The sequence below is a fragment of the Chitinophaga sp. S165 genome (assembly GCF_003182155.1).
GTDB lineage: Bacteria > Bacteroidota > Bacteroidia > Chitinophagales > Chitinophagaceae > Chitinophaga.
In genome coordinates, this window is sequence record NZ_QGTG01000003.1 from 519,045 (window position 1) to 634,387 (window position 115,343).

The 115,343-nt window shown below is 45.1% G+C and carries 83 protein-coding genes (1 of these 83 only partly in view); 53 read left to right on the forward strand and 30 right to left on the reverse strand.

The genetic code is table 11. From position 1 onward, the window contains the following. Nucleotides 1–641: 641 nt before the first annotated feature. From C7475_RS16580 to C7475_RS16630, 11 genes are all read left to right on the forward strand, one after another. Nucleotides 642–1,202 (forward strand): peroxiredoxin, encoded by a 561-nt coding sequence (locus C7475_RS16580; RefSeq protein ID WP_110054496.1) that lies wholly within the window; start codon nt 642–644, stop codon nt 1,200–1,202. Nucleotides 1,203–1,289: 87 nt separating this feature from the next. Next, entirely contained in the window at nt 1,290–1,877 is a 588-nt protein-coding gene (locus C7475_RS16585) for a carboxymuconolactone decarboxylase family protein (protein WP_110054497.1), read from the forward strand. 244 nt (nt 1,878–2,121) lie between these two features. Continuing rightward, complete coding sequence (gene rpmB / locus C7475_RS16590) at nt 2,122–2,358, forward strand: 50S ribosomal protein L28 (RefSeq protein ID WP_089836001.1); 237 nt, start codon at nt 2,122–2,124, stop codon at nt 2,356–2,358. A gap of 31 nt (nt 2,359–2,389) precedes the next feature. Beyond that, entirely contained in the window at nt 2,390–2,572 is a 183-nt protein-coding gene (gene rpmG / locus C7475_RS16595) for a 50S ribosomal protein L33 (protein ID WP_012790733.1), read from the forward strand. Between the two features lie 112 nt (nt 2,573–2,684). Next, nucleotides 2,685–2,858, forward strand: a complete 174-nt coding sequence (locus C7475_RS16600) for a DUF4295 domain-containing protein (protein WP_110054498.1) — start codon at nt 2,685–2,687, stop codon at nt 2,856–2,858. Between the two features lie 172 nt (nt 2,859–3,030). Further along, nucleotides 3,031–3,993 carry a signal recognition particle-docking protein FtsY gene (gene ftsY / locus C7475_RS16605; protein WP_110054499.1) on the forward strand — a complete coding sequence of 321 codons (963 nt, stop codon included), beginning with the start codon at nt 3,031–3,033 and terminating at the stop codon, nt 3,991–3,993. A 333-nt stretch (nt 3,994–4,326) separates the two neighbouring features. Continuing rightward, nucleotides 4,327–5,634: a 30S ribosomal protein S12 methylthiotransferase RimO gene (gene rimO / locus C7475_RS16610; protein WP_110054500.1), complete on the forward strand. Its 1,308-nt coding sequence runs from the start codon at nt 4,327–4,329 to the stop codon at nt 5,632–5,634. A 119-nt stretch (nt 5,635–5,753) separates the two neighbouring features. Continuing rightward, nucleotides 5,754–7,487, forward strand: a complete 1,734-nt coding sequence (locus tag C7475_RS16615; RefSeq protein WP_110054501.1) for a DEAD/DEAH box helicase — start codon at nt 5,754–5,756, stop codon at nt 7,485–7,487. Between the two features lie 213 nt (nt 7,488–7,700). Next, the gene (glgB, locus tag C7475_RS16620; protein ID WP_110054502.1) at nt 7,701–9,635 is read left to right on the forward strand and encodes a 1,4-alpha-glucan branching protein GlgB; all 1,935 of its coding nucleotides are present in this window, start codon (nt 7,701–7,703) and stop codon (nt 9,633–9,635) included. Between the two features lie 161 nt (nt 9,636–9,796). Further along, entirely contained in the window at nt 9,797–10,690 is an 894-nt protein-coding gene (locus C7475_RS16625; RefSeq protein WP_110054503.1) for a DUF4382 domain-containing protein, read from the forward strand. A gap of 95 nt (nt 10,691–10,785) precedes the next feature. Next, on the forward strand, nt 10,786–11,391 hold the full coding sequence (locus tag C7475_RS16630; protein ID WP_158286521.1) for a toxin-antitoxin system YwqK family antitoxin: 606 nt from the start codon (nt 10,786–10,788) through the stop codon (nt 11,389–11,391). Between the two features lie 119 nt (nt 11,392–11,510). Here C7475_RS16630 and C7475_RS16635 read toward each other — a convergent pair whose 3' ends face one another. The 4 genes from C7475_RS16635 to C7475_RS16650 form a co-directional block, all read right to left on the reverse strand. Further along, nucleotides 11,511–12,179 carry a phosphatase PAP2 family protein gene (locus tag C7475_RS16635; protein WP_110054505.1) on the reverse strand — a complete coding sequence of 223 codons (669 nt, stop codon included), beginning with the start codon at nt 12,177–12,179 and terminating at the stop codon, nt 11,511–11,513. A 117-nt stretch (nt 12,180–12,296) separates the two neighbouring features. Next, nucleotides 12,297–12,686: a KGG domain-containing protein gene (locus C7475_RS16640; RefSeq protein WP_110054506.1), complete on the reverse strand. Its 390-nt coding sequence runs from the start codon at nt 12,684–12,686 to the stop codon at nt 12,297–12,299. A gap of 538 nt (nt 12,687–13,224) precedes the next feature. Continuing rightward, nucleotides 13,225–15,618, reverse strand: a complete 2,394-nt coding sequence (locus C7475_RS16645) for a glycoside hydrolase family 31 protein (RefSeq protein ID WP_110054507.1) — start codon at nt 15,616–15,618, stop codon at nt 13,225–13,227. A 298-nt stretch (nt 15,619–15,916) separates the two neighbouring features. Beyond that, nucleotides 15,917–16,822, reverse strand: a complete 906-nt coding sequence (locus C7475_RS16650; protein WP_146217572.1) for an oxidoreductase — start codon at nt 16,820–16,822, stop codon at nt 15,917–15,919. A 314-nt stretch (nt 16,823–17,136) separates the two neighbouring features. Here C7475_RS16650 and C7475_RS16655 point away from each other — a divergent pair, with 314 nt between their 5' ends. Further along, a complete protein-coding gene (locus C7475_RS16655) occupies nt 17,137–20,250 on the forward strand; it encodes a triple tyrosine motif-containing protein (RefSeq protein ID WP_110054509.1) in 3,114 nt (1,037 codons plus the stop codon). Between the two features lie 103 nt (nt 20,251–20,353). Next, nucleotides 20,354–20,986, forward strand: coding sequence for a response regulator (locus tag C7475_RS16660; protein WP_233259880.1), 633 nt, complete (start codon nt 20,354–20,356; stop codon nt 20,984–20,986). 228 nt (nt 20,987–21,214) lie between these two features. Here C7475_RS16660 and C7475_RS33005 read toward each other — a convergent pair whose 3' ends face one another. After that, complete coding sequence (locus C7475_RS33005; protein ID WP_158286522.1) at nt 21,215–21,370, reverse strand: hypothetical protein; 156 nt, start codon at nt 21,368–21,370, stop codon at nt 21,215–21,217. Nucleotides 21,371–21,796: 426 nt separating this feature from the next. Here C7475_RS33005 and C7475_RS16665 point away from each other — a divergent pair, with 426 nt between their 5' ends. The 5 genes from C7475_RS16665 to C7475_RS16685 all read left to right on the forward strand — a co-directional run bounded on the left by C7475_RS16665 (nt 21,797) and on the right by C7475_RS16685 (nt 30,297). Then, complete coding sequence (locus tag C7475_RS16665) at nt 21,797–23,695, forward strand: DNA topoisomerase IV subunit B (RefSeq protein ID WP_110054511.1); 1,899 nt, start codon at nt 21,797–21,799, stop codon at nt 23,693–23,695. Between the two features lie 43 nt (nt 23,696–23,738). After that, complete coding sequence (locus tag C7475_RS16670) at nt 23,739–24,599, forward strand: DUF1835 domain-containing protein (protein WP_233259881.1); 861 nt, start codon at nt 23,739–23,741, stop codon at nt 24,597–24,599. A 34-nt stretch (nt 24,600–24,633) separates the two neighbouring features. After that, nucleotides 24,634–25,032, forward strand: coding sequence for a hypothetical protein (locus C7475_RS16675; protein ID WP_110054512.1), 399 nt, complete (start codon nt 24,634–24,636; stop codon nt 25,030–25,032). Between the two features lie 4 nt (nt 25,033–25,036). After that, nucleotides 25,037–27,568: a DNA gyrase/topoisomerase IV subunit A gene (locus C7475_RS16680; RefSeq protein ID WP_110054513.1), complete on the forward strand. Its 2,532-nt coding sequence runs from the start codon at nt 25,037–25,039 to the stop codon at nt 27,566–27,568. A gap of 113 nt (nt 27,569–27,681) precedes the next feature. Next, nucleotides 27,682–30,297, forward strand: a complete 2,616-nt coding sequence (locus C7475_RS16685) for a carbohydrate binding domain-containing protein (protein WP_110054514.1) — start codon at nt 27,682–27,684, stop codon at nt 30,295–30,297. Nucleotides 30,298–30,354: 57 nt separating this feature from the next. Here the strand turns inward: C7475_RS16685 and C7475_RS16690 are convergent, their stop codons facing one another. From C7475_RS16690 to C7475_RS16730, 9 genes are all read right to left on the reverse strand, one after another. Then, nucleotides 30,355–31,329 carry a hypothetical protein gene (locus C7475_RS16690; RefSeq protein WP_110054515.1) on the reverse strand — a complete coding sequence of 325 codons (975 nt, stop codon included), beginning with the start codon at nt 31,327–31,329 and terminating at the stop codon, nt 30,355–30,357. Between the two features lie 57 nt (nt 31,330–31,386). Further along, on the reverse strand, nt 31,387–31,926 hold the full coding sequence (locus C7475_RS16695; protein ID WP_110054516.1) for an HAD-IIIA family hydrolase: 540 nt from the start codon (nt 31,924–31,926) through the stop codon (nt 31,387–31,389). Nucleotides 31,927–31,943: 17 nt separating this feature from the next. Next, entirely contained in the window at nt 31,944–32,639 is a 696-nt protein-coding gene (locus tag C7475_RS16700; protein WP_110054517.1) for a nucleotidyltransferase family protein, read from the reverse strand. Beyond that, nucleotides 32,636–33,211: an SIS domain-containing protein gene (locus tag C7475_RS16705; protein WP_110054649.1), complete on the reverse strand. Its 576-nt coding sequence runs from the start codon at nt 33,209–33,211 to the stop codon at nt 32,636–32,638. Before C7475_RS16705 ends, C7475_RS16700 begins: the two co-directional genes overlap by 4 nt. Nucleotides 33,212–33,240: 29 nt before the next feature. After that, nucleotides 33,241–34,260 (reverse strand): dehydrogenase, encoded by a 1,020-nt coding sequence (locus C7475_RS16710; RefSeq protein WP_110054518.1) that lies wholly within the window; start codon nt 34,258–34,260, stop codon nt 33,241–33,243. A 1,018-nt stretch (nt 34,261–35,278) separates the two neighbouring features. Then, nucleotides 35,279–36,412, reverse strand: coding sequence for a glycosyltransferase (locus tag C7475_RS16715; protein WP_110054519.1), 1,134 nt, complete (start codon nt 36,410–36,412; stop codon nt 35,279–35,281). A 6-nt stretch (nt 36,413–36,418) separates the two neighbouring features. Further along, nucleotides 36,419–37,366 (reverse strand): glycosyltransferase family 2 protein, encoded by a 948-nt coding sequence (locus tag C7475_RS16720; protein WP_110054520.1) that lies wholly within the window; start codon nt 37,364–37,366, stop codon nt 36,419–36,421. A 51-nt stretch (nt 37,367–37,417) separates the two neighbouring features. Next, the gene (locus tag C7475_RS16725; protein ID WP_110054521.1) at nt 37,418–37,993 is read right to left on the reverse strand and encodes a DUF4199 domain-containing protein; all 576 of its coding nucleotides are present in this window, start codon (nt 37,991–37,993) and stop codon (nt 37,418–37,420) included. A gap of 18 nt (nt 37,994–38,011) precedes the next feature. Further along, nucleotides 38,012–39,271: a dihydroorotase gene (locus tag C7475_RS16730; RefSeq protein WP_110054522.1), complete on the reverse strand. Its 1,260-nt coding sequence runs from the start codon at nt 39,269–39,271 to the stop codon at nt 38,012–38,014. Nucleotides 39,272–39,513: 242 nt separating this feature from the next. On the opposite strand from C7475_RS16730, the gene C7475_RS16735 reads away from it, so the two are divergent. The 13 genes from C7475_RS16735 (at nt 39,514) to C7475_RS16795 (ending at nt 69,060) form a co-directional block, all read left to right on the forward strand. Beyond that, on the forward strand, nt 39,514–41,211 hold the full coding sequence (locus C7475_RS16735; RefSeq protein WP_110054523.1) for a hypothetical protein: 1,698 nt from the start codon (nt 39,514–39,516) through the stop codon (nt 41,209–41,211). Nucleotides 41,212–41,224: 13 nt separating this feature from the next. Then, the gene (locus tag C7475_RS16740) at nt 41,225–43,462 is read left to right on the forward strand and encodes a fibronectin type III domain-containing protein (protein WP_110054524.1); all 2,238 of its coding nucleotides are present in this window, start codon (nt 41,225–41,227) and stop codon (nt 43,460–43,462) included. 4 nt (nt 43,463–43,466) lie between these two features. After that, on the forward strand, nt 43,467–46,295 hold the full coding sequence (locus C7475_RS16745; RefSeq protein WP_146217573.1) for a hypothetical protein: 2,829 nt from the start codon (nt 43,467–43,469) through the stop codon (nt 46,293–46,295). Between the two features lie 3 nt (nt 46,296–46,298). Next, nucleotides 46,299–46,796 (forward strand): pentapeptide repeat-containing protein, encoded by a 498-nt coding sequence (locus C7475_RS16750; RefSeq protein ID WP_110054526.1) that lies wholly within the window; start codon nt 46,299–46,301, stop codon nt 46,794–46,796. 67 nt (nt 46,797–46,863) lie between these two features. Further along, complete coding sequence (locus tag C7475_RS16755) at nt 46,864–51,291, forward strand: hypothetical protein (RefSeq protein WP_110054527.1); 4,428 nt, start codon at nt 46,864–46,866, stop codon at nt 51,289–51,291. Between the two features lie 15 nt (nt 51,292–51,306). Then, the gene (locus C7475_RS16760; RefSeq protein WP_146217574.1) at nt 51,307–53,388 is read left to right on the forward strand and encodes a fibronectin type III domain-containing protein; all 2,082 of its coding nucleotides are present in this window, start codon (nt 51,307–51,309) and stop codon (nt 53,386–53,388) included. Nucleotides 53,389–53,398: 10 nt separating this feature from the next. Beyond that, complete coding sequence (locus tag C7475_RS16765; RefSeq protein ID WP_110054529.1) at nt 53,399–58,900, forward strand: T9SS type A sorting domain-containing protein; 5,502 nt, start codon at nt 53,399–53,401, stop codon at nt 58,898–58,900. Between the two features lie 164 nt (nt 58,901–59,064). Next, nucleotides 59,065–59,604 (forward strand): sigma-70 family RNA polymerase sigma factor, encoded by a 540-nt coding sequence (locus tag C7475_RS16770; protein ID WP_110054530.1) that lies wholly within the window; start codon nt 59,065–59,067, stop codon nt 59,602–59,604. 125 nt (nt 59,605–59,729) lie between these two features. After that, nucleotides 59,730–60,701, forward strand: coding sequence for a FecR family protein (locus tag C7475_RS16775; RefSeq protein WP_110054531.1), 972 nt, complete (start codon nt 59,730–59,732; stop codon nt 60,699–60,701). Between the two features lie 168 nt (nt 60,702–60,869). Beyond that, a complete protein-coding gene (locus tag C7475_RS16780) occupies nt 60,870–64,289 on the forward strand; it encodes a TonB-dependent receptor (RefSeq protein WP_110054532.1) in 3,420 nt (1,139 codons plus the stop codon). A gap of 22 nt (nt 64,290–64,311) precedes the next feature. Then, entirely contained in the window at nt 64,312–65,781 is a 1,470-nt protein-coding gene (locus C7475_RS16785; protein WP_110054533.1) for a RagB/SusD family nutrient uptake outer membrane protein, read from the forward strand. 72 nt (nt 65,782–65,853) lie between these two features. Then, entirely contained in the window at nt 65,854–68,040 is a 2,187-nt protein-coding gene (locus tag C7475_RS16790) for an alpha-N-acetylglucosaminidase (protein WP_110054534.1), read from the forward strand. Nucleotides 68,041–68,214: 174 nt separating this feature from the next. After that, complete coding sequence (locus C7475_RS16795) at nt 68,215–69,060, forward strand: retropepsin-like aspartic protease (protein WP_110054535.1); 846 nt, start codon at nt 68,215–68,217, stop codon at nt 69,058–69,060. A gap of 79 nt (nt 69,061–69,139) precedes the next feature. On the opposite strand, the gene C7475_RS16800 is transcribed toward C7475_RS16795, so the two are convergent. From C7475_RS16800 to C7475_RS16820, 5 genes are all read right to left on the reverse strand, one after another. Further along, on the reverse strand, nt 69,140–70,411 hold the full coding sequence (locus tag C7475_RS16800) for a M57 family metalloprotease (RefSeq protein WP_110054536.1): 1,272 nt from the start codon (nt 70,409–70,411) through the stop codon (nt 69,140–69,142). 288 nt (nt 70,412–70,699) lie between these two features. After that, nucleotides 70,700–71,449, reverse strand: a complete 750-nt coding sequence (locus C7475_RS16805) for a glucose 1-dehydrogenase (protein ID WP_110054537.1) — start codon at nt 71,447–71,449, stop codon at nt 70,700–70,702. A 117-nt stretch (nt 71,450–71,566) separates the two neighbouring features. Next, nucleotides 71,567–72,157, reverse strand: coding sequence for a Crp/Fnr family transcriptional regulator (locus tag C7475_RS16810; protein WP_110054538.1), 591 nt, complete (start codon nt 72,155–72,157; stop codon nt 71,567–71,569). A 142-nt stretch (nt 72,158–72,299) separates the two neighbouring features. After that, a complete protein-coding gene (locus tag C7475_RS16815; RefSeq protein WP_110054650.1) occupies nt 72,300–72,755 on the reverse strand; it encodes an SRPBCC family protein in 456 nt (151 codons plus the stop codon). 33 nt (nt 72,756–72,788) lie between these two features. Next, the gene (locus C7475_RS16820) at nt 72,789–73,769 is read right to left on the reverse strand and encodes an SDR family oxidoreductase (RefSeq protein WP_110054539.1); all 981 of its coding nucleotides are present in this window, start codon (nt 73,767–73,769) and stop codon (nt 72,789–72,791) included. Between the two features lie 231 nt (nt 73,770–74,000). Between C7475_RS16820 and C7475_RS16825 the strand changes: the two genes are divergently transcribed. Then, nucleotides 74,001–75,530 (forward strand): family 43 glycosylhydrolase, encoded by a 1,530-nt coding sequence (locus tag C7475_RS16825; RefSeq protein WP_110054540.1) that lies wholly within the window; start codon nt 74,001–74,003, stop codon nt 75,528–75,530. Nucleotides 75,531–75,693: 163 nt separating this feature from the next. Here the strand turns inward: C7475_RS16825 and C7475_RS16830 are convergent, their stop codons facing one another. After that, nucleotides 75,694–78,423 (reverse strand): glycoside hydrolase family 78 protein, encoded by a 2,730-nt coding sequence (locus tag C7475_RS16830; RefSeq protein WP_110054541.1) that lies wholly within the window; start codon nt 78,421–78,423, stop codon nt 75,694–75,696. A 312-nt stretch (nt 78,424–78,735) separates the two neighbouring features. Between C7475_RS16830 and C7475_RS16835 the strand changes: the two genes are divergently transcribed. The 11 genes from C7475_RS16835 (at nt 78,736) to C7475_RS16885 (ending at nt 93,507) form a co-directional block, all read left to right on the forward strand. Continuing rightward, the gene (locus C7475_RS16835; RefSeq protein WP_110054542.1) at nt 78,736–79,233 is read left to right on the forward strand and encodes an ANTAR domain-containing protein; all 498 of its coding nucleotides are present in this window, start codon (nt 78,736–78,738) and stop codon (nt 79,231–79,233) included. Between the two features lie 5 nt (nt 79,234–79,238). Further along, nucleotides 79,239–79,688: a hypothetical protein gene (locus C7475_RS16840; protein ID WP_110054543.1), complete on the forward strand. Its 450-nt coding sequence runs from the start codon at nt 79,239–79,241 to the stop codon at nt 79,686–79,688. Between the two features lie 360 nt (nt 79,689–80,048). Further along, nucleotides 80,049–83,180: a TonB-dependent receptor gene (locus C7475_RS16845; protein ID WP_110054544.1), complete on the forward strand. Its 3,132-nt coding sequence runs from the start codon at nt 80,049–80,051 to the stop codon at nt 83,178–83,180. Nucleotides 83,181–83,200: 20 nt separating this feature from the next. Next, on the forward strand, nt 83,201–84,766 hold the full coding sequence (locus C7475_RS16850; protein ID WP_110054545.1) for a RagB/SusD family nutrient uptake outer membrane protein: 1,566 nt from the start codon (nt 83,201–83,203) through the stop codon (nt 84,764–84,766). A 64-nt stretch (nt 84,767–84,830) separates the two neighbouring features. Continuing rightward, nucleotides 84,831–86,831: an alpha-galactosidase gene (locus C7475_RS16855; protein WP_110054546.1), complete on the forward strand. Its 2,001-nt coding sequence runs from the start codon at nt 84,831–84,833 to the stop codon at nt 86,829–86,831. A gap of 22 nt (nt 86,832–86,853) precedes the next feature. Next, entirely contained in the window at nt 86,854–89,037 is a 2,184-nt protein-coding gene (locus C7475_RS16860) for an alpha-galactosidase (protein WP_110054547.1), read from the forward strand. Between the two features lie 39 nt (nt 89,038–89,076). After that, complete coding sequence (locus C7475_RS16865) at nt 89,077–90,096, forward strand: GntR family transcriptional regulator (protein ID WP_110054548.1); 1,020 nt, start codon at nt 89,077–89,079, stop codon at nt 90,094–90,096. A 4-nt stretch (nt 90,097–90,100) separates the two neighbouring features. Then, a complete protein-coding gene (locus C7475_RS16870; RefSeq protein ID WP_110054549.1) occupies nt 90,101–91,699 on the forward strand; it encodes a solute:sodium symporter family transporter in 1,599 nt (532 codons plus the stop codon). A gap of 183 nt (nt 91,700–91,882) precedes the next feature. Beyond that, nucleotides 91,883–92,680: a DUF1573 domain-containing protein gene (locus tag C7475_RS16875; RefSeq protein ID WP_158286523.1), complete on the forward strand. Its 798-nt coding sequence runs from the start codon at nt 91,883–91,885 to the stop codon at nt 92,678–92,680. Nucleotides 92,681–92,752: 72 nt separating this feature from the next. Continuing rightward, nucleotides 92,753–92,887 (forward strand): DUF4269 domain-containing protein, encoded by a 135-nt coding sequence (locus tag C7475_RS33535; protein WP_110054551.1) that lies wholly within the window; start codon nt 92,753–92,755, stop codon nt 92,885–92,887. Between the two features lie 47 nt (nt 92,888–92,934). Further along, nucleotides 92,935–93,507, forward strand: coding sequence for a hypothetical protein (locus C7475_RS16885; protein WP_110054552.1), 573 nt, complete (start codon nt 92,935–92,937; stop codon nt 93,505–93,507). Between the two features lie 43 nt (nt 93,508–93,550). Here C7475_RS16885 and C7475_RS16890 read toward each other — a convergent pair whose 3' ends face one another. Next, nucleotides 93,551–93,841, reverse strand: a complete 291-nt coding sequence (locus C7475_RS16890) for a hypothetical protein (protein ID WP_110054553.1) — start codon at nt 93,839–93,841, stop codon at nt 93,551–93,553. Between the two features lie 249 nt (nt 93,842–94,090). Further along, the gene (locus C7475_RS16895; RefSeq protein WP_110054554.1) at nt 94,091–95,377 is read right to left on the reverse strand and encodes a hypothetical protein; all 1,287 of its coding nucleotides are present in this window, start codon (nt 95,375–95,377) and stop codon (nt 94,091–94,093) included. A 156-nt stretch (nt 95,378–95,533) separates the two neighbouring features. Here C7475_RS16895 and C7475_RS16900 point away from each other — a divergent pair, with 156 nt between their 5' ends. The 4 genes from C7475_RS16900 to C7475_RS16915 all read left to right on the forward strand — a co-directional run bounded on the left by C7475_RS16900 (nt 95,534) and on the right by C7475_RS16915 (nt 99,148). Continuing rightward, entirely contained in the window at nt 95,534–96,007 is a 474-nt protein-coding gene (locus C7475_RS16900; RefSeq protein WP_146217575.1) for a hypothetical protein, read from the forward strand. A gap of 343 nt (nt 96,008–96,350) precedes the next feature. After that, a complete protein-coding gene (locus tag C7475_RS16905) occupies nt 96,351–96,653 on the forward strand; it encodes a hypothetical protein (RefSeq protein WP_110054556.1) in 303 nt (100 codons plus the stop codon). Between the two features lie 293 nt (nt 96,654–96,946). Beyond that, nucleotides 96,947–98,356 carry a sorbosone dehydrogenase family protein gene (locus C7475_RS16910; protein ID WP_110054557.1) on the forward strand — a complete coding sequence of 470 codons (1,410 nt, stop codon included), beginning with the start codon at nt 96,947–96,949 and terminating at the stop codon, nt 98,354–98,356. Between the two features lie 450 nt (nt 98,357–98,806). Further along, nucleotides 98,807–99,148: a HopJ type III effector protein gene (locus C7475_RS16915; protein ID WP_110054558.1), complete on the forward strand. Its 342-nt coding sequence runs from the start codon at nt 98,807–98,809 to the stop codon at nt 99,146–99,148. Nucleotides 99,149–99,370: 222 nt separating this feature from the next. On the opposite strand, the gene C7475_RS16920 is transcribed toward C7475_RS16915, so the two are convergent. Beyond that, nucleotides 99,371–99,913: a hypothetical protein gene (locus tag C7475_RS16920; RefSeq protein ID WP_110054559.1), complete on the reverse strand. Its 543-nt coding sequence runs from the start codon at nt 99,911–99,913 to the stop codon at nt 99,371–99,373. A gap of 136 nt (nt 99,914–100,049) precedes the next feature. Between C7475_RS16920 and C7475_RS16925 the strand changes: the two genes are divergently transcribed. Both C7475_RS16925 and C7475_RS16930 read left to right on the forward strand, forming a co-directional pair. Then, nucleotides 100,050–100,982, forward strand: a complete 933-nt coding sequence (locus tag C7475_RS16925; RefSeq protein ID WP_158286524.1) for a GlxA family transcriptional regulator — start codon at nt 100,050–100,052, stop codon at nt 100,980–100,982. A gap of 66 nt (nt 100,983–101,048) precedes the next feature. Continuing rightward, nucleotides 101,049–101,819 (forward strand): DJ-1/PfpI family protein, encoded by a 771-nt coding sequence (locus C7475_RS16930; protein WP_110054561.1) that lies wholly within the window; start codon nt 101,049–101,051, stop codon nt 101,817–101,819. A gap of 15 nt (nt 101,820–101,834) precedes the next feature. Here C7475_RS16930 and C7475_RS16935 read toward each other — a convergent pair whose 3' ends face one another. Further along, nucleotides 101,835–102,659 (reverse strand): GNAT family N-acetyltransferase, encoded by an 825-nt coding sequence (locus C7475_RS16935; RefSeq protein WP_110054651.1) that lies wholly within the window; start codon nt 102,657–102,659, stop codon nt 101,835–101,837. A 121-nt stretch (nt 102,660–102,780) separates the two neighbouring features. On the opposite strand from C7475_RS16935, the gene C7475_RS16940 reads away from it, so the two are divergent. After that, a complete protein-coding gene (locus C7475_RS16940) occupies nt 102,781–103,821 on the forward strand; it encodes an adenylate/guanylate cyclase domain-containing protein (protein WP_110054562.1) in 1,041 nt (346 codons plus the stop codon). 14 nt (nt 103,822–103,835) lie between these two features. Here the strand turns inward: C7475_RS16940 and C7475_RS16945 are convergent, their stop codons facing one another. Further along, nucleotides 103,836–104,468, reverse strand: coding sequence for a hypothetical protein (locus C7475_RS16945; RefSeq protein ID WP_110054563.1), 633 nt, complete (start codon nt 104,466–104,468; stop codon nt 103,836–103,838). A 365-nt stretch (nt 104,469–104,833) separates the two neighbouring features. On the opposite strand from C7475_RS16945, the gene C7475_RS16950 reads away from it, so the two are divergent. The 3 genes from C7475_RS16950 (at nt 104,834) to C7475_RS16960 (ending at nt 108,558) form a co-directional block, all read left to right on the forward strand. Then, a complete protein-coding gene (locus C7475_RS16950; RefSeq protein ID WP_110054564.1) occupies nt 104,834–105,136 on the forward strand; it encodes an HTH domain-containing protein in 303 nt (100 codons plus the stop codon). A 35-nt stretch (nt 105,137–105,171) separates the two neighbouring features. Beyond that, on the forward strand, nt 105,172–107,379 hold the full coding sequence (locus tag C7475_RS16955) for a protein kinase/lanthionine synthetase C family protein (protein WP_110054565.1): 2,208 nt from the start codon (nt 105,172–105,174) through the stop codon (nt 107,377–107,379). Between the two features lie 78 nt (nt 107,380–107,457). After that, entirely contained in the window at nt 107,458–108,558 is a 1,101-nt protein-coding gene (locus C7475_RS16960) for a hypothetical protein (protein WP_110054566.1), read from the forward strand. 185 nt (nt 108,559–108,743) lie between these two features. Here the strand turns inward: C7475_RS16960 and C7475_RS16965 are convergent, their stop codons facing one another. From C7475_RS16965 to C7475_RS16985, 5 genes are all read right to left on the reverse strand, one after another. Beyond that, nucleotides 108,744–109,061, reverse strand: a complete 318-nt coding sequence (locus C7475_RS16965; protein ID WP_146217576.1) for a hypothetical protein — start codon at nt 109,059–109,061, stop codon at nt 108,744–108,746. 178 nt (nt 109,062–109,239) lie between these two features. Beyond that, nucleotides 109,240–109,578 (reverse strand): hypothetical protein, encoded by a 339-nt coding sequence (locus C7475_RS16970; RefSeq protein ID WP_110054568.1) that lies wholly within the window; start codon nt 109,576–109,578, stop codon nt 109,240–109,242. 140 nt (nt 109,579–109,718) lie between these two features. Then, on the reverse strand, nt 109,719–112,301 hold the full coding sequence (locus tag C7475_RS16975; RefSeq protein ID WP_110054569.1) for a metallophosphoesterase: 2,583 nt from the start codon (nt 112,299–112,301) through the stop codon (nt 109,719–109,721). 9 nt (nt 112,302–112,310) lie between these two features. Beyond that, nucleotides 112,311–113,750, reverse strand: a complete 1,440-nt coding sequence (locus C7475_RS16980) for a RagB/SusD family nutrient uptake outer membrane protein (RefSeq protein WP_110054570.1) — start codon at nt 113,748–113,750, stop codon at nt 112,311–112,313. 19 nt (nt 113,751–113,769) lie between these two features. Continuing rightward, nucleotides 113,770–115,343 carry the end of a SusC/RagA family TonB-linked outer membrane protein gene (locus tag C7475_RS16985; protein WP_110054571.1) on the reverse strand. Its footprint extends 1,831 nt past the window's final position, so the window shows 1,574 of its 3,405 coding nt (coding positions 1,832–3,405); the start codon falls outside the window, past its right edge; the stop codon is at nt 113,770–113,772.

Sequence of the window (115,343 nt, forward strand, 5' to 3'; positions counted from 1 at the left end):
AAACAGGTAAAGCCCGGCCTTTGGCTGGGCTTATATATTTACAACCTTGTAATTGAGATAGAGGGCATTGGTATGAGCAATAAGGCGCCATCTTCTCCGGGGAGAAGGCCGTAATTACAGGACATGGCACCATCGTGCGCGTTAACCATTAGATGAACAGGTCTTGTGTAGCGTCAAATTCATCATTTTTGCCCAGACTGTTTTTAATTAACGGGATGAGTGCAATGCCGATCGTAAAGATTACCAAGAGTACGTTTTTCAGTTTCATAGCCTGTCGTTTTATTATTTATTGTTAAAATTTGGGTACTATATAATAACTAAATAACGTGCCAAATTGTTCCGTTTGGCTGAGATTTATGTTAAGATTGTATTAATGCGCAACTTTTTTATGTGGGAAAGACGGCGATCGCAGAGTGGCAGCAGTTTTTAGGCATATATAGAGATTTTCAATGTCATGCATTTGAAAATCTATTTGATAAATAATGAATAGAGGCGCAAATTTGCACCCGAAATAACCAACAGGACCTAATAATGTTCAGGTGAATGTATCCGCCGGAGGCGGGTTTAATATGTAAACAGGGGGATATCATGTGAAGGATATCACGTAAACAGGATTAACGTAAATAAATCATATAAGCTCAATGAAGAATGTGACATTATCTCTGGGATCAAAGTTCCCCGAGTTCAAGAAGACCGCTGTAGTTTCAATCGAAAAGGGTAAAGAATTTTATGAACTGTCTTCCGAAGAACTGAAAGGTTCCGGAAAATGGATGGTGATGTTCTGGTGGCCAAAGGACTTTACGTTCGTTTGTCCTACTGAGATCGCTGAATTCAACAAACACTACCAGGATTTCGTTGACCGCGACGCTATCCTGATCGGTGCATCAACTGATTCTGAGTTTGTGCATGCTGCATGGAGAAGAGATCACGACGATCTGCGTGGTCTGCAGTTCCCGATGCTGGCAGATACTTCCAAATCTCTGGCAGAAGACCTGGGTATCCTGGAAGCTAACGAAAAGATCGCTTACCGCGCTACATTCATCGTTGATCCGGAGGGTATCGTACGTTGGGTTTCCCTGTACGACCTGAACGTAGGCCGTAGTGTGAAAGAAGTACTGCGCGTACTGGATGCTCTGCAAACAGATGAACTGTGCCCTTGCAACTGGGAAAAAGGCGAAGCTACCCTGTCTAACAAAGGCTAATTAATTTATAAGGTCCATAGTCAATGTCCCTTGCAGGGTCCGGCTATGGACTTTTTATTTCTACTAGATATTTAGAAAAATAATATTATGTTCGCAACTTCAAATACAGATACGGCAGTGCAGTTGTTGCAGGCAGTAGGACTGACAGAAGCTCATCTCTCTGATCGCCTGCGTACCCTGGCTAATACAGATGCCCGTTATCTGAAAGATCTTAAAATAAACGTAACCAATTCATTATCAGCACCAACATTGACCAAAAAGGAAGCATACTTGTTGGGACTGTCGGTAGCTGCTAATGAGAAACATGCTGAGCTGCAGGCCGCCTTTGAAAAGCTGGCTACTCAGGAAGGAGCAACCGATAAGGAGATCGCTGAGATCTACAGCTGTACTTCCCTGATGAACGCCAACAACGTTTACTACCGTTTCCGTCACTTTGTAAATAAGGAGTTCTACACTGCTACACCTGCAGGTATCCGTATGAGCATTATGGCGAACCCGGTTTTAGGGAAGGAATTCTTCGAGCTGGTAAGCCTGGTGGTATCTGCCCTGAATGGTTGCGAAATGTGCGTTACTTCCCATGAAGAAGCGCTGTTGAAACACGGAACTTCGCAACAACGTGTGCTGGAAGGAGTTAGGTTAGGAGCAGTATTGAGAAGTTTAGTTGTACTTTTGTAAGCTTAGAAATGCCATAAATGACGCCCTGTTGTAAAATAGATCGCTGATTTTATGTTTTTTTTAAATGTGGATATCTTAATATCTGGCCTTTTGTAAAGCAAGTTATTTAATGATATTCAATCAGTTAAGGAGTGTGATCTGTAATTTACATTTACACATTCCATTATTGTTAATAAAATCGGATTGTAATTATTTGCAAAATCAATAAAAAAGAGCGACTTTTGCAATCCAAAATTTTTCTATCATGGCAAGAGTATGTCAGGTGACAGGAAAGAAGCCGATCACGGGTCACCATGTTTCCTTCTCTAATATTAAGACAAAGAGAAGATTTCTGCCTAACCTGCAGAAAAAGCGTTTCTTCCTGGCGGAAGAGGATCGCTGGATTTCTTTGAAAGTATCTGCTGATGGTTTAAGGACCATCAACAAGAATGGTTTGTATGCAGTAGTAAAGGACTTGCGTGCAGCTGGACAGAACATCTAATTGTAAGCATTCAACTTAATTTGTATACAAAATGGCAAAAAAAGGCAACAGGGTGCAAGTGATACTGGAATGTACAGAACATAAAACTTCTGGCCAACCAGGTACTTCTCGCTACATCAGCACCAAGAATAAGAAGAACACTCCAGAACGTCTGGAGCTGAAAAAGTACAACCCTATCCTGAGGAAGGTTACTGTACACAAAGAAATTAAGTAATTGATCGTTAATCGTTGAGTGTTAATCGTTAGCATGTTAGTGCATTCCTTCGCGATTAGCAATTAACAGGATGACTTTTAACTATTCACTTTAACTTTTAACTAGAAATATTATGGCAAAAGCAGCCTCCAAGAACGCGAAAGTAAAAGATGCCAAGGCAGCCGCGGAATCTAAAATGTGGACTAAAGTGATCAGAGCGGTACGTTCTCCGAAAACCGGCGCATACACTTTCAAAGAAGCAATTGTGCACAAGGATAAGATCCAGGAGCACATGAACCAGAAGTAATTCGGCTTTACCAATTATACTATAAAAGCTGTCCGTTATCAGGACAGCTTTTTGTGTTCTCTCAAATATGGTAACCCGTCAAGTATTTTCTGTAACTTAACGCCTTAACAATCGACTACCGTCAATTAAGATGTCCTGTTGACGTTGGACTGTCGGCCGCAAAAGAATAACCATGAGTTTTTTCAACAAGCTATTTTCAAGGGAGAAGAAGGAAAGCCTGGATCAGGGATTACAGAAGACCAAAGAGAGTTTCCTCTCTAAAATAGGCAGGGCTATCGCCGGAAAGGCCAGTGTTGACACAGAAGTACTGGACAACCTGGAAGAAGCGCTGGTATCTGCCGACGTTGGAGTGGACACTACCGTACAGATCATAGACAGAATAGAAAAGCGCGTAGCGAAAGATAAGTACCTCGGCACGGGCGAATTGAACAAGATCCTGCAGGAAGAGATCGCAGGATTACTGGTAGATGCTCCGGACAGCGGTTTCCGCGATTTTGAGACCCCGGAAGGCAAAAAGCCGTACGTAATTATGGTGGTCGGTGTGAACGGCGTAGGTAAAACAACCACGATCGGTAAACTGGCCTATAACTATAAAAAAGCAGGTAAGAATGTGCTGTTAGGTGCGGCAGATACCTTCAGAGCTGCTGCCGTAGACCAGCTCACCATCTGGAGTGACAGGGTAGGCGTGCCTATCGTGAAACAGCAAATGGGTTCAGACCCCGGCGCCGTTGCCTTTGATACCGTGCAGAGCGGAGCAGCTAAAAATGCGGATGTCATCATCATCGATACAGCTGGCCGTCTTCATAATAAAGCCCATCTCATGGATGAGCTGAGCAAGATCAAACGCGTCATGAAAAAAGTGATACCAGATGCACCTCATGAAGTGCTGCTGGTATTGGACGGTTCTACCGGTCAGAATGCGCTGGAACAGGCACGGCACTTCACCGCAGCAACCGAAGTAACAGCATTGGCTATTACTAAGCTGGATGGTACCGCGAAAGGTGGCGTCGTATTAGCCATCGCCAATCAGTTCAAAATACCGGTAAAATATATTGGCATCGGTGAAAAGATGGAAGATCTGCAGGTATTTAGTAAAGAAGAATTTGTAGACTCTTTATTCAGCATAAATAGCTGATATTGAAACAAGTAGCGATAGCTACCTGTCAAATAACAAGAGAGACCGAAAGGTCTCTTTTTTTGTTAATACCGGCGCCGGAATGGTGGTACCATTATAAGCATAAGGTCGCAAAGATGAGAGCGGAAAGGTTGTTAACACAGAATTCGCAATTAGGGAATTGACAATTCGCAATTTAATGTTACCTTTGCAATTCTTTAGTTAAAATAACCCCCACTTAGGCTCATAGTCACATAACAGTAAGTCTCGCTGTTCTCTTCGGTTCGTGTCTGGATGTCTTCGTGGCGGTAAGCAAACGGGTAAGACCAGTTTGCCAGATAAAAATATTCGCGCTTGAAGACAAAAACTTTAAAGAAAGATAAGGTTAATATTATTACGCTTGGCTGTTCCAAGAATATGGTTGATTCTGAGGTTCTCAGCGGTCAACTACTGGCTAACGAAATCGATGTGGTGCATGAAAACAGCAAAAAAGACCATAACATCGTTGTTGTAAATACCTGCGGTTTTATCGACAAAGCCAAGGAAGAGTCCATTAATACCATATTAGAACAGGTTGAATTAAAGAACCGTGGCCGCCTGGAAAAGGTGTATGTTACCGGTTGCCTGAGTGAACGCTACCGTGGAGATCTGGAATCGGAGATCCCCGGCGTTGACGCCTGGTTTGGTACAATGGAACTGCCGCTTATTCTTAAGAAATTCGATGCCGACTATAAAGCGGAGTTGATCGGTGAACGTCTACTGGCCACTCCCACGCATTATGCTTACCTGAAAATAGCCGAAGGGTGTAACCGTACCTGCTCATTCTGCGCTATCCCGCTGATGAGAGGAGGGCACGTATCAAGACCTATCGAGCAGCTGGTAGCAGAAGCGGAAAAGCTGGTTAACTCCGGCGTAAAAGAAATCATGCTGATCGCACAGGAACTGACCTATTATGGTCTTGACCTGTACAAACAGCGCCGCCTCGCCGACCTGTTAAGGGCGCTGGCTAATGTAAAAGGACTGGAATGGATCCGCTTACATTATGCCTACCCACACAAGTTCCCGATGGAAGTGCTGGATGTAATGAATGAATTCCCGAATATCTGTAACTATATTGATATGCCGTTGCAACATGCGGCAGACAATATGCTGAAATCCATGAAACGCCAGATCACACGTGCGGAAATGGAGGAACTCGTTACTGCTATCCGTGAAAAGGTACCCGGTATCTGTCTGCGTACCACACTGATCACCGGTTACCCGGGCGAGACGCTGGAAGACGTAGAAGAACTCAAAACTTTCCTTGAAAAAATGCGCTTTGACAGGGTTGGCGTATTTACGTATAGCCACGAGGAAGGCACCAGCGCATACGACCTGGAAGATAATATCCCCGCTGAAGAGAAAGAACGCAGGGCACAGGATATTATGGAAGTACAGCAGGAAATTTCCCTCGAGAAAAATCAGGAAAAAGTTGGCAAGGTATTCCGTGTAATCGTAGACAAAAAAGAATCAGGCCGTTACCTGGCACGTACAGAGTTCGACTCTGTTGAAGTGGATAATGAAGTGATCATTAACACCAGCAAACGCCTGAAACCCGGAGACTTTGTTAATGTCAGGATCACCAAGGCATACGATTATGACCTTGAAGGAGAACTGGTGTAAACAGACCAGTGATGTCCATTGTGTTGACCGGACCATATAATAATTTAAAAAAGCAATCAGTTCAGTAGGACTGATATAGTATACCACGGCTCCCGACGGAGCCTGATCAAAGCAAATCAATGACTACATTTGAAACTTTAGGCTTACAAGAGCCAATTTTGAAGGGAATCCAGGATCTCGGATTCATCGCACCTACGCCGATACAGGAAAAAGCTATTCCGGTGTTATTAGGGGGCGACAGAGACTTCGTAGGTTTGGCCCAGACGGGCACAGGTAAGACGGCAGCATTCGGCCTGCCGCTGTTACAGCAGATAGATATTAAACAACGTCACCCACAGGGACTGATCCTGTGTCCTACACGTGAGTTATGTTTACAGATCACCAATGACCTGAAGAATTTCAGCAAGCACCTGGGTGATGTAAGCATCGTAGCCGTGTATGGTGGTTCCAGCATCGTGCAGCAGCTGCGCGATCTGAAAAGAGGTGTGCACATCGTTGTTGCTACCCCCGGCCGTTTGCTCGATATCATCGAAAGAAAGGCGGTAAACTTTACTAATGTACGTTATGCAGTACTGGACGAGGCAGATGAAATGCTGAACATGGGTTTCCAGGAAGACATCAATAATATATTATCCAATACTCCTGACGAGAAAACTACCTGGTTGTTCTCTGCTACCATGCCGCAAGAGGTTCGCCGTATTGCGCAGAAATACATGACAGATCCTTTCGAACTGACTGTAGGTAACAAGAACAGCGGTAACGCTAATATCGAGCACGAATATTATGTTGTACGCCCGCGTGAAAAATACGCAGCGCTGAAACGTATCGTGGATTTCAACCCTGAAATATTCGGTATCATCTTTACCCGTACCAAGATAGAATCACAGGAAATTGCAGAATCACTTATCCGTGACGGTTATAACGCAGATGCTCTCCACGGTGATCTGACACAGCAACAGCGTGATAAGGTAATGAAACGTTTCCGTGAGAAATCATTGCAGGTGCTGGTGGCTACGGATGTTGCCGCCCGTGGTATCGACGTTGACAACGTAACACACGTTATCAACTATGAACTGCCTGATGATGTAGAGAACTACACACACCGTAGTGGTCGTACCGCACGTGCCGGTAAATCCGGTGTATCCATCGCTATCATCAGCGGCCGCGATATCGGAAAGATCCGCCAGATCGAAAGAGTGATCGGAAAGAAATTTACTAAAGTAGATGTTCCGGATGGTTTCGCAGTATGTGAAAAACAGCTGTTCGGACTGGTACATAAAGTACACAACGTAGTAGTAAACGAAGAACAGATCGAACCATACCTGGAGCGCATATTCGAAGAGTTTGCATCCATGAGCAAGGAAGAGATCATCAAACGTTTTGCTTCCCTCGAGTTCAACCAGTTCCTGGAATACTACCAGGATGCACCTGACCTGAACGTGAAGGAAGAAAGAAGATCTCTGGATGGTACCGGTGATCGCAGAAGCAACAACGGTAAATTTACCCGCCTGTTCATCAACCTGGGTTCTGTAGATGACTTTACCCGTGGTGACATGTTACGCTACCTGTGCGATACCAGCGGCGTGCGTGGTAACAAGATCGGCCGCATCGACCTGAAGGGTGTTTATTCATTCTTCGAAGTGGAAAACGATGTGGTAGCGAAATTCCAGGAAGTATTCAAGAAAGCGGAATACAATGGCCGTAGCGTACGTATCGAAATGTCACAGGATGGCGATAAACGCCGTTCCGGTGGTGGCAGTGGCCGTCCTCCACGTGAAGGCGGCAGCAGCGGCAGAAGATGGGAAGGCAGCGGTAGCGGTACCGGTCGTCCCGGCTTTAAAAAGAGATATTAATTGCTGAACGGTGGCAGACGATAGTTTGCAAGCCGGCCAGCTCAAATACTAAGTCCACAGATGGTAGTCATTCGAATGCTTGACTATCGTCTGTGGACTTTTCTTTTAATGTTACCGCATCTTTAAATGGTCTGAAACTTGCTTGTTTCAGTAGAGCATGCGGGACAAATGTCGAAAATTAGATTATATTGTTACCCTTAGCGCACCCTTATTATGACGACAGAAAAAAAGCCGAAACTACAGGCCGTAGTACCGTTTTCCTTGTTCTCCGCCCGGGATATAGAGCTTTTCCAGGAAGGAAAACACCCGCACCTGTACGAGAAATTCGGTGCACATGCGGTAGAGTATGAAGGTGTGAAAGGAACCTATTTTGCAGTATGGGCCCCGAATGCTGCCTTCATATCTGTGATCGGCGATTTCAACGACTGGGACCACTATAGTCACACTTTGTACCCCAGATGGGACAAGTCCGGTATATGGGAAGGCTTTGTGCCACACGTTAAAAAAGGTACCCTCTATAAATATTTTATCCGTTCCAACTCAGGTGAGGAGCTTCGCAAAGGAGACCCTTATGCTAACTATTGGGAGTTACGTCCGAAAACGGCTTCAGTAACCTGGCAGCTGGACTATAAATGGAAAGACAAACGCTGGATGGAGAGCCGTAAGGCCCACAACAGCCTGGAAAGCCCGTTCACGGTTTACGAAGTGCACCTGGGTTCCTGGCGCCGTCCTGATAAACATAACCATGAAGTATTTTATACTTATGCGGAGATAGCCGAAAAGCTGGTGCCTTACGTGAAGGAAATGGGCTTTACACACGTAGAGCTGATGCCGGTAATGGAACATCCTTTCGATGGCTCCTGGGGCTATCAGGGAACGGGTTATTATGCACCTACGTCAAGATATGGCTCCCCGCAGGATTTTATGGCTTTTGTAGATGCATTTCACCATGCAGGTATTGGGGTGATACTGGACTGGGTACCATCCCATTTTCCGTACGATTCACATGGCCTGTACAGGTTTGATGGCTCACATACCTACGAATATGCGGATATGCGCAAAGGCTATCATCCTGATTGGAACAGTTATATTTTCAACTATGCAAGGAATGAAGTGCGTTCCTTCCTGTTAAGTAATGCGGTTTTCTGGCTGGATAAATTCCATGTGGATGGGCTGCGTGTAGATGCTGTGGCCTCTATGATCCACCTGAACTATTCCCGCGAAACAGGCGCCTGGGAGCCTAATGAGCATGGGGGAGAAGAGAACCTGGAGGCGATCTCTTTCCTGAAGCATATGAATGAAACGATCTACCGCTTGTTCCCCGACGTACAGACTATTGCAGAAGAATCAACTTCCTTCTATGGCGTATCTAAGCCGGTCTATATGGGAGGACTGGGTTTTGGAATGAAATGGATGATGGGCTGGATGAATGATACGCTGGCCTATTTCAAACGGGACCCATATCATCGTAAGTGGCACCAGGACCAGCTGACGTTCAGCATTGCCTATGCCTTTACGGAGAATTTCATGCTGCCGTTGAGCCATGATGAAGTAGTACACGGGAAATCACCGATGCTTTATAAGATGCCGGGCGATGATTGGCAGAAGTTAGCTAACCTCCGCCTGATGTATAGTTACATGTTCACACATCCGGGAACGAAGTTGCTGTTCATGGGCAATGAGATCGGTCAGACGACTGAGTGGAACTTTAAATCGGAGCTGGACTGGCACTTGCTGGAACATATCTCTCACCAGGGATTGCAGCAGTTCGTTAAAGAACTGAATCATCTGTACCGGTCCGAGCCTGCGCTTTATATCAAACAGTTTGACTATTATGGCTTCGAATGGGTGAACGTATCCGATTACGAAAATAGCGTACTGGCTTACCTCCGTAAAGGTTATAAACCGGAAGAAGATGTCCTGGTAGTACTAAATATGACGCCGGTTGCAAGGGAAGATTATGCCCTCGGAATAGAAGGTGGCGGCAAATGGCAGGAGATCCTTAATAGCGACGATAGCCGTTTCTTTGGTAGCGGTGTAGTCAATACCGGCATCCTGATAGCGCAGGAAGGATCTTTCCACGGAAAAAGCCATGCATTACATCTGCGCATACCTCCACTGGGTGCAAGTATTCTAAAAAGACAGTAACAAGGGATGTAAATGGTTAATAGAGTAGATTGAGTAGACATATAAGAGTTTTTCCATCTGTGTTAAACTTTTGTTTATTTTTACCATCTAAATACAGCCTTTACTCAGAGAAGTAATATCCATCTGAAGCGGGCGTATTATTAACCATAAACCATCTTTACATGAAGACCTATCTCCGAACTACCGGATGGGGGCTAGCCGCGCTTATACTGCTGGCTTTTGCCTTCCATGCCTGCCAGAAGGACAATTCCACGTCCATGTCACCTGGTGCAGGGCAACAAAGATTAAGTATTTATTTCGCCGACAATCCTGGGTACTTTGACAATGTATTCCTGGACATCCGTAAAGTGGAAGTACTGGTTGATACCTGTACCACTACTGACGATGACGGCAACTGGGGGGATGATTATCACCGCTGCTGGTGGTGGGAAGACCGCCGTGATGACAAGGATACCTGCCAGGTGTGGGATTCTTTGGGCATCCGTGCCGGCGTGTATGATGTATTGTCCCTTCGTAACGGTACCGATACCTTACTGGGAGACGGCATTGTGCCTGAAGGTAAGGTAAAGAAGATCAGGATCACCCTGGGCGACAACAACTACCTGGTGAAAGACAGCACGAACTATCCGCTGAAATCTCCTTCCGGCCAGGTACGTATCGTGATCCAGGTACGTCACAGCGAATGGGAGGAATTCTCTGACGACAATTTCCGCCTGTGGCTTGATTTTGACGTAGACCGTTCTATTATCCAGACCCGCCAGGGACAGTTCATTCTGCGCCCTGTGATCCACGTGTTCACGTTGAAACAGACCGGCAGCATTTCCGGCAAGGTTACGCCATGGAATGCCTACCCTGTTATTACCGTGTACAACGATCAGGATACATCCTATGCATTACCCTGGAAAGATGGGCAATATAAGCTGAGAGGACTAAAAGCAGGTACATACAATTTGTTTGTAAATGCTTCCAATGGTTATAAGGATACGACCATCACAGGTATTACTGTGAGCAGAGGTGAGAATACGAAAGTAGAAGGAATTAAGTTGAATAAATAAGACTAAAGGTTTAAGCAAAAAGACGACTATTAAGTACCGGCGCAACTTTGTTGTGCCGGTTTTTTTTTATGCCTACTTTTGAGGAAATTATTCCTATGAGAAAAGTGAGTGTATTTTTATTCCTACAGTTCATGATACTGGCCGCTTTCGCCCAAATGCCCCAGATAAGAGAGAACAAAGTAGATGGGCAGCAGCGCAAACAAGGTGAATGGCAGGAAGAGATGCCTGAAGTTCGCGGAGAACCGGGTTATACCTGGGAGGGTACTTATGTCGATAACCTGAAGGAGGGCGTGTGGAAGAAATTCGCATTGTCCGGGGCTATCATTGCAGAAGAGACCTATAAACATGGCCAGTTGCACGGTTATAGCCGTTACTTTTATCCCAACGGACTGGTAAGTGCAGAAGGTTCTTTTGTAGCGAGTGGTATTAGCGGCGAAACAGACAATTTCAGGATAATAGATCCTATCACAGGAGAAGAACGTTTTGAGGAAGTAAAAAGGGATGGCAGCTCTCAAAGAAACGGCATGTGGAAGGTGTATGACGAAGAGGGTAAGATGATGAAAGAATATTACAGAAGAGGAGAGCCCATCACAGAAGAGGAATTCGGGAAGGCACAGGCAAAACCGGCAGCACCTAAACCGGCAACACCGCCGCCACCTCCATCATCACTGCCACATCAGAAGAAGAAAGGAAAATCTTAATATTTCCAACGGAAGCTTTATAGAGAAAAACCTACCCGCCGTTAGCGGATCAACTGTTGCAAGGTCTCATTAAAGAAAAATCTTCAGGCTCCCTGGTCTATGGCCAGGGAGCTTTTATTTTAAGCCGCGTTCTTTTTCCTGCTCACAGATCCATTCCAGCGCGGATCGGTTAAAAATGGCCTGCTATCGAACCAGAATAGCCATAAGAGGGTCACTACTGTAGCTACGATAGAGCCTGCAGTAACATCTTCCAGGAAGTGTTGGCTCATATACATGCGGGAATAAGCTACGAGGATGGCAAGGAGCAGGTATAGATAACCGAAGGCCTTCCTGGGCGTAATGTAGGTTAGCACGACAGCCAGCGTGAAGGCACATACGGTATGGCCGGATGGGAAGCTTAAATTGTTTGACAATACTTCTACATCCGGGACATAGTAGATCGGACGTGTGTGACCGGCAAAATAGAGGCTGGGACGTGGCGCATTAAACAGGTTCTTTAGCGGCACGTTAATGAGTGTAGTTAATATTAAGCTGGAGGCCATCAAAATGCTGCTGCGATAACTTACGAATAGCAGGAGCAAACAGGCTACAACTGCGGAGATTGAACTGCCGAATTCAGTCATAAAAGGAAAGAAAACATCTCCGGCAGGGAAATGAAGTCCGTTAATGAAAAAGTAGACGTCTTCTTTGGTATAGCATATCCTGGCTACCAGTATTGAGATGAGTAAAATAATATAAGGGATCAGAAAAGGATATAGTTGCCGGGTGTTAGCAGTTAATCTTTGCAAGGATGCTTGTTTTAACGATTAAAGTATCCAACAAATATAAAAAAAGGAACGCATGGTATACATCAAACTAATGTATGCCAGGCATTCCTTTTTAAGGAAACAGAATGTGGGTAGCTTTTACACCGACGAATTGGAATTATCCTTCTTCCTTTTGTTGTGAGCAGCTTCACCACCTTTTTTACCTATTTCGGCCATGTGCTGCCTGTTTCTGCTGACAGCTACTCCACCTTTACGTCCGGCCTCCCGGGCTTCAGCAGAGTTAAATTCGTGAGCAACACCCTGAGCATGAGCTGCGCGACCTCCCTTACTGGCTATAGCGCGTTGCATCGCTGCATCCATGGATGCGAAACCACGTTTATCTTTGCGGTTTGTAGTACTCTTTTCTTCGGATGATGTTGATTGTTTGTTCTCTGCATGTGCGCCTGATTCTCTTGATCCTTGCTCCTGACTATCCCTTTCCAGTTTTTCCTGTTCTTGTGTGAAGTGATTGCTTTGTTCTGCAGCCATAAGAATGAATTTTGAAAGGTTAAAAAATGGGTTCCATTTAACGGAGGAAATAGAAACGATTCGTTAGAGTAGGCACAACTATTATGCCGCGTATGCCAAAAACGTTGTATAACCCATTGTATAACAGCTTTAGCGAAGGGGAATTCTCACAAAAAAGATAAAGATCGTGGAGTAGTGTTAACAAACTGTAGCATGAGAACGACACTAATTAAGTAACAACAAAAGTGAATGAGATGTTAAGAAATGAGATTATCAATCGTCAATAAATCATTTTGTAACTCCGCATTAACACAACTCATCCGTTCACGATTTTTTGACTCGTTCATTTTGTTCATTTTGCCTGAACAGCCTTTGGAGGCTTTGTGTATCAGTTATAACATATTAATTTTGGATAACTCTAAAGTTGGCATAGGTTATGAAAAGGCACTAAGATCTCAATCTAATGTGCCCTTTTTTTTATGTAGGGTTTAAAACTACAAATCCCAAATTCTTTACGGAATTTGGGATTTATAATCAGTAACTGTCTTAGAAAGGTATACTACCTGATAACGATATTGTCAAACTTCCTGTCTACAACAATATTCACCACGTTGCCTATAAAGTTAGCAGGAGTAAGCTTTACAGCCTTACCATCCAATACATATTCTTTCGCTTTGAACGGCAAGCCATGTACGTGTATGTTATGTTTCCTGTAAGCTGCATTATATTGTCCGAAGTATTTTTTACGCAGTGCGAAGAAATGTTTTTCTGATGTTTGTTTAAATCTGATATCGTTGTACTGACCATTCTTATAACCATAATGATCACCGGCATCTTCATACAGAAAACTACTTGTTTGTTCTGTAGAATAATAAACCTGCAAGATCATCTCTTCTGTGTTACGTTCTTCTACATGTTGGATCTTCGGATAGTTCGGGATTACTGCACCTGCTTTTACGAAGAGCGGTATTTCATCCAGCGGAGTTGCAACCTTAACTACCTGTCCGCCGGTGTACACATGGTCATTCCAGTAATAGTACCATTGTCCTTCCGGCAGGTACACCTCTTTCTCTTTCATACCTGGCTCGGACACATGACTGATCAGCAGGGAGTCGCCCAGCATAAATTCATGTGAGCGATCGTAGGTTTGTTTATCGTGCTGGGCGACAAATGCCAGTGGGCGTATCATTGGTGTGCCCCAGCGGCTGTATTGCCAGAAAGTAGTATAGAGATAGGGCAGGAGGTGATAACGCAGCTGAATGAATTTCTTAGCTACAGCTTCATATTCTGTACCGAAGCTCCAGGGTTCCTGGTTGAAGCCTGTTTCATTGCTGGCAGAGTGTGTGCGCATCAGCGGATGGAACACGGCCAGCTGGATCCAGCGCACGTATAGTTCGCCGTCAGGTTCGCCGATAAATCCGCCGATATCACTTCCTGCAAAGGAGATCCCGGAAACAGAGAGACGCTGACATTGTATGGACGCCAGTGACAGGTGGTCCCAGCTGGACACGTTATCGCCCGTCCAGAAAGACGTCCACCGTTGTGCACCTGCATAGCAGGAGCGGGATATTACGAACGGCCTGTTAGGCATCAGGAACTTCCTCATACCGGCCGCCGTCGCTTTACTCATGAGGTGTCCGTACACATTGTGCGCCTTACGGTGGCTCACTGCTTCTCCATCATAGTCGTGACGTACGTCTTCCGGGAAGGTACCCATTTCAAATACCGCTGGTTCGTTCATGTCGTTCCACACGCCTCTGACACCTACGTCCACCAGCCCTTTGAAAAGACTAGCCCACCATTTACGTACTTCAGGATTGGTATAATCGGGGAACACACATTTACCTGGCCATACATCACCTTCCATGAGCGCACCGTCCTGTCTTTTACAGAAATAGTTGTTCTGGATACCCTGTTTATAGATATCGTATTCAGGATCAACTTTAATACCGGGATCGATGATCACTACTACCTTGAAACCCTGTGCCGCCAGTTCTTTGATAAGTCCTGCAGGTTCAGGGAATCCTTCCTTGCTCCATGTAAAACAACGGAAACCTTCCATATAGTCGATGTCCAGGTGGATCACGTCGCAAGGGATCTCGCGTTTACGGAACTCTGCCGCAATTTCTTTTACTCTTTTGTCAGGGTAGTAGCTCCAGCGGCACTGCTGGTATCCCAGTGCCCATAAAGGAGGCAATTCTGCCGTTCCTGTAATGCTGGTGTATCCTTCTGCCACCTTTAGTAATTCAGGGCCGTAAATGAAGTAATAGGTCATTTCTCCGCCTCTTGCCCAGAAGCTTGTTACATTCTCTCTTTCTTTACCGAAATCGAAGATGGTGCGGAAGGTATTATCGAAGAATATTCCATAGGCTTTACCACGGTGTAAACCATAATAGAAGGGAATATTCCTGTATAGCGGATCGGTGTCTTTCTGGAAACCATAGGCATCAGTGCCAAAGTTTTCCAAACGTTTGCCATAGAGGTTGAGATCGGTTGGTTTATCACCCATTCCATAGAAGCATTCATCTTCCTGGATCTGCTTGCTGCAGTATATGATCTTACCACCTTTCTGTAAATAATATTGCCAGTGAAAACCCAGCTCATCCTGGTTGATAATATCGCCTTCGATATCAGTGATCGTAAGGCGCATATCATCCCTTGAAATGTAGATACGTAAGGCTTCTGTATATATTTCGAAATTCTCTTCGAACTCACGCAGTCCGAAGTTAACCGGAGATTCTTCAAGCCGGTCGCTTACAGCGTAAGAGAAGTCCCTTTGAAAGTTACCGTCAGCTGCATAACGGAAGCGAACGATTTTATCTGAAACGATCCTTACTTCCAGTATGGTTTCTGTTGTATAAAAATAGAAGTAGTTCCCTTCTTTTTTCCACTCTTTAATTATATCCGGATAATGTTTGGCCGAATACTTACCCGATGAGGTTGTTACTTGCATAATTCGCTTTTAAATTTCGTGAATCAGATGTTCCCGTTCATTACAGCTGTATTACTGTGTGAACACCTTGATTCCCATTCCCTGTCGGCGTCCAAATTAGACAAAAATATTGTTTTAACATTGTTTTACGATGGACACTGTTTACGTGTTGTTTACCAGTAAAATTAACACATTCGCTAAAATACCTATGTAACATATTCGTGTATATGTTATCTTGAGAATTAAATAATGTACTTTTTGCTTTAACCTATTTTTCTCCGGGGGTGCTTTCGCAGCACCCCTTTTATATAGCCTGCAGTTATAACTTAAATGCACCAAAGCTTGCCAGTTTTTTGCTACCTGCCAGCCATATTCTTTTGCCATCGGGAGTTACACCTGCCACATGATATCCTTGCTTGCTGATCTTATACCAGTGGAGCCCGCCATCTTCTGATATGTCGGTCCCTGATGTTCCTGTTGCAACATATGTATCGTGTCCGATATATTGGACGCAGGAGCGATAACCACGGGGAGGTGTGACAACAGGTTTCCAGCTGCGGCCGCCATCTTGTGTAATAAGACAATTGCCTGTTGTGAGTGTGTCTTTAGTATAATCGCCGCCTACTGCTACACCATGTTTTTTGTCGGCAAAAGCAACAGAGAATGCGCCGGTTCCAGGACTACCATGTGTAAAGTTCCATTCCACCGGCGTCCATTGTTTCCACCCACTGATGAAACGGCTGCTAGTACCGCCGGTGATGAAACAGGCTTGTCCGCCAGGCATAACACGTACGCTGGTACCGCTGGCGGCAAAAATAGCCTCGCCTTCTTTGGCAATAGGTGAAGCATCCACAGGGTCCTGCTGCCAGGTATTGCCGCTGTCATTTGTACGGATAACGGTAAACCTTCCGTTGATAGGATCGCCGATGGCAATACCTTCGCGGGCGTTCCTGAAGGCCATCCCGTCAAAGAAAACACCTTTGGTATGGTCGGTGTACACTTCTTTCCAGGAAACGCCGCCATCTATAGTTAACATCAGATGTGCCGGTTCTCCTGCATTTAACAGTAGTGCCCGCTTATCACTGAAAGCTACCAGAGAACGCCAGTCGCAGGTATCATACCCTGGTACCGTGATCCATTCCCAGTGTGCGCCGTAATCAGTAGTACGGCCTACTTTGCCTTCCGTACCTGAAAGCCAGATAACACCGTTATCGAGAACGCTCATTCCACGTATACTTTTGATATGAGGGGCCTCATGTTCATGCAAACTGTGTCCGGCCTGGCCAGATGCCTGGAAAAAGATCAGGGAAAAAAATAAGGCTAAAAAGGGCATTTTGTTGTGTGAAACCTTGACTATGGCAGATGTAGTTTTTCCAGGCATGTTGTTTTCTGGTTTTAATGGGATGTATTGCGGGAAGAAAAATACAAAATCATTAGAAAGTGTGCGGCAGATTTATATATTTGCAAGCACTGCGTTATAGTTGAACTCAGTATTTTATAACCTCTATTACTTAAAAAGCATAGCAATCGCGGGCGCAGATGACGAGGACCTTATTAATTTTTTTCCTGTGTACCTTATCCGTATCTGTGTTGAACGCACAGGATAAGCCCTACATTTTCGATTCTTATGGCGTAAACGAAGGCTTATCCCAGAACTCGGTATACGATATCCTTGAAGATAATCAGGGGTTTATGTGGATCGCTACACACGATGGCATCAACAGGTTCGACGGGTATGGGTTCAATGAATACAGGTTCAATCCAAGTTTACAGGAACGTGCCGGTCAGGGAAAGGGAAGCCTGGTGATCCGGAACAATAACGGGGGACGTGCATTGATTAACCGCTTTGCCCTGAAAGGGTACAAAGGGTATTCCTTATACCGCAACCGGCGGCATCAGCTGGTGCTGACGCATAACTATGGCATCAGCGTTTACGACGAGTATAAGAACTCCTTTGAAACTGTACTGGAAGACACTACTTACGAGAACAACGGCGAACGCGACAGCGGTAATAAATTCAGAATACTGGGAGAAGATTCCGTCGCACACAATCTGTGGGTGTGGCGGCCTACCAAAGGATTATATGTGCTGGACGATTCAACCTACGCCAAGAAGAAAGTAATACTCTATCCGAAGGCGATGTTACAGAAGGGAATAGCAGCCAACGCTGTTTTCAAAGACGGTAACACCATCTGGATGAATTTCGAACCGGGCGAGTTGCTGGCCATGAACACACAGAACATGCGCCTTACCACTTATTGTTTGCCCGGCATTACCTCACACACCGTACTCCGCAACCTCAATAGCGACTCTCTGATCATCGCAAGTAAAGGACATCTGATCATCTTCAATAAAAAACTGAATAAATATAGCGATCTGTCATTCGATCAGCGTGACCCTAAAGATGCGAATTTCGTTCCTCTGTGTCTTGAGCTGGATCTGAACGGCAATATCTGGATCGGTGGAACTGACGGTGTGATGATCTACAATGTGAAACGAAATGAGATCGTAAATCGTATTGTTTCCTTCAATGGATCAGAAAGCCGTTCATGGAATGTAGTGACCTATCTGTACAGAGATGCAGCCGACAATATGTGGGTAGGCACCGACGGCGATGGCATCAAAAAATATTCTCCCAATAAAAAAGTTTTTAACCTTTATCGTTCTCCTGCCACTACGCATAATATGGTGAGGGCAGTATATAAACATGATGATGGTAAATTGTATGTGGGACTGCTGAACGACGGACTGGATATTTATGAGAAAGGAGGAAAGTTCCTGGAGCGTATTCCTGGTGAAGGCAGGCAGAACATCTTTCCTGCGAAGAATCTGAATGCTATTTGCAGAGAAGATTTTGAACACTTGTGGTTCCACTTTTCTGAAATGCATATCGGTCTGTTTAATGTGCGCACACGCAAGTTTGAAGATCTGACAAAATATGTGAACGCTATAGGCTTGCCTCCGCAGGAAGACATTTATCCTTTCCTGTTTAAGCGGACCAATGGCGAAGTGTACTTCAATTATGGAAGATATCTGCTGCAAATAGTGCCGGGAGATCGGGGAGGATATAAGGTGGACATCGTACATGAATTTCCGGATGAAATACTAACCACCTATTACGAAGATCTGTTGGGAAATAAATACGTCGGCACCAAGGTCGCTGCATATGTAAAGAAGATCGGCAGTACCCGTTGGGAGATCATCACTTTGCCGCCTGGCACAATTGTAAAATCAATTGCAAAAAGAGCTGGTAAAGAACTGATGCTGGCTACCTCAAAGGGGCTGTTCGTATTAGGTGAAGATAACCTGCGTAAAAAGCATTACAATAGCTATGATTATCCTGCACTGATCAACGATTATTTGTATGGTGTACTGCTGGATGAAAAAGACAGGATATGGGTAAGTCATAACAAAGGATTGTCGCAGATCAATCCAGGTAATGATGAGATCACAACGTACAATTACGAAGATGGTCTGCAATCAAATGAGTTCAATACAGGCGCATTTTTCAAGTCTGTGGACGGAGAGCTTTTCTTTGGCGGGATACGCGGTTCAAACGGTTTTTATCCGAAGGATTTCAGGAATAATCCGTCAAAGCCGAAAGTGGTGATCATGCGTATGGAAGTATTGGATAAACCATATGAATCCGATACGGCATTGTCACTGCTTCGCAGAATTGAATTGCCTTATAATCACAATACGATCGCAATTGAATTTGTGCCGCTGGAATATACCAATCCGCTTAAGAACAAAGTACAGTACAAACTGGACGGGGCGGATGAAGATTGGGTGCAGGCCGGAGCATTCAGAATGGCGCGTTACACGAACCTGCGGCCAGGAACCTACACATTCAATGTGCGTGCGTCTAATAACGATGACATCTGGAACTCAACACCAACTTCACTCGAAATAACTATACGGATACCTTTCTGGCAGTCGCTGTGGTTCAGGTTCCTGTTGTTACTACTACTATTGGGAGTAGCATATTACTTTTCAACATTGTATCTTGACTACAAGATCCGTCATGAGAAATTGAAGCTGGAGAAAGAGCAGGCGGTAGACCAGGAGCGTGCGAGGATCTCCAGTGATATGCATGATGACCTGGGATCGGGGCTGTCCACGATACGTTTGTTAAGTGAGATCGCGAAGCGAAAAATAACGGACACGTCGCAGACGAAGGAGCTGGAACGTATATCAGAAGCTGCAGGTGAGCTGGTGGACAAAATGAGCGAGATCATCTGGGCAATGAATTCATCGAATGATTCGCTGGAGAACCTCATAGCTTACATGCGAAGTTTTGCGGCCGACTTCCTGGAACATGCACATATCACGCACCAGTTCTATATTCCGGAATCTATCCCCAATATTAAACTAAGTGGCGGTACCCGGCGTAATATATACCTCGCTGTAAAAGAATCATTACACAATGTGGTTAAACATGCACAGGCCTCTGAGGTAGTAATACAAATAGAGATGCATAAGAACATGACGATTATGATAAAAGATAATGGCAAAGGCTTTGATCAGGAAAAAGTAAGGTTGTTCGGAAACGGTCTAAAGAACATCCAGAAGCGAATGCAGGCCGTAGGGGGACATGCTGATATTACGTCGCATCACGGTACGATAGTTTTGTTAGATATCCCATTAATTTAGTCTAGATTTGTAAGTAACATAAAATATCGTATTACGTTGACCTCTCTCTAAACAAACAACTGATATAATGACTGTATACTCGAAAAAGAAATCTCAGGATAACATGGATATTATTTCTGTGGCGATTGTAGAAGACAACCATGATATCCGTACAGCCATGGAATTATTGATCAATGGCTCGGATGGGTATGCTTGTATAGGGGCGTTCAACAACGGTGAAACTGCAGTAGAGCAGATCCCTAACCTGTTGCCCAATGTGGTGTTAATGGATTTTAATCTTCCCGGAGGTATGAACGGGATCGAGTGTATTGCCCGGTTGAAGGGGGAGTACCCGGATATGCATTTTATGATGTTGACTGTGTATGAGGATGATGATAAAATATTCCAGGCGCTGGAAGCAGGCGCCAGCGGCTATATTTTGAAGAAAACACCGCCTAGTGAGTTGCTGGGGGCCATTCGCGACTTGCATGAGGGAGGTTCTCCTATGAGCTCACAGATAGCACGCAGGGTAGTAGCATATTTCCAGAAGCAGGCGAAACCTAATCCTGCACTGGAGGCATTGACTTCCAGGGAGAAAGAGATCCTGGACCAGCTGTCGAAAGGGTTTTTGTACAAAGAGATAGCGAGCAATTTGTTTATCAGTATTGAAACGGTGCGCCGCCATGTGCACAATATCTATGAGAAGCTGCACGTGAGAAGCCGGACTGATGCCGTAAATAAATATTACAACAGGTAATCAACCAGTTAAGTCATTAATAGCAAAGGGCGCAAAGATCATCTTTGCGCCCTTTATAATGTTTAGTACTGAGTAGATTACATCTGTTCATTGTTTGTCCCTAGTTTCCCCAGCGCTTTGCGCACAAAATGCGCAGCAAGGACCATTGAGGCAATCAGTAAACAGGCCAATTTAAATAATAGACCAGCTTTCATAGGTAAAGTCTTATTAAGAAATAACTGAATGTTGTTATCTCATCATCTGCCAGGAATTGAATCTTTCCAGCAATCTGATGAATTTGTTGCTTAAGCGGTTCATGGAGCGCTGCTCTTTTTTAACCATATAAGTAATGAGGAGCGCAATGGTAAGCACTGATAACAGTGTGATAAAGAATGTAGTTTTCATAGATTAGGACTGAGGTTTGTTTTCAAAAAGACGACTAGTTGTAAATATAAAATATTTGATTATATAAATCGCATTTTCTGAATAACTTTTGTGAATAAATTTTTCAGCCTCTTTGTACAATATTTTGAAGAAATTATATTTGTTTTATCCTGGTGAACCGGAAAACCATGCCTGGACTAAAAATCTCCTTTGGCAGCGCCCTCAAATAATTGTTATCCATTTATTTAAGCATAGTGTATAACTAATACTTGGGATGATACGCTGAAACCTGTATTTTTGCCAGCAACCGGATTTTGCTAAAAGTTTTAGTAAATTTGCCTTTCCGGAAAAAATGCCCCATTTTGACTGACATTGAGGAACCTGGCGTAATGGAGGCATGGAAAGCCCGGCATTGTAACAACTGTAAATTGGAATTTCTATATAATTATGGCTACTACGGATAAGAAAGATCTCTTAAACGCCTATACCGAAGATTCGATCCGGTCACTCGACTGGCGTGAGCACATCCGCCTTCGTCCCGGGATGTATATTGGTAAGTTGGGCGATGGCTCGAGTATGGACGATGGTATCTACATTCTGTTAAAGGAGGTGGCGGACAACTGTATTGACGAGCATACCATGGGTTTCGGCAAGCAGGTGGACATCAAGGTAACTGAGCACAGTGTGACCATTCGTGACTACGGCCGCGGTATTCCGCTGGGGAAAGTGGTGGATGTGGTGAGTAAGATCAACACAGGGGCCAAGTATGATAGTAAAGCATTCCAGAAATCTGTCGGTTTGAACGGTGTGGGTACCAAGGCTGTGAACGCCTTGTCTACCTATTTCAAAGTGGAATCGATCCGTGACGGCCGCTCCAAGGTAGCGGAGTTCGAACGCGGCGTGCTGACGAAAGAGCACAAAGAAACAGCCACAAAGGAGCCTAACGGTACACTGGTGACCTTCACGCCGGATGATACAGTTTTCCGCAATTACCGGTATATCCCTGAGTTCCTGGAAAATCAGATCTGGAACTATTGTTTCCTGAATGCTGGTCTGACCGTTAACTTCAACGGTACAAAATATGTATCCAAAAACGGCCTCCTCGACCTCTTACAACGTAAGACCAACGAGGATGAACTGCGTTACCCGATCATTCACCTGAAAGGGGAAGATATTGAAGTGGCTATTACCCATGAGAATCAGTACGGTGAAGAATACTATTCCTTCGTGAATGGTCAGCACACCACTCAGGGCGGTACCCACCTGGCAGCCTTCCGTGAGGCATTTGTAAAGACCATCCGCGACTTCTTCAAAAAAGATTATGACGCTACGGACATCCGTGCTTCTATCTGTGCTGCTGTCTCTGTAAGAGTGCAGGAGCCGGTATTTGAGTCACAGACCAAGACCAAACTGGGCTCTCTGACCGTATACGAGAACGGACCTTCCATGAAGGCGTTCGTACTGGACTTCCTGTCTAAGCACCTGGACGACTTCCTGCATAAGAACCCTACCACAGCAGAGTCTTTAAAGAAACGTATTGAGCAGAGTGAGCGTGAACGTAAGGAACTGGCCGGTATCAAAAAGCTGGCGAATGAAAGGGCTAAGAAAGCAAACCTGCACAACCGTAAGTTACGTGACTGCCGTATACACCTGAACGAAGAGGTGAGTGGCAAAGACAAGAATGACATGGAAACCAAACGTCTGAATACAACCATCTTCATTACGGAAGGTGACTCAGCGAGCGGTTCCATCACCAAGTCACGTAATGTGGAAACCCAGGCTGTATTCAGTCTGAGGGGTAAACCACTGAACTGTTTCGGTCTGACGAAAAAGATCGTTTACGAGAACGAAGAATTCAACCTGCTGCAACATGCATTGAATATAGAAGAAGGGCTGGAAGGCCTGCGTTATAACAGGATCGTGGTAGCAACAGATGCCGACGTGGACGGTATGCACATCCGCCTGTTATTACTCACCTTCTTCCTGCAGTTCTTCCCTGACCTGGTAAAGAATGGTCACCTGTATATCCTGGAGACACCGTTGTTCCGTGTGCGTAATAAGCAGCAGACCATCTATTGTTACAGTGATGAGGAAAGACAGAAAGCCATCAAAAAGCTGGGTAACAAACCTGAGATCACCCGTTTTAAAGGTCTTGGTGAGATCTCGCCACAGGAGTTCGGGACTTTCATCAATGAAGACATGAAAGTAGAACCGGTGATCCTGTCTAAAGACACACATATCCAGAAGCTGCTGGAATATTATATGGGCAAGAACACGCAGACAAGACAGGAATTCATTATCAGTAACCTGCGTTACGAGAAGGACCTGGTAGAGGAAGCGGAATAAGCGTGGAAGCAGGTATTTAAATCAGCATTATTTAAGATAATCAATGGCACTGTTACATATCGTTTTCGGTGAATCATCCGCTACGGCACTAGCCGCAGCATTTGAACTGGATGAGCAGCTGAAAGGAGACATACTTTACTTTGAAGATGACCTGTCCGTAGGTCCTCTTTTTATCCTTGACACCAAAGACGGTCAGAATGCCCGTAAACAATGGTGGATGCAGCTGGCAGGCATACAACCGCAGCCGGTAGCAGAAGGCGCTCCCGAGACACAGGCGCCTGCAGCTGTAGCGGCCGTGGCTGAAGAAGGAGCAGGCGACCAGGAGAAGTTCCGGCAGCTGAAAGCCCTGCTGAAATCAGCACCTGAACAGGAAGTATATATATGGGCCGGGCAGAACGCCAGGGATGTATGCGGATATTACTGGCTGGTGAGCCAACTATATGATTTTTCCGGACGTATTCACATCATCTACCTCAATAATCTTCCCTTCCTCAATGAAAAGGGAAGCGTATTTTATCCCACGCACCTTCATCAGATCCTGGCAAAAGAATTCCTGAAAGCAAAGAAACTGGCAAGACCAATTTCCCTGGCGGAATATGAGCTGGATGGCGACGAGTGGAGCAGGATGATGAATGAGAATGGCGGCATCCGTTTGCTGGAAGGTGGTAAGAAGATCAAAGGTGAACCTGCGACTTTTTACGATAAAGAACTGGTACAACAAACTACTGCCGAGTTCCAGAAAGCATCTAAAGTAGTAGGACTAGTGACAGGGAAACTGAAGTATCCGGTAATGGACCAGTTCCTCGGATGGCGATTGAAAGAGCTGATCAAACAGGGAAAACTGGAGAGCAAGGGAGAACTGAAGACGATTAAGGATTTTGAAATAAAACTGCCGACAGAATAAGCAGTTAAATTATAACCGTTCAATTACCTGATACATGATAAAAGTAACGCCTGTGCAGCTGGTGGGAGAAGATGAAAGAGGTAGTAACTACGAGTGGAATACAGACCGTAGCGGTGATTTCATTCTATGTTGCCGGAAAGCAGGCAGTAGCAGCGGACAACATTATCATGAAGGAAAAGCGGATTATAAGAATCCGGAGGTCCTGTACCTGATAAGCGGTAAAGCAGCAATGGACTGGTGCCCTCTTGGCGGTAGTAAAATTGAGACCGTAGAGCTGGAAGCGCCTGCCAGAATAGAGGTGCCTGTCAACGTATGGCATCAGCTGATAGCAGTGACCGACTGCTGCTTTATTGAACTGAATTCCATGGCTGACGTAAGGAAAGATTCCGTACGCATCTGGAGAGATGAATTTGAAAAGATGATCAATAAATAAGATTATGAGCGACATCGATAATACACAACCGACAGACGAATCATTACATAACATCCTCCACCTGGGGGGCATGTATGAGAACTGGTTCCTGGATTACGCTTCCTACGTGATCCTGGAGCGTGCGGTACCTAGCGTGGAAGATGGTTTAAAGCCCGTTCAGCGCCGTATCCTGCATGCTATGAAGGAAATGGACGACGGCCGTTTTAATAAAGTGGCGAACGTGATAGGTTCTACCATGCAGTTCCATCCGCATGGAGACGCCTCTATCGGCGATGCCATCGTTAACCTCGGACAAAAAGACCTGCTGATCGATACCCAGGGTAACTGGGGGGACGTACGTACGGGTGATGACGCCGCTGCTGCACGTTACATTGAGGCACGTTTGTCCAAATTTGCACTGGATGTAGCCTTCAATCCGAAAACCACACAATGGCAACAGAGCTATGATGGCCGTAAGAACGAACCATTGTCCCTGCCAATGAAGTTCCCGCTGCTGCTGGCACAGGGAGCCGAAGGTATTGCTGTAGGATTATCTACCAAAATATTACCACACAACTTTATAGAGCTGCTTGAAGCTTCGATCAAATACCTGAGAGGAAAGAAGTTTGAATTGTTCCCGGACTTCCCTACAGGCGGTATGATAGACGCTGCAAACTACAATGATGGTAAACGCGGCGGTAAAGTACGTGTACGTGCACATATTGAAGAGAAAGACAAGAAAACCCTGCTGATCAAAGACGTACCGTATGGCATTACAACGACTGCCCTGATGGAGTCTATCGTAAAAGCCAATGATAACGGTAAGATCAAGATCAAGAAGGTAGTTGACAACACAGCGAAAGACGTAGAAATAGAAGTGCAGCTGGCGCCAGGTATCTCTCCGGATATCACTATCGACGCCCTGTACGCTTTCACAGACTGTGAGATCTCTATTTCACCGAATGCGTGTGTGATCATCGAAGATAAACCACGCTTCCTGACAGTAAGCGAACTGCTGAAATACTCTGCAGACTTTACACAGGAACTGCTGAAACGTGAGCTGGAAATAAGACTGCAGGAACTGCAGGATAAATGGCATTATACATCCCTGGAAAAGATCTTCTTTGAAAAGGGCATCTATAAGGAGCTGGAGCAGAAACACAAGGATTGGGAAGCAGTGATCGTGGCAATCGACAAAGGATTTGCCCCTTACAAGAAGAACCTGAAGAGGGAGATCACCCGCGAAGATATCCTGAAGCTGACAGAAAAGCCTGTACGCCGTATCTACAGACTGGATATCAACGAACTGAATGAACAGATCAAAGCGATAGAGGCTGATATCAAACAGGTGAAACATGACCTGGCTAACCTGGTTGACTTCACCGTAACTTATTACGAAGGACTGCTGAAGAAATATGGTAAAGGCCGTGAGCGTATCACTGAGATCAAGACCTTCGATACCATCCAGGTACAGCAGGTGGCGATTGCCAATGCCAAGATCTATGTGAACAGGGCAGATGGTTTTATCGGTACATCCTTGAAGAAAGATGAGTTTGTGGCAGATTGTTCTGATCTGGACAATATCATCATCTTCCGCAGAGATGGTAAAATGATCATTACCAAAGTGGCGGATAAAGTATTCGTAGGTAAGGATATCATTCATATCGACATCTTCAGGAAGAACGACGAACGTACTACCTATAACATGATCTATGTGGATGGCAAAACCGGTATGAGTTATGCCAAACGCTTTAACGTAACAGGTATCACGCGTGATAAGGAATATGACCTGACCATCAAGGGAGAGAAGAACTCGAAGGTGCATTACTTTACTGCCAATCCGAACGGGGAGGCTGAAGTAGTGAGCATCCGGTTAAGTCCTAACTGTGCGGCAAGGAATAAAGAGTTTGACCTGTATTTTGAGACCATCGCCATCAAAGGGCGTAACTCACAAGGTAACCAGGTAACCAAATACCCGATCCGCAGTGTGAAGTTCAAAGAGAAAGGCGTTTCTACACTCTCCGGACAGAAGATCTGGTACGATACCGAGGTGGGTCGTCTGAACACTGAAGAAAGAGGCGTTTATATCGGTTCTTTTGAAGGGGATGATAAGATCTTCGTAGCGTTCAAGAACGGTACTTATGAGCTGACCAACTTTGAGCTGACGAACCGTTATGATCCGAATGAGCTGGTTTATATCGAGAAGTTCAATCCTGAAAAGATCGTTTCTGCTATCTACTTTGACGCAGACAAGAAACAGTTCAATGCCAAACGTTTCAAGATCGAGACGCAGACAATGAACAACAAGTTCCTGTTCATCAAAGAAGGCGCTGGTAACTACCTGGAAATGATCACCACTCATGCAGAACCAGTTGTGCTGTTGAGAACAGGCAAGAAACGGAATCCGGAAGAGGAGGAAGTGGACCTGGCTGAATTTGTAGAGGTGACAGGTTACAGAACTGTCGGTACACGTATTGCCGGAGAAGAACTGATCAGTGCCGAACTGGCGACTGAGGAGGAAGAACCGGACGAAGGAGTACAGGGAGAATTATTCTGATAATATCTTATCAAACTATAGTAGCCGTCTCGCATTCTGCGGGACGGCTTTTTAATTAATTAGGATTAACAACAGGGCTTATTTAAATTGGAAATAGGTTAATTATAGGTCCAATGAAACAAGTCATGCTATGGCTGCTCCCACTGCTCGGAGCATTGCCTTCACGTGCGCAGGAGCGCAACAATCACCCATTCAAAGTATTCAGCAGGTATGATTACTACCTGTCGCCACAGACCGGTAGTGTTGTTGGTGTGATTCCTGACAGTTTACAGGCGTCGGAATACCAGCTTGTGTTATTCCATAATGGAAAGGAACTGAGCCGTAGTACCGGTGCTACGGGGCATTGGGTTGCAGCGTCTGTAACGGGACTCTCGGCCGGTATAAATAGCCTGCAATACCAGGTGTTACATGGACAGATAATCGCAGATAGCGGTAGTGTTACCATCAGGCAGTTAGCGGCCAAGAATAATGCGGTGCAGATAGACCGCCTGACAGGTGGTTTGATAGCTGATGGACTGCCGTTCTTTCCTTTTGGTTTCTATTGTGTAGGCGTCGGAGATCTTGCTGAGACGGAAGTAGCGCATGGCTTCAATCTGATCGGAACTTACCAGAGTAACCTGGCGGCCACTTTCGGAGAGCGTAAGGCTTATATGGACCGTTGCGCACAGCTGGGTGTACGGGTGAATTATGGGGTGAACTCCCTGGTGGGAGGCGGTCATAACGGAGCTAAAGGGCTGGATATGACAGAAGACGAAAAGCTGGCCATATTAAAAAGTGAGGTGCTGGCATTTAAAGACCATCCGGCTTTACTGGCATGGTATATTAATGACGAACCGGATGGACAGGGAAGACCTCCGGCAGTACTAGAAAAGGCATACCAGCTTATTAAGGAGCTGGACCCGTATCACCCCGTGTCGGTGGTATTCATGATGCCGCAGAAGATCAATGACTTCCGCAACACGATGGATATTGCCATGACGGATCCTTATCCTATACCGGGGCCGGCAGATAAGGTCGCAGAAGATGTGAAAGTGATCCACAGCAAGCTGCAATATGAGAAGTCTGTGTGGCTGGTACCACAAGCTTTCGGTGGACAGGAAATGTGGTCCCGCGAACCAACAGCCGCGGAAATACGTGTAATGACCTATATGGGGCTTGTAAACGGAGCGAAAGGCATTCAGTATTACGTACATGCTCCCGGTAACCTGAACCCGCAATCCGTTTCCGCATGGTCCGCCTGTAGCGATATGGCGGTGGAAACGGCACAGATGACACCTTTCCTGTTATCTGCTGATGCTGCGCCGGTTGTGCATAGTGATGACCGCACTATTTTGACGAAAGCATTTCAATATAAAGGAAACCTGTTGATCCTCGCGGTCAACAACGAGAATAAGCCGAAGACATTATCCCTGCAAGCAGATGTCAAAGACGGTGCGTTGTCTTCCCAGGCGGAGCTTTGGTTTGAGAACAGGACAGTTCCATTTGCAGCAGGGAATATCTCAGATATCATTGATGCCTACAGCACCCGTGTATACCTGGTGCGGGCTGGTGGTGACACATCGTCATCCTTATTGTATGCAGGCAATCTGACGCTGAACCCCGGGTTTGAAAAGGTAGTCAGTCCTGGCCTGCCCATCGGCTCTAATGTGAAGAGTACGTCCAGGAGTAAGGCTGATGCCGGTGCTACCTTCTTTGCCGATTCCAGGACGAGCATGGAAGGAATGTTCAGCTTGCGGTTAACCACTCCAACAGACAGTGGAGGAAATAAGATCCGGTTGGTGCCTATGGTGATCAATGCAGGTAACAGTTATACCGTGTCTGTATGGGCAAAGGCAAGGGTGCAGGAGAAGATGCCTTCCTTCAGGATGACGATGGAAGCGGCAGAACAGGACCATGCATTCAAACTAGGCACTGACTGGAAGAAATACAACTTTACATTCCGCGCCAACACTTCATCAACCAATGCGATCCTGACACTGGAAGTGCCTGATCAGGGGATTGCCTGGTTTGATCTGTTACAGGTGTGCCCTGATCCGGTGATCCGTTATGAGATCAATGCTGATCATACTGCTACTGTTAATATCAGCAGCAGCAGTAAAGACAATGAACTGCGATATGCTGTGGACCGTATGCCTGATGCGGGATCGCCTGTATATCATTCACCGTTAAAGATCAATACTGCCAGCACCGTATATGCGGGACTGTTTGAGAAAGGGAAGCTGATAGCGGGCAGTCAGGCGTTCATCCCGGTGAATAAGGCGCTGGGCAAACCTGTGACGCTGGAAACACCTTTTCATCCTGTTTATCCTGCTGCAGGTGCGGCGACGCTGACAGACGGCATCATGGGTACGACAGCATTTAAAGATGGCCGCTGGCTGGGCTTCTCCGGGAAAGATATACATGCAACAATTGATATGCAGGCTGTAGGAAGTATCGGAAATGTGAAAGTGAATTTCCTGGCAGATCCAAACAGCGGTATTTTCCTGCCTTCAGAAGTATCAGTATATGTATCTGTTGATGGTAAGAAATATGAATTGGCAGGTACTGAAAAGAACGGGAAAGGATCAGTGAGGGGAGAGCCATACCTGCGATCATTCCAGGTCAATGTAAAGAACAAGAAAGCTCGTTATATCCGTTTCATCGCCAAAACGATCGGTACTATTCCGGATGGCTATCTGTTTAAGGGCAGTACTTCCTGGTTATTTGTGGACGAGGTGCTGGTACAATAATGCAAAAGGGATCAGATATAATAAAGGCGGACCGTTTGTATGGTCCGCCTTTATCATTTATTGTTTAGGCTTTTTCGGCTGTTGGATCTCTTCGTTGATCTCTTCCGCCGTACGAGGCTTTGTTAGTCTCTTTTGTTTCTGATTCATTGGCTCCGGTACGGGAACTTTACCCTGAGGGAGTGCATCGTTGAATACTTTTTCGATGTGCACCCATTTTCCTGCTTTCCATTTAAATCCTTCATAGTCCAGGTCGGGTACGAAGGTGGAAGGTTTGGAGGGCTGATTACTTTCCGAGATGAGATGATCGTATACGATCATGTCCATTTCTGCATTGTAGCTCATGCTGATGGTTGCTTCTTTCTTAAACTCCAGGATGAAGCGGTTACGTGTCTTTTTCGGAACAGTATCTTCTGCAAAGCTGAAGAAAGGGCCACCGAATACAGGCTCTCCATCTTTAAACGTCAGCATATCCAGCAGTTTCTTCTGGCTACGGACATTGTTAGGGTCCCAGCCGAAGAGGGTGTAATAGTTCTTATTAAAATAGCGGCGTTGCAGAATCTTATAGTAAAGACAGCCATACCAGTTCTTGGTACCGGCAATGGTGTCAGTATTGTTCATATAATCGGAATAGTCGAACAGGGGGAACAGTTTCAGTTCTCCACTGTCAGTTCTCATCTGTATAGCGCCGTAGTGATGGTAGAAGCTTGTTTCCTGTTCCAGGCCCCAGCTGAAGATCCGGAAGGTACTGTCTGCCGGGTACTGGATCGATATTGTAACCAGGGAATCGAACTTAAAGTCGAATGAGCCAGGCGTTTTCAGTGCTTGTACCAGTTGCGGAATAAAACGGTCATTGGCCTCCTGCCTGGTGGCTTCATCCCTGCCTCTCAGGATGAGTGCAGAAAGGACCTGCAGGGAATCCTGGCGGGAACGCAGGACAGCTTCGTTAGCAGGGCTTATCCTTACGCGTTGGGCTTTCAGCCCGGTAAACGTGCAGAGAGTACAGCATAACAATAGAAGACAGGCTCTGATCATAATTTTATTTGAAATGAAAACTTTATCTACAGGCTTATTACGTTATATGACACAAAATTATTGTATGATCTCCAAAAATTCCATTAACCCCTTGCAGCGGTAATCCATCAATGGATGGGGGAACGGCAGGTCGGGTTTGGTAGAGGGGATGAATACGGTGGTCATTCCCTTGTCTTTACCGAATTTCATGTCGCTCAATGTATTACCTACCATGATGGACCTGGAAAAATCGATCTCCGGGAAGTCGGCTTTGGCCTGCACGGCCATGCCTTCATTCGGTTTGCGGCAGGGGCTATCGTTGTCAATGTCAGGGCAATGGTAGATCTTATCTATCCTGCCGCCCTGGGCTGTAATGACTTCCAGCATGTTTGCATGAATGTCGTTCAATCCTTTTTCTGTCAGAAGTCCCCGTCCGATGCAGCGCTGATTGGTGACCATTACGATCCTCCCAAATTTCGCTGCAAGGGCAGGCAAAGCGGTAAGCACACCTTCTTCAAAGCGGAACATATCCCAGCTGAGCACATAACCGTCTTTTATCTCGTTGTTGATCACCCCATCCCTGTCCAGGAATAATGTCCATGAAGCATCAATATGCATAATCTTTCATTGCAGGTTTAAGAACGGAAATCTGTTTGTACCTGCTCGTAGTCTGCCGGAATTCCGATATCGATAAAATATGTTTCACTGATAAATCCGTAGAGCTGTCCGTTTTTCACTTCCGGTTCCAGCACTTCTTTTTCGAAGGAGAACTGTGTGGGCAGCTGAAGGCTTTCCAGGTATTGTTTTGACGTCAGGTATACGCCTCCGTTGATCAGTCCTTCGTCACAGTATTTCTTTTCCAGGAAAGCGGTGATACGTGCGTCCTGGTCCAGTTGCACGCTGCCATAGCGTTCAAACTGCTGCATGGGCTTCAATGCCAGTGACAGTTTGCTTTGCGCCTGCTTATGGAAGTTGTAGAAAGCTGGGAGCGATACATCAAAGAACGTATCTCCGTTCACGATAAAACACTCGTTTTCTTTCAGATGCGAAACGGCATTTAAGATAGCGCCACCGGTACCAAGCGGCTCTGCTTCGATAGCGTAGGAGAGCTCTAACGGTAAACCAGCCTGTTCACACCATTCAATGACCTGTTCCGATTTATATCCCAGCGAGAGTACGACATGTGTAATGCCTTGTTTGATGAGATATTGCAGCAGATAATACAGGAAGGGTTTATCGTTTACAGGAGCCATGCATTTGGGCTTATCGGCCACCACGCTACGAAGGCGGGTACCTAATCCGCCGGCCAGTACTATACATTCCCGGATCATGCGAAGAGATTATTTTCTACGATCTCACAGATGATATGTCCGACGGTGATATGTGACTCCTGGATACGGGGTGTATCGGAAGAAGGCATATTCAGCAGATAATCGCTGTCGTCTTTCATTTTACCACCGGATTGGCCGGTCATGCTTACGACGATCATGCCTTTACCTTTAGCTACTTTGTAAGCTTCAAGGATATTGGCGGAATTGCCGGAAGTAGATATGCCTACCAGTACATCGCCTGGCTGGCCGATACCACGCAGAATGCGGGCATACACCTGGTCGTAACCATAGTCATTGCCTACAGCGGTGAGGTAGGAAGTATTACAGTGAAGTGCTTCAGCGTACAGCGGCGTTCTATCTTTATAAAAACGGCCGGAGAATTCTGCCGCCAGGTGTTGTGCATCTGCTGCACTGCCGCCATTACCGCAGAAGAGGATCTTATGACCCTGTTGCAGGCTGGAGGTTATCACTGCGGCTACCTGCTGGATGGTATTTACGAGTCTTTCGTCCTGGCAGATGGCTTGTTTTACAGCAATGCTTTCCTGTATTGTTTTGATGATATTGTTCGTCATAGAATAAGTCTCCATTTGTTGTTAAAGGATCAGATGCACCAGCTATTGATCCCGTTGTGCGTGAAATGATAACGTTTTACGTCGCCACCGAAGGTTTTCAGGGCTTCTACCACCTTATAGCGGGAGTTGCCCCGGCAATAGAAGATCATGAAACCACCGCCACCTGCGCCGGAGATCTTTCCGCCTGAAGCGCCTGCGCGTTTGGCAGCTTCGTAGATATCATCCAGCTGTGAGTTGGTAATACCTTTCGCCATGTTCTTTTTATGCTGGAAACCAAAATCAAGGATCTCGCCAATTTTGTCGATGCTGCCACGAAGGAGTGCTTCCTTCATCATCACTGCCTGCTCTTTCAGGTGGTGCATAGCCTCAATGGAGGCTTCTTTCTTCTCGTGCACGTTCTTTTGCTGTTCGGAAATAATACTGCTGGACAAGCGGCTGGTGGAGGTATAGTATAACACCAGGTTGTTTTCCAGTTCGTCCAGGTATTTCTCCTTTATGCGGAGGGGATTCACGATCACTTTATCGCCGTCATAGAACTCCATGAAGTTTACGCCGCCAAAGGTAGCTGCGTATTGGTCCTGTTTGCCTCCTGCCTGTTTCAGGTCTTCTCTTTCAATTGCGTAGGCGAGGTGTGCCATATCATATTCTCCCAGGGGAAGTTTCAGCCATTCAGCAAAAGCGCCCAGGACAGCCACCACCAGGGTAGAGGAAGTACCCAAACCGGAACCGGCAGGTGCATCTACGAAGGTGGTCAGTTTAAATCCGGAAGGGATCCCGTAATCTTTGGCTACCCGGTTGATCACTCCTTTCAGGATATCCAGTTTACCGTCGATCGGGAGGGGAAAGGTAGCTTCACAAGTGAGTGTTTCACCTCTGTCAGCACATTCGAACAGGACTTTTTTATCAGCGATAGGTTCTATTGATGCGCGTGCATAGAGCGAAATAGTGGCATTCAGGATAGCTCCCCCGTACATATCCGAGTAAGGGCTTACATCTGTTCCGCCTCCGGCCAGGCCAATGCGTAATGGTGCTTTGCTACGATAAATCACAGTAATTCCGTTTTTATAAGTGCTGCAAGATAAAACAATTGGGAATGCATATGAGCCTATATTGTTTAAAAGAAGTTAAAATATATCATATGTATGGCTGGATGAGTTTTCAGAGCTGTGGGAGCGGGGGCATTGACTGTTTTTATGGTTATGGCGATCATGTTTAATGGTTACCGGACAAATTGCGTTCCCGTTGGATTGTATTGCGGGACCAATCACGTTTCCCCGGGGTTGGCGTCCCGTAATTCATTGCGCGGTTGTCATTGATATTTCGTTTCCCCGGGGCCGCCAATGGTTGCCATCCCGACGGTTAAATGGTTTAACACCATTCGCAAATGATTCCGATCGTATTCATTTCATCATGGAATTGGATCCCATAATCCATTACGCGGTTGCCATTGATATTTCGTTTCCCGGGGTTGACACCCCGCGCTACAAACAAGGGAACCCCTAGCGGGGTCCTATAGGTGTGGTATTGACCTGATGTTTGCCCATTTTTACGATGGAGGATTTCTATCGTTTTATCGGCGTCTTATCCTTGTGTACAGGGTCTTTTCTCGCTTCGTCCATATCGCTTTACCGTCACTTCCATATCATTTTAGGGGCATCTCTATATCGAAAGGATATACAGATGACGGTAAAGTGACGGCCAGATGACGGTTTCGCGATATGGAGATATAGAGACCAGAGTATATTCAGAGCAGGTTTGAACTGATTTAACGGCCTGAATATTATCCGCAATGAGGAAGGAACCTGGGATAAGGGAAGTACGCTTTAAATAGGCCTTATACAGGGCGTATACATGACGTATAGGTGGAGTTGAGTTGGACCTGAGATAAGAGAAGTACGCTTTAAACATGCCTCATACAGGGCGTAAACATGACGTATAGGTGGAGTTGAGTTGGACGTGAGATAAGGGAAGTACGCTTTAAACATGCCTTATACAGGGCGTATATATATAGTATAGGTGGAGTTGGGGCGAAATAAAGGTGGACCAGCGGCCCACCTTATGAAGTTCTTATTTGCTGGCAACCAGTTTATGGATTTCCGCAGCCAGGCGTTCCCATGAGTACTGTTTTTTCTCAATATGGATAGCCGCGGTCATGTCGGCTTCCCGGTTGTCGCGATAATATTTTTCGATAGCAGCGGCAATATCGGCAGGTTCGGGTTCACACTGGAAGCCTACGATATTGTCGGGGACCATTTCTACCAATCCACCTACCCGGGTTACTACCATGGGCTTCTCGAAATGGTAGGCGATCTGGGAGATGCCGCTCTGGGTGGCACTTTTATAGGGCTGTACCACCAGGTCGGCTGCGCAGAAGTAGTTCTTGACAGCATCGTTAGGGATGAAGTCGGTATGCATGAGCACTTTATCTCCTAACCGGAGTTCTTCCAGCAGCTGATGATAAGGGGCGGCATCTTCATAGAACTCTCCGGCAACGATGAGGCGTACGTCGAGCTGTTTCATCCGCTCATCGGCCATAGCGCGGAGCAGGAGGTCCAGCCCTTTATACTGGCGGATGAAGCCGAAGAAGAGGATGTATTTTTTGTCCTGTTCCAGTTTCAGCTGTTCCCTGGCCACTGATTTAGATACGGGGGTACCGTAGTTGTCGTAGATCGGGTGGGGGATCAGGGAGGCTGGTTTGCCTGGTTCAAACAGCCGGAGGTCGTCCAATACGGATTGGCTCATGGCGATGAAGGCATCCACTGGTTTAAGGAAGTATTTGGTGAAGGGGATGTCCCCTGCTCTTTTTTCGTGTGGTATGACGTTATCGAGGATAGACACCACCCTGGTATTTTTGCCTTTGCCCAGGCGGATAAGGGAGCCGAGGCAAGGTCCCATCAGGGGGAGCCAGTATTTGGTAACGATCAGGTCAGGTTTCCATTTACGGATCATCCGGCCCACTTTCAGCCAGTTCAGCGGATTGACGGAATTGATCAGCCGGCGGATGCGCAGGTGCGGAGGAGCAGGTTCGGTGGCATACTGGCTTTTACCGGGGAACAGGAAGGAGGGATACTGTACGGTAAATGTCCAGATCTCTACTTCTGCCTCCTTTTGCAGTTCTTCCGCCAGCCTTTCATTGTAGGCGGCAAGTCCGCCCCTGTAGGGCCATGCCGGTCCGAGAAAGAGGATTTTCTTTTTACCCATCTGCTATTATTTGGTACGGTCCAGGATTGTTTCCACGAGATATTCATTCCTTTCAGGGGCGTTCCTGGTAACCAGTTCGCCGATGAAGCCGGCAAGGAATAACTGTGACCCGATGATCATGGCCAGCAGCGCGAGGAAAAAGATAGGGCGTTCGGTCATTTTATACTGGGAGTAGATGATCTTCTCTATTGCCAGGTATAATGCGATCCCGAAACCCAGGATGAAGGAAAAGGTACCCAGGGCCCCAAAAAGGTGCATAGGACGCTTTCCGAACTTACTGATGAACATGATGGACGCCAGGTCCAGGAAGCCGTTAATAAAGCGTTCCAGGCCAAATTTTGACGTACCATACTTGCGGGCGCGGTGTTCCACCACTTTCTCACCGATATTCCTGAAACCGTTCCATTTAGCGATAACAGGGATATAGCGGTGCATTTCTCCATATACCTCAATGCTCTTGATGACCTTTTTGCGGTAGGATTTAAGACCGCAGTTCATGTCATGGAGCTTCACGCCGCTCATGCGGGTGGTAGTATAGTTATATAATTTGGATGGAAGATTTTTAGTCAGGGCGCTATCATAGCGTTTTTTCTTCCAGCCGCTGACAAGGTCGTATTTATCCTCCTTTATCATGCGGTAGAGTTCCGGTATTTCGTCCGGGCTATCCTGCAGGTCGGCATCCATAGTGATGATCACATCGCCCTGGGCGGCCCTGAACCCTTCATTGAGGGCAGCGGATTTGCCGTAGTTACGCTGGAACTTAATGCCTTTCACATTCGGATTGGCTGCTGCCAGTTGCTGGATGATATTCCAGGAATTATCAGTGCTGCCATCATCTATCATCCATACCTCATATGAGTATTGATGTTCCTGCATGACACGGTCAATCCAGGCGGCCAGTTCGGGCAGTGATTCTTCTTCGTTTTTTAAAGGAACGATAACGGAAATATCCATGTTGTATAACAAATGTGTTTAGGATGCTTTTCTATCTAATTAAGTGCCAATCTATGCAACACGCTTTTTACGGATCACAACTGCCAGGATTGCGGCCAGGACAAAGTCCAGGAAGAGCCCTGTAAGGTAAGATAACATACTTGCCACGAAGGTCAGGCTGTAATCCTGCTGTTTCAGTTTCGTCAGCTGATCTTTCAGGTCAGCATCTGTTACTCCTTGCGGATGTTGCTCCGCTTCCATTTGCTCAATACTTTTGATATCAGCGGCTTTCATACGGGCTGGTAGTTCCGGGTCAACGTAGTTGGCGACAATATAGATAAACAGGGTACCGACCAGGGTCCCTATCACAAATGTGATAAAAATAGGTTGCAGGGCTTCTTTAAAACCAATATATCCGCCAGCCCTCTTTTTTTGCTCTAAACCAGCCAGTAAGCCTGTTATGGCACAAATAAAAAGCTGGATAAAGTTAAATTTCAGGCTGAAAAGGGTTTGTTGATCGGTAAGGTATAGTACAATACCGGCCAGGATGATCACAATGCCAGCAATGATTCCCCATTTAATACCGGGATTAGGATATGATGCATTACTCAATTTAATACCAGGATTAGGATATGATGCATTACTCATAGTACACGAATGACTTTTTTACAGTTGGGCATATTGGCCGTTGATAGTCCCTTTCACCCTTCCTTTCAATTCCGCGCCAATATACGCTGAATTTTTGGACCTGCTGGCCAGATCGTCTGTGGTAAGCACCCAATCCTCTTCAGGATCGAATATGGTCAGGTTAGCTGCTGCTCCTTCATTGAGGGCCAGTTCCGGCAGGTTGAATATCTTTCGTGGCTGTATAGCAAGCATTTCAACCAGTCTTTCTACTGATACTTCCGGCAGGTGCTTACGGAACACTCCGAAAGCGCTTTCCAGTCCGATCATACCATTCTTCGCATATTCAAACTCAACCTGTTTGGCGTCCCAGTCCTGCGGCAGGTGATGGGTGGCGAAGCAGTCTATCACACCGGTCTTCACTGCATCCTGCAAAGCTTTTACATCTTCGGCTGTACGCAGCGGAGGATTGAGTTTCAGGTGAGTATCATAGGTCAGGAGGTGTGCATCTGTGAGAGACAGGTGATAAGGTGTTACAGAGCAGGTCACTTTGATGCCTTTGCCTTTTGCATTGGCAATGAGATCTGCTGATTTACGTGTACTGATACCCGTGAAGTGGATACGTGAGTCTGTATATTGTGCCAGCTCGAGGTCGCGCTGGATAATCAATTCTTCCGAGATTGCAGGTTTACCCGGCATACCCAATTGTGTGCTGTAGATGCCTTCGTGCATCAGACCGTGTGCGGAGATGCTGAGATCATCAGGCAACTGGATGATGGTACCGTTGACTGCTTTAACATACTGGAGGGCTTTCAGCATAATGCCGGGCGACTGAATAGGCTTCAGTCCGTCGGAGAAGGCCACGGCGCCCGCATGTTGCATTTCATACATTTCAGCAAGAGAGGTCCCTTCCAGGTTTTTGGTCACTGCTCCGATAGGCAGTACCTGTACGACACTGTTGCGTGTGCGGCTGATCACATACTCGATCTGTGGCTTGGTGTGCAGGGCTGGCTGTGTGTTTGGCACTATCAGCACGGTGGTATAGCCTCCCCTGGCAGCTGCGGTAACCCCACTCTGGAGGTCTTCCTTATATTCCTGGCCGGGATCGCAGAAGTGCGCAAAGAGATCGGTCCATCCAAGTGAAACATGCAGGTTACTACCCGTCACCACCCTGGCCTGAGCGGAGGAAATGTCCTTCCCGATCTGGCGGATGATGCCGTTTTCAATCAGAATATCCTGCTGTTGCCCGTGAAATGGGGACGATGGTGCGACTATCTGTACGCTTTTGAGTAATATGTGCATGCTTTAATACTAACTGTGTCTATTCCTTGTCTGATAAAAAATACCGGCTGCAAAAGTAATTGAAATTCGGATTAGGCGGAGCAACCCTTAACGATTTAATAATACACCCATTATATTTAATTGATATATTTTTGCGGAAAATTAAGCCATTTTTCTTTAAGAGGGGGACCGATATTAAATAATAGAAAACCCGAAGAGTGTTTTACCCGACCTATGAACGTTTCGTAATGTATTTACGGACAATGACCCTGTTAGTAGCTATTTTTTGTTGCTCTTACAGTAATACTAATGCGCAACGCCTGGAGGCTATCGGAAACGAGAAGCCGCTGAAAATAACAGGTGGCATTGGCCTCGAACAAATTGCCTATTGGTCTTCCGGACTTGGAGATGGCCGTAGGGACCCTTACAACTTTTTCCTGAACGGCAATCTGAATATTGACCTGTACGGTTGGTCCGTTCCATTCTCTTTCAATTATTCGAATCAGAGCAATGTGGCATTTTCCCAGCCGTTCAACCAATACGGACTGACGCCCACCTATAAATGGGTGACCGGACATATAGGTTACTCCAGCATGAATTTTTCCAGTTATACCTTATCCGGGCATCTGTTTAACGGTATCGGTGTCGACCTTGCGCCTCCCGGCCGTTTTAAATTCAGTGTGATGTATGGGCGTTTGCAGAAGGCTGTGGAAGCTGATACTTCGCGCAGCGACATCATACCTGCATATAAGCGTATGGGATATGGTTTCAAAGCGGGGTACAGCACGGGGAAGGACAATATCGAGGTAATGGTCTTCCGCGGAAAGGACGACGAGAACTCGATCCGTCCGCTACCTGCAAGCTATTCGCTGACCCCCCAGGAGAACGTTGCCATGGGACTTAACTTAACCAAACAGTTCTTCAACCGCTTGTTGTTCAATGCAGAAGTAGCGGTGAGCGCGCTGACAAGAGATACCCGTGCCGTAACCGACAGCGCTGAGCATAACACAGCACCGACAGGGGGCCTGATATCTAAAAACAGTTCTACCGCCATGTATACTGCTTATAAAGCAGGTCTTGGTTATAACGGCAATCATTATACCATCGGACTGGGATATGAATGGGTAGCACCGGAGTATAAAACGTTGGGCGCCTATTATTTTACAAACGATTTTGAGAACATAACCGGTAACCTGCAGGTACGCATGTTAAAGGACAGGCTTACCGCCGCTGTTAATGCCGGTGTGCAGCGTAACAACCTCAGTAATGATAAGCTTAGCACGATGCGCCGTTTCGTAGGGGCATTGAATCTCAGCTTTGCCGCAACGAAGAAAATGAACTGGAACTTCAGTTATTCCAACTTCCAGTCTTTTGTAAATATCCGTTCTCAGTTTGACTACCTGAATGAGCTGACCCCTTATGAAAATATTGATACGCTGAATTATACGCAGGTATCCAGCAATGCGTCGCTTGGTTTTAATTACAACATTTCGCAGAGCAAGGAAAAGATGCAAATGTTTGTCTGTAATGTTTCCTATATGGAGTCGTCAGATAAACAGGGTGGCGTAAAGCAGCCTTCAGGTGTCGTATTCTACAACCTCAATGCATCTTACAATCTGCAGCTGATACCTAAGAACATGTCGATAATGGCAGGCTTCAATGCTAACAGGAACTCTGCGCTGGATATGGAATCCATTACGATGGGGCCGACCCTGGGATTGAATAAGAGTGTACTGAATAAAAAAATGAGACTCTCCGGCACGCTCTCCTGGAATGGAAGCTACACCAACGGAGAGAACACGTCCCGTATTCTTACAGCAAGGGCCGGAAGCGCTTATACGATCAAAAAAGTACACAGTCTGAACCTGGCTGTTACTGCATTGAACCGTAACAATACGAAGGGAAGCACAAGAAAAATATCTGAGTTAACCACTACACTGGGATATAATTATAATTTTTAAATACACAGGAACCTTGCTTAAACGTACCCTATATATACTGAGGCTGCTGGTTATACTATCGCTGTTCTGGGGAAAGGCAGCTGCACAGACGAACTATCCTGTGATGGCTTCTATGCAGATCAATCCTCCTTACAGCCTGTACCTCAGTGACTATGCAGCACCTGATCTGCAACGCATGCAAGTGAATCTATTACTGAAGGATATCACTACAAGCGATTATAAATGCCGTTTGAGGATAAAGATCGAGGGCTTTGGTATCACCATGCAAAGTAAGCCGGGGTTTTATACTGCGCCGATCATTCTGCAGGGTGGTGAGATGATCACACTCAGCGGGCCGGACCTGGCAGTTTATCTGAATCCGCAGAACCTGTTGATACAGGGGCTGGACAACAGTGCATTTACGAAACAAGGTGCTAAGCTTCCCGAAGGGATTTACAAATTCAGCGTGGAAGTACTGGACTATACCAGGAATATTGTTGTGTCTAATATGGGGAATGCAGTTGTATCCACGTTCCTGAGTTATCCGCCTATTATCAATCTGCCGATGGCCAATACGAAAGTTGATGCTATGGAACCGCAAAACCTGGTATTTCAATGGGTGCCTCGTCATACGGCTTCATTTAATGCAGCTTTTAATGTGGCGTATAAATTTAAGCTGGTGGAGCTTATTCCGGCAGACCGTGATCCTAATGACGCCCTGCGTACTACCCGTCCTGTATATGAAACATTGATCGCGCAGACCATGCTGGTGTATGGTCCGGGGGAACCGATGCTGACTCCCGGGAAGAACTACGCCGTGCAGGTACAAGCTATTGAAGCCGAAGGAAAGGATATGTTCATTAACGATGGTTTCAGTGAAGCAGTGAAGTTCACCTATGGCGAGAAGTGTGGTATACCCGTTGACGTGATTGCGGCAATAGCAGGTAAGAATGATCTGAAATTATCATGGAAGACAGGTGTTTCCCAACAGGCGTTCACAGTACGTTATAGAGAAGCAGGCGATAATCCTTCACAATGGTATGAGGAAACAAGTTATCTGCCACAGTATACGATCACTGGTCTGAAACCCGGTAAGAAGTACGAGTACCAGGTGAATGCACAGTGTATATGGGGCTTCGGTGATTACTCGGCCATACAGGCTTTCACCATGCCAAATGAAACGATGGAGGAAGGAGATTTTGTATGCGGTAAGACAGTGAGTGAGGGCGAGGTAGCTAATCGTACGGGATTAGAAACGCTGAAAGAAGGAGATGTAATTATAGCGGGCGACTTTAAAGTGGAGGTGAAAAAGGCGGAAGGTTCAAAAGGTTCATTCTCCGGTAACGGAAAGATCAAAGTACCGTTCCTGAATTTCGTGACCTTGCCTGTTGTGTTCAAGAATATCAGTGTGAATACTGATAAGAAGATGTATGCAGGGGTGATAGAATTGCAACGCGATGATATTAAAACGGTGACCGACAATATGAATGAGGCGCTGGACGGCTACCTGGAAAAGATCAGCGATATCGTTGATAAGATAGATACTGCAGGACTTAAATCAATAGATGCAGCAGGGATGCTTGCTGACCTGGATAAAATGAAGGGCTGGGATGAGCTGGATAATGCTACGCTGGAAAAGCTGGGTGAGATAGGAACGAAGTTGCAGGAACTGCAACAGTTGCAGGAAGCTCAGAACATGACGCCGGAAGAGAAGCAATCGGCCGCTAAGAAAATAGCAGAACAGTTGCAGAAACTTGCCGACGAAGCGAAAGCGACGATCAAAGCGGCGTTGGAAGAGCTGAAAAAACTGGTGAACATCTTCCGGAAAGGATTAACTGAAATAAGAAAAGATTACTCAGCAGATAAGATCACGGCGCTGAAGAATGACTTTGAAGAGAAGTACAAGAAAGCGAAGGAATTTATCGATAAGAACAACTCGATGTTAGGGTTTAAAGTGCCTGAGTCGGTAGATGAATCTGTAATGAGAGTGTTTGATCTTACTGATACAGTAGCGACGAAGCTGCCGGAAGTAATTGAAGCCTACAAAACAGCGCAGAAGGCGCTTAACCAGGCGACGATCCTGAAGATCCTGGATGAAAATAAATCGGCCGAGGATGAAGAGACGGTGGTGAATGGATTAAACATAAAGGACCAGCCGTTCAAAACATTTATCATGAATGCTTTGAAGACTGTGAAGGAAGATGAATTGCTACCGGATGTAAAAGCATCCATCTTAAACTGGGTTAATGGTATTCTTGAAAAAATGCAATAAGCGTATGCGTTGGTATAAACTGGTATTATTAACATGGATCATTGCTTTACCGGCCATAGTAAAGGCTGGCGGAGGACCTATAAATAATGAAGAGGTTATCCGTGAAGGGGTTATTGCATTGAATAAAATGATCCATCAGAACGAGTATAATAACCGTCATCATCAGTCATGGAAGAATAACTATGTATTGATGCTGGATGGGAATGGAAAGTTTATAGAACAGCGTGACGTTGTTGGTAACACGGCCCTGCTGTTAAGTGATGATGATGTGAAGTCGATCAATGACGCATTAGTGAAAGTAAATGATAAGAAGACTTTCGGGGTGTATGAGATCGTTTATAATAACTGGTATATTGATCTGTCAGAGAGGATCCCGGAGAACGCTACTATCAAGTACATTACAGACTATCAGAAATGGTCTAAGGATAATATCCGGAATACGATCGTAAGTGAAATGAAGTCGATCAATGCGGAGATCTTTGAAAAGTCTGAGCTGAATGGTTATGAAAAGAAGGTAGGTATTGTTTGTGGCCGTGTCGTGGTCCTTCTGAACGGCATGAAACAGCATGCCAGTGTTGTTTTTGATGCACATGGCGATGAGAGCTGGACAAACGGAGAGTTACGCGACCTGAATGCTAAGATCGATCCTTATCTGCCAAAACTATCGGATGTAAAGAATTTCCTTATCGAATATCCGAATGCATTGAAAGTGGCATTTAACACTAAGGGAAGCAAACTGGACCTGCCTGTAATGCCCTATGAGTATAAACCTGCCAAAGGTTCATTCTTTGACGCCGCATGGGAACGGATCGGTGAACTGGGCACTGCCGGAGGTACCGGTGGTGAAAATAAGGACCCGATAGCTGAATCGGGAAGTGTGGTGTACGATTATGCGCATGTATTGACGGCAGATGAAATAAGGAACCTCATCAGCGGTTTAGTTGAAATAAGCAACAGGCAGGGTGGTTTTAGTGCACGTGTTTTTATTTCCAGTTATAAAACTTCAAACGAAGACATAACGAAGATCAGGGAGATCGTTAATAATCCCGGTCCGATGGATGTTATACTCTGGTTCCATGTTGACCTGGACAAGACGACGCATAGCGCGTTGTACTTAGGAAAGTCAGTGCCGCAGGCGCGTGAGGTAAGTGTATTCATACGTATGGCGGCAGAATTTATTGAGAGCCTGGGACTGGCTGCTTCTAACTTTACGCTGACAGGTTTGTTTGACGGCCTTTCTGCATTTATTAATAAGGCACAGGTGCCGGAGCGGTTCTATAATCCTGAGTCGGTGGACAAAGATGGGAACCCGGATTATAACCCGATCCTATATCAGATCTTCCTGAAGTCGGGCCAACTGCAAAGTGACAGGTTTGGATTAATGGCAGATATGTTTCCGCAGGAACATATGCAGGCAGGTGGATTTGCTATGTCGCAGATAGAGTTTGCTTTTTATTGTGGTGCATATAATGGCCTGGTGGAGATGGTGGCTTCAATGCCGAAACTGGCAGGGTGGCTGATCAAGATCATCCTCAATGAAGACAATGCCCGGGAGGAACTTTGGGAGGGGATGAAAGCGTTCGCTAACAAATGTAACCTGGGCAAGACTGACTATATGCTGGGGGCGATATCACCGGCGTACCCGATGATGAAAATAGGGGAATGTATCACACCTATTATAGTGGACAAGGTGAAGGAGGCTTATACGGGTAAGAACCCGTGTGTGTACGCTGCTACTACAGGTAAGGTGGTCTTTAACATAGTGATGTTGATCATTCCGCTGACAAGGGCGGGAGACATTGCCAAGATCGCGGACGTGCTGAGTTACATTGATCCGATCGCATTGCTGTTGCGCGGTATGGGGCTGGGCGCCAGATTGGTCTTTATAGGAGGCAAGGCGCTTTATTCGTGGGGGAAATTTTATCTTCAACTTATGATCCAGGATGGGAAGATCATCCTCCAGGTGCTTGACGATGCTTTGCGTACCATTGGCAGGGACCAGATGCCAATGCTGGAACTGGCTATGGCTGGTACGCCGATCAGGGTACGTGTCCCACCTGGTACAGATCTGAGCGGAGAATGGCGTGCTATTCGCTATATGCAGGATGCGAACGGTCAGAATATCATTTCGCGTGAAGGAGAACGTTTGGTGGAAATGAGCAGGGGGACCGACAGGGAGTCGATACTGGGTATTACTGATGATGCGGGTAAGGCTGATGGAGTAGCGGATGATGTGAAGCCTGGGGAAGGCGTAGCAGATGATGCAGCAACACCTGCAACAGGAGATGATTTTGCTACGGTGAATGGAAGGGTGAAGAAGCCGGGAGACCGGACAGACCTTTACGGTTCATTCAACAAGGCGGATAACAGTAATATTCCCAAGCGTTATCTTGCTGATGAAAGCCGATTCAATAAATTGGCAGAAGACCCGGCGCAGGGTGGTAAAATTACTCCTAAAACCCGCCAGGAGGCAATGGCAGGACTGGAGGCAGAGATGCAGGGAGTTATTAAAGGCGAGATAAAAAGAGGTCCGGCAGATATAGAATTCTTCGATGGTAATGGTACACCATGGGATGTAAAAGGCCCCCGTTCAAAAGGTGGTCGAATGAATGCTGATATGGACCAGGACCAGGCCTTTGAGTCAATCAGAGCGGAGTTGCAGGACAAACATGATATTATGAACCCGATCACAAACCAGTTAAATAAGCGCCATGTTATACTTGATTGTTCATATATGCATGCAGCGGACCATGCTGAACTGTGGAGAAGGTTAAAAGCCGGACTTAGCCAGAGCGAAATTGATCGTATTGTTGAAGTTAATGTCAAATTCTAATGTATGAATAGTGTGACCAAAGAAGAATTATATACCAGGATACAGAACTATCATTTATATGTGCTTGGTGAGCGGGAAGAGGATGATGATCTGAATGAGCTGATAGCAGATGAAATCGAAATTGCTGATATCAGGCTGGAAGAAATATATGCGGCCGGTTCTTTATTCAGTAACTGTAAGATATCTGCTGTAGATTTTTATGGCGCACATTTCCATAAAACGACATTCAGGAATTGTGTGGTGGTAGACAGTGTTTTCAGAAAAGCAGATCTTGGCAGTACCCGTTTTGAGAATTGCCGGTTTGACAACTGTGATCTTTCCCGGTCTGAGTTCATGAATGCCAGGATAGAGCGCTGCACTTTTGAGAACTGTGATTTCAGTGGAATAATTTTTACCGGTAATAACATTACCGATAGCACTTTTAAATCTATAAATGTTCGTGATGGTGTGTTGAAGAGGAATGAAGAACTACGGGTAGAATGGCAGACCTATGAAAGCTAACAGTCTTCTACTTACAGCATATCAGACTTTACAATAATAAATCCGGTTTGTAATCCGGCCCTATACTATGATGAAACGCCTATACCTATTTATCATTGCGTGCCTCTGCACCATATCTGGATATGCCCAGCAGCGTACAGCGCTGGAACAGCATATCCATGACTGCTGGAAGATCATCCAGGAGCGGAGGGGCACTGAAGGCATCAATGGTACTAATCTATACGACAAACTAAAAGACACTGCCGGCGGTTTTAAGCTGCCATTAGGCATTGGTGGAACAGATAATGGTAACCCGCCGATCATCGTAGATAGTATCCGTTTCCTGTCCAATCATGCGGAGATCACCACGTTTATGGTGGTTACACTGCCAGGATCCGATAAAGAACTGATGTTCGCTGCCAGGGGCGTACCACTGAGCAGTTCCGGCGGATTAGTTGGGACCGCAAAGATGGAACTGGTGAACAAGGTGCCTGTATATCTCTTCGGGGATAGTACCGCTATCACTTTTATGCCCGGCAAGACCTATGTGGAGTTCGACTGTAATGGCTTCAAGAAAATAGGACTGAGTGCAGAAGTTGATCTGAGCAGAAAACTGGTAAAGCTAAACAACGATGGCACCCAGAACCAGACAGACCGTGTGAAAGGCAAGTTTGAGGTAACTGCCTCCAATCTGCATGATATATTGGCGTCTGTGGCTATTGATCCTTTCCAGGTGAGAGGTGTGAAGAATGTCACCTTTACGGTACAGGATGCAGTGATCGACCTGAGTGATGATAATAACAGCAGCGGCATGGTATTTCCGAAGGAATATACCGCAGACGATAAATCCTTATGGCGTGGGTTCTACCTGAAGAGTTTCACCGTAGAACTGCCTCCTGAGATAAAAGATAAGAAAACAAGCAAGGCTAAAACATTTGCAGTAAGAGATGCGCTGATTGATGAAAAGGGTTTTAGTGGTGAGGTGTCGGCGAAAAATCTTATTCCACTGAAGGATGGTGATCTTGGTGGATGGTCCTTCTCTGTTGATGAAGTGAAGCTGACCTTCGTAGCCAATCAGCTGACAGCGGGCGGCCTGGCCGGTGGCGTTAATGTACCTATTACCGGCGATACTACCCGATTTGACTATAGTGCGGTATTCCATCCCGGGGAGGAGTATGTATTTAATATCAAACCAAAGGATACGGTTAAGTTTCCCATCTTCACGGCGGATGTAAACCTGTTGCCTTCTTCTTACCTGGAAGTAGCCGTAAAGAATGGTAAGTTCCAGGCAATGGCAAGTCTTACAGGTACACTGTCCATTACAGGAAGTGCATCTTCAGGAGAAGGAAAGAAAGGTACGGCACTCACTGTGCCGGAACTCAAGTTTGAACAGCTGGTTGTATCCACGCAAGCACCTTTTATACATAGCGGAACGTTCGCGCTGTCGGGCAGTTTAAAACTGCCTAAGATCGGCGGGTTTGCTTTGTCGATCAATAAGATCGCTTTTGTAAAAGATGGAGAGAAGCGGGGGATCTCGTTTGATGTGAACGTGAACCTGATGAACGCAAAGGATTCGAAGAACGGATTCTCTGCCGATGCGTCTCTTGCCATCTTCGGAAAGGTTGATCAGGATAGTGACGGCAGCCAGCATTACAAATTCAGCAACGTTAAGATCAGCCGTATTGCCATAGATATTAACCAAGGTGCTTATGCATTAAAGGGCAGCCTTGAGTTCTTTGACGATAATGAGATCTATGGCGATGGTTTTAAAGGCGATATCAGCGCCAGTATCAATATGTGCGGCGGTAAGCTGAAACTTGATGCCACGGCATTATTCGGCGCTGTACAGGACCATAAGTACTGGTATGCGGATGTGATGGTGGAGTTCCCTGTGGCATTCCTCATCATCCCGCCGGCTATTGCTGCCAAAGGTTTTGGCGGAGGTCTTTACTATGGCGTGAAGCCGATATCCATGCAGGACGATGCGTCTAAGTATGAACTGGGAGCTACTCCTACCGGCATGCGTTATAAACCGGATGTGAATGCGGGGATCGGTATAAAAGCATCCGTCAAGTTCATTGCCGGCAGTGAGAAAGCGATTAATGGTCTGGTGGCGTTTGAGATCTCTTTCAACAAGGGTGGTGGTGTGAACCGTATCACCTTCAGGGGACAGTGTAATGTGATGAGCCTTCCTATACCGAAGGGCTTGGACCAGATGAAAGGCATGTACGCCAAACAGGCGGTTTCAAATGATGGACAGTCTGATAAATACGATCCTAATCAGGTAGTTCCTGAAGGCGTGATCTCTGTGGGACTGATGGTAGATATTGACTTTGAGAACAGCATCTTCTATGCAAACCTGAAAGCATTCATTGATATAGCAGGCGTCATTAAAGGTTCCGGCAGTCGCGGACTGGCGGGTGAAGGGGAGATCTATACAGGACCTGACGGCTGGCATATGTATGTAGGTACGCCGGATAATCCGATCAGCATCAGTATCATGAACCTTGCACGTGCAACGTCATACTTCATGGTGGGTAAAGACCTGCCAGGCAGTCCGCCGCCACCGGCAAACGTAAGCCAGATACTAGGCGGTATAGACCTCGACTACATGAGGGACATGAACTCACTGAGCAGTGGTACAGGCTTCGCATTTGGCGCAGGACTGAACTTCGATACCGGTGATATGACCTTCTTGATGTTCTATGCACGTTTTGCAGCGGGATTAGGCTTTGATATCATGATGAAGGATTATGGAGATGCCTTTCATTGCGAAGGAAGTTCAGGTCCTATTGGGATCAACGGATGGTTTGCGAATGGACAGGTATATGCTTATTTCCAGGGTAAGATCGGTATCAAGGTGAACCTGTTATTTAAGAAAGGGAAGTTCGATATTCTTGATCTGGGAGCAGCAGCAGTGTTACAGGCGAAACTGCCTAACCCTACCTGGATGAGAGGTATAGTAGGCGGTTATTTCAGCATCCTGGGCGGTATGGTGAAAGGTAATTGCAAATTTGAAGTGACGCTGGGTAAAGAATGTAAGATCGTCAGCAATAACATTTTTGCAGATGCGGGCGTACAGGTGATCGGTGATTTCACACCGGCTAAAGCGGCTACTGCGGTTGATGTATTCACTGCTCCGCAGATCGTGTTTAATATGCCTGTGGGTGATGTATTTACCATTACAGATGATGCTGGTAAACGACTCAGCTTCCGTGCAAGACTGGAATACTTTAATATAAGGGACGGTGCTAACAACATTCCTGCTACAATGGAATGGAATGAAGATAATACTGTAGTGATCCTGAATACACCGAACATTCTGCCTGGTGAAAAGACCATCAGGATGACAGCGCGTGTGACCTTCGAACAGCAGGTGAATGGCAGCTGGACGCCGTTCCTGGTGGATGGTGCGCCTTATGCAGAAACGATAGAGAATGACTTTGTTACCGATAAAGAACCGCTGGAGATACGCCCTGATAACGTCGCGTATACCTATCCGGTGATCAGTCAGCTGAACTACTATAAAGACGAAAGCGATAAGGGATATATCCTGATGAAGAAAGGACAGGACAACCTGTTTGCGAAGAGCGATGAGTTTAAACAGATCTGCCGTATTACTGCAGATGGTGAGCAACCGAGGGAATTCCAGTTGTTCTATACTACGGGCAAGGTGAGTTTCACTATGCCGCGCGATCTGAAGAATGGCAAGAACTATACGCTGCAACTGCTGCATGTACCAACGGTTGAAGATGCGTCAATAGACAGGAACGTAGCGACGACAACAACAAGTGGTGGAAATGCAGGTGAGGGAGATCTTACTGTACAAACGAAGACGGCAGAAGGTGCTGTAAATAATCTGTCAGAGCGTGTGATCTATACCCTGCCCTTCAGAAGTTCCCTTTACAATACATTCAACGAGAAGATAGACCGTATACCTGCTACCACCAGCAGCTGGCCAATTGATAACGGTATTGATGAACTCAGGTTCATGCTCAACAGCAATGAGTTGTTCGATGCGCAGGAGGTAGATGCGAATGGCAACAGTTCGATATTACAGTTTGAGGCAGTACTGGATGATAATGAATGGTACAAGACGAATATCTATCCTTATGTGTACCAGGGCTATCCTGTAGCAGCGTCGCTGAAGCTGACATGGAGGAACACCGACATCCTGGGCGCTCCGCCGGTGAAGGCGATCTACCTGAGACAGAACCCTTCAGGATTGGAGCTGGATGCAAACAGCGGTGGTTTCGGGAACGGATATTCCGCGTTCGTATACAACCTTCCTTATTACATAGCGTATGACTTCATTTATATGCAGGCGAATGTGGTGAATACCCAGATATCTTCTGGTTATTATACGCCTATGCCAGAGGAAATGAGGACTATAGCGGAGAAACAATTCAAACGTATTACACCGGGCAATTACAAGTTCAGGATCAAGTATGTATTGCCAGGTCTTAATACTGTAACATCAGAAAAAATAATCACGGTCCCTTTTTCGGGAATATAAATGAAGAGGTGTTTTATGAAAGCAGTCAGGAATATGTGTAAAGGGTTAGCTGTCGTCTTCATGGGCATGTGGTCCATGCAGACGACGGCACAGCAAAAGGCGCCTGTTGGTATTGCTGTAATGGCGGCTCCGGCAGACGATTCGATCATGCTGCGCTGGGCGCCGGTAACTACTGAATATTGGCAGCGGGCTAATATCCAGGGGTATATGATGAAGCGTTATACCATCTTGCGTGATGGTAAGATGCTGCCTTCCCCTGAGGAAAAGCTGATGACGTCTCAGCCGCTGAAACCCCTTGTGCTGGCGCAATGGGAGAAGGTAGTGCAAACAGACGAACGCTGGGGATCTATTGCTGCCCAGGCATTGTATGGAAAGGATTTCGAGTTGAGCGCTTCAGGCGTTACAGGGAATAATGTGATGGCGATCTATCAGAAATCAAAGGAGCTTGACAACAGGTACAGCTTTGCATTATTTGCAGCAGATCATTCCTGGCTGGTGGCAAAGGCTTCGGGGTTAGCGTATGTAGATAAAGATGTTCGTAAGAATGAGAAATACCTCTACCGGATCTTTATAGCTGGCATACAGGGTGATACCGGCTATGTTTACACCGGTGCTGCCGACAGGAAGGCATTGCCTGCTCCACGTGACCTGCGCGCCGAGAAAACTACCAAAGCAGTGATGTTAAGCTGGGACAAAATCTTGTTCAATACGCTGTATAGCTCTTATGTGCTGGAGCGTTCTGACGATGGCGGTAAAAGCTATCAATCCGTTACAAAGGAGCCGATCATAAATGCAGACAGGGCAGAGAATAAACAACCGCAGCAGCGGATGTTCTACATCGATACGGTGCCCAAAACCGGAGAGCCGAAGGTGTACCGCGTACGTGGTGTTACTGCGTTCGGACAAACAGGCGCTGCTTCTGATACCATTCATACGGCGGTGATGGAAGAGATGACTGCGCATCCGTCAATCACAGGATTTGCCATACTGAATAATGGTGTGCTGATAAAGTGGATGATACCAGTATCACCTGTGAAGATAAAAGGATTTGATATTGAACGCAGCACTGCGCTGAACAAGAAATATACAAAGATCAATAAACAGCTGTTAGCAGCGAAGGACACTGTGTTCATGGACGAGCAGCCTAAACGTTCCAACTATTACAAGGTGAGGGCATATACGGTTGACGGACGCTCTACGATCTCCTATGCACAGTTCGTGCAACTGGAAGACAGCGTTCCGCCTGCTGCACCTGATAGCCTGGCTGGTCAGATCAGTGATTCCGGTATTGTGTCGCTCAAGTGGAAAGCTAATACGGAAGATGATCTGTATGGATATCGTGTTTTCAGGGCAAACGGACCTGATGATGAATTTGTGCAGGTAACAAGAGAACCGGCAAGGAAGAATGCATATACCGATACGATAACCGTGAAGACACTGACCAAATATGTTTACTACAAGCTGGTAGCATTGGACGCGCATTATAATCCATCTGAGTATTCTGTGGTGTTAAAGCTGAAGCGCCCTGATGTTGTGCCACCCGTGCCACCGGTGTTTACAGATGCGCACACCGATCAGCAGGGTGTTTTCCTGCAATGGCAGCCAAGTACGAGCGAAGATGTGGTAGTACATAAGGTAATGCGTGCAGTAGATACCGCATGGCAGGAAGTGGCCACTTTCAAAATTACAGACAGCATCCGTGCATATACAGATACGACAGCTAAGAAAGGTGTGAGGTATAACTATGCCATTGCAGCCATTGATGACAGTGGTTTGAAAGGCATGTCAAAAGTGCTTGGCCTGCAGCGTCTTGATATGGGAGCAATGGAGGGAGACCGCACCTTGAAAGCCGCTATTGACCGTGACAAAAAACAGGTTCAGTTGAAATGGAAGAAAGGAGAAGGTGTTACCCGTATATGGGTGTACCGTTCGGCCGAAGGCGGTTCTATGCGTTTGTATAAAACGCTGGAAGGGAATGTACTGGAGTTCATCGATACAGACCTGCTGGTTAATACGGTTTACCGGTATAAAGTAAAGTTGCAACGTCAGACCGACGGGGCATCTTTATTTACAGAAGAAATAACAGTTAATTATTAGCATATTTTTTATGTTCAAGCATAAAGTATTTATTGTATTCATTGCTTTGTTAATTGCGCCGCTTTTCAGCTTTGCGCAAAACACCATTTACGCAATCTGGTATGACGTGGATTATCATACGTCATCGGGATGTCAGGAGGAAAACCATTCCAACACCATCAACATATACGATGTTACACCTACCGCCTATAGCAGAAGCTGGAGTATGTATGGCAGCGGGAGCATGGGCGATGTTGTATATAGCAGAACAAAGCCCTGGCTTATGACCACCGGTTGGCTCTCTGCGTACTATACTGACAATGGAGACGGAACCGGTTCAGCCAGTAATTCTGTTACCTGGCAGGGGTGTGGGTCTATGGATACTGAATTGTCGTCTACTTATTCTCCTTTCCAGGTGAAAATAGATGTTTACAATCTTAAACCAATCTACTGTCAGTCGGAGAAATTTTCTCTTACTTTACCGGGAGTTCCCAGCCGGGTTGACTGGTATATATCCGTTAACGGAGGATCCAGGTCACTATATAAGTCGGCAGGTACGAATGAACGTACAGATTATCTGGAAATAACCTATGCAGATCTTGCAGCGTATATGAGAGGCTGGGCGATAAGTCCTGTTGGTGCTAACTTCAATTTCACTGCAACTGTTTACTATAATACAGATTATAGCATTGTGGAAACTACGGCTGCTACGCCGACGTTCAGGTTTGACAGGGAACTGCCGAAACCTGCAAGTATCACAGCGGAACCTGCTAAATGTTCCGGACAGAATGGCGTTATTCACTTCAACAATATCCGCACTTATGATGGGGCTGTATTTACAGGAAGCCCTGTATTTTATATTAAGCTGAATGATGGTGTGACGGTTACTGACGTACTGATAGACAAGGCGAACGTTGATGTGTCAGTTCCTCCGGGTATCTATACTGCAGCAGCTGTTGAAAGTTCCGGTACACCAGGCAGTTCTTCATGTATATGGACACAACCCGGTACTATAAACGTTGGTGCAGCTACACCGGTCGTTCCATCTTCAACAATTTCATGTTACAATGGTTCTCCGGCGGTAACGTTAGGAGCAAGTGGCGGTAGGGGACCATACCAGTTCAGTATCGGTAGCGTGGTTAATCCTCCGGGCAACCTGTTTACAGGTCTTACGCCAGGTATTTCTTATACGGGTGTAATCACCGATGCGAATGGTTGTATTACCAATACGACCATCAACATGCTACCTGCTGTAACCGCAACCAGTGGCAACATCGTAGCGCCTACCAGTACTGCGCCCAATGGTAGTGTAACCATAGTAGCAGCAGGCGGTAGCGGTGCGCCTTACACTTATTCTATGGACGGTAATAACTGGCAGACGGATGCTACTTTCACCGGACTGGCAGCTGGTAATTACCGTTTTTATACAAAAGATAAATCAGGTTGTATATCGGCTACTCCTTTGGATTTAACATTGCTGGCGCTTGATTTTACTTTCACTACTACCGATGCTTCCTGTTCTGATGTGGATGACGGTGTGATCAGTGTAACTGTGACGGGAGGTGCATCGCCTTATTCTTATAGATTGAATAGTGACGCCTATCGTTTGAACGAGCCTGTGATCAGTTTCCTTGCAGGAGGCACCTATAGCGTTTGGGTACGCGACGCGAACGGTGTAGAGATCAGCAAGCCTGTAACAGTGGGTGCTCCTGCACCACTGCTGATAACCGGTGTGACGCCGGTAAATGCAACCTGCCGTGATATGGCTAATGGTTCCATTACGGTGAATGCTTCCGGTGGTAATATCGGTGGATTCACTTACTATATCAATAATGCGTTGCCGCAGGCTTCGAATGTATTTGCTGTAAAGGCGGGTACTTATACCATGCGTGTGGACGATAGTAAAGGTTGTTCTGTAAGCGCAACTGCTGTTACTATTACTGAACCCGCTACCAAGGTAGCTGTCAGCGCTGTAACAAATGATGTTTTCTGTTTTGGTACTGCTACCGGTACTATTACAACGAGTGGTTCAAACGGACTTCCTCCTTACTCGTACAACGTTGATGGTGGTACATGGCAAACGGCAACAACATTTAATGTGGCTGCAGGCACTTATACAGTAGCAATAAAAGATGCGAAGGGTTGTGAAAATACAAGGCCGAATGTTACTGTCAATACCCCTGCCAGACTGGTGGCTATCAAGGATACAATGATCGCGGTAAGCTGTTTCGGGTATACGGACGGGCAGATCAAAGTATCGGCGACAGGGGGTACCGGCAGCATCAGTTATTATATCAATACTGCGCCTTTGGTAGCTACTGCAGGTGCCTTTACAGGGTTGCCTGCAGGTGATTATACCATTACTGCGAAAGATGATAATAGTTGTACTGCTACTATCGATATTACTGTTACACAACCTGCACAGATAAAAGGTCTGGCAGTAGCGACACCTGTTCGTTGCTTCGGTCAGGCTAACGGTAGTATGCGCGTGAATAATGTAACCGGTGGCAACGGCGGCTATACTTATGCTATTGATAATGTCAATTTTGGTACAACGCCGCAGTTTGATAATCTGATTGCAAATAATTATATCATCTACATAAAAGATGAAAAGGGATGCCACGGACAGGAAACAGCTGATGTAACCCAATTGGCGGCAGTTGATTTCACTATGACAGGCTCCGACGCTTTATGTAATGGCGGGGCTACCGGAGAGATCCGGATCGTCGCCAGTGGCGGAACCAACACTTATACCTACTCTGTAGACGGTGGTGTATTTGGCGCTTCACCAGTGATAACAGGCCTGACAGCAGGTAATAAAACAGTTGTGGTGAAAGACGCTAATAACTGTCAGTTATCTAAATCAATCCTGATAGGCGAGCCAACACCGTTATTATTGTCGGTTACTAATATTGGTAAAGTGAGCTGTTTCGGTGGTAACAATGGTAGTCTTACAGTGAAAGCTTCCGGTGGTACGCTTCCCTATACATACAAAATAAACACAGGTGCATATCAGAATGATGCGTTGTTTGGCCAGCTTACAGCAGGTACTTATGATATTACCGTGAAGGATGGCAAAGGTTGTGAAACTACGATACGCGAGACTGTTACTGAGTTCAGTAGAATAGGCATCAATATCATTAGTAAAACAGACGTGCTTTGTAACGGTGCTGCAACGGGTGCTATCAGCCTTAATGCAACAGGTGGCGCAGGTACATATAGCTACGACTTCAACAGCGCGGGCTATCAGTCCGAGAGCAGCTGGCAGGGCCTTGTTGCAAACAATTATTCATTACTGGTAAAAGATGTAAATGGTTGTGAAGTACCGTTCACGTTGCCGATAGTGGACCTGTATGCCCCATTGACGGCAAACCTGGTGTCTAATCCGCCGGCAAGTTGTGATGATAAAGGTTCCATTGTGGTAAATACTACTAATGGTGGTCTGGCGCCATACACTTATAGTTTGGATGACGTTAACTATACGTCAGCAACAACGTTTGATCAATTGCTGAATGGTGACTATACCGTTTATATCAAGGATGCAAATAGTTGTATCATCACAAGAGAACTGTCTCCTTATGGCCCTGTTACGATAAGAGGTGTTGTTACATCATCGGCAGCATCCTGTAAGGATAGTGTGAATGGTAGTCTGACAGTATCGGGAGTAACAGGTGGTAATAACAGTTACGAGTATTCGCTCGATGGTGTTAGCTTCCAGTCATCGCCTGTATTTACTGGTCTTCGTGCGGGTGCATATACTGTGCATGTGCGTGATATACCTTACAGCTGTCATATTGTGATCAACAGCCGTGTTGATGAACCAGTGCTGCTGGAGGCTGTTTTGGCCGACAGAAATCAGGTGGCATGTTTTGGTGAATCAAATGGTTCACTGACCATTACTGCAAGAGGTGGTACTGCTGCCTACGAATGGTCTATTGATGGCGTGAATTATCAGCCTACAGGTTTGTTTGAACAACTTACAGCGGGAAATTATACTACTTATGTGAAAGATGCCAACGGTTGTATCGGTGAGTTACCATTAAGTGTTAGTCAGCCGCTTCTCTTAACAGCGCAGGTTACTGTACAAAAGGACCCGAACTGTTATGGCGAGAGCAATGGTAAGATCGATCTGAAAGCGGAAGGAGGCACCTTGCCATATAATTATCAGGCGAATGGTAATAACCAGACTTTAGCTTCATTTACAGGTTTGCAGAAAGGCCATTATGCTTTAAAGGTAATTGATGCCAACGGCTGTAATGTGTCAATGGCTACTGATCTTGCACAACCGGAACTGCTTACACTGTCATTAGTTACTGCGGATGATGTGTTATGTTTCGGTCGTTCCGAAGGTAAGATAGAAGTAGCAGCTGACGGTGGAACTGTCAATTACAATTATACACTCAATAATCTGCCTGCGCAGGCCAGTCCTGTTTTTGAACATCTGCCGGCAGGAGAATACCTGTTAGTAGCAACAGATGCTCATGGTTGTAAGGTAAACCTCTCTGAAAAGATCGAGCAGCCTTCACTGTTGACATTCAGTAAAAATGTGACACAGCCATTATGTAGTTATTCAACAGATGGTGGAATCGTGATGACGATGAACGGTGGTACGGAACCATATCGTTATGACTGGTCGACCGGCGCTACCGCTCCGGGTATTACGAATCTGAATGGCGGCACTTACAGTGTAACGATGACTGACGCGCATGGTTGTGAACTGACCGATCAGACAGTGATCATTCATCCGGAAGCAATGGCGATAGATCTTGGATTCCGTGATACCGTACTTTGTGTGGGACAACAACTGCATTTAAGTGCTGGCAATCCAGGCAAACAATACCTGTGGCAGTCAGACGCCGGGTTTAATGCCACTACACAGCTGGTAACGGTGGGAGAGACGGGCAATTATACGCTGACAGTTACGAATGACGCCGGGTGCTTTGTAAAAGCTGAATTCTCGCTTAGAACGTCCCTGGAAGCACTGACAACAGAATTCCTGGTATCCAGTTATAATGCGGTGGGCGATACGGTTGTGATCATGGATGTATCCCGGCCTAAACCGACCCGTCTTGAATGGACATTACCAGCAGCAGGCCGTGATGCAGGTAGTAATGCGGACGGTAGTATCCGTCAGCTGATCTTCGATAAGCCAGGTACTTACGATCTTGGTTTGCTGGCAAGACTGGGTGAATGTGCAGGGTCTATGCAGAAGTCAATTACTATCTTACCGAGAGGAGAGCAGGGATCGATCGACAGCCTATTGGGATACAGAGAGAAGTTGATCAAAGATGTTGTGGTATCTCCAAATCCGGCTTCTTCACAATTCAAGGTTGATATCAGGCTGTCAAAAGCTGCGGCTGTGAATGTGAAGGTGATCAACTTTAATAATGGTCAGATCATGGATATGAAACAATCTGCCGGATCAGACAGCTATCAGTTATCGTTCGATGCCGATAGATTACCACAAGGCGTTTACCTGATCGGAGTGCAGGTAGAAGGCGAATATGTGGTCAAGAAACTCTTGAAATTATAATACAGAAAAAGGGAGCTCACAAGATAATGAGCTCCCTTTTTGCTTTTGTGCCTCAATTCTTTGAGCATATTTAGAAAAAATAACCCACCTTTGCGCCGCCTCCTGAAAAGGAGGGTTGGATTTAAAGATTATTATTGCTACCTTAAGGCACTTTATAGGCGTATATGTCGTACAGCATATTGGAGGACAATGAATTAATGAACAAAGTCAGGGGCTCCGACGGGAAGGCCTTTGACGAGATATATCGTCGCTATTGGCGTAAATTATACGCTTTAGCCTTTTACCATGTGAGGGACAGTAACGCCGCCGAGGACATTGTACAGGAGATCTTTGTGAGCCTGTGGGCGTCCCGGGAAAGGACCGACATCAAACACCTGGCCGGTTACCTGGCTACCGCTACCAAATATTCTGTTTTCCATTATTTTGCACAACCAGGCCGTGATGTAGGGTCGCTGGAAGAACTGGGCACTTTCCCGGAAGAACAGCAGATCGCAGAGAGCCGCCTGCTGGAAAAAGAGATCCGTCAGGAAATAGACCGCCTGCCCGAGAAATGCCGGCTGGTATTCCGCTATAGCCGCGAAGAGGGCCTTGCTAATAAAACCATCTCAGAGAAACTGAACATCTCAACCAAAGCAGTAGAAAAACATATGACCCGGGCGCTCCGCCAGTTAAGGGTACAGTTTAAACACATGCTACTACTCTGATCATCCTCCGGAAAAAATATTTTTAAATGGAGGTAGGGTAATCTGTTTTTTCCTACACTATTATATAGAATGGAGTTTGCTGTGATCTGGTCACGAAACTTTTTATCTGTATTTACCAAGCAATTATGACTAAAGAGCAGCTGGCTGACTTAACTGCAAAATACCTGGACGGCACCGCGACGGCAGAGGAAAGGAAGATGCTCGAACAGTGGTATTATTCCTTTGACGAAACAGAACTGGTGGTTGAACTACCGGCGGGGGAAGATGAATACGTGCTGGGTAGCAGGCTGAAGGCACGGATAGACCAGTTGAATGAACAAGATAGCCGCCGCGGGCGCATCTATATTCAGATAAAGCGGTTCCGGATGGTGGCCGTGCTGTTCCTGGTTATTACAGCGGCATTATTGTCTGTATTTTTTAGCAGTCGCCAGGTATACAATGCACAGCATCAGCCACGGTTCGTTGTGCTGAGAGACGGTAGTAAGGTATGGCTGAATGCGGCTACAAAACTGGTGTACACCGACTATCCTTTTATAGGAGAACGTGGGCTTACATTGACAGGGGAGGCCTATTTCGATGTAGCCAGTGATCCGGATAAACCGTTCATTATCCGGTCAGGGAATATGATCACACAGGTACTGGGCACCGCCTTTAATATAAAGGCTTATCCTGATGAACCTTTTGCTATTACGGTGACTAAAGGGAAAATAAAACTGGAGGACAGGCAGACGAAGACCATTACCTTTTTAACGCCGAACAAACAGGTGAGATATGAGAAGCAACAGCCATCAGTAGTAACTGTCATAAAGGGAGAAGCAGCATATGCCTGGACAAAAGGACAACTTGAATTTTACGATCAGTCATTCGGGGAAATAGCCCGGACAATCAACCGGAAATATAATGTGAATGTAATTTTTGCCAACCAATCGTTAGAGGAATGTATGATCACCGCATCATTTGAAAAGGAGACGCCAGTTTTACGAGTGATAGATCTGTTATGCAGGATCAACAATGCCAGCTATACTTTTAATGCGGACAGCAGTGTGATCACTGTAGAAGGCAAAGGTTGCGGGGGGAATATTATCTCCATTAAGTAAGTGAACTAAAACATCAGGACATCATATGCTAGAAACGACAAACAGCACGTAGCATAAATAAAACGTCCCTGCAAAAGATACAGGGAACGTTTTTAGCAGGGTATTTCATGTCGCCAAACCTGCATACCCTGGACTCATTATTTTATAACAACAAATCGTATTAAAGTTATGAAAAAAACCGCGTATACACGGGTACCGTGTATCCAACACTTATTGTTCCTCATGCGATGTTCGGTTTACATATTGGTATTTTTCTATACCTTCTCACTTTCTTTGTTCGCTAAGAGCACTGAAGGTCAGGATATTAAGGAGATTAAGATTAATCTCGTCGCCAGTAAAATGAAACTGGAAACGGTCCTGGGCAAGATCCAGCAGATCACGCCGTTCCGTTTTGTATATAATTCGTCCCAGATCAAAGCGGCCGGGCCTGTAAGCATCAATGCCAGCAATTTGTCTGTGGACCAGGTACTGCATCAGTTACTGGGGCCGAATGATCTGAATTTTGAACAGAACAAAACACAGATCATCATCACCCGTAAATTTGAAACAGCAGGTAACGGCCTTACCCTGGCGAAGGTAAGCGCGGGTGTAGCTGCTGATACTTCTATTACTGTACGCGGAAAGGTGAAAGATGATAAAGGTGATCCGCTCATCGGTGTTATGGTAAGCGTAAAGGGTAAGAACAGGGGCGTAGCTACCGATGCTAACGGTAATTTCACCGTTAAAGCGGACCATACCGATTCCCTGGTGTTTAAAACAATGGGTTTCGCCAATGTAACTGTGAGCGCTTCCGGTAACCTGGACAACATCACTATGCAGTCTGCCGCTACAAGTCTGAGTGACGTAGTGGTAGTAGGTTATGGTGTACAGACACGCCGCGACCTGACCGGTGCTATTTCTACCGTAAAAGGAGCCGACATCAAGAACCTGCCGGTAAGTGATGCGGCACAGGCTATACAGGGCCGTGTTGCGGGTGTCGACATCGTGCGTTCTGACGGATCTCCGGGTACTACACCAAGCATCCGCATACGTGGTACGGGTACTATCAACAACTCTGAACCACTGATCATTATAGACGGTGTGCCTGCTCCGGACCTGAAGGGGCTGAGTGATATCAACAACAACGATATCGCGTCAATGGAAGTGCTGAAAGATGCATCATCCGCAGCCATCTATGGTACACGTGCGGCAAATGGTGTGATCATCATTACCACTAAGAAGGGATCTTACAATGAGAAGTTAAATACATCGGTGAATATCTATCGTGGTGTTTCCAATGTACGCCGCTATATACCATTGCTGACGGCACCTGAACTGGTAACACTGAAGCAGGAACGTTATACCAATGATGGTCTCTCTGTACCTGATTTCTGGAAGGACCCATACTACGCGGTACAACGTACCGACTGGCAGAAGGCTTTGTTCAATACAGGGCATGTGACCAATGCAGACATCTCCATCAAAGGTGGTAGCGCCTATTCCAACTACCTTTTCTCTATGGGCTATTATGATGAAAAAGGTCTGATCACTAATACTTATTTCAAAAGATATACTGTTCGTATTAACTCCGAGCATCGTATCAACAGTCGTTTGAAAGTAGGAGAGAACCTGCAGCTGACTGCCCGTAAGGGAAACACACTGGATACTTATTCTTCCCAGACTGGTCTGATCTTCAGTGCACTGCGTTTCAACCCCGCTATTCCTGTAAAGGATGACATGGGCAATTATGGTTCTGCACAGGCAAACAATGAACTGGGCGATATCAACAACCCGGTATATACTGCGGAAACGACAGATGCATGGACCAAGAACTATCGCATACTGGCTAACGCATTCGCTGAACTGGAAATCATCAAAGACCTGAAACTGCGTGTGAACTACGCTTTCGACGGAACACTGAGCAACTCTTTCAGCTTTTCACCTAAAACACTGACACAGGTACGTACCCGTGACGATGCGGAATTAACTCAATCTAATACCAGCACCGGCACTCATTTGGGAGAGGCTTTCCTGTCTTATAACAAAACACTGAATAAAGATCATCAGCTTAGTCTGACAGGTGGTATTTCCTATCAGAAATACACCGGTAACTATTTCAGTGCACAGCGTAACGGCTTTGATGACGAGTCTCCTTATGTATTGGTGCTGGATAATGGTAGCATCGTGTACAATGCTGCCGGTAACTTCTATGCAACTAATATACTGGCATCAGGATTTGCAAGAGGTTTCTACAGCTATAAAGGCAAGTACCTGCTGACAGCTACCATGCGTGCGGATGGATCATCCAGGTTTGCAGAAGGCAACCGCTGGGGATACTTCCCGGCAGTATCTGCAGGATGGCGGATCTCTGACGAAAACTTCTTCAAGGATAATGTTCGTGCGATCAGCAACCTGAAAGTGACAGGCGGATGGGGCGTACTGGGTAATCAGAACGTAACTGAATTCCAATACCTGGCTACCGTTATCAGGAACCGCAAATATAATTTCGGAGATCAACCTTTTACAGGGATCTGGAACTCCAGCCTGGCGAACCCGGACATTACCTGGGAGAAGGCGCACATGACCAATATCAGTGCTGAAATAGGCTTCCTGAATAATGCGCTGAATGCTACGATCTCTTACTTTAATAAGAACACCATTGACATGCTGGTGCCTGCGGCTAAACCTGATCTTCATGGTACTTCTCTTGTACCTGATGAAAACATCGGACAGCTGAATAACCATGGATGGGAGTTTGAAGTGGCATACCAGGGCGGTAAGAAAGCATTTACTTACTCTGTTGCAGCCAATGCTACTATTATCAAGAATGAGGTAACCAAACTGTATTCAAAAGATACTTACATCGGTTCAAGCAACTACGGTCGTCAGAACCAGGAGATCTCACGTACTTACGAAGGGCAGCCTATCGCGTCTTTCTATGGCTGGAAAACAGCAGGTTTATACCAGAACCAGGCACAGATAGACAGCGATCCTTACATCGCTAAAGACGGCAGGAAGGCTAATATAAAACCAGGTGACGTACGTTTTGTGGATGTGAATAATGATGGTGCTATCACCGAGGCAGACAGGGTAAATCTGGGAGATCCGAACCCGCGTGTACAATATGGTTTCCAGGCAAGCGGTAACTTCAAAGGGTTTGACATGAGCCTGTCCTTTACCGGTGTGGCTGGTGTGAAACTGTATAACGCTGACAAGATGCAGGGCCTTGATCCTACTTACTCATATAACTATTATGCAGAAGAGTTACAACGCTGGCATGGCGAGGGGACAAGCAACAGCGTATCCCGCATGACAAAGACTGACAACAACGGTAACTACCGTACTTCCGACAGGTTCATTGAAAGTGGTAACTATCTGGCACTCCGCAATGTTGCGTTGGGTTATACGATCCCTTCCAGCTTGTGGGGCAGTAAGTCTACTACCGGCATCCGTGTGTATGTGGCCGGACAGAATATGTTCATCATCACCAACTATTCCGGTCTGAACCCTGAACTGGGTTATACAGACGGTAACAAGCAGAGAGGTGTGGACGTAGCAACCTATCCACAGGCAAGAAGTATTACTGTAGGTGCTTCAATGAATTTCTAACGTTTCATTTAACCAATGGACCATGACAACACGTATTCAAAATAAGCTTTTAATAATAGCAGGAGCACTGTTCGTTTCCATGTCATCATGCGACAGTATCCTGGATGTAACGCCGAAAGGCACTTATACGACCGCTACCTACTGGCGTAATCAATCTGATGCGATCAACGGAGTGACGGGTATTTATAATGTGCTGCTGGAAGAAGATTTTACAGGCCATGCGGAATTTACTTTTGATGATCCTTCTGATGATCAGTACCGTGCGGGCGACCACTCTGAAGATGTGGCCATTGAGGAATTGACTTATGACGCAGGCAACGCACAGGTAAGGTTCGGATGGAGATGGAAGTATGAGATGATCAACCGTGCTAACAGTGCATTGATATACATTCCGAAGATCAACGGTATGGACGAGACGATCAAGAACCGTTGTCTCGGTGAGGCCCGTTTCCTGCGTGCATTTGCTTACTGGCGTCTTATGCTGATATATGGTGAAGCACCGGTAGTAAGTGAAGAGGATGTACTAACAAGCAACTATGTGAAACCTAAAGTAAGCATAGACAGTCTGCGTTCAATGATCGAAACGGACCTGCTGGCAGCTGCCGACCTGTTACCGGCTAAGAATGAAGGAAGCGACAGAGGCCGTGCGTCTAAAGGCACTGCCTGGGGATTGCTGTGTAAGCTGTACATGTACTCGGATAAACTGGATCAGGCGATCGTATACGGTGAGAAGGTGCTCACCAGCGGCAACTACAATCTGGCGCCAACATACGTAGCTAATTTCACACCAGAGACCAGCAACAACGATGAGATGTTGTTTGCCGTACAGACCAGTGACACCTGGGGATATTCAGACTTCACAACTTACTATACGCCACGTGAATGGAACGGATGGAACTTCCATCAGCCATTGCAGGACCTGGTAGATGAATTCGAACAGGGCGATGCGCGTAAAGAAGTGTCTATCATGTCTCCGGGCGATAAGATCAACATTGGTTCAACTATCGCCACCTATAGCGCAGATATGTCAGAAACCGGTTATCATTTCCGCAAGTTTTCCTGGTGGAAGCCGAATGGAGGTCTGAACTATTCACTGAAAACGCCATTGCTGAGAACTGCGGACATTGCGCTGCTGGTAGCGGAAGCGAAGATCCGTAAACAGGGAGCAGGCGCAGGTGATGCGGAGATCAACATGGTACGTAAGAGAACAGGATTGAAGGATGTAAGCGGAGCTGGTTTTGCCGCGGTTATGCATGAACGCCGTGTTGAGCTGAGTGGTGAAAATGAGCGTCACCAGGACCTGATGCGCTGGGACAAGGCAGGTTTGATCGATATCACTACCTACTACAATAAACCAAAGTATGGAAAGGGTGGTAATGTTTTGGTAAAAGCTCGTACCTTTATTCGTCCTAAACACTATTATTTTCCTCTGCCACAGTCTGAAATAGACAGGAGCAATGGTGTACTGGTCCAGAATGAAAACTATAAATAACAAACAGGTATAAATTTTTTAGGAAGGGAATGGCTGAAATACCCGGCCATTCCCTTTTAAAGTAACTTCTTCATGCAATTAAGAAAGATCATTGTTGCTGTATTGGCTTTGTGTTTGAGTATGCCATCGATCGCACAACTGAATAAAGATGCTACTGAAGCATTTTTGAAAAGGATTGTGAAAGACAAGGCCAGTGCTTTTACGTTTGAATACCTGGCGGCAGATAGTGGAAAGGATGTGTTTGAGATTGAGAGTAAGGCAGGCCGTATTGTGTTAAGGGGCAACAATGGGGTAAGCATTGCATCTGCACTTAATTATTACCTGAAGAATTATTGTCACAGCAGCATTACCTGGAATGGTAATAATCTGCAGCTACCGGCAAAATTACCGGTGGTTGCGCAGAAGGAACATCACAGCACGCCGTATAAATACCGTTACTATATCAACTACTGCACGTTCAACTACAGCATGTGCTGGTGGAACTGGGAGAGATGGCAGCAGGAAATTGACTGGATGGCGATGAATGGCATTAACATGCCATTGGCGCTTACCGGTGAAGAAGCCATCTGGCAGGAAGTGTATAAAGAGATGGGTTTTACGGATGCGGAGCTGGATAAATTCTTTAGCGGACCAGCCTATTTTTCCTGGTTATGGATGGGGAATATCGATGCCTGGGGCGGCCCTTTGCCAAAGCACTGGAAAGACAGCCATAAGGCTTTACAGCAAAAGATCCTGGCGGCGGAGCGCAATATGGGCATGATGCCTGTATTACCTGCTTTCACAGGGCACGTGCCGCCGGCATTTAAAGATAAGTTCCCACAGGAGAATGTAAAGAAGACCAACTGGGACGCAGGTTTTCCGGATGTATATATCCTGGACCCGGGCAGTCCGATGTTCGATAAGATCGGTAAACGGTTTATTGAAGTGCAGACAAGGGAATTCGGTACAGACCATTTCTATTCTGCGGATACTTTCAATGAAAATGTACCGCCAACGAATGATTCCAGTTTCCTGGACGCGATGAGCAAAAGGGTATTTGCTTCCATGGCCGAGGCGGACCCGAAGGCTGTATGGGTAATGCAGGGATGGATGTTCCATTATAACGCCAGTTACTGGAAGCCTACCCAGATCAGTGCATTACTGAAGGCCGTTCCGGATGATCATATGATCGTACTTGACCTGTATACTGAAAGTCACCCGGTATGGAACCATACTGAAGCATACTACGGTAAACCATGGATATGGAATATGCTGCATAATTTTGGCGGTAATACAGGCATGTGGGGAGCGATGGATTCTGTTGCGCATAATCCGGCCACCGCTTTGCACAATCCGGCTTCCAGGAACATGCAGGGTATAGGGCTGACGCCGGAGGGAATAGAACAGAACCCGGCACTATATCACCTGATGCTGGAGAACGTATGGCGTGATCAGCCAATAAATGTGGACGAATGGCTGAACTCATATGCGAGACAACGCTATAATACAGATAACAGTCTGGTGGACCAGGCCTGGCAGATCATGTATAAAACCGTTTATAGCGGCGGACCAACAGAAGGGGCGCCTGAATCCATCATCGTTGCCCGTCCTACACTGAACATTGCGCATGACAGGGTAAAGACGAAACTTGAGTATGATCCGGCGAAACTGATACCGGCATGGGACCTGTTCATCAAAGCGGTACCGCAGATCAAACCTACGGAAGGGTTCAGGTATGACCTGGTAGATCTTACACGGCAGATACTGGGTAACTATGCCAGTCCGTTGCAACAGAAGATCGCGGTGGCTTATCAACAGAAAGACCTGGCTGCTATTCAATTGTACAGTAATCAGTTCCTGGAACTGCTGGATGATATGGACACATTGCTGGGCACCCAGGAAGGCTTCCTGCTGGGCAAATGGGTAAGTGATGCCCGCAGCAATGGAATTACAGAGCAGGAACGTAATTTGTATGAGTTCAATGCGAAAGACCTGGTAACTTTGTGGGGAGATAAAGAGAGCCCGCTACATGAGTATTCTAACCGTCAGTGGAACGGCCTCATTAAAGGCTTTTATAAGCCCCGTTGGGAGCGTTTCTTTAAAGCGCTGACTGTTGACCTGCAAACAGGTGAAAAAGCCGATTTAGCGGCATTCGAGACGGAGGTAAAAGAGTTTGAGTGGAAATGGGTGAACAGTCATGATAAGTATGCGGCGCAACCGAAAGGGGATGCTGTTAAGACGGCTGTAAGACTTTATGAGAAATACAGGAAAGTTATATAAGCGATTGCAGGCCGGTCGATAGTGAGACGTTGACTGGTTTGCATTGATGGACAATGTGAGATGAGCCTCCGGAATCTGTGCCCGGGGGCTCTTGTTTTTTGCAGTAGCCCTGTACGTGAGTATGATTTGGAAAGCAATCAACTAGTTGTATCTTGATGCCACAAAAGATCTGCTATGAAAAAATTACTAACCCTCTTTTTCCTTTGCCTGAGTTTTAATTTGTTTGCCCGGCAAACAATTCCCTTTACGCTGGCCGGTTCGGGGCATATCATCATTAAAGCTACTGTTGAAGGAGTGGAAGGGAATTTTATTTTTGATACAGGTGCGGGATTGAACCTGTTGTTTGACAAGTTTGCGAAGAAGCTGCCGCCAAGACAGAGTTATAATTTCTTCACAGGGCACAGGGCAACCGGAGAGCCGCTCAACATACCTATCTACCATTCCGATAAGTTGAAAATAGGGAATGCCGAATTCAAAAACCAGGTATATACCACGTTTGCTCTTGATATTCCCGGGATTGATGGTTTGATATCATTGCAGGCATTTCAGCATACTGCTCTGACGATCGACTATGACAAGAAGGAGATCTCTATCGGGCAGTTAAGTGCTGCGGATAAGAAAAAGTATATTGATATTGCTGTTGCTGATTATGCCGGGAGATCGCTTGATATTTTTACCGATGTCAAAGTGAATGATAGCATTACCGTGCAGGTGATGCTGGATGCTGGTGCGGGACAAAAGTCCTTCTGGTTGAGCGACCGTTTTATGAATACACTTGGCTTAGAAAAAACTGCCTTTAAAGTGATTGACAAGAAAAGTGAATTTGATAGTACGAAGGTAACTAAGATCTATAACGGGACGATTGTCCGTATTGCGACGGAGAATGGGTTGTCGAAGGTAGAGCATCCACCTGTGTTTTTTGTGGAAGGTCTTATTTATGAGGGCAAGACAAGTATTGAATGGCTGGGGAGAAAAATAGCCATCAGCATTCCTGATAAAAAGATATATATCATCCGCTGAGAAGTGTATAAATAACAAAAAGGGCTGGTCATTGACCGGCCCTTTTCGTTTAACACGTACAATAAATTCCATTTGTTATTTATGATGGTAACGCATAGAAGGCTATTCCTTCCTGGGTCCATCCTGCATAGTCCAGATGGATCCTTGGATTGGAAGTGAACAGTGTGGATGATTCAGAAATACTGTAATATCTATAAACTGGTATTGTGCCCGCTATGTTTGTTGAGTACACATAGAATACAGGAGTGCTGCCTGACAGGTGCCAGTTCGGGAATGACAGGATGTTGGGATCATTCGGGTTTGGTGAAAAAGTATGATCTCCGACAGCATCATTGTAATACTCGTAGATACCCATGGTGCCCGATTGCGGAGTTATGAAAGCACGGAAGCTAAAGCCGATATAGTTCCAGCCGGAATAGAACAGCCCGAGGTTGGCGTTCGGTGTAATTACACGGTCCTTCCTTCCGGAGTGATAGAATTCATACATCGGTTGTGCGGCAGGTACATGCGAAGCATTGTACATTTGCGACAGCGCGATCACGTCATTCGGTTGGAATGAACGGCTGGTGGTTGAACCAGGTGCACATGCCAGCATAAAGGAGTTTGCTTCTGGTCCGCTGGGTGTACCCGGAATATAGATGGTACCAACGCCGGGATCAACTTCAGCGCCGCCGGAACCGCAGCTGAAGGCCCTGTTCATGTAATCTGTATGCCTCATACCAACGGTGTGTCCCATCTCATGTTGGATGATAGTAGCAGCCCAGGGTACGAAGGTGCCGCTGTTGAGATAGTTGGTGTTCAGATTAATAAATGGTGACGGGTTACCGGTGGCAGAAGGGAATCCGGAGAAAACATCATTCAGGGAGTTACCTGTAAATGCGATGGTACCACCGCTGATGGTAACGTTCCTGATAACAATGTCAGCCGCGCCGGAAGTTACCCTGGCGAATGTAATACCCAACCGGATGTTATTCCAGCGTGTAATAGCCTCGTCGGTAGCTGTTACAATGTTTGCCGCTAAGGCGTCACACCTTACTGTAAGTACTCTGGGCAGGCCTGTTACGAGGTTTGTAGTACGGTATTGTTCGTCTTTGGCAACACGTATTGCAGTGCCTTCATGAAGACCTGATTCAAGCTCTTTTGCTGTGATGAAGATGTCATTTTCTACGATATATCCTTTGCCATAAGGAACAATATTATTGGTATCGAAACCAAGCGCCGCTACTTTTGCAGCTAATACTGAAGGAGGAGAGGAGGGGTTGTCCTGGGATGTTACCTCTTTTTTACAAGAATACATAATGGATACGCACAAGAGTGCAGTTAAGCAGGCATAAAGAGAGTGCCGATTCATAAGATCGATTTTAATTTCGGGTTAAATGATAAGGGTTTCTGTAAACTGTAATGGGTAATGGAATTTATTGACGGTTATTTAATGTATGTGGGTTATCTATACCAGTGTTAAGTTAGGAATTAAATAGTAAACTATCATGTCTATTTGATAGTAACTTATCTAGTTCTGCACTTAATGAGTAGTAATTACCAGTGCGTTATGAGGAGGTTATTTTAGTGTTATTTCAGTAGCGAAGGGGCGTCTCTTTATGCAGAGACACCCCTATCAATATGCACACAAAATGGTTGTTTATCGTTGTCCGCCACTTACGGCAATGAGTTCGCCATTGATCCAGTAAGATTCATCCGAAGCGAGGAAAACTGCAACATTAGCAATATCGGTGGGTCTGCCTACGCGTCCCAGCGGCGTTTCAGACAGATGCCATTGTTCAGCAGGGCCGCCCATTACACCTGAAGTATGTGTGCCTTCTGTTTCGATCAGGCCGGGGTTGATAGAATTTACCCTTATTTTCTTCGGACCGAGTTCTTTGGCCAGTATGCGGGTAATACCGTCTACAGCGTATTTGGTGGTGGAGTAAACAAGTGCGGTCGGCATATCCAGGGTGCTTACTATTGAGCCGGTATTGATAATAGCGCCGCCTTTATCGCCGAAGCTTTTGACTGCCTGTTGAATAGTGAGGATGGTGCCCAGTACATTTGTATTGTACATGCTATGGAAGCTGTCTTCAGTGATGTCTTCTATGCTTGCAAAAGAATATAGTCCTGCGTTGTTCACGAGGATATCCGGTGTGCCGAAAGCTTTTATTGTTTCTTCGAACAATCTTTTTACTTCATTTGATTCCGATACATTTGCCTGTATGGCAATTGCTTTTCCGCCGGCATCTGTGATATCTTTGACTACTTTCTCTGCGCCCGATCTGCTGGCGGCATAGTTTACCACTACTTTGGCGCCTTCAGCAGCATAGGCTTTGGCAATGGCAGCGCCAATACCTTTTGATGCGCCAGTAACAATCGCTATTTTACCGTTTAGTCTTTGCATTGTCTTGTGTTTTTTATTGTTCTGTCGTTATTGACAATGCAAAGCTCAGTAATCGGTCATCGGAGAAAAATGAACCAGGCTAATAAAAAATGTTGAACCAGTTCAACATTACGGGATTTATCCTTTCATTTTATGATTGCGGATCCTTGACAGGAATTCGGTGGTCATGCCGAGGTAGGAAGCGATCACATATTGAGGGAAGCGATTGACCATGGCGGGGTATTTTTCAACAAATGTATCGTAGCGTTGTTCTGCCGTTTGCGTAAGACTGGTAATTACGCGCCGTTGCATAAAGGCGACAGACCGTTCGGCGAGTATCCTGAAAAAGGTTTCAAATTTATAACTGGTGGCTTTCAGCTGTAGTTCATCTTCAAAACTTATCTGCAAAAGGTGGCTGTCTTCTACGGCCATCACAAACATACTTGCCGGTTGCCGGAACATATAGCTGTTGTAATCTGATATCCACCAGTCTTCAATGGCAAGCTGGATGGTGTGGTCCTGACCTTCTTCACCGACAACATAAGCTCTCAGTGCGCCTTTTAGTATAAAATAGCGGTGTTGGGCTATGAAATTGGGTTGTACCAGGAACTGCCTCTTTTTCACTTTTATCTCTTTAAAGGCTGCTGTGAATGTTGTCAGTTCTTCCGGGGTAAGATCAATGAATTTACTGGCGTAGCGGCCGATGGATGAAGGTGTGTGAATCGTCATGAAGGAGTTGTTTTTTGCCTTTCTATGATTCAAATGTAGAAAAATAAATCAGTCTGGCCGGTATTTTCGAGCATATCAATTGCGGCTCCTGCCTGTTGCCATAACAGGCGGTCCATTGGTGAGTACATGATGTTATTTTCTGTCAGAAACGAATAATGATCTCTGTAAGCTTGTCGATCATTTTTCCCCAGGCCTGCTTGGATAGTTCAACAAAGTCTTCTGATCCCGGAGGCATTTCATGTGTCAGCGTCAGTTCACATCCGTTTATCACTTCGGCGATGTCGATAACGACCCTGGAATGACTACCAGTAGGATCTTGTTTCACAGACCAGGTGAATACGATATGGTGAGGCCTGTCTATCGTGATATATTCACCTACATGATCGAACCGGTTACCCTGGCGGAGCACGGAATAGGTGAATTTTCCTCCCACAATGGGTTCGTTGTCAAGGCTGATGATCTCCTCGTCATTCCTGACGCCCGGTCCGAACATAAATTGTCCCATGATGCGGGTATCGAGGAATGCGTTGAAAACCTGGTCTGGCGTTACAGAGAATAGGCCGGTAATTACTGCATGGACTGGTAACTTGTTGGACATGTACTGTGGTTTATTGTACTCAAACATAGAGAATCACTTGTTTGTTCTGCCTGCTATCAAATATACGGCGATGCCAACTCCCAGGAGCAATGCACTTGATTTAAGCAGTCTTGAAGTAGCTGGCTTAAGGCGTGGCCGGGAGTTGCCATGAGTACTCATCGCAAAATTGACTGTATTGAAAAGGTTGCCGTCCGTGGTTTCGGTCACCCTGGCTCTTTTGAAATATGCTTTCATGAAAAGGCCGGTCAGTTTTGTGGTCAGTTCGGGAGCAATGGCATGACCGAGTTTGAAAAGCATAGATGCTTTACCCGGATACCGTGTAGACCTGGGATGAAGGATAGAGTCCCTGACAGCCTGTGCCATTATAGACGGATCGTGTACCGGCGGAGCGGACTTTAATACCTTGCCGGTGTAGTTACTGGCGTGATGTATCCCTGGTGTGTCCAGAAAGCCCGGAAAAAGGTCGACAACATGAATATGGGGCCAATGTGCCAACTCTCCTTTAAGTGCCTCAAAAAAGCCTCTTAAAGCGAATTTACTGGCAGTGTACGCACCGCCATAGGGAACAGGCAAAAATCCTCCGATAGAAATATTGTTGATCAGGATACCCGATTGCTGTTGTTTGAAGAAAGGAAGCACCGCATAGGCCCCGCTCATGTATCCGAGCAGATTGGTAGCAATGACGCGCTGATGGTTTTCCCAGGGCATTTTGTCGAAGGGGCCGGCTGCAAGTACACCGGCATTATTTACCCAGACGTCGATCCGGCCTTTCCAGGTGAAGGCCCGCTGGGCGAGTTGTTGTACGGAAGTGTTGTTTGTAACGTCGGTCCGTACCACCAGTGTTTCAGCCCCTAGCTCCTGACATTCCAGCGCCAGTTCTATCAATGCTTCTTCATTTCTGGAGGCCAGTACAAGACACGCCCCATCCTGTGCAAGCTGAAGGGCAATTGTACGGCCTGCGCCACTGGAGGCGCCTGTGATCACTACGATCTTACCTGTAATATTATTTTCCATAAACTACGTTTTAATCTGTGCCAGCGGGCAGATAATGCCCCTGGTATCCCCAAAAAGAGAAACATATTTTGAGCCAGTTTATGCTGGCGTAAGGCTGGCCCCGGTTGAATTCAGGTTGCTGTATCCTGGATGTATCCGGGGTTATTAGTCGGCTGAAGCGAAGCTGCACGCAATGTATATGCAGTTCAGTACCCGACTTTTGTATTTACTCATCCCTCAAAATCAACTGACATGAAAAGAATCTATTTGTTAGGCTGCTGGTCCATCGTAATGCTTGTATTGGCTGCAGGTTGCAGAAAGCCTCAGGCAGAGACGCCGGGTACAGCCACGTCCGGTGCACTGTTGTCGAAGCAAAATGCAGCTTTAAGCGCTTCCGTTATTTTCACCAATGCCTTGCCATCGGCAGACAATGGTAGTTATTACGACCCCTGGGTGATCTACATCGGCGGATCTTACTACTATTGTGGTTCTGACGGAGGACGTTTATGGATCACGAGATCAGCAACACTGCAGGACATTTTACTGCAACCGAAGACGTACATTTTTACGCCTCCCGGGGGAATGCCATATTCTTCCAATTTGTGGGCGCCGGAACTGCATTACCGTAGTGGCAGGTGGTATGTTTATTTTGCGGCAGATGATGGTAATAATGCCAATCACAGGATGTTTGTACTGGAGGGCGGCGCCAACGCCAATAATCCGCTGGATGGCGGTTATACCTATAAAGCGAGATTAAGTGCCACAACAGACAGGTGGGCTATAGACGGATCGCCATTTGACTATAACGGTCAGCAGTATTTCATTTGGTCGGGCTGGGAGGGAACTACCAATGTATCTCAGTACATCTACATCGCCCGGATGAGTAATCCATATACGCTCTCCGGTGAAAGGGTGGAAATATCCAGGCCTGATTATGCCTGGGAAAAGGTAGGAACGCCTGCTGTGAACGAGGGACCAACACCGCTGATCAGTGGGAACACGGTGAATATCATTTATTCGGCAAGCGGCAGCTGGACGAACGATTATTGCCTGGGAAGACTTACCTGCACCAATGGTAACCTGATGTCAAAAGCTTCCTGGAACAAGCCTTCCACTGCAGCCTTCTCAAGGTTTGGCAATGTGTATGGACCAGGACATGCATCTTTTGTGAAATCACCGGATAACATACAGTGGTGGATCGTTTATCATTCAGCAAATGCGGATGGTTCAGGATGGGACAGGAGGGTAATGACACAACAGTTTTCCTGGGACGGAAATATCCCTTATTTCGGTTATCCGATAGAAAAAGGAATTCCTATACCGGCACCGTCTATCGGCCCTTCCTATAGCATGCCGGTCGCCAATGGCGTATACCGTATAAAGTCGAAAGTAACTTCGCAATGTGTGGACGTTCCAAGTGGCAGTGCCACCGCCGGACTACAGATCCAGCAATGGACAGATAATAACGCTACAGCACAGAAATGGAACTTCAGCAGTCTGGGTAATGGTTATTACAAAATAACATCTGTGGCTTCTGGTTTATGCCTGGATAATGCAGGAGGTTCTCTGAATGCGGGTAATATCCTGATCCAGTGGACAGACAATGGGAACATTGCCCAGCATTGGCGTGTGCAGGACATGGGCAATGGCTATTTCAAGATCATCAACAGGAGAAGTTTGCTGGCACTGAATGTTCCTTACAGCAATCAGACACCGGGAACTAAACTGGAGCAGTGGTACGAAAATCAGTATGATGCTGAACTCTGGCAGATCATCCCGTGAAATGGATCGTGGTACTGAGAACGGACATGTAATGTCTGTTATATTTTGCTTGGCAGTTGAAAACATAGATGGCCTTCAGCATTTAATTAAACTACGTTCAACAGCTATAAAAAAGGCCTTCCAAAGCTATGCGCTGGAAGGCCTTTCTATATGGGTATTCAGCTTATTGTGCTGTTGTAAAATGATATTGACCTGAACCTACTTCCAGTACGGTTTGCTCTTTACCGGTACTGACAAGGCGTATGTCTTTTTGAGTCGCGACGGATTTACCACCTTCCTGTATAGCTGCATTATTTTTCACCGGTAGATATATTGTGGCTGTTGTATTGGCGGGTATTTCTACATCAAGAGAAAACTGACCATTCTGTAATTGCCAGGATGATTTTATGTTCCCATAATAGGTGAGGAGTGATCCTGTTGCCTGTGTGAGATTACCTCCGGGACGTGGACGGATGATAATATGGCGGTAACCGGGAGCATCTTCCTCGGTATCAATACCAGCAGTGACCCTGTACATCCAGTCGCCGATTGCGCCGTATGCATAGTGGTTAAATGAATTCATGCCTGGTGTTTCAAAACTACCATCCGGCTTCTGGCCGTTCCATCTTTCCCATATAGTGGTCGCGCCCATCTTTACCGGATACAACCAGGATGGATAGCTATCCTGTAAGAGGAGCGTATAAGCTACATCGAGATGTCCAAAGCGGCTTAACACATGACATAAGTAAGGAGTACCCAGGAACCCGGTAGTAAGGTGGTTACCGTAGCTTCTGATGTTGTCTACGAGGCGTTGAGCAGCCTGTTCGCGCAGGTTTTCAGGCAGCATATCGAACTGTAATGCCAGCACGTAAGCTGTCTGGGAGCTGGATATCAACCGGCCGGCGGGAGTGGCATACTCTTTTAAGAATGCTGCTTTAATACGTTGCAGCAGTTTTGTATAAGTTGATACATCATCTGTTTTACCCAGCACCTGTGCTGTATTGATGAGCAGCTGTGTGGAATGAGCATAGAAACATTGTGCGATGAGATATTTATCAGTGATGGCGGATCTTCCATCGTTGTCATCTTCGGGACGGTAAAACAGCCAGTCGCCAAAATGGGAACCGGAATTCCACAGGTCTTCTTTGCTAACTCCCTGAATATAACCCACCCAGGCTTTCATACTTGGGTATTGCTGTTCCAGCAGGCGTTTGTCGCCATAGGCGAGATACATATTCCAGGGCGCGATAGTGGCAACATCAGCCCAGCCGGCAGACCCCATTTCATTTTGCCCAAGCACATTAGGAACAACAAACGGAACGCTACCGTCAGCACGTTGATCGGCCGCAACATCTTTCAACCATTTGGAGAAGAAATTATTCACCTGGAAATTGAAAGCTGCTGTTCTTGAAAATGCCTGTGCATCGCCGGTCCAGCCAAGTCTCTCATCGCGCTGCGGACAGTCTGTCGGAACGTCCAGGAAGTTCCCACGCTGGCCCCATTGAATATTGTGTTGCAACTGGTTGATCAATTGATTGGAACAGCTGAAAGTACCGGTGGCAGGCATATCAGAATAAAGCGCATAGGCGGTAAAGTTATCCGGGTTTATCTCGCCGTTAAAGCCGGTGATCTTTACATAACGGAAGCCCTGGAATGTAAAATGGGGCTCAAAAACTTCTGTGCCGTTGCCTTTGAAGATGTAAGTATTCTTCTGTTTTGCAAGACGGAGATTTGTTATATAGAAGTTCTTGTTCTTGTCCAGCACCTCTGCATGTTGCAGCACAATGCTATCGCCCGGACGGCCTTTTAGTTGCACCTTTACCCATCCCACGAGGTTCTGACCGAAGTCTATTACTTTCTCACCGGAGGGTGTGGTGAAGATCCTTATCGGTTTGAATTGTTCATGCTTTTTTATTGGCTCGTTCTCTGTTGCGATCAGCGTGTTTTTATTGTTATCGCTGCTTAGCTGTACGCCTGACCAGTCATGATCATCATAGGCAGCAGTGGACCAGCCCTCTTTTTCCTTCCTGGCGTCGATGGTTTCACCGTGATAGATCTCGGAGTAAAGAATACTACCAGTTGATGATTTCCAGCTGTTGTCGGAGGAAATCACTTCTTCTGTGCCGTCAGTATATTGGATGTTTAACTGGAACAGCAGGCCTATCCTGGAGCCAAAATGGTTTTTAGCATCGCCCCATGCCAGGTAGCCGCTGTACCATCCTACGCCTAATGACACGCCGATGGCATTGGCGCCCTGACGAAGCAGGTTGGTAACATCGTATTGCTGGTATTGCAGTCGTTTTTTATAGCTGGTCCAGCCGGGAGTAAGGAAGGCATCGCCTACCCGCTGACCATTTATACGTGCCTCGTAGAGACCGCGGGCGGTAACATATGCAGTGGCAGATTGTATTTTTTTGGACGTCTTGAATGTTTTGCGGAGCAGAGGGCTAGGGCGTGAAATGCTGTCCTGTACGAAGCCGGGCTCTATCCAGCTGGCTTTCCAGTCGCCGGGCTGTAAAAAGGCCATTTGCCATTCAGCCACCGGGCTCCAGCCGGAAGCCTGGCCTTTGTCGTCCCATATCCTGACCTGCCAGAAATACTTTTTACCGGAGAGGAGGGGAGAGCCGCCGTAAGGGACATGTACAGATTGATCAGCGCTTATTTTGCCGCTGTTCCATACCAATTGTTTACCCTGGGCCAGTTCTTTGGAAGAAGTGCCCACACGGAGCTCATAAGCGGATTGGTGAATGTTCCTCCTGTTACCTGTTAATAGCCAGGTAAGCTGAGGCTTGAGTACATCGATACCGTTTGGATTAGTACGGTTCTCGCAGAGCATGGATACTACCCGGGGCTGGCTTAGCGCATCGGCGCAGAGAGCAAAGACCAGCAGGCATAAAAGGACCTGTTTTTTCATCGACGTGGATTTGTTGTTTACGTTTAATGGTTAAATATAAAAAATAGCAGGGTTTAACTGTCCTGCACTTTCCTAGTTGAATGGATAATGGGAAGAGAAGGGAGTTGCCCGCCGTATTATTAAATTTGACAACAAGGTAGCAAATCGGCAATGGCAGGATAATTTATGTGAAAGTTGTTCTCCATTGATTGGTAGAAAAACAATGTTTGTAAATTTTTTGTTTTGTATTGGGAGAAGATATAATATTGTATTTTAGAAGTATGGAGATTGCTTTTGTTTGTTAATGAATTGTTTCCACAAAAATTTAACTTTATGAGAGAAATCAGCAATCCAACCAGATGTTTACCCGGGGGCGAAAAAACAACCCAATTACCATTTAATAAAACAGGCTTTTTAAAGGATATCGTAACAAAGATGGGATATACCTACAATTCTGAGGCTGAAAAGCTTATTGAACAATCAAAGCATATTTTAATGCTCAGAGAGGGCTGGGATGAAGAAGACGCATTACCAATAGATGAAATTATCTGGGAAAATGCAACTTCTTTTTTGAAAGCATATGTCGGGTATTTTGATCAGATATATCTGACTGCTCTTGAACTTCCCGAGATAAACCCAGTAAGGGATGGATCAATTGATCTTGAATGGAGAACTTCAAAGGGAAGACTGCTTATCAATTTTAATCATAGAAATCTTCAGAAGGCATCGTTCTATGGTGACAGGTATGCCAATGAAGACAGGATTAAAGGAGATATAAGTATTAAAGGAGTGGAAGAGCATTTAGCTCTCTGGATGAAAAATTGTTTGTAAAATCTATGAAAGAAATATTTATCCCAAACGAAGACCACGTCTTCTGCCGTATAGGCATTGATTTTATTAGTTCCAAAGATTATAAGCCCAGGGCCAGCGCATTCAGGAATACTCCGGTTAAGGGGAACAACTTGAGTTGTGACTGGGATAAATACAGTACGGCGGAATCATCCCGGGCTCTTATTGGGCGTCAGCTAAACCTTAGAACAGGTAAGCCTAAAGATCCTCGTAAGTTCTGTATTTATAAGTTTAATGTAGGAACTGTTCGAAGTATAAATTTTCCTGGAAAAGGGCAGGAAATAGAACATGACCCAATATACAATGATCCTGAAATTGAAGGTAAACCCAATAACCTTGCGCATTCAGTTATGATAGGGGAAAAGGGCGATGATGAAGAATTCAGGATAAAGCTGGCTGATACAGGGTGTTGGGCAATAGGTCCTTCTTGGAAATAGTTTCATAGGCCGCTATTTTAAATAGTAAATAGTTTATTCGCATAACTCAATGCAGTTCCTTTAAGGGCTGCATTTTTTTTAGCCCCTATACAGTCATCTTATGCTCATTTTATCCAGCCGTCAAAAAAAACTTTGAATTTTCGAAACTAACCCTATATTTGTTGAGTAGAACAGAATAGAACAACCCAATCAAAGTCTAAAGCTTATGGCTGATAATCAGCTATTTGTGTTAGAGCGAGGGTCGTTGTTATTCTGTGGGGGATCTAAGTTCGCAGGAATGCCACGTTTTTTGGAGATTGTCAAATCAGCAGTATACCTATCATTAAAAAGAATCATTACAAACACTTTATGCTTCACGTTATGCATGTAAGAAATGCTTCCAAGAGGCTATGGTTGTTCATGGCTATCATTGCTATGCTAACCGGCGCCATTCCCGTTTTTGCCCAGGGCGGCAAGATTTCCGGTAAAGTCACTGATACGAAGGGTGAGCCGCTTCCAGGTGTGTCTGTAAAGCTGGCCGGTACTAAGACCGGTACTGTTACAGGCATCGACGGTGCTTTTGCATTAAATGCAGAAAGCGGAAAAGGCACACTGGAGTTCAGTTTTCTGGGTTTTGAACCGCAGACCGTACCTTTCAACAACCTGAATGCGCTAAGCATTAAGATGCAGCAGGCTACAGCTGTTGTTGATGAAGTGGTAGTTGTCGGGGCCAGCATGAAAAAGTCTGACCTGACAGGGGCTGTAACAACAGTAGACTCGAAGAAGTTGCTGGAACGTCCTGTTACCAACATCAACCAGGCTTTGCAAGGTAATGCTCCCGGTGTATTTGTTAGTAATGCAACCCGTCCGAGCGACGATGCAACTATCAGGATCCGTGGTGCAAACACCATTAACGCAGGCGCTTCCCCTATTTACGTAGTGGATGGTGTGATCATGGAGAACAATCAGGGCGGTTTTAATTCCGTGAACGTAAACGACGTAGCGTCCATACAGGTGTTGAAAGACGCATCTGCTACAGCGCTTTACGGTTCCCGTGGTGCCAACGGCGTAGTGGTGATCACCACCAAGAAGGGCCAGCGCAGAGGTGGAGATGGTCTGGTTACTTATGATAGCTGGATAGGTTCTTCTGAATTTACTCGTATTCCGAAGACTTTGAATGCTGTGCAATTGGGTGATCTGCGTATTGATGCCTATGCCAATGGTTACATACATGATAATCCAAACGCAAACCGCGAAGATTACATTAAGAACGTGCTGCTGGTTCCCCCTACTGCATTTACTGCCCAGGAGCTTGAAACATACAATGCAAAACAAAGCTATAACTGGCTGGACCAGGTAAGCCGTACGGGCGTACAACAGAATCATGCTGTGAGCTTTTCCGGTGGTACTGACAGAGGTGTTTTTTATCTGAGCCTCGGCTACGCTGGTAACAAAGGCGTGATAGAAAATACTAAACAAAATAAATATACCGGTCGTTTCAATGCAGAGTATAATGTTAAGAAATGGCTGAAGGTAGGTACCAACACAGGCTTTACCCGTACTAACGACGACATACCATCTGATGATGTGTATAACAAAGCACTGAATGCAAACCCGCTGCTGAACTACGCGCCTTACCGCGATCCGGCAACGCGTTATACCTACGATTATCTCACGCTTTACTACCGTGCGCACGGAGAGCAGAACAATAATGATTACAATCCTTTCAACTCATTATTCGTTCAGCGTGACCGTTCACGTAATCGTGTAACCTCTTCTAACTATATCGACATCAATCCTATTAAAGGCCTGAATTTCCGTTCCAGCTATTCACTGGACTACGGTGCACAGGAATGGTTCGAGTTCACCCCACATAACATCCAGGAAGCTATCCGTCACAACAGTGGCGATGCCCGCGCTAAACATGAAAGATGGGCAGATACTTACTGGCAGTGGGATAACACCCTGACCTATAACACCATGTTCGGCAATGATCATAAACTGACTGCCTTAGTAGGAACCAGCTCCAGCAAACGTACTTCAAACTATACAAAAGCACAGGGCGATCGTTTTGCTAGTGATGATCTCTCTTACTATGATCTGGGTGGTGCAGCTGCACTGGAAAAAGGTGTACTGGGTTCTGACTTCTACGCATACTCCCTCGCTTCTGTACTGGGTCGCGTGAACTATAGCTACAAAGACAAATATCATTTAACGGCTACTGCCCGTTACGACGGTTCTTCCCGTTTTGCTGAAGGTAACCGCTGGGGTATATTCCCATCAGTGTCTGCTGCATGGGATATTAACAGGGAAGATTTCCTGAAGGATGTAACCTTCATCGACCAGTTGAAACTGCGTGTTGGTTATGGTGTAGTTGGTAACCAGGATATCTTGAACTATGCATTCCAGACGTTGTATGGTTCCAAGATCGATAATGGCAATGCACTGATCTCAAATGATGGCCGTCGTGGTAATCCGAACATCACCTGGGAAAAACAGAAACAAAGCAACATCGGTATCAACGCTGGTCTGTTTAAATCAAGATTGATCGTTACTGCCGACTTCTTCGATATCAATAATGACAACCTCTTGCTGGACCGTAACCTCGCCACAACTTCAGGTTTTAAGAAACAATGGGAGAATATTGGAAGTGTGAACAATAAGGGTATGGAATTCTCGGTGTCAGGTGATGTTATTCAGAAGAAAGACTTCAACTGGAATGTGTCAGCTAATATCTCCTTCGATAAGAACAAGGTGACAAAACTGAATGGCGATGCTACAGAGATATATAATGTTGATCAGAACGTGATACAGCGTGAAGGAAACGTCTTCCTGGGGCAGTCACTGCATGGCATTTACACGCTGGTATCCGGCGGTATTGCACAGGAATCTAACCGCAAGGATTGGGAAGACCTGGACTTCAACGGGAAAACTGTAAGCCCTGGAGATCTTTTCGCAAAAGATATTTCTGGTCCTGATGGTAAACCTGACGGTATAGTTAACACACAGTATGACAGGACTGTGGTAGCGAAGTCTGATCCTAAATTCTATGGTGGTTTCGGCACTAACATCAACTATAAGGCTTTTGCCCTGAATGCAAACTTCACTTACTCTTACGGTGCTAAAAAGATCAGCAGCTATTATGAAGGACTGATCAACAGCGTTGGTGAAAGTATGGCCACTGAAGATCTGCTGAACCGTTGGACGCCTCAGCATACTAACACTGACATCCCACGTGTGATAGCGAATACCGGCAACTACAATCGTTTCAGTCCATCCGAAACAAGTTACACAATACAGAATGCATCTTTCCTGCGTTTGTCAGCATTGACGCTGTCTTACAATCTACCGGGAAAACTTCTGGAATCATGGAAGTTGAATAACCTGCGTCTGTACGCAACCGGCTCTAATCTGTTCTGTGTTACCAAGTACAAAGGAATGGATCCGGAAACCGGCGACTACGGTTATCCTCCGATAAAAATGTATGTTTTTGGATTGAATGTAGGTTTCTAAACTTCAACTGCTAGATTATTATGAAACGTAATATAACAACATTGGCACTGGCAGCGGGATTCATCATGTTCTCCGCTTCCTGTAACAAATTTCTCGACGAAAAGAGTTTAACCAGGCTTGATCAAAATCAGGTATACGCTGATGTGAATCTTGTGGAGACCAGTCTTAAGGGGGCTTACGCTAACTGGAAAGGTTTCCGTACAGATGAACAGGGACTCATCATGATGATGGGAACGGATGAAATACAACAGGGAGCTTTTCAGATGAAGAGCGATCGGAGTAAAGGTGGTATTGACCGCTTTGACGCTAACCTGAATTCGAACCTCACCCATCTTACTAACCAGTGGGATATCCGCTGGCCGGTGATAAATGAAGTTGCCAGAATTGTTGCGGGACTTAGCTCAACAGAAGTAACGCCGGGTTCCCGCGAGGCTAAATTACTGGGTGAGGCTTCTTTTATACGTGGCTTCCTGGATTTCGAGATGGCGATGTACTGGGGTGAAATTCCCATCGCAGATGTGGCCCGTTCAGGTGAATTAGGTGGCCGCCGCCAGCCGCTGAAAGATGTTTGGACTTTTATTATTGCAGACCTTCAACGTGCTGCTGATAATTGTCCTGATAAGAATGATGTCGGACGTGCTACTTCCGGCGCCGCATGGGCAATGCTGGGTAAGGCTTATATGTCTGCGCCTGAAACTACTGGCCTGCGTGACTTTGCAAAAGCTGCTGCATGCTTTGAGAAAATGATGAGTGCGTATTCCCTGGTACCTTACAAGGACCTGTGGGATTACACGAAACCAAATACTGCTGAAGCTATCCTGGAATTCCAGTTTAGCCCTGTCTATCCCAACAATAATAAAATACAGTTCCAGATAGGTTCCCGTGCAGTACAGAACTTCTTTGGTGATGGTTGTTTTTATTCCGGTTATGATAAGATCGTACCTACCAAGTATGCTTACTCCACAGTTGCAGATGGTGGTATATGGGAAGATGGCGACGTGCGTAAGGAAGAAAGTATCCGCTATGATTTCACTTACTATGGTGTAACGCCTACCCTGGACCCCGTTAAATGGGAAGACCTGGGCGCTGATCATGATGAGCTGAAACCACACGTAAAGAAGTATGAGGACTTCCGTACAGACAAGCATACAGATAATAAGTATGACAATATGTGGTATTCCGGTAAAAATATTCCGGTGCTGCGTCTGGGAGATATCAAACTTTGCTATGCGGAGTGTTTAAATGAATTGGGTCGTGGAGGTGAAGCAGTAGACGTGGTAAATGAAGTACGTACACGTGCGTGGAATAATAATCTGCCAGCCGATAAAAAATGGCAGGCAATGTCCCAGGACGCTTTCCGTACAGCTATTATGGACGAGCGTATCAGGGAACTCTTTGCTGAAAACTGGCGCCGTATTGACCTGATCCGTACCGGTAAGTTCGTAGAGCTGGTAAAAGCCCGTAACGAATGGACAAAACGGTCAGGAACGATACAGCCCTATCATACTTTATTTCCTATTCCAGACACGGAAATCAAGTTGAACGATGATATTGCGCCTTCGGATCAGAATCCGGGCTATAATTAATAGTCACCTTTAAAAGAGGCAGGTCCGCTGAATACAGGCAGTGGACCTGCTTTTATCATTTATTATGAGGAAGATATTTCGACTCGCCCCGCACATGCTCTTAGCGGTGGCCACACTTTTATGGATGCGCGTAGCTCATGCTGCTACGCCTAACGACTGGAAAATTGTATACGACAAGACGAGTAAAACTTTACGTCTTACAAGGCCCGCAGGGAATGTGAACGTTCAGCTGTATGCTTCCTACAAGTGGAATGGCCGGCTGATCACCACAAAAGATTATGACCGTGGTGTGCTGACAGTAAAATCGGTGAACGATGCATTTGGAAAAGGCTCGCTGCTGCAGGTAACTTATCGCGATGGTAAACTACCTACACTGGTGCAGTCTTTCTACCAGTACACCGGCAAAGACTATCTGCTCACAGATTTTACGCTGGAAGCAGCTTCCGGCAATGTTGCATCTAACTATATGGCGCCCGTGAATCTCAATGATATGACACAGGTGCTTGGTAAGGGCAATAACCGGGCTTTGTTTGTACCATTTGACAATGACAAATGGATCCGTTTCCAGTCTCACCCACTGGATTTCACGACACTTACCAGTTATGAAACAACAGCGGTTTTCGATGGTGATACCCGCAAAGGCCTGGTGGTAGGATCGGTAGAGCATGACTTCTGGAAGTCGGCTGTGATCATGAATAAGGCAGAAAATGGCAATGGATATACGTTGACATGTTATGGTGGCGCTGCAGATTCCACTACCCGTGATCTCCTGCCACATGGCGCGAAGGAAGGGCATGTTATCAAATCGCCTAAAGTAATGTTAGGGGTATTCAACGACTGGAGGACTGGGATGGATGCTTATGGCGCGGCGAATGCGACGATAGCTCCTCCGAAAGCATGGAACAAGGCAATGCCTGTAGGATGGAACAGCTGGGGTGTATTACAGTTCAAGATCAGCTATGAGAAGGCGTTGGAAGTATCCGATTTCTTCCACGAAAATCTGCAGCCGAACCATTTTGTAAATAAGGATGGAGAAGTGGTGATCGGCCTGGATTCTGGCTGGGACCGTTTTACAGAAGAACAGCTAAAAGATTTTGTAAAGCATTGTAAAGAGAATGGTCAGATGGCAGGTATTTACTGGACGCCTTTTACCGATTGGGGTAAAAATCCGGACAGGAATATCAAAGAAGCACCGGAGTATAAGTTTAAGGATGTTTATTTGTATGCAAATGGGCAGCCGCAGGACCTGGACGGAGCATACGCTATAGATCCGACCCATCCGGCTATTGAGCAGCGCATGCAGAAAGTGGCAGATCTTTTTCACCGTTGTGGTTTTCAATATGTTAAGGTTGATTTCATGGCACATGGCGCTATTAATGCCGACAAATGGTACGATCCTAAAGTGAAATCCGGTATCGCTGCTTATAATTATGGCATGCAGTTACTTGACAAATACTTCGGGGATATGTATATTAACCTTTCGATTGCTCCAATTTTCCCTGCTCAATACGCCCAATCACGTCGTATAGCCTGCGACGCCTGGAATAAGATCAAGGATACGGAATATACGCTGAACGCAGTTTCCTATGGCTGGTGGATCAACAAGATCTACAGGTTCAATGATGCCGACCACGTAGTACTACAGGAAGCAACAGAAGGAGAGAACAGGGCCCGTGTCACATCAGCGGTTATTACAGGCTTGTTCATTGCCGGTGATGATTTCAGTAAAGGAGGAAGTGAAGAGGGCAAAACCAGGGCAAGGAAATTTTTAACAAATGCAGAAGTAAATGCAGCTGCTATGGGACATAGTTTCCGTCCTGTAGAAGGAACGGGTACGCGTTCTGAAGATCAGTTCGTGTTTACAGATGAACAGGGTAATACTTACTATGCCGCTTTTAATTATGGAGACAAAATCCGTAGCATACAGCTGCAATATGAAAGGTTAGGACTTGATCCGAAGAAGCATTATAGCGTACGTGACCTCTGGTCGCATACCGATATCGACGCGGGTAAGACCATCGACATTCAGCCTAAAGATGTTCTTTTTTTGAAAATCAATAAATAAGCTCTACTAACAAATTGTATCCATGAGGAAGAAGTTATTGCCCATTTTGCTTTTCCTGATTGTTGTTACCCATACAGCAGTTAAGTCGGAAACTATTCATATAGCGACCAATGAGACAGAACTTGTTTTACAGACGGCACAGAACGGACGGCTATTTCAACTTTATCTGGGACCACGTTTAGCTGCTGCGGATGATTATAATCATCTGACAGCAACTATGAAATCCAAAAGTGACGGACAGTCATGGGAGGCATACCCTGTATCCGGCACCGAAACTTATTTCGAACCAGCGTTCGGCTTGCGTCATAATGATGGCAATATGGCCACCGTATTGACGTACGTATCGCATGATGTAAAGAAAGTATCAGACGACGTTACAGAAACTGTCATTACGTTGAAAGATGTTTTATACCCGGTACAGGTAAAACTGTACTACCGCACCTTTGCGAAAGACAACATTATTGAGTCCTGGTCAGAGATCAGCCACAATGAGAAGAAAGCAGTAAACATTAGCCATTATGCTTCTTCCATGTTGTACTGGAAGCGTGCGAAATATTTCCTGACTGAGTTCAGCGGAGACTGGGCGAAGGAAGTAAATATGAATACCCAGCAGTTGAACTTCGGTAAAAAGATGATCGACTCTAAACTGGGAGCCAGGGCAAGCCTGCACGTATCTCCTTTCTTCACGGTAGGACTGGGTGATGCTCCCCGTGAGAACGACGGACAGGTATTGATGGGTACCCTGGGCTGGACAGGTAACTTCCGCTTTACATTTGAGGTAGATAACGAAAACAACCTGCGTGTTATTTCCGGTATCAATCCTGAAGCGGCTGACTACACACTGGAGCCTGGAAAGGTGTTTGCTACCCCTACTTTCATCTTCACGCTGAGCACCCAGGGAACGGGTAAAGGCAGCCGTGACCTGCACCGCTGGGCACGTAATTATCAGATTAAAGACGGGAAGGGCGATCGCCTCACCCTGCTCAATAACTGGGAGTCTACCGCGTTTGATTTCGATGAGAAAAAGCTGGAAGGCCTTATAGAAGAAACAAAATATCTGGGTACGGACATGTTCCTGCTGGACGATGGCTGGTTTGGTAACAAATATCCCCGTCATAGCGATACGCAGGGCCTGGGCGACTGGCAACCTACTGCCAATAAACTGCCTAATGGCGTACCTGCGCTTGTTAAAGCAGCAACCCGTACCGGCGTGAAATTTGGCATATGGATAGAACCTGAAATGGTGAGCGCGAAAAGTGAGCTCTTCGAGAAACATCCTGACTGGGTCATCATGTTACCTAACCGTGAACGTTACTATTTCCGTAATCAGCTGGTGCTGGACCTGAGCAATCCTGCGGTGCAGGAGCACGTGTTCGGTGTAGTAGATCACCTGATGACAGAAAATCCTCAGTTGGCATACCTGAAATGGGATTGTAACAGTCCGATCACGAACATCTATTCACCTTATCTGAAGGACAAGCAGAATAACCTGTATGTAGATTATGTACGTGGCCTGTACAAAGTACTGGACCGTATCAAGGCAAAATATCCTAACCTGCCGATGATGCTTTGCTCAGGTGGCGGCGGACGTACCGACTATGAAGGGTTACGTTATTTCACCGAGTTCTGGCCGAGTGATAATACAGATCCTGTGGAGCGTTTATTCATTCAGTGGGGATATTCCCAGTTCTTTCCATCGAAGGCAATTTCTTGTCATGTAACAAGCTGGAATCATGATGCAAGTATTAAATTTAGGGTGGACGTAGCTATGCAGGGTAAGCTGGGCTTCGATATCAATGTGAAGGAGCTGCGAGAGGAAGAGCAAACATTCTGTAAATCGGCTGTGGCTACGTATAATCGGTTAAAAAAGATTAATTTCAGCGGCGATCAATACAGGCTTGTTTCCCCTTATGATGGTAATCATACAGCCGTAATGTATGTGGGTGAAGGACAAAAGAACGCAGTTCTGTATGCGTATGATGTATATCCCCGTTATGCTGAGAACCTGTTGCCAGTGCAATGCCAGGGCCTGAACCCGGCTAAAAAGTACCGTGTAACGGAAATCAACCTGATGCCAGGTAAAACACCGGCAGAAGCATTTAACGGTAAGGTATACTCAGGGGAATACCTGATGAAGGTGGGCCTGGACGCGTTCACTACCAGTAAGCTTCACAGCCGTATGCTGGAGTTGGAAATGGTGGATTGATAAGCGTGGTGAATAAAAAAGAATAAACTACATGTAGTAATGAGTACAGTTTTCGGAAAGATCCAGGAGTTGGATGAAATACCTTCTTATTCAAAACATGAAAGGTTCGTGGAGGGTATTATCAATGCCATTAACGAGAAGATCATCAGCATAGGAGATCCTTTGCCTTCTGTGAATGCGATGATCTCCGGCCTGGGATATGCCCGGGAAACTGTAGTCAAAGGTTACCGTGAACTGCAAAGCCGCGGTCTTATTGAATCGAAGAACCGTCTGGGTTACTTTGTTTCAGACGATAATACGCAGCAATCGCTCAAGGTAGCGTTGCTTATGTATACCATTGATACTTTCCAGGAACAGTTTTACCGCAGCTTCCGCAATGGACTGGGTGAGAATGTGCTCCTGGACGTATTCTTCCATCACGGTAATATAGAGGTATTTGAAACCGTGTTTTCAATGGTGAAGAATCGCCACTATGGCATGTACGCTATTTCACCTATTCATCATCCGCGTACGAGGGAACTGCTGAACACCATTCCCCGTCAGAAATTATTGATGTTTGACCGTTATGAACCGCTGGAAGGAGATTTTAATTATGTAGTGCAGGAATTTGAGAAGTCATCGTATGCTATTTTTGAGCAACTGAAGGATGTGATCATGAGATTTGACAAGATGTTGTTCTTTCACAATCCTGACTCCCTGTTTCCGCCTGAAATAGTTCGTTCCTTCCAGCGGTTTATTCATGATAATAATATAGAAGGTAAAGTGCTGCGTGAGTACCAGCCCGGATCTGTAGAGAAGGGCGTCGTGTACTATATCAATGATAACGCTGAGTTATGGAGTCTTTTAAGGGACTGTGCCGCAAAAAAGATAAAACCGGGTAAAGATATCGGTATCCTCTCCCATAACGACGAGCCGGTAAAAGAGCTCGTTGGAAACGGAATCACTACTTATTCCGTTAGTTTTAATGATATGGGTACACGGGCTGCCGAGGCAGTGCTGAGCCGGGAACCGGTACATGAAGTAATGCCCACGAAACTGATCAGACGTAACTCCCTTTGATCTCATGAATGTTGGCGCTTTACTGAGCTTTTTACTGGTCACCATACTGGTGGCCGTGATCTCCTGGTATAAAACCAGGAATGAGAATCTGCAAACTGCGGCGGGCTTGTTCTTCGCTAACCGCAACCTGGGCTTCCTGGTAGTAGGAGGGGCCCTTTTCTTTACAAATATCAGTGCGGTACAGTTTATCGGTGAGAATGAGCTGGTATACACCAATAACATGAGTGTAATGGCCTGGGGCCTGTCATCCGTATTTGCGATGTTGCTGGTGTCAGAGTTCATTATGCCGGTATATCTGCGCAGTGGTATTTCCACTACCCCCGATTTTCTCGAAGAACGTTATGATACAGGCACCAAACGTTTTGTTTCGGTGATCTTCCTTGTAAGTTATATTGTCAATATGCTGCCCTCTGTGTTGTACAGCGGGGCCGTTACATTTAATGGCTTGTTCCGCGTATCGGAAACGCTGCATATCGGTTACTGGCCAACTATCTGGCTGCTGGTCTGGATCATCGGGCTGGTAGGCAGTCTTTACACTATATTGGGTGGCTTAAAGGCAGTCGCTATTTCTGATACGGTACTTGGTGTAGGCATGTTTGCCGGTGGTATACTGTTACCTTACGCTGCGTTGAAATACCTCGGGCACGGTTCAGTGGGAACGGGTATTGATATGTTGCTGGCAGCAAAAAGAGATCATTTTAATGCTATTGGGAAAGCGCACGATTCTGTGCCATTCGGTACCATCTTTACCGGTATGTTCCTGGTGAACCTTTACTACTGGGGTACGGAACAGTATATCGTACAGCAGGCGCTTGCCTCCCGCAGTCTGGCGGAAAGTCAGAAGGGCATCGCGGTAGCCTGTGCGGGTAAGATCATCTCGCCTTTGCTGCTGAATATTCCCGGATTGATCGCTGTGCAGTTGTATACGCATATGGACAATACGGCAGAGGTATTCCCTAAAATAGTCAGCGATGTCAGTTCTCCCGTACTTACTGGCTTCATCGCCGCTATTACGTTTGGAGCTGCGCTTACGACCTTTAATGCAGGGTTGAACAGCACAAGCACCCTCTTTGTGCTGAACCTCTACAGGCCATACAAAGCCTGGCGTCAGCAGGAGGTAGGCGAGCGGCAATTAATAAGTGTAAGCAAGCGGTTTGAAATGCTGGTGTGTTTACTGGCAATGATCATTGCACCATTCATAGCCTTTGCGCAGCAGGGGCTGTATACATATATACAAAAGGTTAGCGGCCTGTTTAGCGTACCCATTTTCACGATCCTGCTGGTTGGGCTGTTACATAAACGAATGCCCGCTATTGCAGCAAAAATAGGGCTGATATTCTTTATAACGACTTATGCGGTTTCACAGTTGCTGGTAGATACAGGTTTACATTTCCTGCACGTACTGGCTATCCTTTTTGTGCTGACCGTATTACTGATGCTTGTAGTAGGTGCGATGTACCCCCGCAAAGAGCCGTTCGTACAACAATGGAACAATGTTGTGGACCTACAGCCCTGGAAGAGGAGGCATCTGTATACGGTGTTATTGTTATTGGCGATGATAGCGTTATTTGTGGTGTTCTCACCACTGGTATTAGCGGAGTAGCAAGTATTGACATCACTTGTTATATTTGTCTTAATGAAAATATCCCTTATCGCTATATTGGCGGTCGTAACCTTTATAACCGCGTGTAATCCAGGCAATTACCGATCTAACGATACTACTCGTCCCGTGGACTCGTTCAGGATATCAACTCGAGCTACTGTAATTGATAAAACCGGCAAAGAGATGAAACTGGCTGATGTTATAAAGTCAGACAGCACCCTGGTAATGAGGTTGACGAAGCGGCATCCTGATATAAGCCAGCATATCCTATTATCGAAAGTAAGCTGGTTTACAGCGAAATATCCTCCCACAGATAGTATCATTGTACTTGCAGACGAGCTGCCATCGGATAGTGGCGGGGGATGGAAGGGAATATTGCGAACAGCATCCATTAAAATAAGAGTGTTTAAAATAGACAGTAGTTTACTGCCTGTTGATCTGGAAAGCCAGCAGCGGTCCTATGTCTTTTATCTAAATAAGAAATTGCAAGCAGGTGGAGTGTATGTACCTGATTCTCTGTATGGAGACAAGACCAATAACTATTTTGCAAGTGCTGCTGCTACTATGGGACGCGAACAAACAAATCCGTTGATCGAGCATACTAAGGGCGCTGCCAGGTATTATGGAACTTCCAATCGGTATACAGGGGCGTATTTTGGTAGCCGCCGGGTAGACGTAGGGGCGAGTGTTGTTAACAGAGCCTACTACGAAGACTTTACTTTCCTTAATACAGGAAGAGAGCCGCTTGTGATCTATAAGGTGAGGAATAACTGGAGTGGATCAGGATGCAGTGTTTCTATACCGGATAATTCTATCAGACCTGGACAGAGAGGTCGCATAAGGGTGTATTATAAGCCAGGGAGGAAGGGGACATTTCGTAATGAAGTGCGAGTATATAGTAATGCGTCCGGCAGTCCGCATACGTTTGTTATTACAGGAACAGCGATCAGCGAGAGAGGAGTTAGAACGACGAGGTATTAAGAATGAATCCAAAGATTAGTTTTTGCAGATCTTATAGTTATTTTTCATAGTTATAATAATAGCCTTATCCCAATGAAATATCATTGCCAGAAAATAAAGGTATCCTTTATAAGGTTAAAGAAGCTGGGTTATAAAACAGAACCTGCCTTTTGCATGTATCTCGATATTAAAGGAAATCCTTATCTGGAGCTATTGAAATTGGAATAGTTAGATCAATCCCCCGTAATTCCTTATTTTCAGGTAAAAAAAGAATAATGGTCCGCCGCATCTTATTTGTCTTTGTAGCCCTGTTGACCTTTACCAGGGCCTCTGCACAGTCTCTGCCAGTGGTTGATGTTTCCATGAGCCTGCTCAACTGGACCAAACATCTCAATGCCGATGTAGACAAGTATTTCACCAAAGAGAAAGGAGATGAGCTTACCCGGAACTTCGAAGCCTTCAGAAGGGACCTTACAACTTACATGAAGACAAGGAAAAACCTTTCTGATAATATTTTCCGGAAGGATATTGCCCCTGGTAAAAAGGACCCTGAAAATCTTGAGTTGCTGAAAACACAAATGGGGGACGTTATCCGGCAGATGCGTAATGTGACCGATCTCACTAACGACGAGTTACGTGCGGAAGGGGATAGGTTGAACGATAAGATACATAACGTATTGAACGGCGAAGGAACACAGTATTTATCTGCACTGGAAGTTTTCCTGGCCGGTCTGGACGTAAGTAAAAGAGACATCGCCCTGGATGCAAGTGTGGCGTATGACCGTTTACAACAGTCAATCAGTCTGCTGGCTTCCGCACAGGATAAGATCAGCCGGAAGATGAAATAACATTGGCATTCCGGCTGGTATCATTGTTAAGCCTCATCATCTCTCAACTTCCGGCAAACGGTGTCCCGAAAATGCCGACCGCAAGTTCTACCCATACTACCATCAGGGCCAGTATAATCGCTCCGCATAGGAGGATACGGTGACGCGTTTGTTTTACCTTTCTCAGTACCAGCTCTATCATAAGACCTGTGCCCAAAAGTAGTATACCTGCGATGACAAAATCAGACAATGTCCACTTTACTTCATTTGTGAACTGCATTGCTATCAATGGTATGAGCAATACAAGTGCGGCAGTGGACATAATGCCCGTAAGCCTTTGATTTTGCGTGATCATAGTGTGTTGTTTTTGAGAGATAATTGAATGAGGTCCCGACAAGATACCGCTACCAGAACTAAACGCAACGCCTTTGCTGCAATAGTCATATTTGATTAAGAGTGACAGTAATTTACGCTGGCAGAAATGGATAAAATACCTCCTCTTAGGGTCTGATAAAAGTACTTTGTATATCAAAGTAAAGGCAAATTTTGAGAACAAGCAAATTTTTTTGCTGATAAACTGTTTGGCTATCTTAATTAGTTATTGTTATTGAAAATCGTTTTTATAAACAACGGTACCATCACCGCCGGAAAGTTCTATGTCATCAATTTCACAAAGGCCGTTTGAGCTGAATATCAGCCCGGTGATAAGTCCTGATGATTTAGTGTAGGATTTGGCGAATATTTCTTTCTGGTCAATATAGAACCGGGCGTCCTTATTTTTCACAATGACCTCGATATTATGCCATTGATGGATATCGCAGCCAAAACCTGAGAGGTCGGTGGTTTTACCACTCATGAAATGTTCTCCTACATTCGTATTGATGGTGCCGATGCAACCGGGAAGGGTAGTGAAGAAGTATAATGAATTGCTCTGACCACATATTTCATGCATGATAGTCGGGCACATCACATTTTTAAGCGCAGTAAATCTCATCCTTACTTTGAACCGGAAGTTATCGCTGCTCACATTGAATGCTTCAGGGAAGAAGGCGTACGTGTAAAAGTTTTCATGTTGGGGATCGATTTTGCTGTTAACAATATCCTCTGCTGTAAGGGATAGTTTACCATCCTTTACCGGTGTTGCAGGACGGATATAAGTAGGCAGGCCCTTAAAGAGCGCAGGCTTGCTGAAAAAGAACCAGTCCCTGGTCGGGATGCTTACATCGATAGTTTTAACCACTTTGTTATTGACGAACAGCTTGGCGTTATGATAACCAGGTTCATAGTATATATCAGTCAGGGTATGAGCATGTTTGTCAATTTTTACCCTCCGGTCCCTGTCCCACGACTGCTGGATAAAGAAGCTGTCGCCATTTACCTTACTGACATCATATGTGAATACAACGGTATTGGGAATGTCATTGCTCGTGACCTTTTTAACTGAAAAACCGATATCTTTTTCATTGATGATGTCATTTGTTGAGAAATAGTTATATGACACGATCATCAGGAAAAGAAGAACAGCAATACCCGGAATAAATAATTTATAGGAGAACCAGTGCTTTTTGCCTGCGGGAAGGGAGACCGGAGGAACGGAAGACAAATCATCTGCGTCCTTTATCTTTTCTTGTTCTTTTATCCTGAGGTCCTGCCAGCTGTCATATCCAAGGCAGATGCCGATGGCGTTGAGTGTTGCGACCTGTGGTAGCCTGTTGAACTGGCCGTGTAACAACCGTTTGATGGTGGAAACGCTAATGAGGATGCCGGTGCGTTGTTCTATTTCGGCAGACAAGTGTTCAAAGTCTCGCTGCCGTAAGGATTCCGGATCGGACAACCCTGCCTTACGGCTGATTTCCTGCAGGCAGATTTTTATCAGTTCCTTATCGCTCATATTAGGTTGATCGCAGTTTGAATAGCTTTTGAATGGGTTTTGAATGAGAATTTAACAGGCCTTCACCGACTTTTGGAAGTACAAACCAATTAAAAATAACGATTAAAATTGTAACCAATGACCCGATTCTGGAAAGCTGTATTACTAACAACACTGTTGGCAGGTACCCTGGACATTATAGCTGCGCATGTAGACCAAACCATTCGTACGGGTGCTTTCCCGGTCAGGATGTTTTATATTATTGCAGCTGGCGCTATTGGCTTGAAAAACGCTCTCAATGGAGGACCGGGTATCATCTTATTGGGAATATTCATTCACTATTTTATATCCTTTTCTTTTACGCTGCTGTTCTTCCTGCTGTATCCCACAATAACCAGGTTATCAACCAATAAATATCTCAACGGGGGATTGTTTGGTTTAATTGTTTGGGTAACAATGAATTTTATAGTGTTACCACTTACTGCACTTCCTGATAAACCGTTTGTTTTTAATGTACAGGCAGCAGTAGGATTTTTAGTGTTAATGGTGGTGTTTGGGATACCGGTATCAATAATGGTCCATAAATATTATAAGTCGGGAATAAATGAGGCAAAACGAGTAACGGAAACCATGAAGGGTTCATATAAATAGAGCTACAAACTAAACCTGCCAGTGGGTACGGGGGGATGGTTTGACACCACGTATCGCTCCGGACGCCTTCCTTTTAGTTGTTTACAGCAAAAGGAAGGTTGTCTGCGGGCGATTTTAGCATTATTTCCCAATGCCTTCCACTTATGTTCTTCTCCCGTCATAAGCGCCTTTTAGCTGCGATCCATCAGGCTGTTCTGATATAAAGGAAAAAAGACTAATTTTCGATGATTTTATATGAACGAATGCAACAGCGGATAATATGCTGTGTACATTAGCGTGAAGAGTGGCGGGTAAGTAGTAGAAGATCAATAGAATAATATTCATCATTCATAAAATAGATAAAATGGATACTCAGGACAGACAATTATATCTTCAGGAAGTACTTGAATTAACCGAATTGTTAAACACAGAATGGGTAGATCTGAAGAAACTGTTAGTCGAAAATAACATTAATCTGGAAGGCGCGTACATGGTCGTATATCTTGAAGGTAAGAGCGATGGTGCTGAGTATGGTATTATACTAACAGCTGACAAAAAACTCATCCGCTTCATTGCCAAAGATGGTGGCATCACATTGCAGGAGCTTGAAGACAGGGCCACTGCAGAAGTTGAATTTCCAACAATAATCGTGGCGATGGAATTATAACTGCGCATGTACGCAGTATAACGATCGCTGCCATATAATTTTCATTAATCCATCAGAAGAGAATGCTTACGCTCGTGACGGCCACGGGCGTAATTTTTTTTATTTGTGAGGCAACCCATTTAAGTATTCCTCGTATTAATAAGTAGTGAAAGCCATATCTTTTCTTTACCCCGTTATGAAACCATAAGACTGAATCAACGCTGCTACCGGTAAAGAAGATCATCATATATGCCCCATTCCTATCACGATCTTAATCAATTGATGATTTCCTAACAGTCTAAAATCGATTATTTATGAAGATCAATTCCACTAAAGCCAACTGCATGCTGCGCAACTTTGCCGGCCCTGTTACAGTTGCCCTGTTTGCTGTACTGTTTGTATCTCCGGGCTGCCAGAAAGATGATGACAAACCTCCCAAAGCTGTAGACACAAAAGTAATTGCGGAAAACCTTGTATCTCCGTTGGGTCTGGTGGAAGCGCCAGACAGAAGTCACCGGTTATTTATCCATGACCAGATCGGTAAGATCTGGATCGTTGATGGCGATGGAACGAAGTTATCTACTCCTTTTCTTGATGTGACCAGCAGGATGGTCGCATTGAATCCAAATTATGACGAACGCGGTTTATTGGGATTCGCTTTTCATCCCAACTTTGGTAACAATGGAAAGTTTTACATCTATTACACATTGCCTCCCCGTGCCGGTGGCCCCGAAGGAGGAGGTGCCTGGAATAACTTAAGCCGTATTTCAGAGTTCAGGGTTTCTGCCAGTGATCCTAATATGGCGGACATCAACACAGAGAAGGTAATACTTGAACTGGATGACCCGCAGAGCAACCATAACGGCGGTTCTATCGGCTTTGGTGAGGATGGTTACCTGTACATCGCCATTGGGGATGGTGGTGCAGCAAACGATGTGGCTCCCGGACATGTGGAAGACTGGTATGATGTAAACCGTGGAGGTAATGGGCAGGATGTTGAAGCAAACCTGTTCGGTAACATTCTACGCATAGATGTGAATAGTGGAAGTCCTTATGGTATTCCTGCAAGTAACCCCTTTGTAGGCAAGCCTGGTATGGATGAGATCTGGGCGTACGGTTTCCGCAATCCTTACCGTTTTTCATTTGATATGGGCGGATCCCATTGGTTGTACGTTGGTGATGCCGGTCAGGCGCTTTATGAAGAGATCGATGTGGTGACTAAAGGTGGTAACTATGGCTGGAATGTAAAGGAAGGGACACACTGCTTTGATGCAGCTAACAATACCGTGGAGCTGCCCGGTTGTCCGGTGCAGGATACCATGGGTAAACAGTTGATCGATCCTGTGATAGAAATGAACAATGCGAACAATCCTAAAGGAGGCAAGGCTACTACAATAATAGGAGGGAACGTGTACCGTGGTAATGCTCTGCCGCAACTGAGAGGAAAATACATCTTTGGTATTTTCTCTCAACCGGGTGGTACGCCTAATGCAGAATTATATACCAGTAGTCCGGCGGGCAGCGGTTTATGGTCTTTTACTGAGCTGATCCTGAAAGATCGTCCCAATGATATAGGTTACTACCTGAAAGGTTTTGGGCAGGACCAGGAGGGAGAAGTATACGTTACAGTTTCCGGAGTGGCAGGACCATCAGGAAATACTGGTAAGGTGCTGAAGCTTGTTGCAGAAAAGAAAGATAACAACGGTCATGGTGGTAAATACTAGCCTTTTAACCGGTACGCTCAAGCCCCCTGGTCTGACCAGGGGGCTTTTTTTATCGCTTCTTCAAATGCCTGATAAGGGTCCAGTGATACCCACTTCGCTTTAGTAATTCATTTATAAACCGTAGTCAAGCCATATATAAGCCGTATATAACCCATATCTTTTAAATACGGGTTATATATGGCTTATATACGGGTTATATACGGGTTATATATGGGTTATCTCACCTAAATCCCTATGATAGCGGCTTTACAACGCTAGTTGAGAATACTTGTTTTGTTATAAACGATAAATTATTGTTTTATATTTTAGTTTTATTTATTATGTGATGATTTTTGAAAAGAGAAAGTGCACATTTATGATGTCTGGCATGTCTTTTAAAGTTCTATTTTTGACCTGTTAAACGGGGTGTACAGTTAGCACCTTCACATTGATTTATAGAAAGTAATCCGGATGAAAGAACAAATAGCAACCCTGATTGAAAAATTAAAGGCCAATTCAATCATGTTTAAAGATGTAATAGCTTTTATAGAAACTTATTACCAACATCAGCCAACGGCCTTCAAAAACGGGGAGGCGTATAATGAAGCAACTCAAAATCAGGGTAGCGCCAAGGTTTTCGCTTTCGCGAAGCTGAACGGGTTAAGTAAAGAAGATACGCTCTACTTATTTGCTGAACATTATCAGTCGGTATTGAATACTCCGGATGCCACCGATCACCAGAATATCAGGCAATTTATGTTGCATGGCTGGCAGGGTGTCGTACTGGAAGGTGAGGCGTTGCTTGCGAAGTAATGCGAGGTGCCTCTTAGCTAAAGTAATCAGAAAGGCCATAAATCTCCGGATTTATGGCCTTTCTGATTAAAAAGGTATAAAGATGTCGCTAACGCATAAAAAAGGCTTTAATGGCGCTTTCCTGCGAATATCCGATAGGTACGCCCAACTTTTGATATTTGCACGGTATCTAGACAGAGATTCGTTCTTATGATAAGGCTTATTTTGACCATTAGTGACTACTTATTGACAAAGGACTTCTGCAAACTTTTTGGTCGTGTAAGCCTTTAGAAGTTTGTAAGATATTTTTAGCGCATCTGCTGCTGTTTGTTCTGCAGGGACGATGTTTTTGTCGTCCATGTAACGCAGTACCTGATCATCTTTAACATAAGTACGATGTTCGGTCTTTGTTTCCGGGCCTATTGCTGGTCCGCCGATAAGCGTTTCATAGCAGAAAATGAATTTACCTGACTGGAAATAGAATTCACGATTCCAGCTACCATCTCCTATACTGCCTGATTCGACGATCTTTACGATTTCCTTTTTCTGGTTGAGGAAGTACTTCACCTGTCCTTCTTCCACGCATCCTTCAGCCTCGTATTTGAAAGCTTCTGTTGTGAGTTTAGCAGTATTTATGTTCCTGTACTCAGCACGGATAACATTGATGGCAGCCGTAGTATCTATTCCGGAAGTTGGCATTGTGGCTCTTTGCGAGGCAAGGGTTTTTACCCCGGTCATGCCGGTGATTGCCAGCAGGATGATCGGGGTACGGATAAATAAGGTCATATTGAATAGGCGTTATTACAGTATGAAAGTATAAAATGTTATTTTAAACATATTATTAAATCTTAGAAAATTGTTGACCGGTAGGCCGGACTGGTCATACTTACAGAAAATGGACCGGCTTTCCTATCTTAGTATCATGGAAAACAAGCGTGTTATATTTTTTCTGTTTGACCATGTACATCTGATGGATCTGGCGGGTGCGGTAACTGTTTTCTACGAGGCAGGATGTTGTGGTCATCCCTATGAACTGCGTTATGTGTCGCCTTATACTTCGCCGGGCACCTCTTCGGGACTAGGTTTTACCCGTGTTGAGCCGCTGGATGCGGTTAGTATTCAATCTGACGATATCGTTATCGTAGCTGGCATGGACCTTTCGAAGTGGGACCGTACAAACGATGCGGTATGGATGCCCTGGCTGCAACATGCCGTTATGGTAGGTGCCACAGTATGTTCCATCTGCACAGCAGCATTTGCGCTGGCGGTGGCCGGACTGCTGGACGGGCTTAGTTGTACTACGCACTGGGGATATACAGGCGCGTTACGCCAACACTTTCCCAAGTTGCAGGTGATGGAAAACAGGTTGTTTGTAAAGAGTGACAACATCTACACCAGCGCGGGCATCTCTACCGGTATTGACCTTGCGCTGTTTCTGGTAGAAGAGCATTACGGGCCTACTTTTGCGTATACGGTAGCCAAAGACATGGTGATGTATATACGTCGCGACGGGACGGCAACTCAGCATAGTATCCATCTGCAACACAGGCAACATATCAACCATCAGATACACGAGATCCAGGATTATATCACGCATCATCTGCACACAAAACTGACGATCACCGAACTGGCTGCAATGGTGCATATGTCACCCAGAAACCTTACCCGCCTGTTCAAATTAACCACAGGCATCACCATTGGAGATTATATCCGCAACTTGCGCGAGGAAAAGGCCACACAATTGCTGAATGAAGGCCAGAAGCTGTCGTGGGTAGCCAAAACCTGTGGTATAGGCAGTACACGGCAACTGGGGCAGTTGGCGAAAAAAGCAGGCGCAACACGTAAAATGGCCTGATTGGCAGGGTAGTTGTCCTTCTCAGCACGATACCACCGGCGTAATTTGCGCGTATAATACTGCCAAATGAAACATCTGTTATTTTTGCTGTTGTGGATACCGTTATGGGCGAATGCACAACAAAAGACCGGCGACTATGTTTGTCCGCCATGTGGTCCATGCGATTCAATTGTATATCATAAGCCGGGTGTATGTCCGCATTGCGGCATGACATTGGTACTCCGTGATACAACTAAAGCGTCAGCGCAGGAACTTAAGAGCATTTGCTTCTATCTGTATGATGGTACAGAAGTACTTGATTTTGCAGGTCCCCTGGAAGTATTTTCCTATGCCGGGTTTAAAATATTTACTGTGGGTAAAACAAAAGCGCCTGTAACGGTGCAGGGCATATTAAAAGTGATCCCGGATTACAGTATACAAGATGCACCACCGGCGGACATCTTTGCTATCTTCGGTGGGGATGACGGCGTGGCGGCTGGTGATCCTGAAGTGATCAGCTGGATCAAAAGCAGGGATGCAGTTACGAAGAGATATTTCTCTGTGTGCACAGGTGCATTTGTTTTAGCTAACGCAGGACTGTTAGACAGTCTCACAGTGACGACCTTTCACAAAAGCATTAACTCATTACAGCGGGTTGTGCCTTCAGCCAAAGTACTGGCAGACGTACGATATGTAGACAATGGACGGGTCATTACTACTGCTGGTATTTCGGCAGGCATAGACGGCGCATTGCACCTGGTTGCCAGGCTGAAAGGTGAAACAGAAGCGCTGCGTATTGCCAGGCATATGGAATACGATAAGTATATACCGGAACAGGGATTAGTAGTGAAGCATTGAAGAATGTAAGCCATGTCATGACTCCTGTGCCGGAGGTCGCTGTACATATCTGATCATGCTGAATGCCTGGGTAAAACCAAATTGCTGATAGAACGGTTCCAGTGTTTCGCCGGTTATCAATGATACCAGCGCTTTATCAGCCCCGTTGGCATTCAGCCAATCTGTTAGGGCACGCATCAGGGCTGTACCTGCTCTTTTACGTTGCCATGCCGGATGAACCATGACGTCTTTTACATAGTAATAACTGGTATTATCTCCCAACAGTAATGCACAGCCTATGATCTCGCCGGTAGTGGTATTTTCTGCCACTACGCCCGTGACAGCTTCTGAGATGCGGACATCTGCCTGTTCCCGGGTTAAATCAGTCCAACCTACTGAAGCCGACAGGCGGATATAGTCTGCCGGTGTGGGGCGCTCTATCCGTACCCGAATGTTTGGAGACAGCGCTTCACTCTGTACTGTTTTATCTGTCAGCGGCCCGGCGAAACTAGCATAACAACCATTTAAATCCTGTACTGTGTACTGTGCCATTCCCCAGGGCTCCTGTCGAAGCGGCACTACAATATTTGCCTTACGCTGCTGATGTATGGCGTATAATGCCTCAATATGCCGTACCCTGATCCAGACGCTGTAACCTTCAGGAATATGAGCCAGCGTGTCGTGCAACGCAAACTGGATATGTACGCCATGCCAGTTCACTGCACCGACGGTAGGAGGATCGCCCCAGGTCCATTTTCCGGGGAAGCCTAATACGTCCTGCCAATAGCGGATGGTAGCGGCTACGTCTTTCACGAAAAAGACTGGTTCTGCCTGAGATAAGATAGGTTCCTGGGGAGTCATGGCCGTTGATTTGATGTGTATTAAATTTACTACTTTACAGCCAGTGTAGATGTGATTAGTCATGGGTAGCATTTTACCTGAAAAAGGAATATCTTGGTAGAGAATTCATCCCATTAAGATCATGAACAGGAGGACATCGTACAAGCTGAAGCAGCTGGGGATCATTATTGTCATATGGCTGATAATAGGGTTTTTCATTCCTCTATATGACCGTCTTGCTCTGTTTACCACTAACGCAGTTACCCCACTGCCCAAATATACCATTGCTGAAGCAGTAGCTATCAACATGGGCGCAGCATTTATTGGGGCCTTACTCGGCGGTAGTCTGCTGGTATTTTATGTAAATGTAAAGTTCCGGGATAGGTCTTATGGATATACCATTGTCACTGTTATACTATCATTCCTCGTAGTAGTTACGATCGTAAATATCGTACTTCGGCTCTTCGCCGTTCCTTCCGACCCGCTCCGGATCCTCAAGAACTGTATGATATGGGGCGTAGTAGTAGGCATTACACAACTATTCCTCCAGATCAATAATAAATTCGGACAGGGTGTTTTCTGGAATATCCTGCGAGGTAAATACAATACTCCCAAAGAAGAAAGCAGGATCTTCATGTTCCTGGACCTGAATTCCTCGACCACCATTGCAGAGAAACTGGGTGCCAAAAAATACCATGCGTTCCTTAAAGATATCTTCACCGACATTACCAACCCGATCCTCGACAACAAAGGAGAGATCTACCAGTATGTAGGCGACGAGGTGATCGTAGCCTGGAAGTACAATGATGGTATCCAGAACAGTAAATGTGTGCAATGCTTCTTTGATATCAAATATCATCTGCAGCAATTGAACAATAAATATATCAGGCAGTATGGGCTTGCACCTTCTTTCAAGGCAGGGATTCACTGCGGTAAAGTAGTTGCCGGTGAAGTCGGTATTATCAAAAGAGATATCACTTATTCCGGTGATGTATTGAATACTACTTCACGCATACAGGATATGTGTAAGGAGTTCAATGAAGAAGTGATCGTGTCCGGTGATCTGGCCGCTTGTTTAAGGCTGGCGGATAATTTTGCCGCGCAGACATTAGGTTCGATTAAGTTAAAAGGGAAGCAGCAGGAGATGTTGCTGATTGCCTTGAAGTGGATAGGGGTGGAGTAGGGGGTGATGCCAGATTATTGTGTGAGCAGTTGTTTACTTTCCAATAACATAAGCAGGCTTTGTTGCATTTTCACTCTGAAGAGCTCCTCACGTAAAGGCGAATCTATTATCATACTGGTGATTTCGTGCTGCATTTTTTTTAGGGCATCTACGTCAACATCCTGATGGTATAAAAAGCATTTATCAAATTGAAGTTGATGCAGCCATTGATCGACAACTGCGGATTCAGATTGCTGTTTCTGAAGTATATCTTTTGCATATTCAAAGTAAATCGTCTGATATTTTCCGGGCTCAAGAAAACATGCATGCTGGTTTGAATCATATTGGATCAACGCACATGTGTTTTCATTGAGTACAACAGTGCCTATTGATTCGATTTCCATTGGCATTGTTCCATATAGCATATTCTGGAGTACCAACCGTTTCCGTTTGGTCCCTGTCAATAATGTGATGGACTCTCTTACATTGTATATTAATGTCCTTACTTTAAAGCCTTGATAGGCTCTTTCCTGGTATACGATATCTAAATAAGGACAGCTTAAAACGGAAGACTTTGCAAAATGTTTCACAAGTAATGCGCATGAAAATGGAATTGCATTTGTTCGATTAAAGAGCATGTCGGGATCTTCATATATATTGAACTTCATGTTTTATGTTTTTCCAAATATCGTATACACCGGTGCAGAAAAATTGCACTGGCGATATATTAACAGTAAACTGCACTCATGCTACAGTCATGTTAAATTATTGTATCGGCGAAGTAACAATATTATTTTATTGTAAATTTATTAGAGAAATTTACGCTTGACTTAAGTTAATTGTTGACCATAGCCCATTACATAACCCGGATAACAGCTGATGATAATCTATGATCTAGACTAAGCCGAGTTTACCACCTCGTAAATCTGCTATAAATTATTTCGTAAACCCATTCGACCGATTATTTATTAATCGGGAGAGAATGTATTTGTATTGTGCGAACAATAACCTTTACGTATAAACTTTGTAGAAAATGTTAGATGACGTTTTTAGTCGTATCCAAAGGATAGATTACCTCATCCGTATAAGGGGAACGGGTAACGCTACTGAGCTTGCCGATAAACTGGGATTGTCGAGGGCAAGTATATACGAGTATCTGGATTTAATGAAACGCCTTGGAGCCCCGATTAAGTACTCGCAGGCAAGAAAGAGTTATTACTATAACGAGGAGGGGTGTTTTCCTACCAGGTTTCAATCCAGACGGGCTGCAGAGGACAGAAATATTGCAAGTTTTTCTGCTATTATTAGCTTCGCTTTGCTCTCGAACTGCATCTGAATTCTCTAACTTATTTATATAAATCTTTTCATCCTATGTCGAATAACAGTCAACTCACTACCAATGGACCCGATTTTAAGCAAACGACAAAAGCAGTTAAAAAAAGCGGAAACAGAATTGGCCATAACTATGTTATCCTCAAAAGCTTGAAGCAAAGTCCCAAAAACGATGTTATCAAATGTTTTTACATGAAAAGTGTCACAGATTTTGGTTTCTGTGTTGTTAAAGAAGGTAGTTGCGATCAGCAAAAAGATAAAGAAGGGCGTGGCATAAAAGACAGATTAGTTTGGCAGAAACATATGCATGAGACTTTGCAAAAACGTTTAAAGATTCCAAGGTTTATAGGAAGTTTTGAGGAAAATGGAAATTATTATCTTGCAATTGGGCTTATTAGCGGCAACTCGCTGGCAGGTATTTTGCGCAAGCATGGTGTTAAGGCGCGGGTTGGAGTTATAAGTGGAAATAGGCTTGGTAAAAGAATTATCCGGTATATTATTCAGTTTATAGAGTTATTACAATGTTTGCATGCGAACGGTGTAGTTCATCGGGATATTACGGCCACGAATTTTATGGTTAACCGTTTAGGCAAGGCCTACTTAATCGACATGGAATTGAGTTATTCTATTGACGAATATCGCCCAAATCCTCCGTTTCAACTCGGAACTCATGGGTATATGTCTCCTGAACAGTTGGCCACACTGACGCCTACTATAAAAGAGGACGTCTTTGCCTTTGGGGCAATATTGCTGCAAATATGGAGCAATATTTCTCCGGTGAAGTTAACAGAAACCACATCACAAGATTTAATAGAAAAAGTTGCCTATTTCATTCCTGATTCAAAAATTTCTTCTATAGTAAGTCAATGTCTTTCAAAGGAGCCGAATGAGCGTCCAGACTTACAGATAGTTAAAGAGGCGTTCGAGAACTACTATCGAGATCTGTCGAAGGGAAAGAAGCGCATTGTAAATTCTGCTGTTAAGTATAGTGAAAGCGCTATTAGTAGTGTCATTCAGTCTACTATCAATACATTCTCTACACCTTTACTTTCTGACGAACAAAGAGGTTGGTTCGCTGAAGATAAAAATGCCGATAAAGATAAAGGAAAACTTAAAAGGGCATGGTATGCGAGTTTTCATCTAGGCTGCAGCGGGGTTCTTTACATGTTGGCAAGGGCAAAAGGACTTGGTTATGATATAAGTATGAATAAATTAAATATAGCCCGGGCTGTTGAGATGATAGACAAGAAATATATTCAGACATCGAATAGTCTTTCAGGACTGCATTTCGGGGCAGATGGCGTTGCCATAAGTTTGTGCGCCGCTAAGCAACATAATCTTTTAGAAAATATAGCTGTTGATGAACACTGGGTTGAACATCTGTTATCAAGAGAGTCGCAATCCTCGCTTGATATAATGAGCGGTGTCTCCGGTAAGATAATGGCTAATCTTATTTGCCAGTACCATCAGCCGTCTGATACAATGAATACACGGCTGAGCGTTTGCATAGAGGAGGTATTGCGGCGACAGCAAAATGACGGGGCCTGGATAAGGGGATCAGAAACTGTTAAAGGAAAAAAGCGTGTAACAAAGGGATTCGCATATGGTCTTGCCGGAATAACATATGCTCTCTTAGAATATAGTAGGGTATTCGGAGATCACCGCTCTCGGGAAAGTGCACTTCGTGCACTGGTTTGGCTTGTGAGGTCGGCAAAATGGAGTGCCGGAAAAATGTATTGGACATCATCCATTGGAAAAATAGTGGACCCTTGGTGGAGTGATGGCGGTCCGGGAGTGGCCCTTTCATTTATCAAAGCATTTGAGCTGACCGATAACCGGCAATTTAAACATTATACTACTGCGGCCCTAACTGGAGAGAAGGATCTTATCTACTACGGTAATCTTAGTCAGTGTAATGGAATAAGTGGATTAGGCGAAATATATCTAGAGGCATTTAGGGTCTTCAAAGATGAAATTTGGTTGGAGAGAGCATCATCGATTGCCCAATTATTATTGAGACTCGCAAAGAGTCATCCCAAGCATGGAACATACTGGCTCTCAGAGAGCGAACCACAACCAATCCCGGGTTTTATGCTAGGGAATGCCGGTATTCTTCATTTCCTGCTTAGATTTCTTAACTATTCTAAACTTAGTTTTCCGTTAGCATTTGACTGCTGTTCTTCAGATACCTTAATGAAGGCGCCAACTCACTTGTACAAACCTGTTATATCAACTGTTCATTTCTGAGATGAAGAAACGAATAGTGATTCCAACATGTCTTTTTAGATACTATGATACATAACTAAAAAAAAGGAAATATTAGCTATGAGAATACATCAGGTTCCAAATATTGCGATAGGGATGTTACTGGCGACATTGGTGGTTGCTTGTAACAGCCATAAGGAGGCGGAAGGTAAAAAAATAGTAGTAGATGTCCAGTTGCCAGATCAATACGGAGACAAAGATATCAGGTTCTTCTCTGCGTCGACAAAATATGTATTGTCCCCGCTTTTCAAACTGAAGCGGCCTGAGATTAATGGGCAATATGGCCGATTTGAGTTTTATAGTAATGATCCTCTCATTGTTGATATGGCCCCTGCGCTTGGGAAAAGCCTTAAAAACGCTATTCTTGAGCCTGGGGATAGTGTGCGTATTAGTTCGGATGGACAAGGGTATGTATTCTCAGGTAGGGGGTATGAAAAACTGGCAATGATTAACGAAATTAGAGAAAGAACTAAGACAATTCCTTTGCCGGCGAATCCGAGGCATTCTTCGGTTGAATCGCATGGTGATTATTTGGAGTGGAACCTTTATTTAAAAAAGGTTTCAGATTTAGTCGATACTATCCTTATTAAATATGAGAGTGAAATTTCTCCAAAGTCATTTGCTTTTATTAAGCAACAGATGTATTCGGATATAGAGTATAAACGGTTAATGAAGTTTGATATGATGGTGGCTAAACGTGAGCCTCTTAATATTAGCACAAAAATGCTTGAGGATATCTACGATTCAACAATTACTAACCCACACTTGAACTGGCTTTACAGTTATACAGGTAATCCCTATAATTACTACATTTACTACGATCTGGTAAGAAGGAGAGTTGAGCGTAAATACCATTTTAATTATGAACACGATAGCTTGAAAAGTGTAGACAGGAAATTAGAATATGCCAGATTGATCAAGACAATGTATGATGGAGAAGTGGAAGAAAGTTGCTTGACTTACCTGATCGCGGGCCAGGGACTTAAAGAACATGTACTTAAAGATGAACATGTCCCTGTAATAGACTCATTGCTTAAGGATTTTTATACACGGCCAGGTTATGATAATTACAAACAATATATGAGAGATTATGAGTTGAAAGTGAAAAAGTGGATTGAAGAGAAGCATCAAAGAAAATTAAAAACTGAAAAGGGAGTATAATATTTATAAAGAATTGATTTAAAGGCTGCTCTGTCTGAGTTAGCCTTTTTATTGTAAATAAGAACTTATTTCTGCGAAGAAAGATCTCATCTGTCGCATATTAAAAAGATGCTTGCAATATATTATTCATTAAGAAGGGGCTGCTCAGCTACTGAGTCAGCCCCTTCAATTAAATTAGGCGTAGATTATTGCCAGTCACCGTGAGTAGTGCTGTCAAGTGTGTCGTTACCAACAACTCTTGTATTGGTCAAATTGTTGTCAGCAGATGTTGCTGAAAATCCTTGTGCAGCTGCACCAGTTTGTGTATATGATGCTGTGCCGGGTCCAGCAATAGCAGTCTGTCCACCGTCGCCAGAACTGGAAAGTACGGTGATACCTTGTTGGGCAAATGCTTGGTTTTCGTCATCTTCTTTTGCGGATGGTACTACTGCGGCAGCAACTGCAGAAACGCCCATCAAACACATTGTAACGATGGAAAAGTTTTTGAAAGATAGCTTTTTCATTTTTTTTCTTTTTTAAAAGGTTTCTGTAAAAACGAGGGCAGGAATATGGCCATTTCCATAAAACAAAGATAGCGCGGGGTTGTCTACTGTCACCGGACAACTCAATACTACTTAAAAAATATAAGTAAGTTGTTGACTTTCTAAATCAAGATCTCATCCGGTTTTAATTTTTGAGTTTTCAATACTTTGGGCATCCGAGATCCTGCCAGTCACCATGAGTAGTGCTGTCTAAGGTATCGCAACCAACTATCCTTGTAAGGGTTCCGACGTTGTCGAACGACGTTGCGGAACGTCCCTGTGATGCAAGCCCTGTTTCTGTGTAGGAGGCATCGCCAGGTCCAATTATTGCAGTTTGATCGCCATCTCCACTGCTGGATAAGACGCTTATACCCTGAATTTGAACTGCTTGATTTTCGTCTTCACCTTTTGGAGTTGGTCTCACTGCGGCGGCTATTGTAGATGCACCCATTAGACAGATTGAGACGATCGAGATATTTTTAAAGGTATGTTTTTTCATTTAAGTTTCTATTTAGTGTTTTAGTAAGTTGGCCTTGTAGATGACCTTCCGTAAATAAAGATAGACTTAAGTTGTCCACTGCAAATGGACAACTTAAGTCTATCCTGATACTGATCTTCTTTTATATTTAGAAGTAGTATTCATTCTTTGATAGCAACAGGTTGGTCTGAATCAAACAGTTCTTTCTTCTGTCCGGTGGAACTAATTCTAAAAAAACGGTCATTCTCAATGAGAAGGGCTTCTGATTTACCCTTGGCATGATAAGTGTCGACATTAATAACTTTTCCTCCAAAATGTACATTTATAGTGTCGGCCATGATAGTATGGCCTGTAACGATTGTCGAAACGCCGAACTTATTCCTGGTTTCATCGATGGTCTGAGTGATCGTTTCATTCTTTTCTTGTGTGTAGTAGCCTCGGAACCAAAACGGAGAGTACTCAGAATTAAGAAGGACCGTTAATGAATCACTGAGTGATTTTGCCAACGGTGAGCTGTTCAAGCATAGGCGGGCAATTATATTTATTGAGTCTATAGATAGATTGAGCTTATTTAACTGCGGGGATATGCCACCATGTACGTACAAAACAGATCCTATTTTTTCAATCACATTTTTTGAACGAAGCCAATGCCCTAACTCACTGTTGTTGCTCATATATTCACCTTCGCTATAGCCTGATACCTCTAAATATCTTTTGTATTTATTATCCATATACCGGCTGTCTCCCAAAAGGTTCATTACCTCGTGATTGCCAAGGATGAAATGAACAGCTCCGCCTGCGGCTTTTGCTTTTTGTTCGAGTGAATAAATAAGCCACAAGCATTCTGTTACCTGTTTTCCACGGTCAAACATATCGCCGTTAAATACGAGGTGGCCGCTGCCAAAGATCCATTCGAAATTTTCATCTATTACTTTGCTACTAATAAGGAGCTTCTTAAACGCTTTAAAATTGCCTTCTATATCAGAAAGCACGAGCGTTTTTTCCTGTTGGTCATAAACACCTGAAGATGGAACGACGGAGTCAATCAGGCTTACATGAAATTCGTTTAAGTATTGATCTGAGTTTACTGTAAATTCAAAAGGTCTGGTATGATTTACTTTTTTAGTGATTTTTTGCTGGGATCTCATATAGTGCAGCTGAAGAGAATCTTTATCTCTGAAAATATAGGGCCCATCATTTAACAGTACTAATTGTTCTCCAATGTTCTTCGAAAGTGCTTTGCCGTTATCCTTTCGGGGATCGGGGAAATCGTTTTCTTTTGAAGCTTGTACCGATGAAAAGTCAGTCTGATTATATAATGATTTTCCATTTTCATCCAACAGGTAGAGACTCGGATATGTTGTTACGTTGAATGCCTTTAGAACAGGGGCTACTTCGTCATCGTTTTTAAAATACAGAAACTTCTGTGTAGTTTGGTTATACCGTGGATTACGCTTTTTTTTATGCGGTGTTTTGTTTTCTAATGAAGTTATGTTGATGAACGCAAGATTTGTATCATTGCGATAGTTTTTTTGGATTTTCCTTAAAACTTCATTCATCTCAAGCGAGGACGGGTTTCGATCCCAGAAGTTGACTAAGACTATTTTTCCTTCGAGATTACTTCGTTTAAACACTGTTCCATTCTCGTCTGGAAGTGAAAAATCGTAGGTATTATATCCTTTTCCGGAAACCCATCCTGATATTTTGTTTTCATATGCTTTTACAAACTTTTTATATTCCGGAAATCCTGGAAGTAAGTAAAAATCTTTTAGCAATGAGTCAATTTGCGGGGTATATCCGTCTTTTATTGTATGTTCCTTCAGTCCGCTATTTGTTAGCAGTAATGTTAACATTGCGTGCAGGGGATGTCCTTGAAAACGCAGCTTGGCCGTTTGCACATAACGGACCTTCCTGTTTGCGCTTTTCATAAAAGGATCCTCCCAGTTGTAGCGATGGGATTTAAGCACCAGCATTCTGATATAGGAGTAGTAATAGACGTGATCTCGTATCCAACCACTATAAGCGGTCAAAAGAGCGGTAGTAGGTGTATTAAACTCGTGATCAAAAATTGAATCTAAACTGTCGGAAGTGATTCCATATTTTGAGGCTCCGTTAACGAAAATTTCAAATCTTATCAACTTGCGATATTCTAAGTGGGCCAGTTCGTTTGCTTCGATGTAATTCTGCGCCAGAGGAGATAAGGAGTTTTTGTACTTACGTAATATTTTTATTAGCAATGATTGTTGTTGAGATAAGTAGTAATGCCAATCCCAGAAGTCGCTAACTGACTTTACCTTGTGCCGTTGCTGATTCTTCGGCTTCTTGAGCATTTGCTTGGCTATACTCCACTCGTTTATTAGATCAAGCTTCTGTACTCCGATACCTGAAAACTGGAATTTCCCATTTCTGTATTTCAAATTTAGGCTGTCACCTTGTTCCAGAAATATAAAGGCGAAATCTTTCCCCAATAGATGTGAGAAGTCAATTAATAGGCCACTATCGCATTCGAGTTTCAAGTCGGCAGGCCTGTTTTGTTGTAGCGGCAGTTTTATATAGTTAAACTTGGGTGCTAAGACATATTTTGCATCTTCTACGCCGATTTTGACCGAATCCAGATTGAAACTTGCGTCACAATCCATATGGATGTAGACGGATGTCTTTTTTTCTTTAATGTGCTTTGCATCGACTGTAATGCCGATGCAAATTATAAACAGCACTCCGATAGAGGAGATAGATTTTATCATGAGTTTTAATTAATATTCCGGATTCTGACTAATACTGTATGAGTCAATATCTAATAAAGAGATGGGAGCAATTGCATGTGAGCTTGGATAAGGGAGTTCTTTGGGTGATCCCGGAAGCGCGTCTTTGCGAATGATACTTTGTTTCCATCTCAACAGATCGAATATACGCAGTCCTTCAAATGCTAGCTCTTTTCTTCTTTCTTTATAGATAAGCACCTTTAGATCGTTGCCTGTTGCAGTGGTAGCAGATGTATTGGGATTAGCGCGGAATCTGATAGCATCTAAATAGTATACCGCACTGTCTTGATTATTAAGTTGATGATATGCTTCCGCCGCTGTTAAATACATCTCGGAACTGCGGATCACAGGTTGCAAGTATGATTGTTCAGGAAAGTCCAGGCCTGGAGTTACGCCCTCTGGAAATTTGGTAATTGTCCATTGGTCGAAATCGCCACTAATCCAAGCCTTTCGCTTGTCCTCCGGATCTTCTGTCAGTAAATCCGCTATATCGTTGGTGGCTGTAAACCTTGCAAAGGATTTGAAATAAAGAGAGGCGAAATTAGTAAGGTATTGATTTGCAAATCCTGCCGGTGGTAGTTGCAGGATAGCTTCGGTATCTTCAAACTTAAACAAGTTCTCAGGATAGCCGGCAGTCATCAAGGGAACAGCATGAATTACTTCAACGGAAAGGTTTTTCGCGTTCAAAAAATCATTTTTGTACAAGTATACCCTAGCAAGTAAGGATTTGGCGGACTTTTGATTAAAAGTAAGATTATTTGATGTTGGGGTTAATATAGCAATTGCCTCGGTAAGGTCGTCTATGATACTTTGGTAACATTCTGCGACTGTATTTCTTTGCCCTGCATTATCGGTCCAGTTCCACGTGCGGATAAGTACTATACCCGGATGCGATGCATCAGGGGTAAAGCCATAGGGTTGTGCAAACACATTTAGTAGTGTGAAATGGGCATATGCCCGAATCGCCAAAGCTTGTCCTTTTAGATCGTCTGCCCTTGCTATATCTTGTTGTTGATACCTGTCCGCAGCCTGAATGACAAAATTTGAGCCCCGAATTACTTGATAACAGCCGTAAGACAGTCCATTGCAATTATTGACATTAAAGGAAGTACTTTGACTATTATCTGGTTGTTGGTCCCAGTTGTATTGAAATTGCATTGGCGTGGTCCCGGATGCCCCTGCAATTGGCTTCGTGTTATCGGCTATAAGATCCGGATATATAGTATTCGCGGCGTCGAACATGCTCGTGCTCATCGTTGCATAAACGCCATTAAGATATTCACCAGTTGTCTTTAAGTCTGTGACATACTCCTCTCTGATTAAGGTACCCGTGATATTTTGATCATCCAAAAATTTTTTTGTGCAGGAACTAGTCCCATACACGAGTATAAAAGTAAATATAGCTGAAATCGGACGTTTCGGATGTTTCATTTTGATGCGTATATATATATTAGAAATTAAGGTTTAGACCGACGGAATAAGACCGTTGATTGGGATAGGCGAATTTCGTCGACCCTCCAACAGATGTATTGTCAGGGTCTGGCCCTTTGAAACTACTTAGTAAGGCTACATTATGCGCCTGCACATAAAGTTTTAACATTTTGATAGAGATGCGCTGAGTAAGCCAGGGTGAAAACGTATATGTAAGTGAGACATTTTGTAATCGTAGATAATTGCCTTCATACAGGTATCTTGTTGATATTGAATTTCCTCTATCCCTATTATTCAAAAGGCGTCGTGGGTTAGGGACATTGTCACCAGGTTTCTTCCAGTAATTCAATGCGGATTTTGTTTGGTTTGCGTAAGGGTAAGTACCATCTGTTAACAAAGGCGAGGCGGCAGTGTTGTCATAAATACTTAATCCATACTGATAATAGAGCATTGCTGACAACTCAAATCCTTTGTAGATGAATGAATTAGTAATTGCTCCAAAAGCATCCGGTTGTGGTTTACCTACGAATTGTTTTGGTGCATCACTATATTTGCTGGTTGGCTTACCATCTTTTCCTATCCATTGAGGCAGTCCGGTTTCAGTATTGACGCCGGCCCAGACTGGCATATAAAACGAGTTGAAGTTTCGGCCTTCTTCATTTCCCAATACGGATCCACTTATCTCACTCAGGCTTACATTGGCTTTAATTAATTTATTTTGATTAGTGCTCCAGTTTGCATTAAAGTTCCATTTAAAATTATTAGTACGGACAATGATTGAATTTAGTGATATTTCTATTCCTTTATTTTCCATATCACCTATATTGGCCAGCACATTGCTATATCCTGATATTGATCCTAAGTTAATCTGATATATTAATCCCGATGTTTTCTTATTGTATATATCAAAAGTGAACCCTACACGTTCATTAAAAAAACGTGTTTCCATACCAGCATCCCAACTGAACGTTTGTTCCCAACGGATATTAGGGTTACCGGGACTATTTAAAGACTGAACGCCGGAGTTGCCCTGGTAGTTTATTATGGCAATTCGTTCGAACCGGGTAAATGCATCTATAGCAGATGAGTTGCCCGCAGCCCCAAAGCTAGCCCTGATTTTAAGATAGTCCATCCACGGTAAGGTTTCTTTTGTGAAACGTTCGCCAGACGCTACCCAGCCGCCGCCTACAGACCAATAATTGCCCCATCTTTGTTGGGTGCCGAACTTTGAGGAACCGTCCCGTCTTAAACTTGCGGACAACAAATATTTATTGTCGTAGGAGAAGTTAGCCTGTCCAAACATTGATAACAGTGTCTGTCTGGAAGATTGCCCCGTAATATTGCTCATTTTATATCCCGGGCTGTTGAGTTCATCATAGTACGGCAGTGTTTCCGTACCACCGGTAGCTTCCGCACCAAGCATGCGTTGTATCAATATTTGTGACTCCTGTCCTAGTACTACATTGACGTTCATTTTATCGTTCAATGACCTGTCATATCTAATTGTATTTGTTGATATGATATTTGTTCTTCGGGTGTCTAGTTCGGATATTCTCGGGAGGGGCGTGCCGGATGTACTGGAATAGAATCTCG

Excerpts from the sequence above, each read along its gene's own strand:
- C7475_RS16735 (WP_110054523.1), top strand. The coding sequence starts at position 39,514 with ATGACCCTGTTAGTAGCTATTTTTTGTTGCTCTTACAGTAATACTAAT.
- C7475_RS16940 (WP_110054562.1), top strand. The coding sequence starts at position 102,781 with ATGAACAGGAGGACATCGTACAAGCTGAAGCAGCTGGGGATCATTATT.
- C7475_RS16675 (WP_110054512.1), top strand. The coding sequence starts at position 24,634 with ATGATAAAAGTAACGCCTGTGCAGCTGGTGGGAGAAGATGAAAGAGGT.
- C7475_RS16935 (WP_110054651.1), bottom strand. The coding sequence starts at position 102,659 with ATGACTCCCCAGGAACCTATCTTATCTCAGGCAGAACCAGTCTTTTTC.
- C7475_RS16630 (WP_158286521.1), top strand. The coding sequence starts at position 10,786 with ATGAGAAAAGTGAGTGTATTTTTATTCCTACAGTTCATGATACTGGCC.
- C7475_RS16825 (WP_110054540.1), top strand. The coding sequence starts at position 74,001 with ATGAAAAGAATCTATTTGTTAGGCTGCTGGTCCATCGTAATGCTTGTA.
- C7475_RS16885 (WP_110054552.1), top strand. The coding sequence starts at position 92,935 with ATGGTCCGCCGCATCTTATTTGTCTTTGTAGCCCTGTTGACCTTTACC.
- C7475_RS16655 (WP_110054509.1), top strand. The coding sequence starts at position 17,137 with ATGACGAGGACCTTATTAATTTTTTTCCTGTGTACCTTATCCGTATCT.
- C7475_RS16805 (WP_110054537.1), bottom strand. The coding sequence starts at position 71,449 with ATGCAAAGACTAAACGGTAAAATAGCGATTGTTACTGGCGCATCAAAA.
- C7475_RS16650 (WP_146217572.1), bottom strand. The coding sequence starts at position 16,822 with ATGAGCGTTCTCGATAACGGTGTTATCTGGCTTTCAGGTACGGAAGGC.
- C7475_RS16855 (WP_110054546.1), top strand. The coding sequence starts at position 84,831 with ATGAGGAAGATATTTCGACTCGCCCCGCACATGCTCTTAGCGGTGGCC.
- C7475_RS16785 (WP_110054533.1), top strand. The coding sequence starts at position 64,312 with ATGACAACACGTATTCAAAATAAGCTTTTAATAATAGCAGGAGCACTG.
- C7475_RS16795 (WP_110054535.1), top strand. The coding sequence starts at position 68,215 with ATGAAAAAATTACTAACCCTCTTTTTCCTTTGCCTGAGTTTTAATTTG.
- C7475_RS16910 (WP_110054557.1), top strand. The coding sequence starts at position 96,947 with ATGAAGATCAATTCCACTAAAGCCAACTGCATGCTGCGCAACTTTGCC.
- C7475_RS16765 (WP_110054529.1), top strand. The coding sequence starts at position 53,399 with ATGTTCAAGCATAAAGTATTTATTGTATTCATTGCTTTGTTAATTGCG.
- C7475_RS16705 (WP_110054649.1), bottom strand. The coding sequence starts at position 33,211 with ATGACGAACAATATCATCAAAACAATACAGGAAAGCATTGCTGTAAAA.
- C7475_RS16715 (WP_110054519.1), bottom strand. The coding sequence starts at position 36,412 with ATGGGTAAAAAGAAAATCCTCTTTCTCGGACCGGCATGGCCCTACAGG.
- C7475_RS16845 (WP_110054544.1), top strand. The coding sequence starts at position 80,049 with ATGCATGTAAGAAATGCTTCCAAGAGGCTATGGTTGTTCATGGCTATC.
- C7475_RS16680 (WP_110054513.1), top strand. The coding sequence starts at position 25,037 with ATGAGCGACATCGATAATACACAACCGACAGACGAATCATTACATAAC.
- C7475_RS16980 (WP_110054570.1), bottom strand. The coding sequence starts at position 113,750 with ATGAAACATCCGAAACGTCCGATTTCAGCTATATTTACTTTTATACTC.
- C7475_RS16960 (WP_110054566.1), top strand. The coding sequence starts at position 107,458 with ATGAGAATACATCAGGTTCCAAATATTGCGATAGGGATGTTACTGGCG.
- C7475_RS16600 (WP_110054498.1), top strand. The coding sequence starts at position 2,685 with ATGGCAAAAGCAGCCTCCAAGAACGCGAAAGTAAAAGATGCCAAGGCA.
- C7475_RS16720 (WP_110054520.1), bottom strand. The coding sequence starts at position 37,366 with ATGGATATTTCCGTTATCGTTCCTTTAAAAAACGAAGAAGAATCACTG.
- glgB (WP_110054502.1), top strand. The coding sequence starts at position 7,701 with ATGACGACAGAAAAAAAGCCGAAACTACAGGCCGTAGTACCGTTTTCC.
- C7475_RS16870 (WP_110054549.1), top strand. The coding sequence starts at position 90,101 with ATGAATGTTGGCGCTTTACTGAGCTTTTTACTGGTCACCATACTGGTG.
- C7475_RS16625 (WP_110054503.1), top strand. The coding sequence starts at position 9,797 with ATGAAGACCTATCTCCGAACTACCGGATGGGGGCTAGCCGCGCTTATA.
- C7475_RS16725 (WP_110054521.1), bottom strand. The coding sequence starts at position 37,993 with ATGAGTAATGCATCATATCCTAATCCTGGTATTAAATTGAGTAATGCA.
- C7475_RS16585 (WP_110054497.1), top strand. The coding sequence starts at position 1,290 with ATGTTCGCAACTTCAAATACAGATACGGCAGTGCAGTTGTTGCAGGCA.
- C7475_RS16915 (WP_110054558.1), top strand. The coding sequence starts at position 98,807 with ATGAAAGAACAAATAGCAACCCTGATTGAAAAATTAAAGGCCAATTCA.
- C7475_RS16975 (WP_110054569.1), bottom strand. The coding sequence starts at position 112,301 with ATGATAAAATCTATCTCCTCTATCGGAGTGCTGTTTATAATTTGCATC.
- C7475_RS16955 (WP_110054565.1), top strand. The coding sequence starts at position 105,172 with ATGTCGAATAACAGTCAACTCACTACCAATGGACCCGATTTTAAGCAA.
- C7475_RS16645 (WP_110054507.1), bottom strand. The coding sequence starts at position 15,618 with ATGCAAGTAACAACCTCATCGGGTAAGTATTCGGCCAAACATTATCCG.
- C7475_RS16850 (WP_110054545.1), top strand. The coding sequence starts at position 83,201 with ATGAAACGTAATATAACAACATTGGCACTGGCAGCGGGATTCATCATG.
- C7475_RS16640 (WP_110054506.1), bottom strand. The coding sequence starts at position 12,686 with ATGGCTGCAGAACAAAGCAATCACTTCACACAAGAACAGGAAAAACTG.
- C7475_RS16800 (WP_110054536.1), bottom strand. The coding sequence starts at position 70,411 with ATGAATCGGCACTCTCTTTATGCCTGCTTAACTGCACTCTTGTGCGTA.
- C7475_RS16895 (WP_110054554.1), bottom strand. The coding sequence starts at position 95,377 with ATGAGCGATAAGGAACTGATAAAAATCTGCCTGCAGGAAATCAGCCGT.
- C7475_RS16775 (WP_110054531.1), top strand. The coding sequence starts at position 59,730 with ATGACTAAAGAGCAGCTGGCTGACTTAACTGCAAAATACCTGGACGGC.
- C7475_RS16580 (WP_110054496.1), top strand. The coding sequence starts at position 642 with ATGAAGAATGTGACATTATCTCTGGGATCAAAGTTCCCCGAGTTCAAG.
- C7475_RS16890 (WP_110054553.1), bottom strand. The coding sequence starts at position 93,841 with ATGATCACGCAAAATCAAAGGCTTACGGGCATTATGTCCACTGCCGCA.
- C7475_RS16615 (WP_110054501.1), top strand. The coding sequence starts at position 5,754 with ATGACTACATTTGAAACTTTAGGCTTACAAGAGCCAATTTTGAAGGGA.
- C7475_RS16840 (WP_110054543.1), top strand. The coding sequence starts at position 79,239 with ATGAAAGAAATATTTATCCCAAACGAAGACCACGTCTTCTGCCGTATA.
- C7475_RS16730 (WP_110054522.1), bottom strand. The coding sequence starts at position 39,271 with ATGCACATATTACTCAAAAGCGTACAGATAGTCGCACCATCGTCCCCA.
- C7475_RS16695 (WP_110054516.1), bottom strand. The coding sequence starts at position 31,926 with ATGCATATTGATGCTTCATGGACATTATTCCTGGACAGGGATGGGGTG.
- C7475_RS16770 (WP_110054530.1), top strand. The coding sequence starts at position 59,065 with ATGTCGTACAGCATATTGGAGGACAATGAATTAATGAACAAAGTCAGG.
- C7475_RS16970 (WP_110054568.1), bottom strand. The coding sequence starts at position 109,578 with ATGAAAAAACATACCTTTAAAAATATCTCGATCGTCTCAATCTGTCTA.
- C7475_RS33535 (WP_110054551.1), top strand. The coding sequence starts at position 92,753 with ATGAAATATCATTGCCAGAAAATAAAGGTATCCTTTATAAGGTTAAAG.
- C7475_RS16865 (WP_110054548.1), top strand. The coding sequence starts at position 89,077 with ATGAGTACAGTTTTCGGAAAGATCCAGGAGTTGGATGAAATACCTTCT.
- C7475_RS16700 (WP_110054517.1), bottom strand. The coding sequence starts at position 32,639 with ATGATCCGGGAATGTATAGTACTGGCCGGCGGATTAGGTACCCGCCTT.
- rpmB (WP_089836001.1), top strand. The coding sequence starts at position 2,122 with ATGGCAAGAGTATGTCAGGTGACAGGAAAGAAGCCGATCACGGGTCAC.
- rpmG (WP_012790733.1), top strand. The coding sequence starts at position 2,390 with ATGGCAAAAAAAGGCAACAGGGTGCAAGTGATACTGGAATGTACAGAA.
- C7475_RS16860 (WP_110054547.1), top strand. The coding sequence starts at position 86,854 with ATGAGGAAGAAGTTATTGCCCATTTTGCTTTTCCTGATTGTTGTTACC.
- C7475_RS16750 (WP_110054526.1), top strand. The coding sequence starts at position 46,299 with ATGAATAGTGTGACCAAAGAAGAATTATATACCAGGATACAGAACTAT.
- C7475_RS16950 (WP_110054564.1), top strand. The coding sequence starts at position 104,834 with ATGTTAGATGACGTTTTTAGTCGTATCCAAAGGATAGATTACCTCATC.
- C7475_RS16835 (WP_110054542.1), top strand. The coding sequence starts at position 78,736 with ATGAGAGAAATCAGCAATCCAACCAGATGTTTACCCGGGGGCGAAAAA.
- C7475_RS16745 (WP_146217573.1), top strand. The coding sequence starts at position 43,467 with ATGCGTTGGTATAAACTGGTATTATTAACATGGATCATTGCTTTACCG.
- C7475_RS16905 (WP_110054556.1), top strand. The coding sequence starts at position 96,351 with ATGGATACTCAGGACAGACAATTATATCTTCAGGAAGTACTTGAATTA.
- C7475_RS16815 (WP_110054650.1), bottom strand. The coding sequence starts at position 72,755 with ATGTCCAACAAGTTACCAGTCCATGCAGTAATTACCGGCCTATTCTCT.
- C7475_RS16930 (WP_110054561.1), top strand. The coding sequence starts at position 101,049 with ATGAAACATCTGTTATTTTTGCTGTTGTGGATACCGTTATGGGCGAAT.
- C7475_RS16925 (WP_158286524.1), top strand. The coding sequence starts at position 100,050 with ATGGAAAACAAGCGTGTTATATTTTTTCTGTTTGACCATGTACATCTG.
- ftsY (WP_110054499.1), top strand. The coding sequence starts at position 3,031 with ATGAGTTTTTTCAACAAGCTATTTTCAAGGGAGAAGAAGGAAAGCCTG.
- C7475_RS16875 (WP_158286523.1), top strand. The coding sequence starts at position 91,883 with ATGAAACTGGCTGATGTTATAAAGTCAGACAGCACCCTGGTAATGAGG.
- C7475_RS16810 (WP_110054538.1), bottom strand. The coding sequence starts at position 72,157 with ATGACGATTCACACACCTTCATCCATCGGCCGCTACGCCAGTAAATTC.
- C7475_RS33005 (WP_158286522.1), bottom strand. The coding sequence starts at position 21,370 with ATGAAAACTACATTCTTTATCACACTGTTATCAGTGCTTACCATTGCG.
- C7475_RS16820 (WP_110054539.1), bottom strand. The coding sequence starts at position 73,769 with ATGGAAAATAATATTACAGGTAAGATCGTAGTGATCACAGGCGCCTCC.
- C7475_RS16685 (WP_110054514.1), top strand. The coding sequence starts at position 27,682 with ATGAAACAAGTCATGCTATGGCTGCTCCCACTGCTCGGAGCATTGCCT.
- C7475_RS16670 (WP_233259881.1), top strand. The coding sequence starts at position 23,739 with ATGGCACTGTTACATATCGTTTTCGGTGAATCATCCGCTACGGCACTA.
- C7475_RS16780 (WP_110054532.1), top strand. The coding sequence starts at position 60,870 with ATGAAAAAAACCGCGTATACACGGGTACCGTGTATCCAACACTTATTG.
- C7475_RS16790 (WP_110054534.1), top strand. The coding sequence starts at position 65,854 with ATGCAATTAAGAAAGATCATTGTTGCTGTATTGGCTTTGTGTTTGAGT.
- C7475_RS16760 (WP_146217574.1), top strand. The coding sequence starts at position 51,307 with ATGAAAGCAGTCAGGAATATGTGTAAAGGGTTAGCTGTCGTCTTCATG.
- C7475_RS16920 (WP_110054559.1), bottom strand. The coding sequence starts at position 99,913 with ATGACCTTATTTATCCGTACCCCGATCATCCTGCTGGCAATCACCGGC.
- C7475_RS16945 (WP_110054563.1), bottom strand. The coding sequence starts at position 104,468 with ATGAAGTTCAATATATATGAAGATCCCGACATGCTCTTTAATCGAACA.
- C7475_RS16660 (WP_233259880.1), top strand. The coding sequence starts at position 20,354 with ATGGATATTATTTCTGTGGCGATTGTAGAAGACAACCATGATATCCGT.
- C7475_RS16965 (WP_146217576.1), bottom strand. The coding sequence starts at position 109,061 with ATGAAAAAGCTATCTTTCAAAAACTTTTCCATCGTTACAATGTGTTTG.
- C7475_RS16665 (WP_110054511.1), top strand. The coding sequence starts at position 21,797 with ATGGCTACTACGGATAAGAAAGATCTCTTAAACGCCTATACCGAAGAT.
- C7475_RS16830 (WP_110054541.1), bottom strand. The coding sequence starts at position 78,423 with ATGAAAAAACAGGTCCTTTTATGCCTGCTGGTCTTTGCTCTCTGCGCC.
- C7475_RS16690 (WP_110054515.1), bottom strand. The coding sequence starts at position 31,329 with ATGATCAGAGCCTGTCTTCTATTGTTATGCTGTACTCTCTGCACGTTT.
- C7475_RS16755 (WP_110054527.1), top strand. The coding sequence starts at position 46,864 with ATGATGAAACGCCTATACCTATTTATCATTGCGTGCCTCTGCACCATA.